Source organism: Wenzhouxiangella sp. XN201 (assembly GCF_011008905.1).
In the GTDB taxonomy this organism is placed as follows: Bacteria; Pseudomonadota; Gammaproteobacteria; order Xanthomonadales; family Wenzhouxiangellaceae; genus Wenzhouxiangella.
The window spans coordinates 1-114,373 of sequence record NZ_JAAIVI010000022.1; the positions used below are offsets into that span (position 1 = coordinate 1).

Genomic DNA, 114,373 nt, shown 5'->3' on the forward strand with positions numbered 1-114,373 from the left:
TGTCTATTGGTCGGAGGTTCGAATCGGAACTCCGGATACGAAAAAGCCCCGTCCGGGGACAGGGCCTCTTCTCTGTTTGGCGCGCCCGGAAGGATTCGAACCTCCGACCGCCTGGTTCGTAGCCAGGTACTCTATCCAGCTGAGCTACGGGCGCTTTGTGAAGCCGGGCATTATCGGGAACGGGCTTCGATGTGTCAAGTCTGGTTCGCGAGAATCGCTATTGTGGCAGTATGGTGATAGGGGGCTTGGGTTACCGATCAGCAGCAATGCGCAAGAAGCTGCGTTTTTGATCTGGCTCAATAGGTGTATTTTTGGCGCACCTAATATGCCGTCAGGCCAAGCGCCAATAAACCCAACTGGAGGGCAGACACCATGAAAAGACCGCTATACACCATTCACTGGCTCGGGGCGATAGGCCTGTCCCTGGCAGTGACCACGGCGTGCGGAGCCGATACCTCGCAATCATCGTCCGCGCAAAAGGACACCGAAGTGCATTCCGCCGAGGTTGCCAAGGCCGCAGCGGGCGACATGGAAGCCGGTGAAAAGGCCTACAAGACGCACTGCCAGGCCTGCCATCAGGCCGATGGCTCCGGTCTGCCGGGCGCCTTTCCGCCGCTGGCCGGCAACCCGAATCTCGAAGGCAATGCCGACATGGTCATCGAGAACGTACTTTCCGGGCGCTCGGGCAAGATCGATGTCGGCGGCGTGACCTACGACGGCGTGATGCCGCCGATGAGCTACCTCAGCGACCAGGATGTCGCCAATGTCGTCACCTTCGTGATGAACTCCTGGGGCAACGACGAGGCCACCATCAGCACCGATCAGGTCGCCGACAAGCGGGCCGAACTCGGACTGACCGACCGGGCCGAGGGCGAACGCCATCCCGGGGCTTCCGAAGGTGAAATGGCTTACCGCGGCGCACCCTCGCCCGTTGAGGGCGGCAAGCAGGTGGTCTCCCCCGGCGCGCCGAGCATGACCGAGGTCGAGTTCGAGCGCTCGCAACAGATCTACTTCGAACGCTGCGCCGGCTGTCACGGCGTACTCAGGAAGGGCGCGACCGGCAAGCCGCTGACCACCGACATCACCCAGGAAAAGGGCACCGATTACCTCAAGGCGCTGATCAACTTCGGCTCGCCGGCAGGCATGCCCAACTGGGGCACGTCGGGCGAGCTCACCGACGCGGAAATCGACATGCTGGCGCGCTTCCTGCAACACGATCCGCCGCAGCCGCCGGAATGGGGCATGCCGGAGATGATGGATTCCTGGACCGTCCACGTGGCGCCGGAAGACCGGCCGGAGTCACCCCAGCACGACTACGACGTCGACAATTTCTTCGCAGTGACCCTGCGAGATGCCGGGGAAGTGGCCATCATCGACGGTGACAGCAAGGAAGTGGTCAGCTACGTACCGACCGGCTACGCCGTGCACATCTCGCGCGCCTCGAGCTCGGGCCGCTACTTCGCCACCATTGGACGCGACGCCAAGGTTGACCTGATCGACCTCTACATGGATCCGCCGCAGGTGGTTGCCGAAATCAAGATCGGCATGGAAGCCCGCTCGGTCGAGAACTCCCGTTACAAGGGTTACGAAGACAAGATCGCCATCGCCGGGGCCTACTGGCCTCCGCACTACGTGCTGATGGATGGCCAGACGCTCGAGCCGAAGAAAATCGTGTCGACCCGCGGTATGACCGTCGATACGCAGGAATATCATCCGGAGCCGCGCGTGGCCGCCATCGTCGGTTCGCACCAGCACCCGGAGTTCATCGTCAACGTCAAGGAAACTGGCCAGATCCTGCTGGTCAACTACGAGAACATCGACAGCCTGCAGGTCACCACGATCGGTGCAGCACCCTTCCTGCACGATGGTGGCTGGGACGCCAGCGGACGCTACTTCCTGACCGCAGCCAACGAGTCCGACAAGATTGCAGTGGTCGACGCCAAGGATCGTGAACTGGAAGCCCTGGTCGATGTCGAGCGCATTCCGCATCCGGGCCGCGGCGCCAACTTCGTTCATCCCGAGTACGGACCGGTGTGGGTCACCAGTGCGCTGGGCAATGCCGACGTCACCCTGATCGGTACCGATCCGGACAATCACCCGGACCAGGCCTTCAAGGCCGTGCAAGTCCTCCAGGGCCAGGGCGGCGGATCGCTGTTCGTCAAGACGCACCCGGAATCGACCAACCTGTGGGTCGACACCCCGCTACACCCGGACGAGGAAAAAGCCCAGACCATCGCGGTGTTCGACATCAACGACCTGGATGCCGGCTATGAAGTCCTGCCGATCGCCGAATGGGCCGATCTCGGTCCCGGACCGAAGCGCGTCGTCCAGCCCGAGTACAACAAGGCCGGAGACGAAGTCTGGTTCTCGGTCTGGTCGGGGATGGAAGAGGAATCGGCCATCGTCATCGTCGACGACAAGACGCGTGAACTCAAGCACGTGATCAAGGGCGAGAAAATCATCACGCCCACCGGCAAGTTCAACAATTACAACACCCGCAACGAGATCTACTGATCGGGCGCGGAAGTTCAACTCTAAAGCTTAACAGCGCCCCGGAATTCCGGGGCGCTCTTCATTGAGCCCCCAATACATGTATAGAAACAGCCTGATTTGCCTCACCATGATGTTGTCTTCCACGCTCGGCGCCCAAGCTGTCGATGAGGGCGATGAGCAGGAAAGTGACCGCGAGATCGATCGCATCACGGTTGTCGCCCACCGCCAGCCCAGGCAGGTTTCCGAGGTGGCGGGTACCGTCACGGTCATCGACGAGGAACGCCTGGCTCGCGATATGGTGGTAGACGCCGCCGACCTGGTGCGCTACGAACCCGGAGTCGCAATCGACGGCGGCGGAACGCGGTTTGGCTTCAACGGCTTCCGCATTCGCGGCATCGGCGGCAACCGCGCCGCTGTCGTGATCGATAACGTGCCAGTGGCCGACCAGTTCAGCGTTGGCAGCTTTGCCGATACCGGGCGCGGGTTACTCGAACTGGGTCTGACCCAGCGCGTGGAAATCCTGCGCGGCCCGGCCTCGACGCTGTACGGCTCGAAAGCGCTGGGCGGCGTGGTCGCGATCTCGACCCTGGACGCCGACGACATTATCGACAGCGGTCGGCACGGCACACGTGTCGGCCTACGCGCCGCCACCGACAGCGACCGGGCGCGTCTGATGGCTGCCCGGGCATTCCGCAAGGGCGATTTCGATTTTCTGATTGCCGGCGCCGCGCAGCACGGCTCGGAAACCGAAGTGGCCGATCGTCCCGAAGCGACACCGCTGGACAGGCTCGAACGTGACCATCATGCAATCCTTCTCCGAAGCGGCCTGGAAACCGGGCTGGGACGGGTCCGGCTGACTCTCGATGGTATGCGGGAAACCCGGGACGCCGATATTCGCGCCATGATCGGCAGCGGCCGGCTCGCATTCACCGAGAAACTGCTCGGTAACGACCGCCGGCACCAGTGGCGAGTACTGCTCGATCAGGACCTGGCCGCGTTCGGTCCGGTCAGCCGCGGCCACTGGCGGCTGTGGCACCAGTTGACCGACGTGGTCCAGGAAACCGACGATCGGCGACCCAGTGCGCCCACGCCGGTCGAGGTTTTCCGGCGCTTCGAGTTCCAGCAGGAAACGACGGGACTGGGCACCGACCTGGAGTCCGGGTTCCGGGCGCTGGGTCTAGCGCACCGGCTGGGTTACGGCTTCGAATTCAGCCGTTCGGAAGTCCGGGAAAAGCGAGACGGATTGCAGACCAACCTCACCACCGGCGAAACCACCAAGACCATCATCGGCGAAACTCTGCCGCTGCGCGATTTCCCGAGCACTCGTGTGGACGAGCTCGGCATTTACCTGCACGACGAAATCCGGCTCTGGCCGGGCGGGCCCACGCTCAGCCCGGGCATTCGCTATGAATTCTATGACCTGTCGCTGCTCGACGATCCTCTGTTCGAAGCATCCTTCCCCGATGCGGACACGACTGAGCTGAGCAACAGCAGCTGGCTCCCCAAGCTGGGACTGGTCTGGCCGATGGGCGATTCGACGGAATTCTTCGCGCAATATGCGCGCGGCCTTCGGGCCCCGCCGTTCGGCGATGTCAATATCGGGCTGGAGTTGCCGCAGTTCCGGGTAAAGGCCATTGCCAATCCGGACCTCGAACCCGAGAAAGGTCGCACCGTGGAAGCTGGCCTGCGCTGGCGTGGTACGGCGTCCCGGGCCGAAGTCACGCTGTATCGCAATGACTACCGCAACTTCATCCAGACCCGTGCGCCGCTGGGCTTCGACCCGGCCAGCGGATTCCTCCTGTTCCAGTCGATCAATCGCGACCGTGTACGCATCGAGGGCGGCGAACTCAGGCTGCAGCAGCATTTAGGCGGCGGCTTCACGGCGGAACTGTCCGGCGAGTGGTCGCGCGGACAGGATCGCGACACCGGCCGCAACCTGCCCGGAATCTCGCCGCCGGCAGCGATCGGCGAGCTGTCCTGGCTGTCGGCTTCGGCCACGCTCGAGACGCGTCTGGTCGCAACCGCCGTACGAGGCCAGCGCGAGCTCCTAGACGAGCAAGACGAGGCGCTGTTTTCGGCACCCGGCTATCTCACCGTCGACTGGCTGACACGCTGGTTCCCGCGCCCCGACCTCGAAATCGGCCTGGGCCTTTTCAACCTGACCGACCGGCAATACTGGCGTAGCGGCAACGTCATCGGCCGCACCCCGGACGATCCGACCCTGCCGCTGCTGGCCGAACCGGGCCGCTGGGTGATGGCCAGCCTCACCTGGCATCATTAGTAACGCGGTAAGCTGATCGCACGACCTGCATTTCGAGGGCTCGACATGCCGCATCATCGACTGATTATTCTCGGGGCCGGCACCGCCGGCCTCAGCGCCTGGAAACAGGCCGGCGACTTCACCGACGAAATTGTCATGATCGACCCCGGTCCGCTGGGTACGACCTGTGCACGGGTCGGCTGTATGCCCTCCAAGGCCCTGCTGCAGATCGCCAAGGAAATACACCAGGCACGTCGGCTGCATGAGAATGGCTTGCTGACCGGACAAGCCGCTGAGGTTGACGGCGCGGCCGTGATGACGCGTGTGCGTGAACTGCGCGATCGTTTCACCGCCGGCCCGCTCAAGGCGGTCGACCGCATGGGCGAGCGCTATATCAATGGGCGGGCGCGTTTCACGGGGCCCGATTGCATCGAGGTCAATGGTGAAACCCACAGCGCTGACGGCATCGTCGCAGCCATCGGCACCAAGCCCCTGGTCCCCGGAAACTGGCCCGACCTGGGCGAGCAGCTGCTGACCAGCGATTCCATTTTCGAGATGGCCGATCTCCCCCGACGCGTCGGCGTGATCGGTGCCGGTGCGATCGGCTGCGAGCTCGGCCAGGCCCTGGCGATGCTCGGCTGCGAAGTCCACCTGTTCGGACGTGACCACCGCTTGGCCGGAACAGCCAGCGACGCCGTCAACGAGGTGATCGGGCAGGCCTTGTCCGATTCGCTGCATCTGCACCTGGGCGAGAACGCCGAACCGGTCAGGCTCGACGACGGCGTGGCCATACAGGTCGGCGATGAGCAAATCGAAGTGGATGCGGTCGTCGCCGCCATCGGCCGCCGACCGGTCATCGACGATCTCGGGCTCGAAGCACTGGGCGTGGCTCTCAACGAAAACGGCCTGCCCGAGATCGATCCGGTCAGCCTGCGGGCCGGCGATGCACCCGTCTGGTTCGCCGGCGATATCAACGGTATTCGTCCGCTCATGCACGAAGCCGCCGACGAAGGCCGACTGGCAGCCTGGCACGCCCTGCATCCCGATGCCGACTGTCTCGGCCGACGCACGCCAATGGCGATCGTCTTTACCGAACCGCAGGTTGCATGGGCCGGCCGGCGAAGCGGTGATCTGCCGGATGGGGCCATCACCGGGCAAAGCGATTTCTCGCGCCAGGGCCGGGCGATCATCAAGGGCTACCAACACGGCCTGATGCAGATCCATGCCGAGGAGAACGGTCAGCTAATCGGCGCCGAAATGGCCTGCGCCGGCGCCGAGCACCTGGCCCATGAACTGGCCTGGCTGATCCAGCAGGAGATGCACGTGATCGAGGCGCTGCAACTCCCCTTCTACCACCCGGTGCTGGAAGAGGGGCTGCGCACTGCCTTGCACGATATCCGGCGGCAGTTACCCGAGCGCGAGCGGCGACCGGACCTGCCCCTGTGTGACGACGCCCCGGCATCCCTTCCGGGCACCTGAGTCCCCCGCCGGCTGCAGCGTCGAAAACATGGAAATCTGATCGAAAATCGACCGGCAATTTGACCTCGCTCAAATAGCTGCCCATGGTGAAGCTTTAAGATGCACGCGAAATACATGTTAGGTATTTCAACTGTACAAATCAGCTCGCCAAAGGAGCAGCAAAATGATACGCAGCAAGTCTACAACAGTCGCCGCCATGGCCCTGGCACTCAGCTTCGGCGCCGGCTCAGTTTCCGCCAACGACCGCCTCGTCCACGACGGCGAATTCATGGTCGACGGCATGATCTTCGGCCTGCCCGAAGCCCGCGTCTACACCGAAGACTACAGCGGCCCGCCGGTGGTGGGCGACTACCTCACGGCCGTGCCCCACCTGGCCGAACTCGACTACGACGGCAATCGCACGCACGAAGTGCGCATGGACGTGATTTCCCAGCAGATCGAGATTGCACCGGGCAAGTTCTACAATGCCTGGACCTTCGGCGGCAGCGTGCCCGGCCCGACCCTGCATGTGCGCGAAGGCGACCGCGTGGTGTTCACCATGAAGAACCGCTCGGACGAACCGGTGGTGATCACCGAGCCGGTCGCAGGCGGCAGTCCCTTCTTCGGCCAGATCCGCGCCAACCCGATCCAGAACAACCAGCCGGCTGTCAGTGCGATGCCGCATTCGATGGATTTTCACAGCGGCACCGTGGCCGCCGACGACAAGTGGCGGACCATTCCCCCGGGCGTGACCATCGAGTTCGAATGGGTCGCCAACTACCCCGGCGTGTACATGTACCACTGCGGCACTCCCAGCGTGCTGATGCACACCGCCCAGGGCCAGTACGGCGCCGTCGTGGTCTCGCCCAAGAACGGTTTTCCCACCGATGACCAGGTCGACCGCGAGTATGTATTGGTGCAGTCGGAGTTCTACCTGACCGAGGACGAGTACAACGAAGGCTACCGCTACGACCACGAAGCGGCCATGGCCCGCAATCCCAGCCACGTGACCTTCAACGGGCACATCAACACCCTGCACGACCAGCCGCTGCGCGCCAACGCCGGTGAGCGGGTCCGCCTGTACGTGCTCAATGCCGGTCCCAGCGACACCTCCAGCTTCCACGTCATCGGCGCGATCTTCGACCGGGTCTGGTACGAAGGCAACGTCGAGAACGAATGGCGCGGCATGCAGACGGTTCTGCTCGGCGCCAGCAACGGTGCGGTAATGGACTTCATCGTGCCCGAGGAAGGCAGCTACAAGCTGGTCGACCACGAGTTCGCCGACGCCGAGCGCGGTGCCGCCGGCACGCTGATCGCCGGACCGCGCCAACAGTAGCCGCCATCCACTTTCCGGACCAGGGAGCCGCCGTCATGCGCACCATGCTGATTGTCCTGGCGTTGAGTCTGTCCATGACAGCCTTGGCCGAGGAAACCGACATCGTGTTCATCGACGGCGGCGACTGGGAGCTGCCGATCGTGCGCGAAGACACGGGCGGCCCAGGCAGGGTCGACGACTTCGCGCTCGATGCCCGCCAGGTGACCAACGCCGAGTTCCGCGAATTCGTCGCAGCCAATCCCGAATGGCGCCGCGACCGCGCCCCGGGCATCTTCCGCGACGACCGTTACCTGGCGCACTGGCCCGCAGCCGACGCCCTGGGCGAAGGCAATGCGGCCCCCGACCGGCCCGTGACACGGGTGTCCTGGTACGCCGCCCGCGCCTACTGCAGGGAACTGGGCGGTCGGCTTCCGACCATGACCCAGTGGGAGTACGCCGCCGAACGCCAACGCGAGGCGCTGGGTGTGACTCCGGATGACTACGCCCGCAAGCTGTTCAGCTGGTACGCCAATCCCGGCGCGGGCGCGCTCTCGCCGGTCGCCCGGGGCAAGGCGCCCGGACTGGGGATCCACGACCTGCACGGCCTGGTACTCGAGTGGGTGGAAGACTTCCAGCTGGTGCTCGGCCGCGGCGACGACATCGACCTGCTGACCGGCTCCTGCGGCGACACGGCCCGCTTTCTGCCGGAGTTCGACCAGGCCCATTACGCCACCTTCCTGCGCTTCCAGTCGCGCAGCAACTACCGGCCCGAAACCACGACCAGCACACTGGGCTTCCGGTGTGCATACGATCCCGGAGCAAGACCATGAATACGCAAATCGCCCTCTTCCTGGCTGCCACCCTGATGGCCACAGCGGCCACTGCCAAAGAACCGCAGGCCGGAGAGCACGAGGGCCACGACGCCCATGCCCATCACACGCCGATGCACGCTGAAGCGGTAACGCACGACCACTCCCTGTTCCATCTAGACGCCGAATGGCGCACCCAGCAGGGAGAGCCCTTCCGGCTCGAACAGCTGGCCGGCAGGCCGACGGTCATCACCATGATCTACGGCTCGTGCACCACCGCCTGCCCGGTGCTGGTCAACGACGCGCGACGCATCGATCGCGCCGCGCCAGTTTCAATTCAGGACGACCTGCAAGTGGTCATCGTCAGCTTCGATCCGGCCCGCGACACGCCCGAACGCATGGCCGACTATGCCGATTCCTACGAAGTCGATGCCGAACGCTGGCATTTCCTGCACGGGGATCCGGCCGACATCCGCACCCTGGCAGCCGTGCTGGGCGTGCGCTATCGCGACAACGGCGACGGCACGTTCGACCACAGCAATCTGATCAGCCTGCTCGACACCACTGGCCGGGTGGTACACCGCAGCGAGGGCCTGGCACGTCCGGTCGAGCCGGTCGTGGCTGCGCTCGAGCAGCTGCCTGAAAGCTAGGCAGCCTTCACCGCAGCCAGCAATCGCCCGGCACGCGCCTCGATTGCCTCGAAATCGCCCGCGGCCACGAGCTGCGGGTCGAACAGCGGGGCCACGAATCCGATTGCATGCGCCCCGGCCGCCAGCCAGTCGGTAGCGTTGCCTTCCGTTACCCCGTGCGTCGGCACGATATTAAGAAACGGCATTGGACCCAGGCAGGCCTTGACGAAATCCGGGCCGATTCCCGGCGCCGGGAACAGCTTCTGCAACGGCGCACCGGCGCGATGGGCACGCAGCATTTCAGTCGGCGTGTGCGTGCCGGGCATGGCCGCCACACCCAATCGATTGGCGGCATCGATTACCGCCTCGTCGGTAACCGGCGAGACCAGGAACTTCGCACCGGCCGCCACCGCTTGCTCGGCCTCGTCCGGTTCAAGCACCGTACCGGCACCGATTACCAGGTCGTCATGGCGCTTGCTGAAGTCGCGAATGATGTCGAACACATCGGGAATGGTCAGGGTGAACTCGCAGATTCGGAAACCGCCACGCACGGCCGCCTCCATGGCATGAACCGCGGCATCGGCGTCATGGGTGCGGAGGATGGCGGATGCCCGGGTGCGGCCGAGCAGTTGGACGAAGTCGGTGGGAGTCATAGTGAAACCACAGTGTTAAGTGTCAAGTGTGAAGTGTAAAGAAAATCGCAACTCTCCACTTCACACTTCACACTTCACACTCTTGAGCCCATCCGAAACGCGCTCGATCTGTTCTTCCGTCATTTCCGGGAAGATCGGCACAGAGAGGCAGCGTTCGGCAACGGCCTCGCTATTGCCCAGGTCACCGGCCTGGCGGCACTGCGCGAAGGCCGGCTGTCGATGCAAGGGGATCGGATAGTAGACGGCGCTGGCGATATCGTTTTCGCGCAGACTGGCTTGCAGGTGCTCACGCAAACCGTCAGGCACCAGCAGGGTGAACTGGTGGTAGACATGGCGACCGATGTGGTCTTCGTACGGCAATTCGAAGTCCGCAGTCTCAAGACAACGCCGATAGCCGGCCGCCACGCGCCTGCGCTCGCGATTGAAGTCGTCAATGTAGCCCAGCTTGACCCGCAGGATGGCCGCCTGCAGCTCATCGAGGCGGCTGTTGTAGCCGATCACTTCATGCTCGTAGCCGTCGACACGGCGGCCATGGTTGCGCAGCATGCGAATCTCTTCGGCCAGTGCATCGTCGCTGGTAGCGATCAGTCCGCCGTCACCGCAGCCGCCGAGGTTCTTGCTGGGGAAAAAGCTGAACGCGCCGGCCAGCCCGATCGACCCGGTCTGGCGGCCTTCGATCTCGGCGCCGAAGCTCTGTGCGCAGTCCTCGATCACCTTCAGGCCGTGACGGTCTGCGAGTGCCATCAGAGCAGTCATGTCGGCCGGCTGTCCGAACAGGTGGACCGGCAGAATGGCGCGAGTTCGTTCATTCACTGCTGCTTCGACCCGCTCGGGATCGATGTTGAAGCTGCGCGGATCGATATCGACGAACACCGGCTCGGCGCCGCAGTAGCGAATGGCCTCGGCCGTCGCGATGAACGTGAATGGCGTGGTGATGACCTCATCGCCGGGACCGATTCCGGCGGCCCGCAGGGCCAGGTGCAAGGCATCGGTACCGGAAGCACAGCCGATCGCGTGCGAAACACCGAGATACCCGGCCAGTTCGTTCTCGAGAGCCTGCACTTCGGGGCCCAGGATGTAGCGGGTGCCGGCCATGACGCCGGAGATGGCCGCATCCAATTCAGATTTCAGGTGCTCATACTGAACACCCAGGTCGACCATGGGGATCGGATTCATGCCGAGCGGGCATGCCCGGTCGAAGGGGCTGATTCGACCAGGGCGCTGATGCGCATGGCGGTTTCGAGTGCCAGCAGTCCGTCCTCGCCGGTAACCACCACCGGCGTGCCGTCGCGCAGGGCCGACAGGAAGGACTCGATCTCGCATTTGAGCGGATCGTTATTCTCGAAAGACGATTCCTCGCGCAGGATTTCCGGCACGCCGGGAAACATCTCCCGATCGCCGATGCGATGAATGGCCAGTCCGCAGTTCTGGAAATCGACCGAGATATAGGCCTCTGGCTGGAAGATACGCATGCGCCGCTCAGACTTCACGCTGACCCGGCTGGATGTGACATTGGCTACGCAGCCGTTTTCGAACTCAAGCCGCGCATTGACGATATCGATATCGTCGGAAAGTACCGGCGTACCGTTGGCCGCCAGCGAGCGCACCGGGCTCTTGACCATACCGAGAATCAGGTCGATGTCGTGAATCATCAAATCCAGCACCACGCTGACATCGGTGCCGCGCGGCTTGAAGGGGGCAACCCGATGCGATTCGATGAACAGGGGATTGAGTTCGAAACCGCCGAGATTGGCAAAAGCGGCGTTGAAACGCTCGAGATGACCGATCTGGAACACCACGCCGCGCTCACGCGCCAACCGGGTCAATGTCCGGGCTTCGTCGAGTGTGCTGGCAATGGGTTTTTCCAGCAGGACGTGGACGCCGGCATCGAGGAAATCGCGGGCGATGTCGAAGTGCCGCACGGTTGGCACGGCTATCGAGACGGCATCCACCTGGCCGATCACATCACGATAATCAGTAACGGCACGGCAGCCGCAGTCCTGGGCCGACTGGCGGGCAGCCTGCTCGTCGATGTCGACCACAGCCACCAGTTCGGCGCCGGGAAGTTCGGCATACTTGCGGGCGTGGAAACGGCCCAGATAGCCCACGCCGATCACGGCGCATTGAGTCAGTTGCATGGTGAACGGTCCGGCATGTAGTGCTCGAGGCCTGGTGGCCCGTCTCCCTTCGTTTCGGACCCGGCGATACCATCTGCGGGCATGGATCACGGCTGTAATGAGTGGCGGAGAGGGAGGGATTGCTGCGCCCGCTTCCGCGGGCTTGCCCTTCGGGCTGACGCTTCGCGTCAGCGAGCTCGCCTTCGGCTCGGTTCGATCCCTCTGATCGGGTTCGAATCCCGAAGCGCCAGTAGCTCCTCTTCACGCGCCACAACGCTGTACTCTCAAAATGGCGGAGAGGGAGGGATTCGAACCCTCGAACGGGGAGAACCCGTTACCGGTTTTCGAGACCGGCGCATTCAACCACTCTGCCACCTCTCCGTATTGTCAGGCCCGCGAAATCCGCGGTGCCATTTCGAAACTTGCAGCCCGGGGCGGTCCTGCGGACCGCGAGAGGGAGGGATTACTGCGCGACCTTCGGTCGCTTGCCCTCCGGGCTCGCCAGCCTATCGGCTGGCTCGTGAGCTCGCTGACGCTCGGTTCGAACCCTCGAACGGGGAGAACCCGTTACCGGTTTTCGAGACCGGCGCATTCAACCACTCTGCCACCTCTCCGTGGAGCGCGCATTATACAGAACGAGGCAGAATTTCGCAGGCAGCGCTTTCGGTAACCGCAGTGCGATTTGGCCTCACGCCATGGCGCAAAGGCGCCAAGAACGCAAAGGAACTGCAACTAATGCACCCACGCTTTCCTGGAGGCTCAACTTCGCCGTGCTCGGCACGACCCGGAACAATTCGATTTTCTTTCCTCTTGGCGATCTTCGCGCCTTAGCGCCTTGGCGTGAAACCCATCGGCAGCACGCTTTCTAAAGTCGCTCCCGCAGCCAGTCCGCCACCGAGTCCAGCGCCCCGGGCAGCGCCTTGGCATCGCTCCCCCCCGCCTGTGCAAAATCCGGCCGACCACCGCCCTTGCCGCCGACCTGGGTGGCCACATGGTTGACCAGCTCGCCGGCCTTGACCTTGCCCGTCAGGTCCTTGGTCACGCCAGCGACCAGGCGCACGCCGCCCCCGGCCGCCGTGCCGAGCACGATCACGCCCGAGCCGATCTTGTTCTTGAGCTGATCGACGGTGTCGCGCAGGCTGTTGGGGTCGATGCCGTCGAGCTGGGTGGCGATCAGCTTGACGCCACCGACCTCGACCGCCTGCGAGGCCAGGTCGGAGCCGGCCGCCGAGGCCAGTTTGCCCTTGAGCCGCTCAAGCTCCTTTTCGAGTTCGCGCGAGCGTCCCAGCAACTGCTCGATGCGCTCACCGAGCTGCTCCGGGCTGGCCTTGAGCCGGCCGGCCGCCTCGCGCACTTCGTGATCGAGCCTTTGCAGCCATTCGACCGCCACGCGCCCGGCCACCGCCTCGATCCGGCGCACACCCGCAGAAATCCCGGTCTCGGAGACAATCTTGAACAAGCCGATGTCGCCAACGCGGTCAACGTGCGTGCCGCCGCACAACTCCATCGAGAAATCGCCGAAGCGCATCACGCGCACCTCGTCGCCGTACTTCTCGTCGAAGAAGGCCAGCGCACCGGCTTCCAGCGCCTGGTCGAAGGACATCTCGCGCTCCTCGGCAGCAGCATTGGCCTGAATCTGATCATTGACCAGGCGCTCGATCCGCTGCAGTTCGTCCTCGGTGACGGGTGCATGATGTGAGAAGTCGAAGCGCAGGCGATCAGGCGCGACCAGCGAACCCTTCTGCTGGACGTGGTCACCCAGCACTTCGCGCAGCGCCGAATGCAGCAGATGCGTGGCCGAGTGATGGCGCACGATATCGGCGCGGCGCTTCGAGTCGATCCGTCCGGCCACCCGGTCGCCAAGCTTGAGTTCACCCGAGGCCAACTGGCCGACATGGCCGTGAAAAGCGCCGGCGAGCTTGCGCGTGTCCGTCACCTCGAATCGGCTGCCGTCGACTTCGAGCACACCGGTGTCGCCCACCTGACCACCGGACTCGGCGTAGAAAGGCGTCTGGTCAAGCACCAGCACTGCTTGCTGGCCGGCGCCGATCCGGTCGACGGGTTTTCCATCGACGAGGATGGATGCAACCTCAGCAGAATCAGTAGCATGGCGCTCATATCCGAGAAATTGCGTGACTGGCAGTTCCGAGATCAATTCGGCCGGAATGCCGTCCGCGGCGGCGAACTTGCCGGCCGCCCTCGCCCGCTCGCGCTGGGCATTCATGGCCTGCTCGAAACCGGCCTCGTCGACCGTCAGATCGCGCTCGCGCGCGATGTCGCGGGTCAGGTCGATCGGAAAGCCAAAGGTGTCGTAGAGCTTGAAGGCCACGTCGCCGGGAATCTCACGCCCGTCGAGCTCGGCGATCACGCCCTCGAGCAACTTCATGCCCTGGTCGAGGGTCTCGCCGAAGCGCCGCTCCTCGCGCTCGAGTACTTCGATGACGTGCGCCTGCATCTCGCGCAGTTCCGGGTAGGCGTCTCCCATGAGACCCGCCAGCGGCTCCACCATGCGGGCAAAGAACAAGTCCTTGCAGCCCAGCTTGTAGCCGTGGCGAATGGCGCGGCGGATGATGCGTCGAAGCACATAGCCGCGACCTTCGTTGGCCGGTAGTACACCGTCGACGATCAGAAAGGCGCAGGCGCGGATGTGATCGGCAATCACCTTGAGCGAAGCAGCCTCGCGGTCGTTTGTTCCGGTGAACTTCGCGGCCGCATCAATCAACACCTGGAACAGGTCGATCTCGTAATTGGAATGCACGCCCTGCAGAATCGCGGCCAGGCGTTCCAGGCCCATGCCGGTATCAACCGAAGGCGCCGGCAAAGGACTCATGCTGCCATCGGCAGCACGGTCGTACTGCATGAATACCAGGTTCCAGACCTCGATATAGCGGTCGCCATCTTCCTCCGGCGATCCGGGAGGTCCGCCGGGCACTTCCGGCCCGTGGTCGTAGAAAATCTCCGAACAGGGCCCGCAGGGGCCGGTGTCACCCATCGCCCAGAAGTTGTCGCTTTCATAGCGCTTGCCTGGCTTGTCACCGATACGCGAAAAGCGCTCCGGATCAACGCCGATTTCGTTGAGCCAGATGTCGGCGGCCTCCTGGTCGTCCTCATAGACGGTCACCCATAGTTTCTCGGCCGGCAGGCCGCAGGTTTCCGTCAGGAATTCCCAAGCGTATTCAATGGCTTCGCGCTTGAAGTACTCACCGAAGCTGAAGTTGCCGAGCATCTCGAAGAAGGTGTGATGCCGGGCGGTGTAGCCGACATTCTCCAGATCGTTGTGCTTGCCACCGGCGCGCACGCAGCGCTGCGAACTGGTCGCACGCGAATAGGAGCGCTTGTCCGAACCGAGAAAGACATCCTTGAACTGCACCATGCCGGCGTTGGTGAACAGCAGGGTCGGATCGCTGGCCGGCACCAGCGAGCTAGACGGCACGATGCGATGGTCGCGCTCGGCAAAGAAATCGAGAAAGGCCTGGCGAATGTCGGCGGTGGTTTTCATCAAGTCAGCTAATCCGGAAAGCGTAGGTGGCAAGTTCAGACATATAGTGTACTAATGAGGCCGCTAATCAGCAGACATTCAGCTTGTCTCTCAGCATCCGTGGCAAGGCGTCGGGGCGCCGGTGTAGCAAAGTCTACATCAAGCGCCGAGAACGCAGTCCACGGACGCTGAGAGACAAGCCCTGCGGGAGATTCGGAGACGGCCACCGGCTGCGTTCCGCTCGCTTGAAATAGTCTGGCTATGTCTGCACTCACGCGCCTTGCCGGAGGCCGTCTCCGAAACTCTGAATGTCTGCTGATTAGCGACCTCATTAGTAAGGCCTGCAGGGGCAAGGGGAAACGCGCCCGCGACCCAAGTCGACGATTCACTAAGCCGGCGGGGTGTGTTTCGTGCGCGATTTCGGGTAACCGTATGAGCGCATGAAACACACCCCGCCGGCGTCCCGCTACGAACGAATCTTTGTGCACGTTGATCGGCGAAGAAAGAGTGCTAGCGTCGACGGTGAGGCTCGCGGCGGGATCCAGTGCCGGGTTGGGGCCTTCAACTCGCGATTTCGAGGGATCGTATGAGCGAGTTGAAGGCCCCAACCCGGCACTGGATTGCATTGAGTGCGATTAATCGAGCAGCTCCCGAATATGCTCATGGGCGAAGCCGCGGCGGGCAAGGGCCTGCTGGCGGCGGGCCTTTTCCTTCAGGTCGGAAGGCGGCTCGCTGCCGTAGCGACGTTCGTACCAGCGCGCTGCCACGGCCTGCCAATCGGGCGCCTCGCTGGTCAGGGCGCGAGCAGCCAGACCCCGACCGATGCCGCGTTCGGCCAGCTCGGCCCGGATTCGCACCGGACCGTAGGCCTTGCCGACCCGCTGGCGCACGAAACTTTCGGCGAAGCGCTCGTCGGACTGCAGGTTTTCGGCCGCCAGTTCGTCAATCACGGCCTCGGCATCAGCCCTGGGCCAACCGCGCCCGGTGAGCTTGCGCAAGAGCTCCTTGCACGAGTGTTCGCGCCGCGCCAGCAGGCGCATGGCGGCCTCGCGAAGCTGCACACGCTCCGACGGCGAAGGCATCAACCCGCTTTCTGTTGAGCCGACTCCTGATCATCGCTGGTGGACTCGGCTTTTGCCGGCGCTTCGGCATCGGCTTTTCGCGGCATCAACTTTTCGCGCACCTGGCGCTCAATCTCGTTGGCGGTGTCCGGGTTGTCCTTGAGGAACTGCCGGACGTTGTCTTTGCCCTGGCCAATGCGGTCCTTGCCGTAGCTGTACCAGGCACCCGACTTCTTGATCTGGCCGTGTTCGACGCCCAGCTCGATTAGTTCGCCCTCGCGCGAAATACCCTCGCCGTAGAGAATTTCGAACTCGGCCTGGCGAAACGGCGGTGCCATCTTGTTCTTGACCACCTTGACGCGGGTCTGGTTGCCGATCGATTCGTCGCCGCGCTTGATCGCGCCGATGCGACGGATATCCAGCCGTACCGAGGAGTAAAACTTGAGCGCGTTGCCGCCGGTGGTGGTCTCGGGCGAGCCGAACATCACGCCGATCTTCATGCGGATCTGGTTGATGAAGATCACCATGCAATTGGTGCGCTTGATATTGGCGGTGAGCTTTCGCAGTGCCTGACTCATCAGGCGTGCCTGCAAGCCAACATGGGAATCGCCCATTTCACCCTCGATCTCGGCCTTGGGCGTGAGCGCCGCGACCGAGTCGACCACGACGATGTCGACCGCGCCGGAGCGCACCAGCATGTCGGTAATTTCCAGGGCCTGTTCGCCGGTATCCGGCTGGGAAACCAGCAGGTCGTCGACGTTTACACCCAGCGCCTCGGCGTAGCTCGGGTCGAGGGCATGCTCGGCGTCGACGAAGGCCGCCGTGCCGCCGGCTTTCTGCGCTTCGGCAATGACATGCAGGGTCAGTGTGGTCTTGCCGGAGGATTCCGGTCCGTAGATCTCGGTAACCCGGCCGCGTGGCAGGCCGCCAATCCCCAGCGCCAGGTCCAGCGCCAGCGATCCGGTCGAAACCACCGGCACATCCTTGCGCCCGGCGTCGTCGCCCATGCGCATGATCGCGCCCTTGCCGTACTGCTTTTCGATCTGGCCCAGTGCCGCGGCCAGTGCTCGTTTGCGATTGTCGTCCACGATAGATGTCCTCTCTTCTCGATTCGTTTCGGGGTGCCGCGATCGGTCCCGATTATCTCACAGCACCGTCGCGATCCAAGGCCGGCAGCCCGGATCACGGCCATTTCTTACACCGGAGTGCGACGCTGTCCTACATCACACGGGCCATGCTGCCTGAGTGCATTCTCAAAACCCGAGAAAGCCGGGCGGAAACCCGCTAGCATGGCGATTTCCAGACCCGTGGACCCTGCCGTGATCGCTCGCTGCCCTTCAATATCGACCCGACTACTTGTCACGCTCGCGGCCCTGCTCTTGATCGCCGGTTGCGGACCGCAACCTTACGATCCGGGCTTGCTTCGTTCGCCCGGGTTCGGCACCGCAGAGGGCGAGCGGCGTTCCTGGACCTTCAGCCATCATGCCAGCACGGATTCCTACGAGCTGACCATCGACCAGGGTGTGGCCGCCATCCGCCGGGTCGGTCCCGAACCCTGGGCCTTTCTCGCGCAGATGCTCCCCGAGGGCTCGATTGAGCAACTGGCCGGCCGCCGACTGGTCTTTGCCGTCGAACTGCGTGGACAACTCGACACCACCGAATGGGGAAAGCCTTTCGAGCCGACCGGGCTGTTGGCAAAAATGTGGCACCGGCCGGGTGACGGGGCACGCGGCGCCCATGCCCTGCTCGGGTCCGAGCGCGTTCACTCCGAGCGCTTACCCCTGCCCGGCGACGCCAGTTTGCCAGACTGGAAACGACACACGCTGGAATTCGACACGCCGGAAACCTTGTCGCGACTTCAGATCGCGATCGTCATGAGTACCGGCGGCACGCTGGAGATGCGCAATCCCTCGCTGCACATCGTCGAACCGGACTAAGCGAAACGCTTCAGTTCAGAGACCAGCTCTTCAGCACCCGGTAGGGCCGGCCGGGCACGGATTCGACCAACCCGAAGTGCTCGACCATCCAGGTCAACGGCTCTGGCCGGGGCAGTTCGGGGCGGCGAGCGACCTTGCGGAACAGGGTCACGTGCGGTCGCAAGGGCCGGCGATCCAATCGAATGCCGAGCCCGGTCACCGCCTCGAACAAGCCGGAATACAGGATCTGCATCGCAGCCGGCGCTTCACCGCCCAGCCACAGCACGCGGGCACCCGGGAACCAGCCGAAACGATCGAGCACACAGGCAAACGGCCTGCCCTCGACGGCCGTGACGGCCGTCTCGATTGCCGCCATCTGATCGGCCGGCTGATCGCCCAGGAACAGCAGTGTCAAATGAAGATTGTGATCGGGCACCCTGCGCGGACCATCCGTTGTGCCCAGTGCCTCGCGGCGCGCCACGATCTCGGCCCGAATGCGCTCGTCGGGCCAGAGCGCAAGGAACAAACGCCGGGTATCGGCCTCGGACATCGTGCACGTGCTCCTAGGTCAATCTCGACAGCAAGCCTTCCAGGGCGGTGGCCACACTCACCCGACGAACATCCTCGCGTTCGCCCCCGAGGTAATGAATCTCGGTTTCGACCCGGTCATCCGGTAGCGCCCAACCGAAACAGACGGTGCCGACCGGCTTGTCGGGCGTGCCACCGTCGGGACCGGCGATACCGGAAACCGAGACAGCCACGTCGGCCCGGCTGTTCTCGACCGCACCGCGCGCCATGGCGGCCGCCACTTCCTCGCTTACGGCGCCAAAGCGGTGCAGATCACCGGGCTTGACCCCCAGCAGATCGATCTTGGCTTCGTTGGAATAGGTCACCAGCCCGCGCTCAAACCATTCCGAGGAGCCCGGCAGATCGGTACAGACCTTGGCAATCCAGCCGCCGGTACAGGACTCGGCCGTGACCAGCCGGCGGCCCAGCATCTTCATCTCCGCTGCCAGGGCGGTGGCCAGCATCGCGAGCGCTTCGTCGTCGTGTCGGGTAGCCATCTATCAAATCGAAGTTCGGGAAACCGCAGATTGCGCAGATTAACGCAGATTGATCAAAACAGAATCGTCAGTTTGCACAACTGGTTCCAACCGCAGATCAGGCAGGATCAACGTGCGACAAGACTTGGCTTGCCAATACTCCTGCTGTGCTGTGCCCGTCTGTTTGTAGTCCTCAATATAGTCCAGAAGCTGTGCTCATCTGTGAAACCTGTGGACACAAACCTCATCTGCGTTAATCTGCGCAATCTGCGGTTTCAAGAACGTCCTGCAATCCGATGGCCGATACGAGCACCCAGCACACGCCCCTGATGCAGCAATACCTCCGGATCAAGGCCGACTATCCGGACATCCTGCTGTTTTTCCGCATGGGCGATTTCTACGAGCTGTTCTATGACGACGCGAGGCGTGCCGCCGGGTTACTCGATATCACGCTCACCCAGCGCGGCAAGTCGGCCGGCGAACCGATTCCGATGGCCGGGGTGCCCTACCACAGCGTCGACGGCTACCTGGCCCGGCTGCTCAAGAAGGGCGAATCGGTCGCAATCTGTGAGCAGATCGGCGACCCGGACACCGCCAAGGGGCCGGTCGAACGCAAGGTCGTTCGAATCGTCACCCCGGGTACGGTCACCGACGAATCGCTGCTGGAAGAGCGTGCCGAACGCCTGCTGGCGGCGATTTTGCCGGCCAGGGACGGCTTCGGCCTGGCCTGGCTGGACCTGGCCGGCGGGCGCCTGCGCTGCTGCGCGCTGGCTTCAGCGGCCGAGCTGACCGCCGAGCTAGAGCGTCTGCGGCCGGCCGAAATCCTGCTGCCGGAAGATACCGCCCTGCCGGTCAAGCGCGAAGGCGCGGCGGTGCGCGAGCACCCACCCTGGGCCTTCGACACCGAATCAGCCGAGCGCGAATTGTGCCGGCAGTTTCGCGTGCAGGATCTTTCGGGCTTCGGGATCGAGGGCCGTGGCCCGGAAGTCGGGGCCGCCGGTGCCCTGCTCGGCTATGCACGTGACATGCTCGCCGGCGAACTGCCGCATCTGGCCGGCATGCGCGCGGTGAGACCGGCCGAGCACCTGGTGCTGGACGCCGCCACCCGCCGGCACCTGGAAATCGACGTCCATCCCGACGGCCGCAGCGAACACACCCTGGTCGGCCTGATGGACACCGCGGCCACACCCATGGGCAGCCGCAAGCTCAAGCGCTGGCTCACCCACCCGCTGCGCGATCGCGCTGCGCTGGGAGCCCGTCACGAAGCCATCACGGGCCTGCTGGAAACCCACACCCATCCCGATCTCAACGAGCAGCTGTCCGGCCTGGGCGATATCGAGCGCGTACTCACCCGCATCGCACTCAAGTCTGCAAGACCGCGCGACCTGGCCACCCTGCGCGAAGGCCTCGATCGGCTGCCCGCGCTGGGCGAGGCCCTGGAGCGCATCTCGGTCCCGCTGCTCGACGAACTGCGCGATGACCTGGCCCCCTGCCCCGACCTCTTCGAGCTGCTGGAATCGGCCGTTGTCGAGCAACCGCCGATGGTCATTCGCGACGGCGGCGTGATCGCCGAAGGCTACGATGCCGAACTGGATGAATTGCGAAGCCTCAGCCGAAACGCCGGCGACTTCCTGGTCCGCTACGAGGAACAGGAACGCGAACGCACCGCCATCCAGACCCTCAAGGTCGGCTACAACCGCGTCCATGGCTACTACATCGAGATCGGCAAGACCCACGCCGACAAGGTGCCGACCGAGTACAGCCGCCGCCAGACGCTCAAAAACGCCGAGCGCTACATCACCGAGGAGCTGAAAGCCTTCGAGGACAAGGTGCTGTCGGCGCGCGAACGCGCCCTGGCCCGAGAAAAAGCGCTCTACGAAGAACTCATCGAACGCCTCAGCAAGGAACACGGCCGCCTGGCCATCATCGCTGCCGGCCTGGCCACGCTCGACGTACTGGCGACCTTCGCCGAGCGGTCCGAGACCCTGCGCTTCAGTACGCCCACACTCGACGACACGCCGGGCCTGGAAATTGTCGACGGCCGCCACCCGGTGGTCGAACGCGTCCAGGACGAAGCTTTCGTGCCCAACGACTGCCGGCTCGATCCCGAACGGCGCATGCTGGTGATCACCGGCCCCAACATGGGCGGAAAGTCCACCTACATGCGCCAGGCCGCACTGATCACGATCCTGGCTCACGCGGGAAGCTTTGTGCCGGCCAGTTCTGCCCGCATCGGCCCCATCGATCGCATCTTCTCGCGCATCGGCGCCGGCGACGATCTCACCCGGGGACGATCAACCTTCATGGTCGAGATGGTCGAGACGGCCAATATCCTGCACAACGCCACCGAGCACTCGCTGGTGCTGATGGACGAGATCGGCCGCGGCACTTCGACCTTCGACGGCCTGGCCCTGGCCTGGGCGGTGGCGACCGAGCTGGCGCTGAACCTGCGCGCACTCACCCTGTTCGCCACGCACTACTTCGAACTCACCCGCCTGGCCGAAGACCACGCCGGTATCGCCAACGTGCATCTCGACGCACGAGAACACGGCGACGAGATCGTGTTTCTTCATTCAGTACGTGAAGGACCGGCCAGCCAGAGCTACGGCATCCAGGTCGCCCGCCTGGCCGGCGTGCCCAAGCCGGTGATCGCCCAGGCCAGAAAGCATCTCGACCGTCTCGAGAACGAAGCCGCCGCGGCCAGTACGCCACAGTTGGGGCTGTTCAGCGCCCCGGCACGGGCCGAGGAATCGCCGGCCGACCCGCTATGGGAAATGCTCGATGACATCGACCCCGACGATCTGAGCCCGCGCGAAGCGCTGGACTGGCTCTACAGACTCAAACGCACTCAGAAATAGAACGCCAGCAGAAGCAGCCCGAGGACCAGCCGATAGACCACGAAAGGCTGCATGCCGATGCGGCGGATGAAGGCCAGGAACCAGTGAATGCAGGCGTAGGTGCTGAGCGCCGATACGGCAAAACCCAGCGCGAGCAGGTCCCAGGGCGTTGCCGACTCGGCCGCCGCCAGGTCGGACAGGCCCAGCACGGTGGCGCCGGCGATGACGGGCACCGACAGCAGAAAGGAAAAGCGCGCCGCCGCCTCGCGCGACAGGCCCAGGAACAGGGCCGCGGTCATGGTGATGCCCGAACGCGAAGTACCGGGCACCAGGGCCAGAACCTGGGCGAAACCGATGATCAGAATGTCGCGCAGCCCAAGCTCGTACTCATCGCGCTGCCCGCGAAAGCGCCAGTCGGCCCAGCCCAGGACCAGGCCGAAGACGATCAGCGAAGTGGCCATGATCCAGATGGCGCGAAACTCCTGCTCGGCGATGTCCTTGAGCAGCAGGCCCATGACCACCGCCGGCAACGTGCCGATCAACACCCACCAGGCCAGCCTGGAATCCCGGTCGGTACCGCGACCTGACAGCGAACCGATCCAGGATCGGCCCATGGCCATCAGCTCGCCCCGGAAATAGGCAACGACGGCGAGCAGCGAACCCGCATGCAGCACGATATCGAAGTCAAGACCCTGGTAGTCGCCGCCGCTGGCCCAGGCGTACAGCACCAGGTGTGCCTGGCTGGAGACCGGCAGGAACTCGGTCAGGCCCTGGATCAGGGCGATGATGACGGTATGCAGCCAGTCCATGCTTGCCGGGTAGCCCGTGGGATATGTCGTTTGCCGCCGCCCCGTTCTGGACGAAGCGCTTGGTATGATACAGGCCGTTGCCGACAAAGTCCGCCGTTGTGGACCGGAGATCGCCATGCAGTTCTTTCGTCTGTTTGTACTCGTCCTGGCCGTACTGGCCGCGCTCGCGCTGTTGGTCGCCGGACCCGGCACACGCCTCGAACTGTGGGATTTCCGCTTCGGTTTCACCCTGATGCGCTGGGCGCTCTACGGCGGGCTGGCGGCCGCCGGCCTGGCCGTGATCGTGCTGCTGATTCCGGGCGAACGCCGGGCCGGAGTGATGGGCCCGATTGCCGCGATCGTCATCGGTCTGGTCACCGCGGCCATCCCGTACCTGCAGGTCCAGAAAGCCCGCTCGGTGCCGCCCATCCACGACATCAGCACCGATACCGTCGATCCGCCCGAATTCGTGGCCATTGCGCCATTGCGCGCCGACGCGCCCAACCCACCCGAATACGCCGGGCAGGAAACGGCACAGCAGCAGCGCGAGGCCTACCCGGACATCCAGACACTGGAGGTCGACAGCTGGCCGACGCTGGTGTTCGAAGATGCCCTCGAAACCGCCCGCGCCCAGGGCTGGGAGATTGTCGAGGCGAGCGAAAGCGAAGGCCGGATCGAGGCGACGGCAACAACCCTCTGGTTCGGTTTCAAGGACGACGTCGTCATTCGTATCCGCGGCGACAACGACGGCAGTGTGATCGACGTGCGCTCCAAGTCGCGCGTAGGCCGCAGTGATGTCGGCGCCAACGCCGCGCGCATTCAAGCCTACCTGGACAAGCTGACCGAACGGCTGCAGTAGCTCAGGCCACGCCATGGCGGGCCAGCGCCCAGGCGACGTGTTCGCACACCAGTTCGGAAGAATGCCCGCGCCGCGATTCAAGAGCTGCTACCACGCGGCTTGAAGTGGGGGCATTGCCCAGCGCCACGGCGAGATTTCTAAGCCAGCACTCGTAACCGGTGCGCCGAATGGGATTGCCTTCGGTACGCTCCAAGAAGGTTTCTTCGTCCCAGCCGAACAGTTCGACCAGGTCGCCGGCGTCCAGGTCCTTGCGCGGTGCGAAGTCGGCCTCGCCGGTGTGCTGTGCATAGCGGTTCCAGGGGCAGACCATCTGGCAGTCGTCGCAGCCGAACACGCGGTTGCCCATCAACGGCCGCAGTTCCTCAGGAATCGAGCCCTTCAGTTCGATGGTCAGGTAGGAAATGCAGCGGCGCGCATCGAGCTTGAAAGGTGCGGTGATGGCCTGCGTCGGACAGACATCGATGCAGCGCCGGCAGCTGCCGCAGTGTTGCTTGATCGGCTCGTCGGGCGGCAGCTCCAGATCGGTGAAGATCTCGCCGAGAAAGAACCATGAGCCGGCCCGCCGATCGAGCAGGATGGTGTGTTTGCCGATCCAGCCGAGGCCGGCTTTTTCGGCCAGCGGCTTTTCCATCACCGGGGCCGAATCGGTGAAGACACGGTAGCCGAACGGACCGATCTCGGCTTCGATCCGCTCGGCCAGCTTCTTCAGCCGCTTGCGGATGAGCTTGTGATAGTCGCGGCCCAGGGCGTAGCGCGACACCACGGCCTTGTCGCCCTCGGCGAGCAACGCTTCAACCGGACGGGCCGATTCTGGCAGGTAGTCCATCCGCGTGACGATCACCGATCGGGTATCGGGGTGCAGCAGCGCCGGCCGCGTGCGCTTGCGCCCGTGCGCGGCCATCCAGTCCATCTCGCCGTGCAGACCTTCGTCCAGCCATTCATCCAGACGCGTTTCGTAGTCCGACAGGTCGGTATCGGCAAAACCCACGGCCGAAAAACCCAACTCCCGGCCCCAGCCCCGGATTCGCTCGGTCAACCCGGCAGGATCGGGTCGGCTGTGCCTATAATCGCGCCCATGACTCATGTCCGACATTATCCCACCGTGCCGCTGTATCGTGCCGAAGACGTGCGCGAACTCGATCGCCAGGCCATCGAGGTCCACGACATCGACGGCTACGACCTGATGCGCCGCGCCGGCCGCCGCGCCTTCGAAGTGCTTCGGGCACGCTGGCCGGAAGCGCGCGCGCTCACCCTGTGCTGCGGCGGCGGCAACAACGGCGGCGACGGCTACGTCATCGCGCGCCTGGCCCAGCAAGCCGGGCTGGCCGTTCAGCTGATCGCGATGAAGGCACCGGATGAATTGTCGGGCACAGCGGCGCAGGCCGCCGAGGACTGGCTGGCGGTCGGCGGCACGATCGAAGCCCCGGACGAACGCCTGCGCGGCGACGTCATCGTCGATGCCCTGCTCGGCACCGGCCTGGACCGCCCCGTGCGCGACGACTACGCGCGCCTGATCGGACACGTCAATGACGTTGGGCAGCCGGTTTTCGCCGTGGACGTACCGTCCGGCCTGAACGCCGACACCGGCATGCCCCTGGGCACCTGCGTCCGGGCCGACGCCACCATCACATTCATCGGTCGCAAGCGCGGCCTGTATACCGGCCAGGCCGGGCGCTGGTGCGGCGAACTGGTGTTTGACCCCCTGGATACTCCGGCAGCGATTCATGAAGCGGTCGAAGTCAGCGCCACCCTGCTCGATCGACGCCAGCTCCCCGCCTGGTTGCCGTCGCGTCCGGCCGATACTCACAAGGGCAATCTCGGTCACGTCCTGGTCGCCGGGGGCAATCACGGCATGGCCGGTGCGCCGATATTGGCAGCCCGGGCGGCGCTGCGCAGCGGTGCCGGCCTGGTGAGTCTGGCCACGCGCGCCGACCACGCCGGGCTCGCCGTCTCCATCCAGCCCGAGATCATGGCGCATGGCGTTGAAACCCTCGAAGAGTTCGAGCCACTGACAAGCCGCTGCAATGTCATTGCCCTCGGTCCGGGGCTGGGCCAGGACGACTGGTCGAAAGCCCTGTGGCGACGCGCCGTCGAACAGGACCGCTCGCTGGTGATCGATGCCGATGGGCTGAACCTGCTCGCGGCCGCGCCGACCCGCCGCGATCGCTGGGTGCTCACCCCGCACCCCGGTGAAGCCGCGCGACTGCTGGACTGCAGCATCGACGAAATCCAGGCCGACCGTTTTGCCGCAGCCGCTGCACTGGCCGATCACTTCGATGCCGTCGTCGTGCTCAAGGGTCACGGCAGCCTGGTCGCAGGCCCCGGCGGCACCATGGCGGTTTGTCCATTCGGCAACCCGGCCATGGCTTCGGCCGGCATGGGTGATGCCCTGACCGGGATCATTGCCGCGCTCCTGGGCCAGGGCCTGTCGGCCTTCGATGCCGCCTGCTGCGGCGTGCTCATGCACGCGCTGGCCGGCGATGTTGCTGCCCGCGACCGTCGCCAGATCCTGGCCGGCGACCTGATTGACCATCTCTACGCAGTGCTGCCGGCATGAGCGAGCCGGAGGCGTTCCACACCACAACCGAAGCAGAGACACTCGCCCTGGGCAAGAAGCTGGCGGCCCGGCTGTCCGACGGCGGCATCGTGTATTTGTCCGGGGACCTGGGCGTGGGCAAGACCACCCTGGTGCGCGGGCTGCTGCGCGCTCTCGGCTTCGCAGGGCGCGTCAAGAGCCCCAGCTACGGCCTGATCGAAAGCTACGAAGTCGACGGACTGGCCGTGCACCACCTGGATCTCTACCGACTCGGCCACGGCGAGGAGATTGCCTATCTCGGGCTCGAAGATCTCATCGATGAGGGGACCCTGTTGCTGATCGAATGGCCCGAGCGCGGCGAGGGCTGGCTGCCGACCGCCGACTGGCTGATCCACATCGACGACCACGCCGGCGAAGGCCAGCGCCGAATCCGTCTCGAAGCGAACGCCAGGTCCGACTGAGCCGGCGCGGAAGCTATTCGCTCTCGCGCTTGCTACAATAGCCGGTTTTCACGTGCATCGAGATTTTCCAAGGAGAACGCGTGTGAGCGTCATCAGCAAGCTGAACACCCTGCGCCAGCTCGGCGGCGAGTCCCTGACCACCGGCCTGACCGACGCGGTCATCGAGCGTTTTGCCGAGCGCGATCCCCGTCTCGGACAGGCCGTGGAAGACGCGCTGGGTGTACAGGAATGCTGGCGCGAGGCTTACCCCGAACTGATCGCCGCCGACGAAACCGAGCAGAAGAACGCGCTCCAGTCCGGCTACGTCAATTTCTATGCTGACGACTGCGTCAACCCTTACGTGGCGCTGGCCGCACGCGGTCCCTGGATCATCACCAGCAAGGGCGCGGTGCTGCACGATTCCGGCGGCTACGGCATGCTCGGCCTGGGCCATGGTCCCGAAGCCGTGCTGGCGGCCATGAACCAGCCGCACGTGATGGCCAACATCATGACGCCGAGCTTCTCGCATCAGCGCTTCTTCGACGTACTCACTGCCGAAATCGGCAATCGTCGCGAAGACGGCTGTCCCTTCCATCGCTTCCTGTGCATGAACTCCGGTTCCGAGGCGGTCACCGTTGCCGGCCGAATTTCCGATATCAACGCCAAGCAGATGACCGACCCGGGCGGTCCAAAGGCCGGCTACAAGCTCCATCGCCTGTCGCTGACCGGCAGTTTCCACGGCCGCACCGACCGGCCGGCACGTTTCTCCGATTCGACCCGCAAGACCTACACCCGGCACCTCGCGTCCTACCGCGACGAAGACACCCTGATCACGGTCGAGCCCAACAACATCGAGCAGCTGCAGCAGGTCTTCGACTGGGCCGACAAGAACAAGGTCTTTATCGAGGCGATGTTCATGGAGCCGGTGATGGGCGAAGGCAATCCCGGCATGGCCGTCACGCCCGAGTTCTACGCCGAGGCCCGGCGCCTGACGGCCGAGCACGGCACCCTGCTGCTAATGGATTCCATCCAGGCCGGCCTGCGGACCCAGGGCGTGCTGTCGGTGGTCGACTACCCCGGCTTCGCAGACCTGGAAGCGCCCGACCTCGAAACCTATTCCAAGGCGCTCAATGCCGGCCAGTATCCACTGTCGGTTCTGGCGATGAATGACAAGGCGGCCGGCCTCTACCGCAAAGGCGTCTACGGCAACACCATGACCGCCAACCCGCGCGCACTCGATGTGGGCACGGCGGTGCTGCGCGAGATCACACCCGAACTGCGCGAGAACATCGTCGAGCGCGGCCGGGAATTCCTCGAGAAGTTCGGCCAACTGGCGGAAGAACTGGGTGGCCGAATCACCCGGGTGCAGGGCACCGGCCTGCTCTTTTCCATCGAACTCGACAGCAAGTCCTTCAAGGCTTACGGCGAGGGATCGACCGAGGAGTATCTGCGCATGCGCGGCATCAACGTCATCCACGGCGGCGCCAACTCCCTGCGCTACACACCCAGTTTCGGCATCACCTCGGAAGAAGTCGACTTGATCGTCGAACTGACCCGCGACGCCCTGGTCAACGGACCGGTCAGGCAATCCGAGCAGGCCGCCTGAGCACGACCGGTCCGGGAGGTTCCTTAACGAACCAGGCTTTCCAGGATCAGCAGGCCCAGGCCCAGGGAGAGTGCCAGACTGGCGAGCGCCAGCACATCGGCCCCAAGCCGGGCCAGAAGTCGGGCCTGTTCCAGCAGCCGGCGGCGGCGATTGATCCGCGGCCGGGCCTGATTCCATCGCACTGCAATCTGCATGTCCACGCTCCTGTCCATTCTGATCGTGGCGTTATTGCAGCACCCAGCCTTCTCAAAACCTGAGAACGCGGAGATGAAATCAGCTTGTGGGAGCGACGGTCCGTCGCGGCAACAGCGCCGGGACCGTCAAAACACGGTCATTGCTCGCGACCTTCGCCGAGCTCACGCTCCATTTCCGCCAGCGAGGCGTGGCGCAGGTCCTTGCCCTCGACCAGGTAGACGATGTACTCGCCGATGTTCTTGGCGTGATCGCCGATACGTTCGATCGAACGCGCCACCCAGATGGCATCGATGATCCGTCGCGTATTGCGCGGCTCTTCGACCAGGTAAGTGTGGTACTGCCGCAGGATGGCTTCGTAGTCGGCATCGACCTTGTTGTCCTCGCGCACCAGCGCAACGGCGACATCCGGCGCCAGGCGAACGAAACCGTCGAGCGCGTCGTGCAGCATGCCGCGCACCGTCGTGCCCATGACCTCGAGTTCGCGGTAGTTGTTGCGCGGCCGGTCGGTCTCGGCCAGCCGGATGGCCATGCGGGCAATTTTCTCGGCTTCGTCACCGATACGCTCGAGATCATTGATGGTCTTGATGATGGCGACGACCAGGCGCAGATCACTGGCGGTGGGATGGCGCCTGGCCAGGATCATGATGCAGCGCTCGTCGATCACTTTCTCCATGTCATTGACCCGGTCATCGGTCTCGATCACCTGCCGGGCCAGTTCGCTGTCACCCTCGACCAGGGCGCGAACGGCGTCGCCGATCATTTCCTCGGCCAGGCCGCCCATGTTCATGACGTGCTGGCGCAGCGATTCCAGCTCCTCGTTGAACTGGCGGGAAATATGTTTATCGAGATGCAGCTTGTCCATGATTTGATTATCCGTAACGGCCGGTGATGTAGTCTTCCGTCGCCTTCCGGCGCGGGTTTGTGAACAGGCGCGCGGTGTCGTCGAACTCCACCATCTCGCCCATGTACATGTAGGCAGTGAAGTCGGACACGCGTGCGGCCTGCTGCATGTTATGGGTCACGATGACAATGGTATAGCGCTCCTTGAGCTCGATGATCAACTCCTCGACCTTGGCCGTCGAGATCGGATCGAGCGCCGAACAGGGTTCGTCGAGCAGGATGACCTCCGGCTCGATGGCAATGGCGCGTGCGATCACCAGGCGCTGCTGCTGGCCGCCCGACAGACCGAAGGCGTTATCTTCGAGTCGGTCCTTGACTTCGTCCCAGAGTGCGGCCGCGCGCAGCGCCCGTTCCACCACTTCGGCCAGTCTCCGACGGTCGTTGACACCCTGCAGGCGAAGACCGTAGGCGACGTTCTCGAAAATCGACTTCGGAAACGGATTGGGCTTCTGGAAGACCATGCCGACACGGCGGCGATGTTCGGCCACATCGACGTCGCGATCGTGGATGTTCTTGCCGTCGATCAGGATCTCGCCCTCGATTCGGCAGATGTCGATCAGGTCGTTCATGCGGTTGAAACAGCGCAGCAGCGTCGACTTGCCGCAGCCACTCGGTCCGATGAAGGCCGTGACGCGATTGCGCGGGATCCGCAGGCTGACATTCTTCAAGGCCTGATCGTCACCGTAGTACAGGTTGAGACCGCGTGTTTCAATGCAGATGTCCTCGCGCTCGATATTGAGCGTCCGGCGATCTGTATTGAGCGAAACACCGCTTGGAACCTGCGTCGGCTGTTGATTCTCTTCCATCATCGACTGCTCGACTCTCGTATGAACTGTAACCGGGAACCACGGAAATCACGTGTGTTCCGTACATTCCGTGGCTCCATAATCAATCACTCTCCGAGCGATATTTCTCGCGCAGGCGATTGCGGATGGCGATCGCCGTCAGGTTCAGAATCAGGATCAGCACCACCAGGGTCAAGGCCGTTGCATAGACCAGCGGTCGGGCCGCTTCCACGTTCGGGCTCTGGAAGCCGACATCATAGATGTGAAAGCCCAGGTGCATGATCTTGCGCTCGAGGTGAACATAGGGAAACTCCCCGTCGACCGGCAGGCTCGGCGCCAGTTTGACCACGCCGACCAGCATCAGCGGCGCCACTTCGCCGGCGGCGCGCGCCACCGCCAGGATCAGCCCGGTCATCATCGCCGGGGCCGACAGGGGCACGACTACTTTCCACAGGGTTTCCCACTTGGTCGCACCGAGCGCCAGGGAACCTTCCCGCACCGTGCGCGGAATGCGCGCCAGACCTTCCTCGGTCGACACAATCACCACCGGAAGGGTCAACAGGGCCAGGGTCAACGAGGCCCAGAACAATCCCGGCGTACCGAAAGTCGGCGCCGGCAATCGCTCCGGGAAGAACAAATCGTCGATGCTGCCGCCGACCAGGTAAACGAAGAAGCCCAGCCCGAAAACGCCGAACACGATCGACGGCACACCGGCCAGATTGTAGACCGACACCCGGATCATCTTCAGGATCGGTCCCTGGCGTGCATACTCGCGCAGGTAGATAGCGGCGAGCACGCCGAATGGCGTGACAAGCACGGACATGATCAGCACCATGGTCACGGTCCCGAAGATGGCCGGAAAGATACCGCCCTCGGTATTGGCCTCGCGCGGATAGCCGCTGATGAAGTCGGAGATGCGATGCCAGTAAAAGGCCAGTTTGCCGCCGAGGCCCAGCGCATTGTTGCGCGAGGCCATGACGATCTGCGACAGGTCGATGGCCACTTCCTGTCCCGAGGCCGTGCGCGCATGCAGCACGTCGCGGCGGGCCTGCTCCTGAAGCTCGTTACGCTGATTGCGAAGTGCCTCGTATTGTTCTTCCAGTTGTGCCCGCCGCGCGTTCAGGTCGGCCATGGCCGCCTCGCGCTCAGCCCCAGTCACGTTGCGGTGGTCGAGACTGCGCTCTTGCAGCCGGATGTCCTCGAGCTGTCCGTTGATGGCGCCGATATCGTATCGTTCGATACGCTTGATCTCGGCATGCAGTGCATTCGCGCGCGCGATTCGTGATTGCAGCTCGGGCCAGAGTTGCTCGCCCTCGGCCACCACCTCACCCGCTTCTTCAAGGCGAAGCGGGTAGCCGTAGAAATTGCCCCATTCACGCCGCTCGACCATCATGGCGCCTTCCGGGTAGCTTCGCTCGCCCAGGGCCGCATCCAGGTGCCAGACGAAATCGCGGCCGCCAAGGTCCCGGTTGCCGACCTTGAACAGATGGCGGGTGACGACCTGCGCGTTCTCGTCAATCAGCCCACCGGCCTCGCGCACACGGTCGGCCGGCAGCGTTTCGCTTTCCACGCGCTCGCCGAGAAGCACCGACTCGCTGCCGTCGGCTGCCGTCACCGTCGTTTCGACCAGCGATGCCGGCCAGAAATGGCCGAAGCCGCGCACCGCGATTAGCAGCAGCAGGCCGACGACCATGATCAGCGAGATGCTCAGCGCCCCGCCGATCATCCAGATCCACGGATCGCCCGACTTGAACCATGACTTCACTCGCATGACCGCGACCTCACAAATTACTGTATCGCGCGCGCAGTCGCTGGCGCACGATCTCGGCGATGGTATTGACGGTGAAGGTCATGGCGAACAAGACCAGGCCGGCCAGGAACAGGATGCGGAAGTGCGTGGAATTGACAGCCGTTTCGGGCAACTCCACCGCGATGTTGGCCGACAGGGTGCGCATGCCCTCGAAAATGTTGAAATTGACCACCGGGCTGTTGCCGGTCGCCATAAGAACGATCATCGTCTCGCCCACGGCCCGACCGAAACCGATCATCACGGCCGAGAAGATGCCCGGGCTGGCGGTCAGGAGAATGACACGCGTCACGGTCTGCCAGGGCGTCGCGCCGAGCGCCAGCGACCCCTGGGTGAGATGCTTCGGCACGGTAAACACTGCGTCTTCCGCAATCGAGAAGATGGTCGGGATAACGGCAAACCCCATGGCGATGCCCACGACCAGGGCGTTGCGCTGATCGTAGGTAATGCCCATGTCGGTAAACCACTGTCGCATCGACCCGTCGAAAAACCAGATCTCGATCAGCGGGGACAGCGCGACCATGCCCCAGACCAGCAGGCAGACCACCGGCATCAGGATGACCGCCTCCCAGCCGCCCGGCAGGCGGTTGCGCAACTCGCGCGGCAGCTGCGCCCAGGCCAGCGCCACCAGGATAAATGCCAGCGGCAGACCCACCAGTACCGTAAAGACCACCGGGATATGGTTTTCCAGGAAAGGTGCCAGCCACAGCCCCGCCAGGAAGCCGAGAATGACGGTCGGCAACGCCTCCATGACCTCGATGGTCGGCTTGACGTAACCGCGCAGCTTCGGCGACATGAAGTAGGCGGTGTAGATCGCTCCGGCGATCGCCAGCGGCATGGCGAACAGCATGGCGAAGAAGGCCGCCTTGAGCGTACCGACTGTCAGCGGCACCATCGAATACTTGGGCTCGAAACTGTCGCTGCCCGACGACGCCTGCCAGACGTATTCGGGATCGGAGCGGCCCTCGTACCAGACCTTGCTCCACAGCGCCCTGAAAGATGACTCGGGATGCTCATTCCACAGATCGAGTTCCTGAATACGGCCGGTACTGTCCTCGACCAGGATGCGCTCGTTGACCGGCGAGACGGCCACGCCCACCAGCGGCTCGTCGGAAACACGATCGAGATACAGCGTGCGTGCCGAAGTCCCGTAGTGAATGCCCAGGAAACCGGCGTCGTCGACCGCGACGAACCCCTTGCGCGAGTACTCCGGCTGGATGGCCGTGATCGCTCCCGGATGCTGTTCAAAATCGCGGGCCCGGGCGAGGTAAAAGATGTTGTCGCCGGCATCCTCGGTCTCGTCGCGCACCAGGAACCACTGCGACAGCTTGCCGCTCGATGTTCCGACCACGGCCGAAAAGGTGCCGTTGAGATACTGCAGGCTGGTGATCGATTCAGCCGGACCGTCGACCACCTGGCGCCGGTCACGCACCACCGCCTCGTCGGGACGGGCAATGTCCCAGTAGACCAGGTTGCCGGCGGCATCTGCAGCCAGCAGATTCCACAGGTTGGCACTGAGCTGCAAGTGGATCGCCGCACCCGGCGTTGCCGGCAGCGTGTGATCTTCCCGATTGATCTCGGTTTCGCCGGTCAGGAAGCCGGTGCGCACCCGGTAACGCACAAACAGCATGCGCCCGTCGGCAGTTTGCGCCGCCACGCCGGTATCGTCGCGGGACTTCTGCACGGCGATGGCGTTGAGCGCCTGACCCTGTTCATCGACCACAACCGGCTCGCGACCGACCGGGAACTCCGGATCGGGCACGACGTTGCGTACGCCGGCCTCGGGAAATTCGAGTTCGAATCCGTGCTCAAGGATGATCGCCGTGCCATCGCTGAGCCCGAAAGCCACGCGCTTGGCCCGCGGCTCGCCGTTGCCGACACTGGTCACGCTCACACCCTCGGGTATGGGCAGTTCGATACGGCGGATGACTTCCCCGTCGCCCAGCCGGAAATACACCAGCTCGCCGCTGCGGCTGTAGCGCATGCCGATTTCGCCGTAACGCTCGAGCGCCAGCCGGGCCGGGTCCGTGGCATCCGAATCGGCCGTCACGTAATGTCTGCCCGGATCGACCGTGGCACCGCGCAACAGCGGAAAGACTTCGCTAAAAAGGTAGACGAAAATCAGCGCCAGGGCCACGACCACCCCGCCGCCACCAGCCCGCACCATCCAGCGGGCGGCGCCATCGGCCAGATAGCGGCGGCGACGGCGCCGTGCCATCGCCTCGGGCGGCGGCAGAGACGACGATTGTGCCGGGTCGTGGTCTGGCAGCTGGCTCATCGGGACACTCTACAATACGCTGATTGAAATTCGCTGACTGGACGCGCCGGGCGCGTAAACAACCGGCCCCGCTTGCTTTCGGGGCCGACCTGTCCGTCTGCCGGGCATCGAGGTGACTACAGTCCCAGCTCGGCGCGAATGCGCTCGGCAGCGGAAGCCGGCAGCGGAATATAGCCGTCACGCACGACCACTTCCTGACCCTGTCGGGACAGCACCAGCCGGAAGAACTCGCGCTCGAGCGGCGACAGGTCACGGTTCGGGTTCTTGTTGACGTAGACCAGCAGCAAGCGCGCCAGCGGATACTCGCCGTTGGCACCGGTTTCGGCGTTCGGCGCAATGCAGCGATCACTGCCCACATCGGTCAACTCGATCGCCTTGACGCCCGACGTGTTGTAGCCGATGCCCGAATAGCCAATGCCGTTGAGCGACTCGGACACGCCCTGCACGACCGAGGCCGAACCCGGCTGCTCGTTGATCGACGACTTGTAATCGCCACCACACAGCGCGTTGTCCTTGAAGAACCCGTAAGTGCCGGATACGGCATTGCGGCTGTAGATGGTGAAATCCCGATTGCTCCAGTCGCCCTCCAGACCGAGCTGACCCCAGCGCGTGATGTCATCAGCCGCGCCGCAGCGACGGCCCTCGGAGAAGATCGCATCGACCTGCTCCATGGTCAGACACTCGACCGGGTTGTCCTTGTTGACATACACGGCCAACACGTCAATGGCCGTGCCCACGGCAGTCGGCGGATAGCCGTGTTTCTCCTCGAAACTCTGGATCTCGGACGAACGCATCGGCCGGCTCATCGGTCCGAAATTGGCAGTGCCCTCGGTCAGCGCCGGCGGTGCGGTCGAGGAACCGGCGCCCTGGATCTGAATGTTGACGTTGGGATAAATGCTCTGGAACTCTTCAGCCCACAGCGTCATCAGGTTGTTGAGAGTGTCCGAACCGATCGAGGACAGGTTGCCGGAGATTCCGGAAACCGGCTCGTATTCGGGCAGCCCGGGATCAACCTCGGTCTGGGCAAGCAGCGGCGTGACAGCCAGCAGGGCGGCACAGGCATTGAGTTTGAGTACTTGCTTGATCATCTTTGAGGAACTCCTTGGCGACTCGCTCGGCATTCTATGACTGGAACATGACAAATCGGTTACAGCCTGTCCTGCTCGCGGCCGCGGGTCGAACAGACACGTTCGGCCGGAAAGTGACAGCGAAACAGACTGCCCTCACCCGGCTCGGATTCAACGTCCAGCCTGGCGCCGTGGCGCTTGAGCACATGCTTGACGATGGCCAGGCCGAGCCCGGTGCCGCCGCTCGCCCGGCTGTGGGAGCTGTCCACACGGTAGAAGCGCTGGGTGATGAATGGCAGGTGCCGCCGATCGATGCCGACGCCCTGGTCGACCACGGTGAAGCAGGCGCCGCCGTCGGCTTCATCTCGCCAGGTCACGCGCACCGGACGGCCCTCCGGGCTGTAGCGGAAGGCATTGTTTACCAAGTTCGAAAGTGCGCTGTAGAGTTCGTTTTCCACGCCCAGCAAGCCGTGTTCGCTCTCGATCGCGATCTCGAGCGGGTGGGCATCGGCATCCGCCAGGACCGTGTCCCGGCCCAGGCGACGGATCAGGGCCGGCATGTCGACCGGATCGTCCATCGGGGCGTCCGTTTCCTCGGTTTCCAGGCGCGATAGCTCAAGCAGGTCGTTGACCAGATTATTCATGCGCTGGCACTGGGCCTGCATCTGACGTACCGGCCGGCGCCAGGCCGGATCGAGATCTCGGTCGTCGGCCATGGAATCGAGGTAGCCGCCGAGCACGGTCAGCGGTGAGCGCAACTCGTGCGAAGCATTGGCGACGAAATCACGCCGCATGGCCTGCAGGCGGTGCAGCCGGGTCACGTCACGAATCATCAGCAGGTATTGTTCGTTACCGTAAGGCACCAGCCGTAGCATCAGGCGACGGCTCTGATCGATCGGAGAGCGGATCTCCACGGCGGTGTCGTAGTCTCCAGACTCCAGATAGGCGACGAAACGTGGGCTGCGGACCAGGTTGCTGACCGGTTGTCCGAAGTCGCTGCGGTTGGTCAGGCGAATCAGTTCGACGGCCGCGTTATTGCACCAGAGGATACGGAATTCACGGTCGAGCACCAGCGTGCCATCGGGCATCGCCGCCGTGGCTTCGCGAAATTCACGAATCACGGCCGCCAGGCGCTTCTTGCTCTCGTTATGGCGGCGGCGCAAACGATAGTAATCGTCGAACAGATGGCCCCAGATGCCCCAGGACGCCGGTGGATCGCGCCGGCGCGATCGCAGCCAGCGATCCAGGCGCACGAGTTGAACCGACCAGCGCGCCAGGAACAAGACCAGCGCCAGAAGCAACATCCAGGCCAGGTGCCCGAACAACAGTGCCGCGAGAACCGCACCGAGAAGCAGCGCGGCCAGGGCGAGCAGTTCGCTGATCCAGGCGCGTGACATCAGTCCGGGTGAACCGCCGAAAAACGATAGCCGGCACCGCGAACGGTCTGGATGTAGCGGTCGAAACCCAGCGGCGCCAGGGCCTTTCGCAGGCGAAGCACATGCACGTCGACGGTCCGTTCCTCGATATAGACGCCGCCGCCCCAGACATAATCGAGCAGTTGCGTCCTGGAATAGACACGGTCGGGGTGGCTCATGAAGAAGCGCAGCATCCGGAACTCGGTTGGACCCAGCTCGATCGGCCGGCCCTTGCCGGTCACCCGATGGCTGGCGACATTGATCACCAGACCGTCGACCTCGATGGTGTCGTCGGCGCCACCCGGCGCGGAGCGCCTGAGCAACGCATTGATGCGGGCGATCAACTCGCGCGCGCCGAAGGGCTTGGTGACGTAGTCGTCAGCGCCACTGTCGAGGCCGCGCACCTTGTCGTCTTCCAGGGTGCGCGCGGTCAGCATGATGATCGGCAGTTCACTCGTCATCTCGTCGCGTCGCAGGCTACGTGCCAGCTCCACGCCCGAGCTATCGGGCAGCATCCAGTCGAGCAGAATCAGATCGGGGAGATCATCGGCGATGCGCACCCGGGCCGTCTGACAGTCTCCCGCCTCGACCACGCGGAATCCGGCTCGCTCCAGGTTGAAGACGATCATGTCGCGAATCGCCTCGTCATCCTCCACGACCAGGACGGTCTGGGTATTCATGCTAGTGCCTTGCTGTGGCCTTGCAATATTGCAACAGCGTCATGTGACATTTCCATGACGGCCCGATTACAGGCTATTGATATTTTGCCAGCGCGTCCTCGAGCTGGCTGGCGACGGCCTCACGCAAAAAAGGCGGCGAGATCACCTCCACATCCGGGCCATAGCGCAGGATTTCCATCACCAGCTCCCGGCTGCGTCCGAAGGGCACGGTCAATTCGAAGCGGCCGTCGTCAAGCCAGCTGTTCTTCTGCTCCGGGTGCCAGACCTCGTCGGCCGCCCAACGTGCCGACTCGGCCCCGAAACGCAATACGGCATCGTGCTCGACCGGGCCGGAAAAGATGCCGAAAGCCTGATCGAAATGGCGCGCCAGCTCCTCGTCGGGCAGATCGATGCTGGTCTCTTCGAGGCGTCGAATATTGCGGATGCGCTCGAGCGCGAAGCTGCGCAGACCTTCGGAGCGGTGGCACCAGGCATCGAGATACCAGCGGTCGCGGTAACTGGTCAGACGTTGCGCCGAAATCTCGCGCTCACTGACGTCGTCGCGGCGCCGGCCGTGGTAGGTGATGACCAGGCGCTCGCGCTTGAACAGAGCTTGCAGCACATCCTCGAACAACTCGGCCGGCACCGGTCGACCGGCATCGTGGCGGATGTTGATGCGGCCCGGCTGGGTGGAAAAGTCCAGACCCTGGGCATCCAGTAGCTGATTGATGCGCTGCTGCACGCCCTCGAGCTCATCCTCGAGCAGGCCGGGCTGGACGTTGCCGAGCACATGGCGGGCAGTCAGCAGAGCCTGCAGTTCGTCCGGGCTGATCCACAGGCCCGGCAACTCGAAGCTGCCGGCCAGGCTGCGGTCGTAATAGAAGCCCCGACCATCGGCATCCTGCTCCAGCGGAGCACCGAGATGATCGCGCAGTTCATTGATCAGGCGATACAGGGTCGCCTGGCTGCAGCCGAGCTCTTCCATCAGGTCCTGACGGGAAATCGGGGTGCGCCGCTGGCGCAGGATGTCGTGCAAGTGATAGAGACGTTCGCGGCGACTCACCCGTGCTCGGCCTCGTAGCAGTCGTCACACAGACCGTAGATTTCGAGCACCTGGCGACTGGGGTGAAAAGCCTTGTGCTCGGCCGCAGCATGCAGCTTGCTGGTCAGCGCCGGGTCGTGAATTTCGGTCACCGTCTGGCATTCATCGCAGATCAGGAACTGGCCCTGGTGGGACTCGGCCGGATGGAAGCAGCTGACGAAAGCGTTGAGTGACTCGAGACGGTGTATGAAGTGGTTATCGAGCAGGAATTCAAGCGCCCGGTAGACCGTTGGTGGGGCCGCGTTGGGCTGCTCGGCCTTGAGCTGATCGAGCAGATCGTAGGCCTTGACCGGCCCCTCGGCCGATAGCACCAGTTCCAGCACCCGCCGCCGCGTGGGCGTCAGTCGAAGCCCACGTTGCCGACAACGCTGCTCGACCTCACGAATGACCTGGCTGGAGTCCATGTCGTCATTCTATCAGGCAGGGTGGGCAAAAACCTTTGAAACGCAAAGACGCAAAGCAGCAAAGAACGCTAAGAAAGAAAAGCAATAAGGCAGGTAACCACGGAAGTTACTGAGAGGCTGGAGTTAACCCAGTTCACTCTTTAGTTGGCCTATTTTCCTTCAACTTTTTGATTTTCTTTGCGTCCTTTGCTGCTTTGCGTCTTTGCGTTTATAAGGTTTTCAAAGGGCTATAGCCCCCCAATCTCAGCTCTGGGCAGCAGCACGGTCGGCAATGTAGGCCAGGGCGCGGTCGATGCGCGCCAGGGTGCGCTCGCGTCCCATCAGCCACAGGGTCTTGTCGATCGACGGCGATTCGCCGTGACCCATCAGCGCGACCCTGAGCGGCATGCCGATCTTGCCGAAGCCGATCTCGAGCTCGTCAACGGTTGCCTGAACCGCACCCTGTAGATTCTCCGGGGCCCAGTCCTCCAGATCGGAAAGCCGGCCCCGCAACACCTCGAGGGGCTCGCCGGCCACCGGCCGAAGATGTTTCTTGGCTGCACCGGGCTCGTAGTCGGAGAAATCCTCGAAGAACGGCCGGCTGCGTTCGACCAGTTCAACCAGGGTCTCGACACGCTCGGCCTGGACCGGGATCAGGTCGGCCAGCGGCGGGCCGCTTTCGGCGTGCAGCCCGGCACGTTGAAGATGCCAGACCAGTTCGGCGTGCACCTGATCGCGGTCGCCTTCACGCATGTAGTGCTGATTGAGCCAGTTGAGCTTCATGGTGTCGAAACGCGAGGCTTTGTGGTTGACATCGGCGATGTCGAACAGCTCGATCAGTTCCGCCCGCGAAAACACTTCCTGATCGCCGTGCGACCAGCCCAGCCGGGCCAGGTAGTTGATCATGGCCTCGGGCAGGTAGCCCTGCTCACGCCAGGCCATGACACTGACCGCGCCGTGACGCTTGGAAAGCCGCGCGCCGTCATCACCGAGGATCATCGGCACGTGCGCAAACTCCGGGGCTTCCGCCTCGAGCGCACGGTAGATGTTGATCTGCCGCGGCGTGTTGTTGATGTGATCGTCGCCGCGAATGACCAGGTTGATGTTCATATCCAGGTCATCGATGACCACGGCGAAATTGTAGGTCGGTGAACCGTCGGTGCGCATGATGACCAGGTCATCGAGCTCGCCATTGGACACCTCGATGCGGCCACGTACCCGATCGTCGAAGGCCACCGTTCCATCGAGCGGATTGCGGAACCGAATCACGGGCTCGACCCCTTCCGGCGCTTCGGCCAGATCGCGGCAGTGGCCGTCGTACCGGGGCTTCTCGCCGGCATTCATGGCTTTTTCGCGCAGCGTCTCCAGCCGCTCCTTGGAGCAGTAGCAGCGATAGGCCTGACCGCTTTCGAGCAAGCGGTCGACCACCTCGCGGTAGCGGTCCATGCGTTCGCTCTGGAAGTAAGGCCCTTCATCGGCATCCAGTTCCAGCCAGGCCATGCCATCGAGAATCGCCTGTACCGACTCGGCGGTGGAGCGCTCACGATCAGTATCCTCGATGCGCAGCACGAACTGCCCGCCCGTGGCGCGCGCCGCCAGCCAGCAGAACAGGGCCGTGCGTGCACCGCCAATGTGCAGGAATCCGGTGGGAGACGGGGCAAATCGGGTGCGAATCGCTTGGGTGTCGCGGGCCATGGCCAGGTCGCTCGAGGGGGGAGAAAAGCCGGGTATTCTAGCAGACAAGGGCGGCTTAATCGCGGCGCCCAAATCCGCTATAAAGGGGCGGTATGCATTGCCTCGACCTCCGCAAGAAGACCCGCCCGAATTCCATCGCGGTTCGCTGTCGGCACCCTCAGTGACCGGCACCGAACCACAATCGGGGGGCTGGCGCGCGGGCCTGGCGCTCCGCCTTCGCGCCCTGCTGCGCTGGCTGGTTCTGGCGGCGGTGATCGCGATGATCGCGATTTCGGGGGATGACCGACTGACCCAGGTCGAGCGCATCGAGGCGCGCGGCAGCCTCGTCATGCTGACGGTCAACGGCGCGTCCACCTACTATCTGGGCCCGGAAGGCGAAACCGGCTACGAGTACAGGCTCGCGCAGCGCTTTGCCCGCTATCTTGGCGTTCCGCTACAGGTCGTGACCGTCGACAGCGTCGGCAACCTGATTCCCGAGCTGCTGGCCGGAAACGGCGATTTCGTAGCCGCCAACCTGACCCGAACACCGAACCGCCAGCGTGAATTGCGCTTCGGCCCGGCCTACGAGTTCGTTGTACCCACCGTGGTCTACCGCCGCGGCTCACCCCGCCCCCGCTCGATCGAGGACCTGGCAGACGGCAGGCTGGGCCTGATCGACGGTACGGTATACGAGTCCCTGCTCGCCGACAGTGAGGTCCGGATCGAGCCGGACATACGCCCGGAAGCCAGCATCGAGGACCTGTTCGAAGCGATCACCAACGAGGAAATCGACTACACCATCATCGATTCGAACATCCTGGAACTGAATCGGCGCTTCTTTCCCGCCATTCGACCGGCCTTCGAGCTGGGCGAACCCCAACCGCTGGCCTGGGCCACGCGCCGCTCCAACGATGACTCGCTAGTTCAGCTCATGCGCGAGTTCTTCCTGGTGGCCGGGGAACGAGAGGTGCTGGCCGAACTACGCCAGCAGTATTACGGCCACATCGACAATTACGAACCCGTCGGTACCTTCACGTTCATGCGCCAGATCCGCGAGCGCCTGCCCGCGCTGCGTGCCTATTTCGAGCAGGCCGCCGAACGCTACGATCTGGACTGGCGCCTGCTCGCCGCGGTCGGCTACCAGGAGTCGCACTGGAACCCGGCGGCGGTATCACACACCGGAGTTCGCGGCATCATGATGCTGACGCGCCGCACCGCCGGCCAGCTCGGGATCGAAAATCGCATCGACCCGCAGCAGAGCATCATGGGCGGTGCCCGTTACCTCAAGTCCATGATCGAGCGTATCCCCGAACGGATCGAAAACCCGGATCGTCTGTGGCTCGCCCTGGCGGCCTACAACATCGGTTACGGACACCTGGAGGATGCCCGCGTCATCACCCAGCGCCGCGGCGGCGACCCGGACCGCTGGGTGGACGTGCGCGAGAACCTGCCGCTGCTCACCCAGGAGCGTTGGTACAGCCAGACACGCTTCGGCTACGCCCGAGGTTACGAGCCGGTGCAGTACGTGGAGAATGTGCGTACCTTCTTCGAGATTCTGACCTGGCTCGAGGGCCGTGAGCACCCCGCACTGGTCTCGAGTGATTCGGATTCACCGGACAGTGAAGGCGAGGACACCGAGCCGGATAATTAAGGAGCCTTTGAACAACTCTGCACGGAGCGCGTTTTGACGGAGAAGCCGCAGATCGTGTGGTGCGGCGCGAGTGACAGTAGCCGTAGCTACGGCCGAGTGGCGCAACGCGCGAGATGCGGCTTCTCCGTCAAAACCCTTCGGGACGGGCCTTTGCGGGGTCTCCGATCCGTTTCGGCTCACTCATTTGGAATGACCAAACCACGCTCGCCGAAGCCGGAACGGAGCCTCCCGCAAAGACCCGTCGCGCCCGCGCAGAGTTGTTCAGAGGCTCCTTAAGCAACCGCCCTCAGCTACTGCTCCTCCAGATCCAGCCACAGGCACTTCCCCGAGCTCTCGCGAATGGCCGCCAGGCGCTGACGATGGGCATTCAGCTCCCCGGCATCCGGCTCACGAGCCACCAACTTGCCCAGATCGAGGTTACTGACCACCTCGCCGGCAGCTGAGTCGCGCTCCTCGCCACTCGACAGGTCCAGCGCCAGGTCGACCTGACCGCCGGTCATGGCCAGGTAGACCTCCGCCAGCAGCTCGGCATCGAGCAGGGCGCCGTGCAGGTCTCGACCGGAATTATCCACCTCGTAGCGTTTGCACAGCGCATCCAGGCTCACGCGCTGGCCCGGGTGAAGCTCGCGCGCCAGCATCAGGGTATCGAGAATGGTGGCGTGATCCTCGACGCAGGTCGACTGCTCGAGTCGCGCCAGTTCGGCATTCAGGAACCCGACGTCGAAGGGCGCGTTGTGAATGATCAGCTCGGCATCACGGATAAAGTCGAGGAAATCATCGGCCAGATCGGAAAAGCGCGGCTTGTCGGTCAGAAATTCATTGGTGATGCCGTGAACGGCCAGCGCGCCGTCTTCGACGTCACGCTCGGGATTGACGTAAACATGGAAGCTGCGCCCGGTCTGGCGTCGCTCGATCATCTCGAGACAGCCGATCTCGATGATGCGGTGCCCTTCCTCGGGTTCCAGGCCGGTGGTTTCCGTATCAAGAACAATCTGTCTCATGAAAAGACCTTTATATTTGTCCACAGATGAACACAGATATACACAGATAAAGAATCTAAAAACAGGTCATTACGATTCTTGATGGGCAAGTTTCGAAATCAAACCATCGGTCAACGAACACAGCGATGAATTGTCTTTCTGTTTCTTAAATCTGTGTTCATCTGTGTTCATCTGTGGACATAATGATTTTTTACTGTTGTCCCTTGGCCGCCAAACTTGCCAGTTCGTCGGCGCGTTCGTTTTCCGGGTGGCCGCTGTGGCCCTTGACCCAGTCCCACTGGACCTCGTGGCGTTCGCGTGCCTTGTCGAGGCGCTGCCACAGTTCGGCGTTCTTGACCGGCTTTTTCGACGCCGCTTTCCAGCCATTCCGCTTCCAGTTGACCATCCACTCGGTGATGCCCTTGCGCACATACTGTGAATCGGTGGTCAGGACCACGCGACAGGAGCGTCTGAGCGATTCCAGGGCCTGAATGGCGGCCATCAATTCCATGCGATTGTTGGTTGTTTCCGGTTCGCCGCCGGAGAGCTCGCGTTCGTGGCCATTCCAGCGCAACAGCGCGCCCCAGCCACCGGGGCCGGGGTTGCCCAGGCAAGCGCCATCAGTCCAGATATGCACGGGCTTGCTCATGCCGCGCGGCACTGGCTGGGTACGGCTGAGCCGGCGGCAACCTGCGGCTGACGAAATCGCACCGGTTCGATGCGGGCCGGCTCGGCCGGCTTGCGTGCCACGACCGCCAGCACCGGAAAGAGCCCCGGCACTAATCCGCGTAACTGGACATTGGCCGAGATCGACAATTGCAGGTTGCAGCGCGCGTGCATCAGCTGGAACTGCGGCCAGCTCGGCAAGCGCATGGCCGATCGCCCCAGTTCCTGCCAGGCCATACGATGCCAGGGGTTGGCCGACACCGAAACCAGCACACCCCCGGGCTTGAGCACGCGCGTCGCCTCGGCCAGCAGGTTGCCGCGGACGGCCGGTTGCCAGACGTGGCGCATCAGCACACCCGGCACGCTGTCATCGTCCAGCGGCCAGCATTCCAGTTCGGCCCGGAACGGCCAGCAGCAAGAATCGGCATCGACCAGCACCCGGCTCTTGTTCAGGTCGGTCTGCGGCGAGGCGCTGGCCGTGGGTGCGACCTCAAGAATCCAGCGCGGACGCGGATGGGCAAAGCCGGCTTCCACCAGCCGGGCTTCCAGAGTCTGCAAGCCGGAAAACCCGGCCGGCATGCGACGCGCGTTAGAATGCTTCTCGGACACGCGAAAAGCATACCAGACGGAGCCCCCGATGCCGCTGTCGATCGACGCCATCCCAACCCTCGAGACCAACTACGTCTGGGCCCTGCACGACGGTCGCCACGCCCTGTTGGTCGATCCCGGTGAAGCCGGGCCGCCGCTGGCCTGGCTGGCCGAAAACGAGCTGCAGCTTGCCGCGCTGCTGATCACGCATCACCACTGGGACCACACCGACGGCATCGACGACATCATCGCCCGGCACCCGGTGCCGGTCTACGGACCCGACGACCTGCGCATCCCGCAGGTCGACCACCCCTTGCGGGAAGGCGATCACGTTGAAATCGATTCTCCCCGTTCCCGCTTCGAAATCCTCAGCGTACCCGGCCACACCAGCATACACCTGGCCTACTTCGGCCATCGCCTGGTGCTGTGCGGCGACACCCTTTTCTCGGCCGGCTGCGGACGCCTGTTCGAGGGCACACCGGAACAGATGCTGGCCTCGCTCGACAAACTGGCCGACCTGCCGGGCGACACGCGGGTGTTCTGTGCCCACGAGTACACCGTGGCCAACTGCCGCTTCGCCCTGGCGGTCGAACCCGACAACCAGGATCTGAAAGAACGCTTGCACGAAGTCGAGACCCTGCGCGAGAACGGCAAAATCACCCTGCCTTCCAATATCGGTGCCGAACGCCGTTTCAATCCGTTCTTGCGCGCACGCGAACCGGGCGTGATCAAGGCCGTGCAAGAGCACGATCCGGGCTGCGGCACGGAACCGGTCGAGATCTTTGCCGCCCTGCGCCGCTGGAAAGATAATTTCTAGCCATGGTTGCCCTCTCCCCGGTTGAACAAGTCGATGAAGTCGATGCCACGACTTTCCAGGCCGAATACAAGCGGCCGGCCCGTCCGGTCATCATCAAACGCCTGACCGAGTCCTGGCCGGCGCGCCGGAAGTGGACGGTGGCACACCTGAAGGAACGCGCCGGCCACGTGGTCGTGCCGCTTTACGACAGCCAGCCCTCGCGTGATCACAAGCACCAGCACGCACCGGCCGCGCGCATGCCGCTGGGCGAGTACATGGATCGGCTGGAACAGGGCGAGAACGACCTGCGCTTGTTCTTCTTCAACTTCTTCAACACCATCCCGGACCTCACCCGGGATTTCGACTATCCGGACGTCGGACTGAAGTTTTTCAGAAAGCTTCCCGTGCTGTTCATGGGCGGCAAGGGCTCGCGCGTACAGCTCCACTTCGACATCGACCTGGCCGACATCATGCTCTGTCACTTCGGCGGCCCCAAACGGGTGTTGCTGTTCGCACCCGACCAGACGCCCTGGCTCTACCGCGTGCCGTTTTCCTTCAGCGCCCTGTTCGACGCCCGCGTCGATCAACCCGACTACGACAAGTATCCCGCGCTCAGAAAAGTCCATGGCCAGGTCGCCGAGCTGGAGCACGGCGACGTACTCTACATCCCGCCCGGTTACTGGCATTTCGTCAAGTACCACGACATCGGTTTTTCGATGTCGCTACGCGCCTTCCCGCGCACGCCGGGCAACATGGCACGCATGCTCTATAACCTGCTGATATTGCGCAGCATCGACGGGTTGATGCGCAAGACCATCGGCCAGCCCTGGAACGACCGCAACGAGCGCCGTGCCCGCAGCAAGACCCATAAACGCCTCCAGTCAGCGTCTGGACAGGCGGGTTAGAAGATCCGGTTTCCTGGCGTAAACCCGCGGTGTGACGGGCGAAAATCGGGATTGACGTACAATCGGGCCGGTAATCCGGGCCTTCAACACCGGGGATTTGGTGCCCCGATAGCTCGGAAACGGCGATTTTCGCTGACTCAGGAGCAAAACGCATGCCTGACCGAATCGTCCTCGTCTGTGCGGCCGCCCTGCTGATCGGTGCCTGTACGCAGCCGGAAGAGCCGATCCGGATCGGTGTGTTGCTGTGGCCGCCCTATGAACTCGCGCATCTGGCCGAAGCAGAAGGCTTGATGCCACCGGGGCGAATTCGCCTGATCGACTACCAGACCCCCGCCGAAGTCGTTCGCGCCTACCGAAACGGCCTGATCGACGGCCTGTTCCTGACGACGCAGTATGCCCTGAGTGACTATCCGGATCGCCCGGGGACCCGCATCATCTACGCCATCAACGAGTCCAAAGGCGGAGACAGCCTGCTGACACGGCCGGGCCTGGACTCGTTCGAGGACTTGAAAGGAAAGACGGTTGCCCTGGAGGCCGGCCCACTCGGTGCCTACATACTCCAGCGCGTACTGGATCTCAGCAAGCTCGAGCGCGGCGATCTCAAGCTTCGCTTCATTGACACCCCCGGACACGTCGACGCCTATACCAGCGGTGAGGTCGACGCCGTCATTACCTACGAGCCGTTTCGCTCGCATGTGCTGGAAGCTGGTGCAACCGAACTGTTCAGCAGCCGTGACATCCCCGGCGAGATCATCGATGTCCTTTATGTCTCCGGCCAGTTGCTCGAGAACCGCTCCGAAGACCTGGTGCAGTTTATTCGCGCTCTCGATGAAGCTCGCCGCCTGCTTGAAACTCGGCCCGAACAGGCGCTTCCCGTCATGGCCCAGAGGCACCAAATGGCACCGGAAGCCTTTGCGGGGGCATTGGCCGGTGCTTCCCTGTTCAACCTTGAAGAGAACATGAAGCTGTTGGGCGGAGAGCGGCCTGTGCTGGCCGAGAAGACACGCAGCCAGTTCGAAGTCTTCCGGCGTGCCGGCATGCAGCAGTCCGAAAGCATGGACTTCGCCGAGCCGGATGCACGCATCGTGCGCAAGGTGATGCCGTGATTCGACGACGACTTTCGCTGCGATACCTGATTCCGCTCTTTATCCTGGCGCTCGGATTGGTGGCACTGGGCACGACCTACGTGCTGAATATCCGACACGCGGTACAACAGCTTGAGCGCAATGCCGAAGACACCATGCGCACCCTGGCGACCGTCACGGCCGGCACACTCGAGGCCGCCTATCGCGGCGATGACACTGATCAGGCTCGTGCCGCCATCGAGCGCCTGGCCGGCCACCGAAGGATCCACCATGCGCTGATGGTCAATCCGGATGGCATGGTTGAACATGCCACCCGTGTGCGATGGCTGAACGCACCAGTCTCCGAGCTTGAACACGGTGTTCCGGCCACCCTGGTGGCCCACCTCACGACGTCCCGCTCGGCCCGGATCGAGTTCGGTCCGCAGCGCTCGGTCCTGCATGGCGCCTTTCCGATCAGGATTCGGGGAATGGCCGAAACCTTCGTGCCCGAAACCCGGGCCTGGCTGATGATGGCTTTCGACCTCACCGAAGCGAAAACCGCGTTGCGGCGGGATACGCTAGCCCGTCTTGCGATCTGGGCACTGCTGCTCCTGCTGGGTTGCGCCGTCCTTTATCTGTTCCTGCGCCGCACCGTCCTGACCCGAATCGTGAAACTGCGGGCCGCTACCCGCGCGGTAGCCACCGGCGATTTCAGCTCCCAACCGAGCATCCGGGGCACTGACGAAATTGCCGATCTGGCCGAGGATTTCCGGACCATGACGCGCAATCTGCGGAGCTACCAGGATCGCTTCCAGGCACTCAACTTCCGGGACGCCCAGACCGGGCTGTACAACCGCCACGGGCTTGAACGGCACCTGTCGCAGGCCCTGGCGGACGCGCATGATTCGAACCGACCCTGGTTACTCTGCAATTTCGACATCGAGGGCATCAAGGTCATCAATAGCACGCGCGGCCATGCTGCCGGCGACGCGCTGTTGGCACAGGTCGCCGAGCACCTGGAGAAAATGTCATTAGATAAAGGGATTCCGGCCCGCATCGTCGGCGACGAATTTGCCTTGTTAACTCCCGTGCAGGGACGTAAGACCGAGGAACTTGTGCACGACATTCACGCCTCCCTGGAGTCGTTGCGATTCCAGTGGGAGGAGTCCTCACAGCCAGTGCGCATCAATCTCGGCGCAGTGGTTATCGATCAATCCATCGACGAAGTCGAAACTGCAACCAGTCTTGCCAACGCGGCGCGCCTGGCGGCGAAGGATGCAAGCTACGAGCGGGTGCGCATCGGGCGCAAGGATGATCCGGACCTCGACCTCTCGACTGCGCCCATGCGCTGGGTCGGTTCAATTACTGCAGCGCTCGAATCCGATCGATTCGAATTGTTCGCACAGGAGATTCAGCCCAGCCGCCTGGGGTCCGAGCCGGGGCTCTTCTTCGAAGTGCTGGTGCGATTGCGTCAACCGGATGGTGAATTGATATCACCTGGCATGTTCCTCCCGGCCGCCGAAAAGTACCGACTGGCCGGTCGCATCGACCTTTGGGTCATCAAGCATTTGTTTGAGTTCTTCAATGCCGAGCCCGAACATCTCAAGAGGATATCTCTGTGTTCAATCAACCTGTCGGGGCTCAGCCTCGGCAGCGAACAGATCATCGACCTGGTCTCGGACGAGCTAAAAAGGGGCGCCCTGCGGGCCGACCAGCTCTGTTTCGAGATCACCGAAACCGCTGCCATCACCAACCTGTCCGCCGCTACCGCCTTCATTGCGAGGTTGCGCGGACTCGGATGCCGTTTTGCACTCGACGATTTCGGCAGCGGCGTGTCCTCCTTCGGCTACCTCAAGAGCCTGGAGGTCGACTTTCTCAAAATGGACGGCATGTTCGTCCGTGGCATCGGCGATGACCGCACGGACCGGGCGATCGTCAAGTCAATCAATGAAATCGGTCACCAGACAGGCAAGCAGACGATCGCCGAGTTCGTCGAAACCAGTGAAGTGGCCGACATCCTGCGCAAGATCGGCGTGGACTACCTGCAGGGCTACGGCATCGGGCGGCCCATGACGCTCGAGAAAATGCTCCGCCGTTCGACCCGGCGTGGGCGCAGCGCCCTCGGATGAGGACGACCCGACCGAAGATCCCTGCTCGCACATCCGACACCACCTGATTTTCGAATGCCACGGGCGCTTGAAAGCCCCTTGCGTTCAGGCTAGGCTATACTATATCTCTCAATCGCGATAAAAGGATATAGTTATCGACCTGGACCGTGTGGGCCGGCACTGCAGCCTGCTGGGAGATGCCACCCGGCTGAGGCTGCTGGCGCTGCTCGAAACCGAGGAGTTGACGGTGGCCGAACTGGCGCAGGTCACACGCCTGGCACAACCGCGCGTGTCCACGCATTTGGCACGACTGCGTGAAGCCGGGCTGGTGGTCGATCGACGCGACGGCGTATCCGTGTATTACCGTCTGGGCAACCCCGAGGAAAATCCCGAACTGCACCAACTCTGGGCCCTGTTCCGCGACGACCTCGACGATGCGATCGTCGCTGCCGATGCGGAGCGCCTGCCCGGAATCATGGCCCAGCGTGCCACCGGCCGCAACTGGCCGGACACGGTCGCCGGCGACATGGAGCGCCACTATTCACCGGGCCGGACCTGGGAAGCGACCGCGCGCGCCCTGGTGCAGCTGCTCTCGCTCGGGCGCGTACTCGACATCGCTTCGGGCGACGGCGTGATGGGTGAACTGCTGGCCCGGCAGGCCCGGTCGATCGATTGCATCGACGTATCCGAAAAAGTCGTCGCCGCCGGTCGCGAGCGCGTCAAGCCCTTCGACAATGTAGCGTTTCATCTCGGCGACATGCACGCCCTGCCCTTCGAAGACAATCGCTTCGACAGCGTGCTGATGATGCATGCGCTGACCTACAGCGAGCGGCCGCAACAGGCCCTGGCCGAAGCGGCGCGAACACTGAAGTCCGGCGGCCGCCTGGTGGGTGCGACACTCAGGAAGCACCGCCACAGCGCCCATGTGAAGAACTTCGGCCATGCCAACAACGGTTTCACCCCGAAACAATTGACTGCTCTGCTGGACAAGGCCGGGCTGCAGACCGAACTGTGCGACGTAACTTCGATCGAGCGCCGAACCCCGAATTTCGAAATCATCACTTTTCTCGCGGAGAAATCATGAACCGGTTGCCATGGCACGACCCAGCAAGCGTCGAACAACTATGCGGCGCACTCGAAGAGCGCATCCTGCTGCTCGACGGCGCCATGGGCACGATGATCCAGAATGAACAGCTCGACGAGGCCGCATTTCGCGGAGAACGTTTCACGGACCACAGCGATGACCTCAAGGGTAACAATGACCTGCTCACGCTGACCCGGCCGGAGTTGATCACACGCATCCACCGCGACTTCATCGAGGTGGGCTGCGACCTGATCGAGACCAACACCTTCAATGCCAACTGCATCAGCCAGGCCGATTACGCGCTGGAAGATCTGTCGGAGGAGATCAACCGCGAAGCCGCATTGCTGGCCCGACAGGCTTGTGACGAAGCCGTTGAACGAACCGGCCGGCCGCGCTGGGTGGTGGGCGTGATCGGGCCGACCAATCGCACGGCGTCGATTTCTCCAGACGTGGTCAGTCCCGGCTATCGCAATATCGATTTCGCCACCCTGGTGGAAGCCTACACGGAAGCCACACGCGGCCTGCTCGACGGCGGCAGCGACCTGATCCTGATCGAAACCATATTCGACACGCTAAACGCCAAGGCGGCCATCTATGCCGTTTACGAAGAGTTCGAGCGGCGCGGTGAACGTTGGCCACTGATGATTTCGGGCACCATCACCGACGCCTCGGGTCGCACTCTGTCGGGCCAGACCCCCGAAGCTTTCTGTTATTCCATCGAGCACGCCGAGCCCTTCTCGGTCGGCTTCAACTGTGCCCTGGGCGCCGACCAGCTCAAGCCGCACATCAAGGCACTGTCGCGCATTGCTGACTGCCTGGTCTCGGCCCACCCCAATGCCGGCCTGCCCAATGAGTTTGGCGAGTATGACCAGGGCCCCGATGAAATGGCGGAGATCATCGAAGGCTATGCCCGCGACGGCCTGGTCAATATCATCGGCGGCTGCTGCGGCACAACGCCCGAGCACCTGGCTGCGATCGCGCAGGTCATCGAAGGTCGAGCACCCCGCCCCGTTCAACGGCAGCAGGCGGCATGAGTGAGCCCCGCAGACGCTACACCCGGCTGAGCGGCCTCGAGCCGCTGGTGATCACGCCGGAACTGAACTTCGTCAATGTCGGCGAGCGCACCAACGTGACCGGTTCGGCGAAGTTCAAGCGCCTGATCGCCGAGGACAAGTACGAAGAAGCGGTAGAAGTCGCCCTGCAACAGGTCGAAAACGGTGCCCAGATCATCGACGTCAATATGGACGAAGGCCTGCTCGACTCCGAACAGGCGATGGTCGACTTTCTCAACCTGATCGCCGCCGAGCCCGATATCGCCCGGGTACCGGTGATGATCGACTCATCGAAGTGGAGCGTGATCGAGGCCGGCCTGCGCTGCCTGCAGGGCAAGGGCGTGGTCAACTCGATCAGCCTCAAGGAGGGTGAGGAAGCGTTCCTCCGGCAGGCGCGCAGGATCCGCCGCTACGGCGCCGCCGTAGTGGTCATGGCATTCGACGAAGAAGGCCAGGCGGACAACGCCGAACACATGGTCGAGTGCCTGTCGCGTGCCTACAAGCTGCTGACCGAGGAAGCCGGTTACCCGCCCGAGGACATCATCTTCGACCCCAATATCTTCCCGGTCGCCACCGGCATCGAGGAACACGACAATTACTCGGTCGAGTTCATCGAAGCCACGAAGGAACTGAAGAAGCGCTTTCCCGACTGCCACGTCTCCGGCGGCGTGTCGAACATGTCGTTTTCCTTCCGCGGCAACAATCCGGTACGCGAGGCCATGCACTCGGTTTTTCTCTACCACGCCACGCATGCGGGCATGGACATGGGCATCGTCAACGCAGGCCAGCTGGCCGTCTACGACGATATCGATCCGGAATTGCGCGAACTGGTCGAGGACGTCGTCCTCAATCGCCGATCCGACGCCACCGAACGCCTGCTGGATGCCGCCAGCAAGTTCAAGGGCGACGGAAAAAAGGAAGAAAAGGACGAAGCCTGGCGCGAAAAACCGGTCGCCGAACGCCTCAAGTACAGCCTGGTCAAGGGCATCGACAAGTACGTTGTCGAGGATACCGAGGAGGCCCGGCAGCAGTTCGACACCTCCCTGGAGGTCATCGAAGGCCCGCTGATGGACGGCATGAACTACGTCGGCGACCTGTTCGGCGATGGCAGGATGTTCCTGCCGCAGGTGGTCAAGTCCGCGCGCGTGATGAAGAAAGCTGTGGCGCACCTCGTGCCCTATCTTGAAGCCGAACAGACCACCAAGGAAAAGAAGGGCAAGGTGCTGCTGGCCACGGTCAAGGGCGACGTGCACGACATCGGCAAGAACATTGTCGGCGTGGTACTGGCCTGCAACGGCTTCGACGTTCATGACCTGGGCGTCATGGTGCCGGCCCAGAAGATTCTCGATGAGGCGAGGAAAGAGGAGGTCGACCTGATCGGCCTGTCGGGCCTGATCACCCCCTCCCTCGACGAGATGGTCAACGTCGCCGAAGCGATGAACGAAGCGAAGTTCGAGTTGCCGCTTCTGATCGGCGGTGCAACCACATCCCGTGCACATACGGCCCTGAAGATCGACCCGGCCTACAGCGGCCCGGTGTGCTGGGTCAAGGACGCCTCGAGATCGGTGGACGTGGTGCGCAAACTGGCCAGCAAACAGCACCGCGACGGTTATGCCGCCGGCATCCGGGATGACTACGAGGAATACCGCGAACGCAGCGCTCAGGGGCGCCGGCGCAAGCCGCTGATCACCATCGAGGCCGCGCGCGAGAATGCCTTTCGGCCGGATTGGAGCGAACACCGGCCCGAAGCGCCGAAACAACCCGGCCTGCACGTGTTCGAGGATTGGCCGCTGGAAGATATTGCGCGCTACATCGACTGGACGCCGTTCTTCCAGACCTGGGAACTGAAAGGACGCTACCCCGAAATCCTCGAAGATGAACAGGTCGGCGAGGCGGCGCGCAACCTGCTCAGTGATGGCAAGGACATGCTCGAGCGCATCATCGACAACAAGTGGCTGACCGCCCGGGCGATCTGCGCTCTATGGCCGGCTGCGCGAGAAGGCGACGATGTGCTGTTCTACACCGACGAGTCGCGTCAGGAAGTGATGGAACGCATGGTGATGCTACGCCAGCAGGCCGACAAGCCCGCGGCCAACCTGTGCCTGGCCGATTTCGTGGCCGAGGCCGGCAGCGGCATCGACGACTGGGCCGGCCTGTTTGCTGTAACCACCGGCATTGGCCTGGAACAGGCACTTGAACAGTTTCCCGAGACCGACGACTACAGCCGCATCCTGCTGCAGTCCATGGCCGACCGCCTTGCCGAGGCCCTGGCCGAAGCCTTGCATCAAAAGGTTCGACGCGAGTTATGGGGGTATGCCACCGATGAAGATCTCGACAGCACAGAGTTGATCCGCGAGAAATACCGTGGCATCCGCCCGGCGCCCGGCTACCCGGCCTGCCCCGACCATAGCGAAAAGGAGAAGCTGTTCCGCCTGATGGATGTCACCGACAAGATCGGCATGGAACTGACCGAGGGCTTCGCAATGAAACCCATGGCAGCCGTCAGCGGGTACTACTTCGGGCATCCCGACAGCAAGTACTTCGTCGTCGGCAAGATCGGCCGCGACCAGGTCGAGGACTATGCAAATCGCAAAGGCATCAGCGTCGAACAAGCCGAGAAATTCCTGCGACCCAACCTCGACGACTGAGGGACGGCTGCACCGGCCGGACACAGAGCCAGGCACTTCCAAAAGCGTGATGCAGTTCATATAATGCCTGATCGGGGCTTGCGATCAATTCTGGTCGGGCGCCCCGTTTACCGTGATCGCCTGTATGTCATCGGGCGAGCACAAGGAGCGGGCCATGTCGAATCGGCTGGCAAGACTGAATCGTGCGCTGCTGGAGCTGCGGCGCCGACACGTCTTTCGCATGGCCGGCGGATACATGGTTGTCGCCTGGGTCTTTCTGCAGGTCGCCGACATTCTGCTTCCGGCTTTCATGGCACCGGACTGGGTGATGTCGATCCTGGTCGTTCTGGCGGTCATGGGCATGCCCGTCGTTGTCGTCCTGACCTGGCTCTACGATCTCACACCCCAGGGGATTGAACGCACCCTGCCGGACCACACCGGCAGCGCCACGGCCTCCGGCCGGTCCTGGAACTGGCGCTGGATCGACTATCTCATCATCGCCGTACTGGCCACCATCCTGCTGGTGGTACTGGCGCGCGAAGATTCTTCCGGGCCGGCACAGGGAAGCGAGGCCCGAACCGGGTCGGTTGCCGTCCTGCCCTTCGCCGACCTGAGCCCGCAGGGCGACCAGCGCTACTTCAGCGACGGTCTGTCCGAGGCCCTGATGGACGGCCTGGCCAACATTCCCGGCCTTCAGGTAGCCGCGCGAACCTCGTCGTTCACCTTTCGGGAGACCAAACAGGATGCACCCTCGGTCGCACGCGCCCTGAACGTCGACGCCCTGCTCGAAGGCTCGGTCCGCAAATCCGGCGAGCAGTTGCGCATCAGCGTCCGACTGATCGACGGCAGCAGCGGGCGCCGCCTGTGGAACGAGACTTTCGCGGCCACCGCCGACGACATCTTCGTGCTACAGGATTCAATCGCGCGCGCCGTAGCCACATCGTTCGAAATACGACATCTGGGCGATCTCGAGAGTGTGCTTACTCCGACTCACAGCCAGGCCGCCTATGACCAGTACCTGCAGGGTCGCGGTCAGCTTCGCCAGGCCTCGACCGCGGAGGGCATCGACGGGGCGCTGGCCCATTTCAAACAGGCACTGGAGATCGATCCCGACTTCATGCTGGCCAGTGCCGGGCTCTGCCAGGCGCACTGGATGAAGTACACGGCCACCCTCGAGTCCGAACAGGCCCAGGCAGCGTTCAGCGCCTGCAACCGTGCCGAAAGCCAGAACCCCGACCACATCGAAACCCTGGTTGCCCTGGGCCAGTTATATCGCGGCACCGGCGAGATTGATCGCTCGTTCGAAAAGCTCCGGCAGGCGCTGGACATCGCCCCCAACGACGAACAAGTCCACGCCGCACTGGGTGAAACCCATCGAGTGGCCGGACAGATGGAGGAGGCCGAACAGAGCTTCCGGACCGCCATTCGCCTCGACCCGGCTTATTGGCGCAACTACTGGGCGCTCGGCCGCGTCCTGGCCGAGACAGGACGGCTCGAGGAAGCGGCCGACTTCGTGCGCCGCGCAATTGAACTGGAACCCGAAAACGCCGCGGCCTGGTCCACGCTCGGCGGCATCTACTTTTACCAGAGCGAGTTCATACAGGCGGCCGACGCCTTCCGGCAGTCAATCGGCAGCCACCCCACACCGCAGGCCTATGCCAATGCCGGTACGCAGTATTTCTACGGCGGCGATTTCACCCGGGCGCGCGCGATGTTCGAGCAGGCGGTGTCGCTCAGCCCGGCTGACTTCCGATACCACGGATTTCTCGCCGAATGCATCCTGCTCGAGGACGGTGGCGGGCTCGATGCCGCCCGCCCCCATTTCGAGCGAGCCGTGGAACTGGCCCGGGAAACGCTGGCCATCAACGCCGAGGACCCGCTCACGCGCGCTGCCCTGGCCGCCTATCTGGCCACCCTGGGCGAACTGGCCGATGCGCAGCAGCAACTGGAACGCCTGGAAGCCGATCCTTCTACCGACATGCGGGCACTGCACACCATGGGCATGGCGCGCCTGGTCATGGGACAAACCGACCGCGCGCTTGCGCACTTCCATGCCGCCATGGAGCTCGGCTATCCGCAACGCATGCTGCAAAGTGATCCCCGCACCCGCGCGCTTTTTGGGCAGCCGGCAGAAAATCCGGTCGCCGAATCCACGCAAACTCAGTGAGACCCCGAGGAGGGCTTGCCATGAAATCAATTGCCTTGACCATTGCCATTCCACTCGCCGCTCTTGCAGTCGCAACAGGCTGTCAGGACCGGGAAGCCGCCGATGTCTGCCGAGAGGACTGTCGCCTGACCGTCACCCTGCCCGACAACGTGGCAGAACCACCGGACGTATCCAGCGAGCACCTGCACCTGGCCGCGGACGGCCAGCTCGATGTCCTGCTCGAAGGCGGCAGTGCCGGAAATCAGGCCACCCAGCTACGATTCTTCCGCCCCGGCGAACATGAGGACTCGGGAACACCTTTCGTGAATCGAAACGGACAGCCCATGTACCGGGTCAATCTCAATGCCGGCGATAACAATGGCCTGCAGATCCGCCCCTGGGACGACGGGGTCTGTCATGCGCCAAAGGGCTGCAAATATGACGTCGTCAACAATGGCAACCCGGACCGGCCGACGCGCGATCCCTGGATCATTCTCTACCAGTAAGCCGGCAAAGCGGCCCGCGCAGGTCGGGGTGACATCCCCGACCGACGAGCCTCCCGAACCCGCGCGCTACCACACGAGGTCGTCGGGCACCGGGGGGTAATGGCTGCCGTCGTCCTCGGGTTCCTCGCGGCCTTCCAGGCCGGGGACCAGGTCGGGAGCCAGCTCGCGGTATTGCTCGAGGGTCTCTAGTGAGACGAGCAGGTAGGATCCGCGCAGGTTGACCACGCCGATCTCGCCGCGATTGAGTTGCTCGCGCTGCTCGGGGGTACACAGGACGCGGCGAATACGACCCATGTGCTCGAAGTAGCGCGGGATCTCGGCGTCCTTGCGATTGAGGGTGTTGCCCTTGATGATTTCATCGAGCTGGAGATTGCGCCTGCGGCGCTCTTCCTGTTCGGCCACGCGGCGCTGCTTTTCGGCCTCCTTCTCATTCGCTTCGGCCTTTCGGCGGGCTGCGTATGCACGCGCCAGATCCGAATCAGCACCCGTTTTCTTGCGCGCCGGGCGCTTTTTATGACCGGCCGCACCATTGGCGCGGGCCTTCTTCGAGCCGGAATCCCCGGCACCGGGCTTGCCCCGGCGCCGAGGCTTCTCAGCCTGCTTTTCGTCGGCCAGCCCTGCCTTGAGCAGGGCATCTTGCAGTGTCCCCATGGCTGTGATTGTCGTCGCTGACTATTCCTGGGACTCGCCGTCGCCCACTTCCAGCAGTTCGACTTCGAAGATCAGGGTCGAATTGGGACCGATGGGACCCGGACGGCCCTGCTCTCCGTAGGCCAGCTCGGAAGGAACGAAGAATTCATACTTGGCGCCTTCCTTCATCAGCTGCACACCTTCGGTCCAGCCGGGAATGACCTGGTTGAGGGCAAAGGTGGCCGGCTCGCCGCGATCGTAGGAACTGTCGAACACGGTACCGTCGATCAGGGTGCCCTTGTAATGAACGGTCACGCGATCCTCGGCGGTCGGGCTGGCGCCTTCGCCTTCTTCGATCACGCGGTACTGCAGACCGGATTCGGTCACGCTAATACCTTCGCGCTCGGCGTTCTCGGCCAGGAAGGCTTCGCCTTCTTCGAGATTGACGGAGGCTTCCTGCGCACGCTCGACCTCCATCTGCTGCTGGCGGCGCTGCATGAACGCGTCGCGCTCGGCCAGGGCCTCTTCTTCGGTCAGGCGGGTTTCTTCGCCGTTATAGCTTGCGCGCAAGGCTTCGACGAGCAGATCCATATCCAGGTCGATATCCTGCTCAGCCAGCGAGCCACCGATGTCCATGCCAATGGTGTAGCTCAGACGCTCTTCGGGCGTTTCGAGTTCTTCCTGGGCCAGGGCAACGGTCGAAACACTCGCAGCCAGCACGGAGCCGGCCAGAATTCGGACGATCTTCATTGGTGAAACTCCTTGGGAATGGGGTTTTCGAGTATCGCGTGAGACCACCGCGAGGGGTGTCAGTTCAATGCTCTGCAGTCTACCAGATTGCTGGCGGCGCCTGAACGCTCGCGCAGGTACGATGTATTGCCTGTGAAAAAAGGGCTTGACTCTGTAGTGGTGTTCTACTAGACTAATACACCAACACGACAGCCAACAGGAGCTGACCATGTTGCCGATCACACGACATCGAACACTCGCCATCCCGCATCGGCTGGCCCTGGTGGCTGCAGCCGTCTGCCTGGTGCTGGCCTTCACCGTCGATCAGTCGACGCTGGACGAGCAACTTCAGGCCCGCCAGGTCGATCGGGTACAGGACGAACCGAAAGAAGAAGCAACGCTGGAGGCGGTCACTCCGAAGGAGCAGGTCAGCGCAGGCAAGAGCGGCCGTTCCGGCCGGCTGGAGCTGTCGCCCTGGTTCTCGGGGCTGACCCACTGATCATGGAAGCACGCTGGGACGATAACCAGCCGATTTACTGGCAGTTGCGCGAAAAAACGATCGCCGCGATTCTCGACGGCACGTTGCGCGAAGGCCAGCCCCTGCCGTCGGTACGGCAAGTGGCGGTTGATTTCCAGATCAATCCGCTGACGGTTTCCAAGTCTTACCAGTCGCTGGTGGACGATGAACTGGTTGAAAAGCGCCGCGGGGTCGGTATGTTTGTCTGCGAAGGCGCTCGCGCCAGGCTGCTGGAGAGCGAACGCGAACGATTTCTCAACGAGGAATGGCCGCGTCTGGCGGAACGCATCGAACAACTCGGGCTGTCGCTTGAGAGCCTCATGGCGGCACGAAACAAAAAGGAGAAGAACTGATGAGCCTGACCATTCATGCCCGCAACCTGAAACGCTACTACGGTAGCAATCATGCGGTTGACGGCATCGACCTGGAGGTCCCCTCGGGCCGCATCGTCGGCCTGATTGGTCCCAATGGTGCCGGCAAGACTACGGCACTCAAGGCGATCCTGGGCCTGACCAGCTTCGACGGTGAACTCGAAGTGCTCGGCCGCAGGCCGGACAAGGACCGCGACGAACTGATGAAGGACGTCTGCTTCATTGCCGACGTAGCGGTACTGCCGCGCTGGGCCCGGGTCTGGCAAGTAATCGAACTGACCGAGCGCCTGCATCCGCGCTTTTCGCGGGAACGCTGCCTGCACTATCTGAAGAACACCAAGGTGCGGCAGAACGCCAAGGTCAAGTCGCTCTCCAAGGGCATGGTCGTCCAACTGCACCTGGCGCTGGTCATGGCCATCGACGCCAAGCTCCTGGTCCTCGACGAACCCACCCTTGGGCTCGATATCCTGTTTCGCAAGCGCTTCTATTCCAATCTCCTCAATGAGTATTTCGACGAGGAGCGCACCATCCTGATCACCACCCATCAGGTCGAGGAAGTCGAGCATATTCTCACCGACCTGATGTTCATCAAGGACGGCAAACTGGTACTCAACGCCACCATGGATGCAGTTCACGAGCGCTTTTGCGAGGTCATGGTCCAGGCTGACCGGGTCGAAGAAGCGCGTGCGATGAACCCCATCCACGAGCGCGTCCTGTTCGGCCGCCACATTTTCCTGTTCGACCGTGCCGACGCATCGCGACTGCGTGACATGGGTGAGTTGCACCGCCCCAGCGTGGCCGACCTGTTCGTGGCACTGATGGGCGACGAGTATGAAAATGATGAGCCCCGGGAGGAAGCGGCATGAATACCATTCATACCCTCTGGACTCTGATGCGCCGCGAGCTGTGGGAAAGCCCGGGTGCATTCAAGTGGACCCCTGTCGTACTGATCGGCCTGACCCTGTTCTTTACCGTATTCGGCCTCATTCTCGGCTCGCGCTTCGACAACGAAATGGCGTTCACTTTCGATGCCATCCGACAGTTCGCCGAGGCACCGGGCGATCAGCGCCGCATGTTCATGACCGGCGCCCTGTTTGCCTCGTCCACCCTGTTCTTCCAGATACTGATCCTGGTCGTCATCTTTTATCTGTCCAGCTGTCTGTACGACGAGCGCAAGGACCGGTCGATCCTGTTCTGGAAATCGCTACCCGTTTCCGATCGGACGACGGTGGCTTCGAAAGTGCTCACTGCCTGTCTGCTGGCACCCGCCATCTATCTGGTCGCGGTGATCATCACCCAGTTGGTCCTGCTTTCAATCGCATCGGTTTACGGCCTGATGGCCGGGGTCAATCCATTCACCACCTTCTGGCTGCCTGCCTCGCTGCCGAAACTGTGGTCGGTGATGTCCGTCGGCATCGTGATTCAGGCCCTGTGGCTTCTGCCGATCTACGCCTGGCTGGTGTTCTGCTCATCGTGGGCGCCGCGCGTCCCCATCCTGGTTGCCATCGCCATTCCCGCCGGTGCCGCGCTGTTGCAGCACACCTGGAGTCTGCTGACCAGTTTCACCATGCCGGACTTCAATATCGGCATGATCATTCTCATGCGCCTGGGCAGCGGGATCCTGCCGACCAACGTGAACTTCAACATCAACTCAAACGGCGGCACGACGGACTTTACCGACGTCCGATTCGGCGACGACCTGTTCATGAGCTTCGGGAACAGTTTCGAATACCTGACCCGTCCGGCCATGTGGATCGGCCTGGCCATCGCCTTCGTGCTGTTGGCCGCCGCGGTCTGGTTCCGCCGCCGGGCCACCGACAACTGATGCGACACCTTCCGGTCATCCTGCTGTTGACAGCCCTGGCTGCCGCTGCAGGCGTGGCCGGCTGGCAGTCGGCACCCTGGCTGTTCACAGCGGGATTGGCGCTGGCTGCAGGGGCGCCGCTGTTCTTCATCGCGCATCATGCCCTGGTCGGCGGATCACGACCCCTGCTCTACCACCCCCTGGGCATTTCCATTGCCGCCGGCCTGGGCTGCGTGATGACCCTGGCCGGGCAGTACCGGTTCGGGCGCTTCAACTGGGTGGTTGGCTGTGCCGTTCTGGCCCTGGTGGCCTGGATGCTGTGGCAACGTTACATGCGCTCGAGTCTGCCCGGCAAAGCGTCTAGAATCGACAGCCGTAGCCAACAAGATTCCTGAGCCATGATCAGACCAGCCCTCCTAGCTGTATTCGTGACGGTCCTGCTCGCCGGCTGCAGCTGGGTCGACCTCAAACCTGGTGCGGACCGGGTCAACCTGCGTAGTTCCTCCCAGGTCCACAGCTGCGAGCGGCTGGGCGCGACCACCACCTCGGTCCGCGACCGGGTCGGCTTCTATAACCGCAATTCCGACAAGGTTGGCGAAGAACTGGCCGACCTGGCGCGCAACAGCGCCCTGGAACTGGGTGGCGACACAATCGTGCCGGACGGCCCGATCGACGACGGCGAGCGCCGCTTCATCATCTATCGCTGCCTGCGCTAGAAGAACCCCAACAGTCCTGCCGGGCCGCACCAGTAGCCCCTGAACCCCGGCAATGCCCACGGGCAGCCTGCATGCCGCCCGTGAACTGTGATTCACCCTTTTTGTGAAATTGTGTTGCAGATGATAATGATTTGCGTTTAGAATTGCGCCGAATTATTCATCCACTCACGCAACACGCAGGACATTTCAACAATGAAACACGCATTGATCTTCGCCCTGTCGTTCACTCTGGCTACCGGCGCCGGCGCCCAGAACAGCGATGACGAGTCGAAGAATGACGAACGCGAACAAGCTGGGCGGGCGCTCGCACAGAACACCCTGAACGACTGGGGTCTGATTATCGACCGGATACGCATCGTCGGCAGCCGCGAGGACGCTCGCCGCCTTTCAGGCACCGGCGCCGTCATCGATTCCGAACAGATGCAAATCGAGGCCCGCACCGACATCAACCAGCTGCTCAAGACCGTTCCCGGTGTGTATATCCGAGAAGAGGACGGCGAAGGCCTGCGCCCCAACATCGGCATTCGCGCCGCCGCCGGCGGTCGTTCCAGCAAGGTCACTCTGCTCGAAGACGGCGTGCTGATTGCACCAGCGCCCTATTCCAACCCGGCCGCCTACTACTTTCCCGAAGCTTTCCAGATGCAGGCGGTGGAAGTCATCAAGGGTGCCCCGCTGCTGCGCTATGGCCCGCAGACCACCGGCGGCGTGATCAACCTGGTTACCACGCCGATTCCAGCCGAGAACAGCGGTCGGGTTCTCACCACCCTGGGCGAGAACAGCGAACACAATACGCACGCCTGGTACGGCGGAACCCAGGGCAACTTCGGCTTTCTGGTCGACGCCGTTTACCGCAACACCGACGGCTTCAAGGACATCGACCGCAGCAATCGCGATGCCGGCTTCGATATCCAGAGCTACCTGGTCAAGCTCGGCTGGAGCAGCGGCCGCCACAGCCTGCTGGCCAAGGCGAAGTATTCCGAGCAGACCTCGAACGAGACCTATGCCGGCCTGACCGACGCCGACTTCGCCCGCGATCCCAACCGTCGATATGGACTGTCCGAGATCGACCAGATGAACAACGACCACCAGGGCTTTTCCCTGAACTGGGCGCTCGACTTGACCGATCGGGTATCCCTGACCGCCCTGGCCTATTACAACGAGTTCGCCCGCGACTGGTTCAAGGGCAGCTTCGGGTCTCTCATCGACGCTGCCAATGCCGGTGACACCGACGCCCTGGCCGTGCTGCACGGCGAGCAGGATATCGAAGGGCTCGACTACAAGCACAACAACCGTGAGTACGAATCCTACGGCATCGAGTTCGGCGCCAATGCCGAAATCGGCAACCACCGCCTGCAGGTCGGTGCGCGTGACCACAGCGACCGCATGGACCGCTTTCAGCCGGTCGAAGTCTACGACCAGATCAACGGCAGCCTGGTCTTCCGGGACACCGTCGCGCCCACCGGCGGCAACAATCGCCTCGAGGGTGCCGACGCCCTCGCATTCTGGGCGGTCGACGAATGGCGAGTCACCCGGGACTTCAAGCTCGACCTGGCCCTGCGCTACGAGGATGCGGACACCTACCGCCGCCAGTTCAGCACGACCGACCGCTCCGATGAACCGTCGCGGCGCTCGAGCACGGCGAGCGAATGGCTGCCTGGCGCATCCTTTACCTGGGACATGAACGACCAGTTCCAGATGCTCGGCGGCGTGCATCGCGGCTTCGCGCCCCTCAGCGGCGGCGCCACCGAAAACGACGAGCCGGAGACCAGCGTCAACTACGAGTTCGGCTTCCGCTACCGCCAGGCCGACAGCTTTCTCGAACTGGTCGGCTTCCGCAGCGACTTTCAGAACCAGGCCGAAGTTTGCTCGGTTGCAACGCCGTGCAGCAACGGCGCGACCAGCGGCAACTTCGTCACCGGCGAGGCGATCGTTCAGGGCGTCGAATTCCAGTTCGCCCGCGAGTGGTACACCGACAGCCTGCACATTCCGCTGAGCTTCAACTACACCTGGACACAGGCCGAAATCAGCGAGAGCAACCCCGTCACCGGCGTATCCGACGGCGACGAACTGGCCGACATTCCGGACAACCTCTTCAGCCTGCGTCTGGGGCTCGAACACACCAGCGGCTGGGACAACCATTTCGTTGCCAAGTACATGGCCGAGACCTGCGTCCAGGTCGGCTGCAACCGCGCCGACGAGCCCTTTGACCGGACCGAGTCCCTGTTCGTCGTCGACTGGATCTCGCGCTATGCACTGACCGAGGCAATGACCGTCTTCGTCAAGGTCGACAACCTGTTCGACGAACAAGTGATTGTTTCCCGTCTTCCGGACGGCGCGCGCCCCAACAAGCCGCGCACCGGCTCTGTCGGGCTCGACTACCGCTTCTGATCCTGCCACACCCGCGGGCCGGCCACCGGCCGGCCCGCATCATCCGGCCAGGCGCAGAGCCCCCGGCAGGATATCTACTTCGACTTCGACTGCGTTTCGGGCGAGCAACTCGCCATCGGCGTGGATCATGCAACCGTCAGGGCACTGCAGTTGCATCGCCTGGCTTCGCTCCAGCTCGATATCATCGAAGGCCAGATGCCGCCCGCGCAGTGCGGCGGGCAACCGCCTGAGCAGGCGCGGAATCGAACGCGTGGTGGTAAAACAGATATCGAATAGCCCGTCGTCGATGGCGGCCTCCGGCGTCAGGTAGAAATGCCCGCCGGCGCAGCGGCCGTTGCCGACCGCCACCAGGAACAAGGGGCCTGCCACTTCCCGACCATCGAAACGAAGGACCGCGTCGGGCGCTCGATAGGTCAGCAGTCGACGAACCGCACTGACGATATAGCGTGCACTGCCACCCAGCCAACGAGCGCGCGAGGCCGCATCGGCCACCACCGCTTCGAAGCCGATGCCCACGCCGTTGATGAAATACCGCTGCGTACTGCGCCCGTCAGCATGACGGATGCGGATCTCGCCAGCATCGCAGCGGCGCACCTCTGCCGAGGCAAAGTATTCGGCTGCCGATTCCGGTGGCGGCGGCTCAGCCAGCATCTTGGCGAAATCATTGCCCGAACCGGCCGGCAATACCCCGAAGATAGCTTCCGCGCCGACCAGCGCCCCGCCAACCTCGTGAACCGTCCCGTCACCCCCGACCGCCACCACCACCCGGTCGGTATCGTCCCTGCGCGACCCGGCGAGTTCTCGCGCCTCGCCAGGTGCACGCGTGACCAGCACTTCGCAATCCGGACCTTGCGCTCGCTGCAGAACCTCGACCAGGCGCGCCGTGCGGCCGCGACCAGCGGTCGGATTGACGATCAGGGTGACCTTCCGCAAGGCGGAAGTTTTTCGATGGGCCACCCGGCCGGCCTCAGTCCAGCTTGCGCAGGATTTCGCGGCAGAACGCCGGCAGATCGTCGGGCACGCGACTGCTGATCAGGTTGCCGTCGACAACCACTTCTTCGTCGACCCAATCGGCACCGGCATTGACCATGTCGTCGCGAATGGACGCGAATGACGTCGCTCGCCGTCCGCGAACGATATCGGCCGAAACCGCCATCCAGCCGGCATGGCAGATCCAGGCCACGACCTTGCCCGCATCGTCCATGGCACGAACGAATTCGACCATCGCCCGATGCCGGCGCATCTTGTCCGGCGCCATGCCGCCCGGAATCACCACCGCATCGAAGTCTTCAGCTTTCGCGTCGGAGATATCCGCATCGGGCTTGACCGCGTAGCCCTTGCCGCTGTGATAGACGTCCTTGCCGGCACCAAGAACGGAAACGCGCGCACCGGCCTCGATCAGCCGGAGTCGCGGATAGTGCAGTTCCAGTTCCTGGTAGTCGTCTTCGGCGAGAATTGCGATGTGCTTGTCGCTGATGGCCATGCTTGCCTCCTGATGGGCGAAAGGATATACAACAGAACTGCATGCGTTTCAGAAAGGATTCAAGGCCAACAGTGGCCGGCCCCCTCGGTTTCGTATGGGCCTGTCGAGTCAGCCGGCCCCGACCAGACCGTGCCCGATCATGCCCATCAGGAAACCGGCGACAGCGCCCAGCGGCGGAGCCCAGTGCCGTTCCAGCCGGGCCTGGGGCGCAATGTCCTGGAATACCAGGTACAGGATGCCGCCGGAGGAAAAGAGCATGATGGCGCCGACCACGGCGCTTAGATCCGAAAGCAGGAAATAGCCCGCCAGCGCACAAGCCGGCCCTAACAGCGCAATCAGCCCGAACACAACGACAATCCGCACGGCAGTAGTTGAGGTCGTTTCGCGGATTTCGCGAAAGGCGTTGAACGATTCGGGCAGGTTCTGCAGGGCAATGAGGGCCGCCAGCAGCGGCGCGGAACCGGTACCCGCTGCGAACACCGCGCCGAGGGCAAGCGCCTCGGGAGCGAAATCGGCCAGCATGGCCACAAGCTGGCTGGCGGAAGACTTGCGCCGCGCCAGCAGACGATCGAGCAACATGAAGGCGATTCCGCCGAGGATGAAGCAGGCCGCGGCCGCGGCAAGCGGCAGTGACTCCATGCCGTCGGGCACGAGCACCAGGGCCACAGCAGCCAACAGGGCGCCACCACCGAAAGCGACGATCGAGTGACGGAACTCCTCTTCGAGCCAGTCAGGCCGAATGCGCTCCACTGCTGCCAGCGCCGCTCCGGTCGGCACACTCAGACTTGCAGCGGCGGCAATCGACAATACAAAAATCCATTCGGCCATTAGACTTCAACCTCCCGATATCGAACGGTGCCGCGGGTGTCCTTGTCTGTGTCGCCTTGGGATAAGCGCCTGCTCGCGATTAGCCCACCGTCAGATCGTGTCGAACGGTGAAGAACCGGAGTCCGGGATTCTAAAACTGTCCCCGCGAATGTGCGGGGACAGTTACCTCAATCAGCCGATGGGCACCAGATTCACTTCCGGCGGGAACCTCGTATCTGGCCGCGAATTTCGCCGCCAGGTGATAACACAGAGTGAACATTGACATATGCGGCGCCAGCCCGGATGGCGGCGATCACCGCGTCCAGGTCACCCGCCATGATCTGCTGGGTGGCCGACGAGCCGACGACCTCGCTGGCTGTGATGGTACCCGAAACCGTGCCCGACTCCGGACAGGTGGCCGTGCCGGCCGGACCGGGTATGGCAGCGGTGCCGCACAGCCAGGCCACCACGGAACCATTGACGTCGGCATTGGCGAAGTGAATGTGGGCCATCGTGACATCGCCCTGGAGGTCGAAGTAGCTCAGCTCGAAGTCGATGGAGCCGCCATCCGGGCTGATCATTGCCCGAAAATCGCCAATGGCGACGGTCGAGACCGAGGGAACTTCTTCATAGCCACTCAGACTGGCCTGAATACGCTCCGCACTGGCCAGGGTGGGAACAGCCAGAACTACGGCGACAAGTGGTGAAAGAACTGCGTGTTTCCGGTTGAAGCATCCCATTGGATCCTCCTCTTCGGCGTTGCACCGAAGTACTCATGGTTTCCCCTTGTGCGCCGACCAGATTACGCCGCGCCCCCAAAGCTGTCAATCAAGTTGCGCGGCCGACCAACCAGACAAGCATCAGTCGCCAGGCATCCCGAGCAGCATTGGCAATGCCGCAGGCCTGCGATCCGGCATTCCGTATCGATCAGGGCAGGGAGTCGACTTTCCGGTACCATGATTGCCATCAAACGCCAGGCAGGTATCGAGTCGGTGTATAAGTTGATCGCAATATGGATGGTACTGGCCTGCACTCTCGTCGATGCACAGGTATACCGGTGGGTGGATGAGGACGGCAATCTCCATTTCAGCGACCGCAAGCCGGTTGAGGAGAACTCCGAAGAGGTCGAGCTCAAGTCGATCAATAGCTACGAGGCGGTGGAGATCAAGTCGGCGCCACGGCTGGCTGCCGAAGGTAAACAGCCAAGGGTAGTCATGTATGCCACCGATTGGTGCCCTTACTGCGCCAAGGCCAGAGAGTACTTCGCCGACAACGGCATCCGCTACACCGAATATGATATCGACAATGATCCGGCAGCCCGACGCCGCTACGATGCCATGGATGCCACCGGCGTGCCGGTGATCCTGGTCGGCGATACGCGCATCAACGGCTTCAGCGTGGAAGGCTTCGAGCGCGTATATGAGTAAGTCCGATCGCGGTCTACAGTGTTGACTTAATACCCAGAAACGCCAACAGCATTAGCAGCATGCACCCCGCCATTCTGAGGGCCTTTACCCGGTACCGGTTGCCCTCTTCGGTAAATATATCCGGCATAAACAACCATATAGGAAACCAGATAATCCATCCCTTCCCTGGAATAACGTTGCAAATCGCCTGCAGAGAGAAAAAGAACCAAGCTACCGCACAAGAGAAGAACGCCAAGGCCAGCAGAGCCATCATGACATATACAGCAGATTCCAAAACCAACCCCCCAATAATTCTTATAGTCGACTACTGATGTCGACAAACGTCCTGCCCGAAGTTAAATAGAATGCCATTGCCTACTCCCACGGCTAAGCTGTACTACTGAAACTACTTCGCCAACGCACTATCCGGTAATTGGAAGCCCTTTTCACGGATACGCGAGATCTGATCGCGAATTTTCGCTGCCTTTTCGAATTCCAGATCTTCGGCCGCCTTGAACATTTCCTTTTCCAGGCGGGCGATCTCTCGGGCGGCCTGTTCGGGAGATACCGCTTCGGCCTTGTATTCGGCCGGCTCTTCGGCGGCCTTGCGGCCGGGGCGCTTGCCGGGGGTGTGCTGGGCATCGGACATGATGTCGGCGATGTTCTTGACGATGGTCTTCGGCGTGATGCCGTGTTCTTCGTTATGCGCGATCTGTTTGGCTCGGCGACGTTCGGTTTCTTCGATGGCGCGGGTCATGGAGTTGGTCATCTTGTCGGCATACAGGATGGCCTTGCCGCGCAGGTTGCGTGCCGCACGGCCGATGGTCTGGATCAGTGATCCTTCGGAACGCAGGAAGCCTTCCTTGTCGGCGTCGAGAATGGCCACCAGCGAGACTTCCGGCAGGTCGAGGCCCTCTCTGAGCAGATTGATACCGACCAGTACATCGAAGGCGCCCAGGCGCAGGTCGCGGATGATCTCGACTCGCTCCACCGTGTCAACGTCGGAATGCAGGTAGCGCACGCGCACGTCGTGCTCGGCCAGGTACTCGGTCAGGTTCTCGGCCATGCGCTTGGTCAGGGTGGTCACCAGGACGCGATCGCCCTGTCCGACCCGATCATGGATTTCGGAGAGCAGATCATCGACCTGACTCGCGACCGGGCGGACTTCGACTTCCGGGTCGATCAGGCCGGTCGGCCGCACGACCTGCTCGGCCACGGTCTGCGAATGATCGAACTCCCACTGTCGGGGCGTCGCCGAGACCAGGACCATCTGCGGTGCTCTCGCCTCGAATTCCTCGAACCTCAGCGGCCGGTTGTCCATCGCCGAGGGCAGGCGAAAACCGTATTCGACCAGGGTTTCCTTACGCGAGCGGTCGCCGCGGTACATGCCGCCGATCTGCGGAATGGTGACGTGCGATTCGTCGACGATCAGGATCGCGTCCTTGGGCAGGTAATCGAACAGGGTCGGCGGCGGATCGCCGGCCTGGCGCCCGGTGAGATGGCGCGAGTAGTTCTCGATGCCCTGACAGTAGCCGAGCTCGAGCATCATCTCGATATCGAACTGGGTGCGCTGGCTCAGCCGCTGGGCTTCGAGCAGCTTGCCGGCCTGCTCGAGCTGTTCGAGGCGCTCCTTCAGTTCGGCCTTGATCGCCTCGACCGCGTCGAGCACCACCTGTCGCGGCGTGACGTAGTGGGTCTTGGGAAAGATCGTCAGCTCGTCGGTCTTCTCGTGGAGCTCGCCGGTGAGCGGATCGAAATAGCTGATGCGCTCGATCTCGTCGTCGAACAGTTCGACCCGTACCGCCTCGATTTCCGAATCTCCGGGAAACAGGTCGATCACCTCGCCGCGCACGCGGTATGTGCCGCGCCTGAGCTCGAAATCATTGCGTGAATACTGCATCTCGGCCAGGCGCCTGAGGATCTCGCGCTGGTTCATGCGCTCGCCGACCTTCAGCGGCAAGGTCATCTTCAGGAAGGAGCTGGGATCACCCAGGCCGTAGATCGACGAAACGGTCGCCACGATCAGCGAATCGGGCCGTTCGAGCAATGCCTTGGTCGCCGACAGGCGCATCTGCTCGATGTGCTCGTTGATCGAGGCGTCCTTCTCGATGAAGGTGTCCGAGGACGGCACGTAGGCCTCGGGCTGGTAGTAGTCGTAGTAGCTGACGAAATACTCGACGGCGTTATCGGGGAAAAAGGCTTTGAACTCGCCGTAGAGCTGCGCGGCCAGGGTCTTGTTGGGCGCCATTACCAGCGCCGGGCGCTGCACCCGCTCGATCACGTTGGCCATGGTGAAGGTCTTGCCCGAGCCGGTCACGCCCAGCAGGGTCTGATGCGACTGCCCGGCCCCGAGCCCTTTAACCAGCGCATCGATGGCCGTCGGCTGGTCGCCGGCCGGCTCGTAGCTGGACGCCATGCGAAATCGCTTGCTCATTGGCCGGTTTCACTGATCAACATTGCAGCAGGGATTATAATCGGGGGCTCGTCAAGAACCGGGCCGATCCGGTTCCGATTCACAGCCAGTAGGGAGAACACCGTGACATTCCGATTTGCCCAGCGCGTCGCCCAGGTCAAACCGTCTGCCACCATTGCAATGGCGGCCAAGGCGGCCGAACTCAAGGCGGCCGGCAAGGACGTTATTTCGCTGAGCATGGGCGAACCCGATTTCGACACTCCGGCGCACATCCGCAAGGCCGCTACCCAGGCGATCGAGGCCGGCCAGACGCGCTACACCCCGGTCGACGGCACGCCGGAGCTCAAGCAGGCCGTGATCTCGAAGTTCCAGCGCGACAATGAACTGAGCTACGAGCCCAATCAGATTCTCGTCTCCACCGGTGCCAAGCAGAGTCTGTACAACCTGATGCAGGCGCTCATCGGCGAGGGCGACGAAGTTCTGATTCCCGCGCCCTACTGGGTGTCCTACCCCGACATGGCCCGGCTGGCCGGTGGCGCGCCGGTGATTCTCAACACCTCGGCCAGCAATAACTACCTGGTCACGCCCTCGCAGCTGGAAGCCTCGATCACCGATCACACGCGCCTGCTGATGCTCAACTCGCCCAGCAATCCCAGCGGCCGCGCCTACGCGCGCGAGCAGCTGGCGGCCATCGGCGAGGTGCTGATCGATCATCCCAAGATCATCGTCTGCACCGACGACATCTACGAACACATCTGGTGGGCCGACGAGCCCTTCTCGACCCTGGCGCAGGTTGTGCCCGGCCTGCAGGACCGCACACTGGTGGTAAACGGGGTTTCCAAGGCCTACGCCATGACCGGCTGGCGCATCGGCTATGCCGCCGGCCCGGCCGAAATCATCAAGGAAATGAAGAAGATCCAGGGCCAAAGCACCTCGAACCCGAGTTCGGTCAGCCAGGCCGCCGCCGTGGCCGCGCTCAACGGCGACCAGGATTGTGTGGGCCAGATGTGCAAGGCGTTCAAGGAACGCCACGACTGGCTAATCCCGGCGCTCAACGAGTTGCCGGGCGTGAGCTGCGAGCCTGGCGAGGGCGCCTTCTATGCCTTTGCCGACTTCAGCGAAGCGATCAAGAAGCTGGGCCTCAAGGACGATATCGAGCTGGCCGAGCATCTGCTCGAGAAAGCCCTGGTGGCCTCGGTGCCCGGCAGCGCCTTCGGCACGGCCGGCCACCTGCGCCTGAGCTTCGCCTGCGGTCTCGACACCCTCAAGACCGCCGTGGAACGAATCGGAGACGCGCTTTGAGCGACGAGATCGACAACGAAGACCGCGACGACGCGGAAACGGCCGGCGACGAGCCGCAAGGCATTCGCCTGAGTGCGGTCGAAGCGCGCGTGCTCGGCTGCCTGATCGAAAAGGAGTCGACGACGCCGGACGCCTACCCGCTGACGCTCAATGCCACCACCACGGCCTGCAACCAGAAGACCAGCCGCGAGCCGGTGATGAAGCTCGAGCCCGGCCGCGTCGGCCAGGCCCTGCGCGAGCTCGAACGCAAGAACCTCGTACGACATGATTTTTCATCACGCGCCGAACGCTACCGGCACACCGCCGAGAAGGGCCTGGAGCTGACCGAAGCCCAGCTGGCGCTGATCGCCCTGCTGATGCTGCGCGGCCCGCAGACCGTCAATGAACTGCTGACGCGCACCGAGCGCATTCATCGCTTCGAAGACGCCGACGACGTCGTCTATGCCCTCGACCGGCTCGCCCAGAAACAGCCGCCCATGGTAGTTCGCCTGCCGCGTCAATCAGGCCAGCGCGAGGACCGCTACATGCACCTGCTGTGCGGCCCGGTCGACTCCCATCAGCCAGCGCGGGCGGAATCAGCGCCGATTGAAAGCGCCCCGGCCCGTGATGTAATGCTCGAACGCATCGAAGCGCTTGAAGCGCGCGTGGCCGAACTCGAAAACCGCATTCAAGACTGAAGCGAATCCAGGCGGCGGCGCACCAGGCGCTGTTGCGGTTCCTGCTCGGTCAGCGCCAGTGCCCGCTGCCAGGCATCGCGGGCCGCCCGATTCTCGCCCAGACGGGCCAGCAATTCCGCCCGTGTGGCATGCGCCGGGAAGAAGTCCGTCAACTCGTCGCGCTCGAGAATCGCCTCCACCCGATCGAGTCCCGCCTGTGGGCCGTCGCGCATGGCGATGGCCGCGGCCAGGTTGAGTTCGACCACCGGCGAGGGCGCAATGCGCATCAGCACCCGGTAGAGTTCGACGATCTGCGGCCAGTCGGTCGCCTCCCAGGACGGCGACTCGGCGTGCAGCGCCGCAATCGCACCCTGCACCGAGTACGGTCCCCATTGCCTGGTCGCCAGCGCCTGCTCGACCAGGAGAACACCCTCGGCGATCTGTTCGCGGTCCCAGCGCGAGCGATCCTGGTGTTCGAGCAGCACGATATCGCCGGCCTCGTCGATGCGGGTTGCCCGGCGCGCGTCATGCAGCAGCATCAGCCCCAACAGGCCGCGGGTTTCAGCATCCGGGGCGAGCCGCACCAGCAAACGGCCCAGTCGCAGCGCCTCGCTGCACAGACGGGGACGGGTCAGTGTTTCACCGGCCGACGCGGCATAGCCTTCGTTGAACACCAGGTAGACGACGTGTAACACGGCCTCGAGCCGCTGCGGCAGATCGCGGGCCTCGGGCAATTCGAAGGGAATGCCGGCGTCGCGGATCTTGTGCTTGGCGCGCACGATGCGCTGGGCCATGGTCGGCACGGCGGTTAGAAAAGCGCGCGCCACCTCTTCGGTGGTCAGGCCGCAAACCTCGCGCAGGGTCAGGGCAACCTGGGCCTCGCGGGCCAGCGCGGGATGGCAGCAGGTAAAGATCAGGCGCAGAAGATCGTCCTCGACCACCGGATCGTCCTCCGGCCCCGGCCCGACGGCCTGCGAACCATCGGCAGCGAGTTCACGGGCAATCTCGGCCCAGCGCGAGTTGCGCCGCATGCGATCGATGCCCTTGTGGCGCGCGGTCGATACCAGCCAGGCACGCGGCTTGTCCGGCACACCCGCCTGCGGCCACTGCTCGGCCGCCAGCGCGAAGGCCTCCTGCATGGCTTCCTCGGCCTGCTCGAAATCACCCAGCAGGCGAATCAGGGTGGCGAATACGCGCCGGGACTCGGACCGGTAGATCGACTCGATCCGAGCCTCGACCGAGGCTGACCCGATCGGGTTCATGCAGCCACAATCAGGTAGGCGTTCAACGCCATGAGGCCGCTACTTGTCGACCAGCACGGAAAAACCACCCCAGGCCATGCGGCCACAGTCGAAGGGCATGTCTTTTGGCCCCATGGCCTGAATGCGAGGGTCTTCCATGACCTTGCGGTTGACCTCGTCGCGATGCTCGCGCGAGCGGTACACGATCCAGGCAAAGACCACCGTCTCGCCTTCGTGACAGCCGGCCATTTTCGGGAACGGCACCAATTCGTCACTTTCGAGATCATCGCCGACACACTCGATGTATTCGAGCGCGCCGTGCTCCTTCCAGATTTCGCCGGCTTGCGCGGCAATCTCGCGATAATCGTCGATGCGATCTTCAGCGATCGGTAGAACGAAACCGTCTACGTATTTCATGATTTTCTCTCCTCGAGATGTTGTTGTAGCTGGTCCAGTGTTCCGCCCCAACCCTGGCGGCAGTCGTCATGGCCATTGCCGAAACGCTCGATCTCGGCCAGCGTGGCATCGGCGGGAATCCATTCGATGCCCAGCCGGGAGCTTTCGCCGTGCGCCTGGAATCGGATGACGGTATAGACCAGCAGCGGCCAGTCCGGCTCCCAGGGATGCCGGGTCGGTCCGCCGCCGTTCTCATCGGAGAACAGCGCCAGGAAATCCAGCCGGCTTTGGGGCTCGATGCGCTCGATATCCCAGCGCCCCCACATCACGCCACCGTCGGGCAGGTCGAGGCCGTAGTGAAAGTGCCCACCAACTCGCAGATCGAGATCGGCATGACGGCACGGAAAACCCTTCGGCCCCCACCATTGCAGCAGCCGGTCGCGCTCGGTCCAGGCGCGCCAGACATCGGCAACCGGCGCGTCGAATTCACGCTCGAGGCGAAAAGTCACATGTTCGGCGAGGTTGCGTTGCCGGGCAGTACTCATGCGCCCCCCTGCTCGTCGAGTTGCAGCTCACGCACCGGCCGGACCTCGATCGAGCCGACCCGGGCCGGCGGAATGCCTTCGGCGATGCGGATCGCTTCGTTGAGATCGCGCGCTTCGACCATATAGAAGCCGGTCAACTGCTCGGTAGTTTCGGCAAACGGCCCGTCGGTCACCAGGGTCTTTCCCTCGCGAACCCGGACGGTGGTGGCGGTTGCGACCGGCTCAAGCGCCTGCCCGGCGATGAGTCGGCCATCATCGATCAGCGAGGTCGCGTAGGCATGGCACTCCGGATCGCGCGGGCTTTCGGGCAGGTCATGCAGGTGGTCTTCACGCGCATAGACCAGGCAGAGATATTTCACGATGCACTCCTTTTCGGCTGTACTTACTCCATGGTCGATTGGATCGGCCGGGATTCGACATGCTCGCGAACACGGCTTGCGCCGCCCCATCCAGCAACTTACATCCCGATTGGAAAAATTCCTACACCTGACAGCGTCGGTTGAGGCTAGAGGCCGGTCGGGCACCTGCGGGAACATGGCAGTCCAGGCACCACAGCAAGAGGAGCCCCGACCATGAGGACACAGACGGGATTGACCCTGATCGAACTGCTGATCGCAGTATCCCTGATGGCGGTCATCCTGACCACCGCCGTACCGGCCCTTGGGAATTTCCTTGAACAGCAGCGACTGACCGCCGCCGCCAATCAGCTCGTCGGTCACCTCAACTATGCCCGCTACGAGGCGGTCTTTCGAAACCAACCGGTGGCCGCCTGCCCAAGCTCGGACGGACTGAGCTGCAGCGGCGGCAATCGCTGGGACAACGGCTGGATCGTCTATCTCGATCCCGAGAGAAAGGGACAGCCGGACGGGCCCAAAGACATACTGCGTGTGGTCGAGCCGCAGACTTCCCTGCTGATGCACTCGGCAGGACGCCACCGCGTCCGTTTCCAGGGCCACGGCGGTGCCTACGGCACCAACCTGACCATCCGCGTATGCGCCCCCGACCAGCCGGACATGGCACGCGCCGTAATCGTATCCAACCCCGGCCGCGTCCGCGCAACGCGCGATGTTGATCCGGCTGAATGCTCTCCCTCCTGAATGGAGCAGCGTGCGGCTTGCCGGGAACCGCAGCCTCGGTTAAGGTTTTCGGCTGGCGAACCACAGTAGGAGGGCCTTATGGCCAGGGAATGGACTCGGACCCTGACGGGCATTTGCATGGCAGCGATCATCGGGCTGGTGACATCAGCGGCTTTGGCACTGGAAACGGACCCCGAAGGCTGGATCGCTTTTGACGGCAGCGAGGGCCAGATCGGGCTCGATGGCAGCGTCAACGGCGAACCGGTCCGGATCATCATCGACTCCACCGTCAACACCAGCGTGATTTCCACGGCGTTCGCGGAACGAGCCGGTATCCGGAAAGATCACAAGGTCGAGTTCGAGATGGGTGGAAGTCTCGCGAATAAACGGGTCTATGCATCGCGCCGATTCGAAGTCGAAATCGACGGGTCCTCGCTGAACTTCAGTGGTCTGCCCATCGTCCCCGGTGACGGCTTCGACATGATTCTCGGCCACCCGGTTTTCGAAGGCGCCGTGGTGCAGATCGACTACCCCAATCAGCGATTCCGCTTCCTGTCTCCGGAGGCGGTGAAGTTCGAAGGCAATACGGAAGTGCGCCGGGGTCCGCTGGGCGAACTGATGGTCGAGACCGCGATTGAAGGCAACCGTGCCTGGCTGACGCTGGATACCGGTCTTCCAGGCGCCACGCTATTGACCGAAGACTTCGTAATCAGCAACGGGCTGGAAGACAAGCGGATCGAGCCGGCGCAAGGAACGGACTCCGAACAAACGGAAGCAGACGCCCTTCAAATGCTGAAACTGGACAGGGTCGAACTCGGACCCTATCGCTTCGAGCAATTCCTTGCCCGTTACGGCGGTGACGAAAAGCGGACCATGGACGTCGGTCGCGGCGAGACCGGCAGCCGAATACGCAAGGATCGCTCGCATCACGACGGCCTGCTGGGCTACGAAGTCCTGAAAAACTTTCTGATCACAACCGACTTCAGCAACGGCAAGCTGCACCTGCACGTGCCCTGATCGCAGGGCAGCAACCTATTGGCCACGACCCGGCGACCTGGCCGGCACGCAGGCGCCTGGGCAGCGCCTAGTGCCACGCGTGGTGGTCGGTTTGGACCACCACGCAGCCAAGCGCCACACATCATTCCCGCTTGCAACGGATTGGTCCAGGGCGTAAGATTAAAACGGTTGTTTTAATCGGACGTTTCAATTGTCGGAATCCACTCGCGACCGCATTCTCGACGCCGCCGAGCGCCAGTTCGCCGAACAGGGATTTCACCTGACCACGCTGCGGCAGATTACCCAGGCGGCCGAGGCCAACCTGGCCGCGGTGAACTATTACTTCGGCTCCAAGCAGGAACTCATCCGGGCGATCTTCCGGCGCCGGCTCGATGCCTTGAACGCCGCCCGGCTGGAACGCCTCGAAACCGTACTCGCCGACAGCGACCCCCCCGATCTGGAAGCCGTTCTCGATGCCTTTGTCGAGCCGGCACTGGAATTCACCCGCGGCGGCGATGCCGAGGGCCAACGCTTCATGCAGCTTCTGCTGCGCGCCTTCGCCGATCGCGATACCGCGCTGCAAGAGGCCATGCGCCATGAATACGCGCACGTGATGCGCCGCTTCGCCGACGCCGTTGGCGACGCCCTGCCAGGCGCCGAACCGGCACGACTGCGCCAGCAACTCGACTTCATTGTCGGCGCCCTCACGCTGACCATGGCCGAATCAGCCCTGAAGGACACCCGCATCATTGCCGCCGAGCTGGTGCAATTCGCCGCCGCCGGCCTGCGCGGCAGTCTCGAATCCCGAATCCACGATGGTGCCCGACGCACCCTGGAGGCCACATCATGACCTGGTTGTTGATCCTCGCACTCCTCATCGGCCTGCTCGCCCTGGCCTGGTTTCGCACTCCGTCCTGGCTGGCCGCATTGCTGGCCATCGCCTCCCTGGCGGGCACCATCTGGTACGTGGCCGCCTGGCCGGTAATCACGCTCTACGCAATTGCTGCCGTCGCCCTGACGGTGGTCGCCATCCGCCCCTTGCGCCGGATGCTGGTCTCGGACCGCCTGTTCGGCTGGTTCAAATCGGTACTGCCGGCAATCTCGGATACCGAACGCGAAGCGCTCGACGCCGGCACGGTCTGGTGGGACGCCGAACTGTTTTCCGGCCGTCCACGCTGGAAGCGTCTGTTCGCTATCGACAAGCCGACACTGTCGGCCGAAGAACAAGCCTTTCTCGACGGCCCCGTGGAGGAGCTCTGCGGCATGCTGGACGAGTGGCAGATTACCCACGAGCTCAAGGATCTGCCGGAGGAGGCCTGGCAATTCATTCGCGACCAGCGCTTTTTGAGCATGATCATCCCGAAGGAATACGGTGGCCTGGGATTCTCGTCCCAGGGCAATGCCGCCGTGGTCACCAAGCTTGCCACTCGCAGCCTGTCAGCCGCCGTTTCCGTAATGGTGCCCAATTCGCTCGGCCCCGGCGAACTGCTGATGCATTTCGGCACCGACGGGCAGAAGAATCACTACCTGCCGCGCCTGGCGAAGGGCGAGGACATCCCCTGCTTTGCCCTCACCTCCCCGCTGGCCGGCTCGGATGCCGCCGCCATGCCCGACGAGGGCATCGTTTGCAGGGACACCTTCGAGGGCGAAGAAGTCCTCGGTCTGCGCGTCAGCTGGGACAAGCGCTACATCACCCTGGCACCGATCGCCACGGTGCTCGGGCTGGCCTTCAAGGCGAGGGATCCCGAAGGCCTGCTCGGCGGCCCGGAAAACCTGGGCATCACCTGCGCCCTCATCCCGACCGACACACCGGGCGTGGAGATCGGCGATCGCCATCTGCCTGGCGGCAGCATCTTCCTCAATGGTCCGACCCGCGGCAAGGACGTGTTCATTCCGATGGACTGGGTCATCGGCGGCCAGGAACGTGTCGGCCAGGGCTGGCGCATGCTGATGCATTGCCTGGCGGCCGGCCGCGCCATTTCCCTGCCGGCCCAGAGCGTGGCCAACGGCAAGCTCACCAGCATGACGACCGGTGCCTATGCCCGCGTGCGCTATCAGTTCAAGCAGCCGATCGGCCAGTTCGAGGGCATCGAGGAACCGCTGGCGCGCATCGGCGGCGAGACCTACCGCATGGAAGCCGCCCACAAGCTCACGCTCAGCGCGCTCGACCATGGCGAGAAACCGGTCGTTCTGTCGGCCATTCTCAAGGCCTACCTGACCGAGGCCAACCGGCGCGTGCTCAACGACGCCATGGACGTGCACGGCGGCAAGGCCGTGGTCGAAGGACCCAACAATTACTTGTCGATCCCGTGGCAGTCCATTCCCGTCGCGATCACGGTCGAGGGCGCCAATATCCTGACCCGCTCGATGATCGTCTTTGGCCAAGGTGCCATTCGCTGCCACCCCTACCTGCTTAAGGAAATGCAGGCGGCCCAGGATGACGATGCCAGGGCCTTCGACAAGGCGTTGTTCGGTCACATCGGCTTTCTGATCTCCAACCTGGTGCGGGCGCCGCTGCTGGCGCTGACCGGCGGGCGCCTGAGCCTGAGCCCGGTCTCTGGACCGACCGCGCGCGACTACCGCCGCATCAATCGCCTGAGTTCGGCCTTCACCCTGATCGCCGACCTGTGCCTGCTCATCCTGGGCGGCAAGTTCAAGTTCAAGGAAACGCTTTCCGGCCGCCTGGCCGACGCCCTGGCACATCTTTACATGGCGTCGGCCAGCCTGCGCCGCTTCGAAGACGACGGTCGGCCCGCGGAAGACCTGCCGCTGGTGCAGTGGGCCGTCAGCGACAGTCTCAATCAGGTAGAGAATGCACTGCTGGCCGTGCTGCGCAACTTCCCGCTGCCATTGATGGGAGGGATTTTGCGGCTCAAGCTCTTCCCCTGGGGCCGCCGCCATCATCCGGTCGACGACCGGACCGGCCAGCGAATCGCCCAGTTGATGCAGGAAGACAGCCCCGGCCGCGAGCGCCTGATCAATGGCGCCTACCAGTCGAAGGCTGATGATGGCCTGGGACTGCTGCTGCAGGCCTTCGATGCCGTTCTCAAGGCCGCACCGGCCGAGATGGCGGTGCGCAACGCGCTCAAGGTCGTGCCGAGCCCGATCAACGTCGACGAAGTCGTCGGCAAGGCCGTAGCCACCGGCGTGATCACCGAGGAACAAGGCACCGACCTGAAGCGGGCACAGGAGCTGACGGCGAAAGTCATTGCCGTTGACGAGTTCACGCCGGAGGAGATCGGCGGCCGACAGGCAATGCAACCACCTGTCGCCAAGGCCAGTTGAGCAACTTCAAAAAGACCTTTTAAACGCAAAGACGCGAAGCAGCGAAGAACGCAAAGAAATCATTCAATTAATAACTTCGCGATCTTTGCTGCTTCGCTGCTTTGCGTTTCAAAGATTTTCAAACAGGACCTGATAGAAGGGACATGAAATGAACGACCACAAGCTCAAGGTAAGACGTGCTGCGGTGCTGGGTGCCGGGGTAATGGGTGCGCAGATTGCCGCGCATCTGACCGCCGCCGGTATTCCGGTCGATCTCTACGACCTGCCCTCCGACGAGGGTGACCGCAACCAGCTGGCCGAGAAGGGGCGGCAGGGCCTGCTCAAGCTCAAGCCTGCGCCGCTGGCGAGCAAGGACCTGGTTGATTTCATCCGGCCGCTGAACTTCGCCGATGACCTGGAAAAACTGGCCGATTGCGATTTCATCATCGAGGCCGTGGCCGAGCGCATGGACATCAAGCGCGACCTCTACGGCAAGCTCGCCCCGCACATCCATGATGGTGCGATCTTCGCCTCCAACACCTCGGGACTTTCGATCACCGAGCTGTCGAAGGAACTACCCGAAAACCTGCGTGGCCGCTTCTGCGGCGTGCACTTCTTCAACCCGCCGCGCTACATGCACCTGGTGGAACTGATTCCACACGCCGGCACCGACGACAAGGTCATGGACCTGCTGGAGGACTTCCTCACGCGCAACCTCGGCAAGGGCGTGGTGCGCGCCCGCGACACGGCAAATTTCATCGGCAACCGAGTCGGCATGTTCACCATGCTGTCGGTGATGCATCATGCCGATCGCCTGAGCCTGGGCTTCGATACGATCGACGCCCTGACCGGCCCGGCCATCGGCCGGCCCAAGAGCGCCACCTTCCGCCTGGCCGACGTGGTCGGGCTGGACACCATGGGCAATGTCATCAATACCATGAAGTCGCAGCTGGAAGAGGACCCCTGGCACGCCTGGTTCCGGCAGCCGGAATGGCTGCAGAAGCTGATCGAGGGCGGCGCGCTGGGCCAGAAGGCCGGCGCGGGCGTGTTTCGCAAGGAAGGCAAAGCCATCCGGGTATTCGATCCCGCAACCGGCGACTACCGAGACAGCGACTACAGCCTGCCGGACGAAGTGCAAAAGGTACTGGCCATCAAGGACCCGGGCGAGAAACTTGCGGAAATGGCGAAGTGCGCGAATGTCCACACCGAATTCCTGTGGTCGATCCACCGCGACCTGTTCCACTACTGCGCGTATCACCTGGCCGAGATCGCCGACAGCGCGCGCGAAGTCGACCTGGCCATTCGCTGGGGCTACGGCTGGAAGGTGGGCCCGTTCGAGATCTGGCAGTCGGCCGGTTGGAAGGAGATGGCCGACCTGGTCGAGAAGGACATCGCCGGCGGCAAGACCGGCGTCGATGCCGGCCTGCCGGAGTGGGTCAATCAAATCGAGGCTGCACACACCGTGGAAGGTTCCTGGGCGGCCGACCAGGCTCGGTATCTGCCGCGTCCGGACCTGCCCGTCTTCCAGCGACAGTACCAGCCGGTGCGCCTGCTGGGCGAGAAAACCGAATCGGGTACCACGGTGCACGAGAGCGACTCGATCCGGCTCTGGACCCTGCACGACGACGTACTGATCGCCAGCCTGAAAAGCAAGATGGCGGTGATCGACAACGGCGTCGTCGACGGGCTGAATGAAGCCATTGACCGCGCCGAATCGGGCTTCGAAGGCCTGGTGATCTGGCAGCCCAAGGGGCCCTTCTCGGCTGGCGCCAACCTCAAGGCCGCCGCCGAAGCGATTCAGAAGGGTGACTACGACAGCGTGCGCGAACTGGTCGCCGGCTTCCAGTCCGCAAACCTGCGCCTGCGGTATTCGTCCGTGCCGACAGTCGCCGCGGTGCGCGGCCTGGCCCTGGGCGGCGGTCTGGAGCTGGCCATGCACGCGGCGACCCGCGTGGCGCACCTGGAAAGCTACATGGGCCTGGTCGAGGCCGGTGTCGGCCTGCTGCCGGCCGGCGGCGGACTCGGCACATTGGCGATGCAAATTATCGACGACACGAAAGCCGGCGATACCTATCCCTTGCTGGAGAAGCGCTACAAGCAGGTCGCCATGGGCCAGGTCGCGGGATCGGCCATGGAGGCGAAGGAAATGGGTTACCTGCGCGAGCACGACCGCATCGTGCTGCACGAACACGAACTGCTGCATGCCGCACACCACGAGGTTCGCGCCATGGCCGCCGCTGGCTATCGGCCGCCGCTGGCCGGACGCAAGTTCCCGGCTGCCGGCGACGTCGGTATCGCCACGCTCAAGATGCTGCTGGTCAATATGCTCGAAGGACGTTTCATCTCCGAGCACGACTTCGAGATCGGCAGCCGCATTGCGACCGTCCTGTGCGGTGGCGAAATCGACCGCGGCTCAAACGTCGACGAGGCCTGGATCCACCGCCTCGAGCGCAAGCACTTCCTGGAACTGGCCGCGATGGACAAGACCCAGGAACGCGTGGCCCATATGCTCAAGACCGGCAAGCCGCTGCGCAATTGATACAGACAAACAAACAAGAGGAACCACGGAAAGCACTGAATACACGGAAACATCCATTAAAAATTTCCGTGACTTCCGTGTCTTCCGTGGTTCCAGTTAAGTGAATGAGGCAAAGGAATTTCAATCATGAGTGACGCATACGTAGTAGCCGCCGTTCGAACGCCCGTCGCAAGGGCGTTCAAGGGTGCATTCAGGAATTACCGCCCGGACGACATGCTGGCCCACGTGATCCGCGAATCGCTGGCCGAAGTCCCCGAGCTCGATCCCGCCCGCGTCGAGGACGTGATCGTGGGCTGCGCCATGCCCGAGGCCGAACAGGGCATGAATGTCGCCCGCATCGGTGCCCTGCTCGCCGGCTTGCCCGACAGCGTGCCCGGCGTAACCGTCAATCGCTTCTGCTCATCGGGCCTGCAGACCGTGGCCATGGCCGCCGATCGCATCCGCCTGGGCGAGGCCGACGTGATGATCGCCGGCGGCACCGAGACCATGACCATGGTGCCGATGATGGGCCACAAGGTCGCGATGAACCCCAAGGTGTTCGAAGACGACAATGTCGCGATTGCCTATGGCATGGGCATTACCGCCGAGAAGGTGGCGAAGAAGTGGAACGTCTCGCGCGAAGACCAGGACGAGTTCGGCTACCAGTCACACCAGAAGGCGATCGCCGCAATCGACGGCGGCGAGTTCACCGAAATCCGTCCGGTCACGGTCACCAACCGCGTGCCCGGTGCGGATGGCAGCGTGCGCGAGATCGAGACGGTCGTCGATACCGATGAAGGTCCGCGCCGCGACACCACGCCCGAGGCGTTAGGTAAACTCAGGACTGTCTTTGACGCAAAAGGCACGGTCACCGCCGGCACCAGCTCGCAGATGTCCGACGGTGCCGGGGCGCTGATCCTGGTTTCGGAGCGAGTCGTCAAGGAACTCAAGCTCAAACCACTGGCCGTCTTCCGAGGCTTTTCGGTTGCCGGCGTCCCGCCGGAAGTGATGGGTATCGGCCCGATCGAGGCCATTCCGAAGGTGCTCAAGCAGACCGGCATCGGCAAGGACGAGCTGGACTGGATCGAACTCAACGAAGCTTTCGCCGCCCAGGCCCTGGCGGTGATCCGCAATACCGAACTCGATATCGAGAAGGTCAACCCGCTCGGTGGCGCCATCGCCCTGGGTCATCCGCTGGGGGCAACCGGCGCCATACTTGCCGCCAAGGCGATCCACGGCCTGCAGCGCCGCCAGCAGCGCTACGCCATGGTCACCATGTGCATCGGCACCGGCATGGGTGCGGCCGGAATTTTCGAACGCGCCTGACCGGCAACAGCATGAAAAAGGGCGCGACGCCGATGACCCGCGTCGCGCCCTCTTCGGTTTCCATCTGCAGACCGATCAGTCGTCTGCTGGTTTCAGTTGATGGTGCAGGTAGGCGTAGATCAGCCCCGACAGGAAGGCCTGCTGCTTCAGGTTGGCCGCGCCACCGTGGCCGCCCTCGATGTTTTCGTAATACAGCACGTCATGACCCTGGTCGAGCATCCGCGCCACCATCTTGCGGGCATGGGCGGGGTGCACGCGATCGTCGCGCGTCGAAGTCGTGAAAAAGGCCCTGGGATACTCGGCCTCGGCCGAGACGTTCTGATACGGCGAATACCTGCCGATGTATTCCCACTGCTCGGGTTCATCCGGGTTGCCGTACTCGCCCATCCAGCTGGCGCCGGCCAATAGCTTGTGGTAACGCTTCATGTCGAGTAACGGCACCTGGCAAACGACAGCGTTGTAAAGTTCCGGACGCTGCACCATCACCGCACCGACCAGCAGGCCACCGTTCGAGCCGCCCTGAATACCCAGATGCTCGGGTGAGGTGATCTTGCGCTCGATCAGATCCTCGGAGACGGCGATCAGGTCGTCGAAAGCGCGCTGGCGGTTCTCCTTCAGTGCGGCCTGGTGCCACCTGGGTCCGAACTCGCCACCGCCGCGAATATTGGCGAGCACGTACACACCGCCGCGCTCGAGCCAGGCCGAGCCGGTGACGCCCGAATAGTTCGGCGTGCGCGAAACTTCGAATCCGCCGTAAGCCGACAACAGGGTCGGATTGCTGCCGTCGGCCTCGAAGCCACGCGGCTCGACGACGAAGTACGGAATCATCGTGCCGTCGGCCGATTCGGCCTCGTACTGCGCCACGTTCATGCCTTCGGCATCGAACCAGGCGGGTTCGGCCCGGACCTCACGGCGCGAATCAGACACGGCATCAGCCTCGAACAGGGTCGAGGGCGTGAGGAAACCGGTGTAGTCATAGAAGAAACGATCGGAATCATCATCGGCGGTCACCACCGTGATTGTTCCCATGGGCGGCACATCGAGCTCCTGCTGCTGCCAGCTCCCTTCCTCCCGGACAAAGCTCACGAGCTTGCCGTTGACCTTGTCGAGCAGGTTGATCAGCACGGCATTCTCGGTGGTGGTCACGCCATTGATCGACTGGTGCTCGTCGGGCTGGATCAGCACTTCCAGGCTGGGCGAATCGCCGACAAAACTTTCGACCGGGCCCGCCACCAGGGCGCCCTGCCCGAAGCTCGTCTCGCCCACGGTCCACTCGGACTTGAGGTCAACCAGCAGCTGGCCGTCAATGACTCCGGTCAGCTCGGCATCGGCGGGAAGGTTTAGCCGCTTCGTTTCACCGCCTTCGAACAGGTGGTACTCGCGCGTGAAGATACCCGGCGCCCGGATGATCAGGTCGTAGTAATCGTCGCCGTCATGCATGCGCATGGCAAACACACCGACATCGCCGCGCTCGCCCTCGAACACCGTTTCGGCCTCGGACAAATCGCTGCCACGATGCCAGATACGCACGCTGCGCGGATAGCCGGAATCGGTGACCTGCTCGTCAGTGAAAGCCGGGCCGACGAAGACGCTGTCGCGGTCGCGCCAGGTGATCGAACTCTTCGATTCCTCGAGCCGGAAGCCGTCTTCGACAAACTCGCCGGTCTCGAGATCGAATTCGCGCCGAACGGCGGCATCGGCCCCGCCGACCGACAGTCCGATAAAACAGCGATCATAGTCCGGGTAGCGGCAGTCCGAACCCGCCCAGACCCAGTTTTTGTCCTCGCGTTCAGCCAACTCGTCAACGTCGAGAATCACGTGCCAGTCGGGTGAATCGCCACGATAACTGTCGAGCGAGGTCCTGCGCCAGATGCCGCGCACGTGATCCTCGTCGCGCCAGAAGTTGTAGATCTCGCCGCCCCTGAGCGCGGGATAGGCGATGCGATCGTCCGAGGTCAGGATTTCAAGCGCACGCTCGTGAACCGGCTCGAACAGCGGATGCGACTTCAGGTGTTCGAGGGAACGTTCATTCTGCCCGCGCGCCCAGGCCAGGGCGTTCTCGCCCTCGACATCCTCCAGCCACAGCCAGGGGTCATTCCCGGCCATGGTCACTGTCGGAGCGAGCAGCCCCGCCGTCAGCAGTGCAGTCCACAATATCCTCATCAATCATATCCAAAGTTGGTTCGGAATCGCGCATCATGCCAGTAAGTCTGACAGACCGCCTGTGCCGAAAGTGACAGCACGATAGCAAGATCAGTCAAAACGAAGATGCTTGACCGAGCGTCCCTCGTCGCGAATTTCCTTGAGTGCATCGATGCCGATGGCAATCTGCGCATCGACGTAGTGCTGCGTGACAACGCGGTCGGAGGCATCAGTCTTGACGCCATCGGGGACCATTGGCTGATCAGAGACCAGCAGCAGCGCGCCAGTCGGAATCGAGTTGGCGAAGCCGGTGACGAAGATGGTGGCCGTTTCCATGTCGATGGCCATGCAGCGCGTCCGGCGCAGGTACTTCTTGAAGGCCCGGTCATGTTCCCAGACCCGCCTGTTGGTGGTGTAGACGGTGCCGGTCCAGTAGTCCAGGCCGTGGTCCCGGATGGTCGAGGAAACGGCTCGTTGCAGGGTAAAAGCTGGCAGCGACGGCACCTCCGGCGGGAAGTAGTCAGTCGATGTGCCCTCGCCGCGAATGGCGGCAATCGGCAGGATCAGGTCGCCGAGCTGATTCTTTTTCTTCAGCCCCCCGCACTTGCCCAGAAACAGGCAGGCCCGGGGATCGATGGCGCCGAGCAGATCCATGACGGTGGCGGCATTGGCGCTACCCATGCCGAAATTGATGATTGTGATGTTGTCGGCCGTGGCATTTCGCATCGGCCGGTCCTTGCCCCGAATCTCGGCGCCCATGGCCGCTGCGAACTTGTCGACGTAGTTGTCGAAATTGGTCAGCAGGATGTACTGGCCGAAATCGGCCAGCTCGGTCCCCGTGTACCGGGGCAGCCAATTTTCGACGATATTCCGCTTGGTATCCATTCAATAGGCCTCAGCCGCCCGGAAACCCGCCACCGGGCAGTCCACCGCCGGGCAATCGTTTCATCATCTTGGCCATGGCGCCCTTGCTGCCGACCTTCTTCATCATTTTCTGCATTTGCTTGTGCTGCTTGAGCAAGCGGTTGACGTCCTGGATCTGCAGCCCGGAACCGGCCGCGATGCGGCGCTTGCGCGATCCCTTGATGATGTCCGGGTAGCGTCGTTCCTTCGGCGTCATCGAATTGATGATGGCGACCAGGCGCCTGGTCTGGCGATCATCGACCTGTGACTTGACGGCCTCGGGGAGATTGCCCATGCCAGGCAGCTTGTCCATCAGCGCGCCCATGCCGCCAAGCTTGTCCATCTGCAGCAGCTGGTCGCGAAAATCGTCCAGACCGAAGCGTTTGCTGGCCTTGCCGACCTTGCCAGCCAGTTTCCGGGCCTGCTTCTGATCGACCTTGCGCTCGACCTCCTCGACCAGGCTGAGCACGTCGCCCATCCCCAGGATGCGCGAGGCCAGGCGGTCGGGATGGAAGGGCTCGAGACCATCGATCTTCTCGCCCGTACCCAGGAACTTGATCGGCGCACCGGTGATATGACGCACCGACAAGGCCGCGCCGCCGCGGGCGTCGCCGTCGGCCTTGGTCAAAACGACGCCGCTCAGCGGCAGCGCCTCGTGGAAGGCCTTTGCCGTGTTGGCCGCGTCCTGGCCGGTCATGGCATCGACCACGAACAGCACCTCGGCGGGATCGACCGCGGCGTGCACGCGGCGAATCTCGTCCATCATGGCCTCGTCAACTGCCAGGCGGCCGGCGGTGTCGAGGATCAGCACGTCGGCGAACTGCCTGCGCGCCTGGCCGACGGCGTCTTCCGCGATGCGCACCGGATCGGCCGCCTCGTCGGATCGGAAGAAGCCGGCCTCGACCTGCCCGGCCAGGGTCTCGAGCTGATCGATAGCGGCCGGGCGGTAGACATCACAGCTGGCCAGCATGACTTTTTTCTTGTGACGCTCCTGGATCAGCTTCGCCAGCTTGCCGGCAGTCGTGGTCTTGCCGGCACCCTGCAGGCCGGCCAGCAGGATCACGACCGGGGCCTGGCGATCCAGGGCCAGCGGCGCCTGCTCGTCGCCGAGGACGTGTTTGAGTTCCTCGTGGACGATCTTGATCAGGGCCTGGCCAGGCTTGAGCGCCTTGCTGACTTCCTGTCCGACGGCGCGCTCGTTGACCCGGGCGATGAAATCCTTGACCACCGGCAGCGCAACATCGGCCTCGAGCAGCGCGACGCGGACTTCGCGCAGGGACTCGCGGATATTGTCCTCGGTCAGGCGGCCGCGGCTGCGCAGCCGTTCCAACGATCCGGACAGTCGATTGCTAAGCTGGTCGAACATGTGATGACTTCACGATTTGGTGGCTGGAATCATTATACTGGGCCCGAGTCCCATCCAGTCAGTGATCCTTGGATATACAGATTCTGATTTACCTTTTGCCGATCGTCATTTACCTGGGCGCCACGGGCCTCCTGGTGTTGGGGGAAGTTCGCGACCGGCAGGCTTTCCGGACTTTCGGACTGATCCTGATTGGCCTGGGCGTCGTATTGCACGCCTTCGCGGTCGTACACGGCATCGACCTGCCTGCGGGATGGGACGCCAATTTCATTAACCTGTTGTCGCTAACCTCCCTGCTGATCATAGGCACGCTGCTGGTCACGGCGGTGGCGACCGGCACGGTCGAGGCCTGCCTCATCGCCGCCCCTGGGGCCGCGCTGTGCCTGCTGCTGCAGTGGCTGGTGCCGGCCGAACCGCTGATTCTCGGCAGCCTGTCGACCACGACCCGCCTGCACATCGTCAGTTCCCTGCTCGCCTACAGCCTGCTGAGTATCGCGGCGATCAATGCCCTGATGCTGGCCGCCCAGGACTATGCCCTGCGACACCCCCTCGCCTATCGCCGGCTTGAATTCCTGCCGCCACTGGTGGTGATCGAATCCATCATGTTCCGGCTGATTGCCGCCGGCTGGCTGCTCCTGACCCTGGGCCTGATCAGCGGACTGGTGTTCGTGGACAACCTGTTCGCCCAACACCTGGTGCACAAGTCCGCCTTGTCGATACTGTCGTGGATGCTGTTTGGACTGCTGCTGTTTGGCCGCATCCGCCTGGGCTGGCGCGGCCGTAAAGCCGTACGCTGGACCCTGATCGCGATGAGCCTGCTCCTGCTGGCCTACTTCGGCAGCAAACTCGTGCTGGAAGTGTTCCTGGATCGCAGCTGGCAGGCTCCAGCCAGCGGGTGATGCCATGACCGACGCCCCCCTGCCCGTACTGTTCTCCCTGCTGGGCGTGCTGATCGTGCTCTCGGCCTTCTTTTCCGGATCCGAAACCGGCCTGGTGGCGCTCAACCGCTATCGCCTGCGCCACCACGCCAAGAACGGCCTGCACGGGGCCAGGCTGGCGCAGCGCCTGCTGGCCAAGCCCGACCGCATGTTCGGCATCATTCTGCTGGGTAACAACCTGGTCAACATCATGGCCGCCTCGGTGGCCACGGTCATCGCCATTCAGGCGCTGGGCGAATCAGGCATCTGGGTATCGACCCTGGCAATGACCGTCGTCATTCTCATATTTGCCGAGGTGGCCCCGAAGACGCTGGCTGCACTCAACCCCGAGCGGGTCGCCTATCCGGCCAGCTACGTCCTCACGCCGCTGCTGAAAGTGCTCTATCCGGTGGTATGGCTGATCAACCTGGCTGCCGCGGCACTGCTGCGACCCTTCGGCGTACACAAGCTCACCAACGCCCAGGACTCGATCAGCCGCGAGGAACTCCGAACCCTGGTCAAGGAAGGCGGGCGCCACATCTCACTCGATCATCGCCAGATGCTGATCAACATTCTCGACCTGGAACACGGCACCGTCGACGATGTGATGGTTCCACGCCAGGACATCGTGGGCATCGATCTGGAAGTCGAATGGGACGAGATTCTGCAGAGCCTGGAAACCAGCATCTATACTCGAATGCCGGTGTGGCGCGGCGATCTCGACGAGATGATCGGCCTGTTGCATATCCGCTCGGTTCTGCCCGGCCTGACCCAGGGGCGACTGGATCGCACAACGCTGGAGCGTGCCATACGCTCACCCTATTTCGTGCCCGAAGGGACGCCGCTGACCCAGCAACTACTGGAATTTCAGACCCGCGAGCGACGGCTGGGCCTGGTCGTCGACGAGTACGGCGACATCCAGGGTCTGATTACCCTGGACGACATCCTCGAGGAAATCGTGGGTGAATTCACCACCGAAGGCAGTACCCGGCAGCGCCTGGTCAGAAAGCTCGACAACGGCGACTGGATCGTTGACGGCGCTGCCTCCTTGCGCATGCTCAATCGGCGCTATGACTGGCAACTGCCCACCAGTGGCGCCAAGACCCTCAATGGACTGGTGCTCGAGCATCTTGAATCCCTCCCCGACGGCCGTACCTGCCTGAGAATCGGCAAGCACATCCTCACCATCGTCGATATGGTCGACAAGCGGATCCGGAAAGTACAAGTTCGGCAAGTAAGTTAGTCGCGGGTGGCCGCCACCAACTGCGCGACCACCAGCGGCCAGTCGACCAGGCGGCGGTGGCCGATGATATCCAGACGCGGCAGGAGGCGTCCCTCGAGGATGTAATAGCCGCCGTTTGCATGCGCTGCCACGCCGTCCATGTGGCAGATGTTGCGATCGAGGCGGCAGGCAAGACCGGCACGGCGATAGGGAAACTCGTCGAATATGCTCAACAGACTGGTACCCAGGGCTGCCGCGCTGCCGCCCAGGCGCGACAAATTTTCGACTGCTCTCTGACTGATCCGCCGACTCGGCGCGTCCTCGTGGGTAAACAGGCGGGCATCCATGGCCGCTGGTTGCCAATCGAGCAGTCGAAGATCGCGCATCCAGCCCGATAGCTGTCCTTCCATATGACCGAAATTGAATGCGCCGGTCAGCTGAGCAAGATCAAGCCGTTCGAATTCGACCTGGGCGGCCAGTGCCGGCAAACTTCCGAAGGGGCGTTCGATGACCAGGTCGCGCAGCCGGATGCCACCGGAGAACGCCTGCACGTCGATACCACCGGTAAAGGCAATGCGCTCGGCATCGAACTCGATCCCCGGGAACCGTCCGGACAGGCTGCCGCCGAACTCCGGCAGGCCGAGCATTCGGGTCAGTTCGGTCAGCTCCAGCGGATCGATTCGGGCATCGAGCATGATCGCCGGCCGCGGTGACTCACCGGTCCGGAGCGCCATGGACTCGATGACCACCCCGCCGTCGAGCAAGGGCAGCACCAGCGGCTCACTCAACTGCCAGTCGCCGGCCTGCGCTGCGGCCTGCAGCGTCGACGGCCCGAACGCCAGCCGGAACAATTCCAGGCCCTGCCATTCGATCTCCGCTTGCTGGCGGTCGGGCCGGGACTCGACCCGGCCATTTACGCCGTTGATGGCAAACCGCCCTCGGTCGTCCTCGAGCTCGAGCGATTCGAAGTCCAGCGCGTATAGGGGCGGCTGACCGCGCTGCCAGTCCAGTGATGCAGCAACTCGACCCTGCGTCTCCAGGCCGGCGACTCCATAGAGCCCGGCCAGTCCCTCGCCCCAGCGCACGAAGGCGGCCGGAAAGTTCAGGTTCACCGAATCGATGACCAGGCGCTCCAGCCGCCGGTCCTGCGCTGCCGGCGCCAGTTCGAAACCGCCTTCGGCAGTCAATGCCCCGCTGTCGTCGAGCTTGAACCGTGTGACGACCAGTGCGCCATCCGCCTGCAATCGGCCGGACATGTAGACATTCACGGCCTGATCCGGCTCGGGGACATACAGGGCTCCGGCCAGCAATTCGCCCGCCTGCTGCGCCAGCTCGAAGGAAAACGAGGCCGGGCTGTCAGAACCCGGTGGCATGTATTCGCCACCAAGCGTCAGCGCCAGTCCGGCGCCGGCAAAACGGCCGTCCGGACTGTCAAATCCGCCTCCGGTCAAGGTCAGCGCCAGTTCGAGTGCGCGGCCGTTCCACTCGATCGTGCCGTCGACCTGGCCCTCGATCGCGCCACTCCAGAACGCCTCGACCAGCGCTTCGGGCAGCGTGGCCAGATCGAGTCCATCGAGTTCGACCCGGGCGGTCGCGGCCTGCCCCGCATCCGCCCAGGGGACCACCAGGCGCGCCTGACCGTCGAACAGATCAATGCCGATACCCTGCCGCCCGGACGGTGCAAACAGACGGCCCGCCAGCGCCGTTTCCTGTCCCTCTGGGCGCCATTCGAACCGGCCCTGTCCGCACCAGGGTCGAGCCTGCCGCAAACCGCCCTGCTCACAGGTCACCATCAAGCTGCCCTGAAGGCCCGGCAGATCCATGCCCTGCAATTCGAGCTGCCAGCTCCCGTCGCCGTTCGATTGCGGCTCGAAGACCAGGCGGACGACATCCCAGGCCAGCGGACCCGACTGCCCCGGGCCACTCTCGAGCACAAGCCGTTCCTCGGCCGCGGTGTTCAGGCAGAGCAGCGCCAACAGCCCGATCAGGGCGGTTTTTCCCGCCGGATGGCTCGGGTATGATGACTGCCATGCCGTCTCAGTCATCGCGTTATTCGCTCGATTCCCTGCGGGTTCTGGTGGTCGACGACCACCGCATCAACCGGGAATTTCTCAGTACCGGCCTGGGCCGTATCGTCGCCCAGGTCACCCTGGCCGAGGACGGCCACCAGGCAATCGAACGCTGCCGCAACGAGGACTTCGATGTCATTCTCATGGACCTGCACATGCCGCGATTGGACGGACTGGCCACCGCCAACAGGATACGCGAACTCGACAATCATTCTGCCCACGCTCAGATGGTGGCCCTGACCGCCGACGCCCGGCCGGAAGAAAGGCTGCGTCTGCTCGATGCCGGCTTCGACGATTATCTCAACAAGCCGATCACCATTCCCGACCTGGTCGAAGCCATCGAGGACCTGTTCAACCCGCACGGCAGGAAGGATCCGAGAGAACGACAGCCGGCAGCGCCGACGCAACTCTTCGACCGCGCACGGGCCATGGCGGCCGCCAACGACGATGCCGACCTCGCCGCCCGTCTGCAGGACATGCTCTCGCGCGAGCTCGATGAAAAACTGCCGTTGCTCGATCGGCTGATCGGCAACGGCGAGTATGAACAGGCAGCCGAACTGCTGCATCAGTGGGCCGGTGCCGGCGGATACGCGGGTGCCATGCGCATGACCCAGGCCTGCCAGATGCTGCGTCAGCGCCTGCTTTCAGAACTGGACAGCTCGCCGGGCACGACTTACCTCAACTTCCTGCGCATCGCACACGCCACGCGCCAGACCCTGCGCCACCTTTAAGGAGCCCTTAGGGGCGCCTAATCCACGGCCATCAGGCGCTGGCAATCAAACGCCGCATTTCGGCGACGGCCGGACCCAGACCGCTGAACACGGCCCGCGACACGATGGCGTGACCGATATTGAACTCAGCAATACCCTCGATCGCCGCCACAGCCCGGATATTGTGGTAATTCAGCCCATGACCGGCGTTGACGACGAGGCCCAGCTTGCGCCCGAGGGCCACCGCCTGGCGCAACCTGGACAGTTCCTCGGCGGCCCGGCCTCCGCGCGCTTCGGCATAGGCGCCGGTATGCAATTCGATCACCGGCGCTCCGACTTCCACGGCCCGTTCGATCTGTGCCGGGTCCGGGTCGATGAACAAGCTGGCGCGGATGCCGGCCTCCGCCAGCGCGCGGCAGGCATCACTGATGCGCTCACCCCCGGCGACGACATCCAGGCCGCCTTCGGTGGTCAGCTCTTCACGCCGCTCGGGAACCAGACAGACGTCCGCGGGCCCGACATCGATCGCAATTGCAAGCATCTCGTCGGTTACGGCCGACTCGAGATTCATGCGGGTGCCGATGGTTTCGGACAGCAGGCGCACATCGGCATCCTGGATATGACGTCGGTCCTCACGCAGGTGGATGGTTATGGAATCGGCGCCAGCCTGCTCGGCCAACAGGGCTGCGTGAACCACCGAGGGTTCGTGCCCCCGGCGCGCCTGGCGCAATGTGGCGACATGATCGATATTGACGCCCAGCAAGGCTGCACTCATGAATTGCTTCCTGCTTTGATGTGCGCTCGGGTACCGGCCAGCAAGCGCCGCGATGCCAGCTCGCGACCACCAAGCTGCTGATCGATCAGCGTACGCATGATCTCGCGCATTTCACGCGCTTCATCGCGGTTCTCCGTAAAGCCGCACGCCAGGGCGCGGATTGACGCACCGTGCCAGCCGCCCGAACCGGGCGGATCCGCGGCCACGAAACCGACTTCCGACTCGAGATGATACCTGCCGCCGGAATCGATGGGTTCACCACTGAGCGCATCGGCGTCCAGATCGGGCGCCACGCCCATGCCGGTCAGCAGGGCCAGTTCAAAGCGGCGCAGGAGCATGGACTGCGCCATTAACTGCTCGTTCAGACCCGCCAGAAGCACGCTGTAGGCGTCGAACACTTCCGGATGGGGGTCGTCCCGGCCCAGCAGACGTAGCAGAAGTTCATTGGCATACAGACCGCAATACAGCGCCCGTCCGCTCAGCGCATGGCGTGCACCGGCCGGCTCCAGCGCGGTCAGGGTACCCATCTCGCCGCGCCGCGACCAGCCGGCCTGCAGGGGAATGAAGGGCTCGGCCAGGCCGCGCCAGCCCGAACGGGCCGATCGCGCGGCACGCGCCACCAGCCCCACACGCCCGTACTCGCGGGCGAAAAACTCGATCAGGAGGCTGGACTCGCGCCAGGGACGACGATGCACGATCCAGCCCGCTTGCGGCTCGATTCGCGACACCGGGGTCAAAGATCCCGGCTGTAGCCAAGCTCGTCGAGAGCGCCCTCGTCATCCATCCAGTCCGCGCGGGTCGTGACATGCAGTTCGAGATGCACACGCTCGCCGAACAGTTCAGCCATCTGGTGCCGGGCACGGCTGCCCACACGCTTGAGCACCTGTCCCTGGCGGCCGATGACCATGCCCTTGTGGCGATCACTGGCAACCAGGATCAGGGCGTCGATCTCCAGTCGCCTGGCGGTTCGCTCGAAGCGCTCGATGACGACCGTCACACCGTATGGAATTTCCTGGTGGAGTTGCAGCATGAGCTGTTCGCGAACCAGTTCGGCAGCGAGAAAGCGCTCGGAACGATCGGTGAACAGCTCGGCCTCGAATAGCGGTTCACGTTCGGGCAGATGCCGGAAGACTTCCTCGAGCAGGTCGTCGAGCCCGTCCCCCTTGGTCGCTGACAGGTAAACCGTCGCGTCGAAATCGACCTCGGCCGTCAGTTCGGCGGTTCGCGCCAGCAGTTCGGCCCGATCCGATAACAGATCGATCTTGTTGAAAGCAAGGATTCGCGGCACGTCGAGCTGCCCCATCAGGTCGAGCACCAGGCGATCCTCGTCGGTGATGCGGCGGGCGTCAATCAACATCACCGCCACATCCACGCCGTGGCGGGTGTCGGCGGCAATCCGGTTGAGCCGGCGATTGAGTGCATGGTTACGGCGACGATGGATACCCGGCGTATCGACGAACACCGCTTGGCCTTCCGGGCGGGTGACGATACCGGTAATGCGGTGGCGGGTGGTCTGGGGTTTGTGGGTCACGATTGCCAGGTGTTCGCCGACCAGGGCATTGAGCAGAGTCGACTTGCCGGCGTTGGGCCGCCCCAGCAGCGCCACGTATCCGCTGTGATGTGCCGTCATGATTTCGCGCCTCAGTCCTGCTGTCCGGATGCGGCCGAAACGGTCCGCGTAGCGAATACCTGCTGCAGTTGCTCGTGCATCAGGCGCGCGGCGGCCTGCTCGGCCTTGCGCCGGCTGGCCGCCTCGGCCCGGACCGGTTCGACCAGGTCTCCTGCCCGGCACTCGACCTCGAATTGCTTGGCATGGTCGGCACCGGACTCGGCAATCACCTCGTACTCAGGCAGTTCGTGGCCGCGCCCCTGCAGTAACTCCTGCAGGCGCGTCTTGGGATCCTTGAGGCTGTCGGCATCCGGCAGCTCGCGCAAGCGCTTGTCGAATAGCTGGTGTATAACCCGCCGGGTCGCTTCCAGGCCTCCGTCAAGATAAATCGCACCAATCAAGGCTTCGACCGCGTCAGCCAGAATGGACCCGCGCAGAAAACCGCCGCTCTTGAGTTCGCCGGCACCGAGGCGCAGGTGACTGCCGAGATCGAGTTCGCGCGCGATCTGGGCGAGCGTCACGTCCCGCACCAGGCGCGAGCGGAGCCGGCTGAGATCGCCTTCGGGAGCATGCGGCCACTCGTGAAACAGTCGTTCGGAAATCACCATGCTGAGCAGGCTGTCGCCGAGAAATTCGAGTCGCTCGTAGTGCCCGGGGCCATGGCTGCGATGCGTCAGCGCGCGCTCGAGCAGCCCGACATCACTGAACCGGTAATCGATACCGGGAAGCTGTCCGCCTTCAGTTCCGGAGCTGCTCGACACGATTGAACCGGACGATCACGTCGATGTTGGCCATCAGATGCCGTTCGACCTGGTACTCGACCACCAGGCTGACGCCGTCGCCCTGGACCACACGGACGTGCTCCGGCTGAACGTGATCGACGTAGGACACATCCAGTCGCCGTAGCAGGTCGCGGCGGATGGTATTGGGCGGCTTTTCGGCTGCGCCGGGCTCGGACGCAATGGCCTTGACCTCGCTGACTACCGACATGTGATTGAGGTAGATCGGCACCAGCTTGATACCGATGAACGTAAAGAACAGAACGAGAATGAGAATGAAGATGAAGCCAAGCAGGCTTAATCCGCGCTGGTGAGTCATCGATGTCATCGTTGCAGGTCCCTCTGGTTTCACCTTCCCCCTGTCATTGGATTTTATCACCGATTCTGGAGAAATCGACACAGCCGCGGGAACAATCCCAGTGCATCCAGATGCGCACCGCCTTGCCGACCAGGTTTTCTTCCGGCACAAAGCCCCAGGCGCGACTATCGAGCGACTGATCGCGGTTGTCACCCATGACGAAATACTGGCCTTCGGGCACGGTCACCGATTCCACGCGTCCATTCGGTCGCTCGGGATAGACGACAATGCGGTGCGACTCATCGTCAAAGTATTCCAGCAGCTCAACCGGATTGCGGCCGGGTACGTTGCGGTTCAGTCCCTTGCCGACCCACGAACCGACCACTTCCTGTTCGACTTTCTCGCCGTTGACGAAAAGCTGCTTGTCGCGGTAGCTGATCGTGTCGCCGGGCAGACCGACAACGCGCTTGATGTAATTGACCCGTTCGTCCTCCGGAAAGCGGAACACGATGATATCGCCACGTTCCGGATCGTCGATCGGGATCACCTTCGAATTGAGGACCGGAAGGCGCAGTCCGTAGGCGTACTTGTTGACGACGATGAAATCCCCGATCCACAGCGTCGGAATCATCGAGCCCGAAGGAATCTTGAAGGGCTCGAACAGGAAGGATCGGAAGACCAGCACCAGCAACAGGACCGGAAACAGCGATCCAAGCGTCTCCGTGGTCTTGCGAACGCCGCCTCCCTGCTCCGGACCGCGCTTGCGAAAAACCAGTCGCTCGATCAGCCAGAACACGAAAGTGACTAGCGTCAGTAAGGTCAGGATCAGGGCAAAATCCATATGCATGCTGCTATTTCTCCTGGTCGTTGCGCAGAACGGCCAGAAAGGCTTCCTGCGGAATCTCGATCTTACCGACCTGCTTCATGCGCCGCTTGCCGGCCTTCTGCTTTTCCAGCAGCTTGCGCTTGCGGCTCACGTCGCCACCGTAGCACTTGGCCGTTACATTCTTGCGATAAGCCTTGACGGTTGACCGGGCAATGATATGCGAACCAATGGCGGCCTGAATGGCAACGTCGAACATCTGGCGCGGAATCAGCTCGCGCATGCGTTCGGCCAGTTCGCGACCGCGCCGTTCGGAATAGTCGCGATGCACGATCGTCGACAGGGCATCGACACGCTCGCCGTTGATCAATAGATCAAGGCGCACGAAAGGACCCGCCTCGAACTTGAGGAAATCATACTCGAACGAGGCATAGCCGCGGCTGACCGATTTGAGCCGGTCGAAAAAATCCATCACCACTTCGGACATCGGAAGGGCGTAGGTCAGCCGGACCTGCCCGCCGATAAAGCGCATGTCCCGCTGGACCCCACGCTTCTCCTCGCACAGGCCGATCACGCCGCCAACATAATCCTGCGGCACGAGAATGTTGGCCAGAATGACCGGCTCGCGCACCTCGGCAATCTTGTTGGCCGGCGGCAGGCCGGACGGGTTGTCGAGCGAGATGATCTCGCCGTCGGTCATGGCCAGCTCGTAGATGACCGTGGGTGCAGTGGTGATCAGGTCGAGATCGTATTCGCGCTCGAGCCGTTCCTGCACGATCTCCATGTGCAGCATGCCCAGGAAACCGCAGCGGAAGCCGAAACCCAGGGCCATCGAGGTCTCGGGTTCGAACTGCAGCGCCGAGTCATTGAGCTGCAGCTTGTCGAGAGCCTCGCGCAGGTCGGTGTAGTCGCTGGCATCGATCGGGAAGATGCCGGCGAACACGCGCGGCTTGAGCGGCTTGAAGCCCGGAAGCGGTTTGTCGGCCGGCGTCTTCGCACTGGTAATGGTGTCGCCCACCGGCGCGCCGTGAACTTCCTTGATGCCCGCCGAGACAAAACCGACCTGGCCGCAGCCGAGGGTATCGCGCGGCGTGCGCTTGGGCGCGAAAAACCCGATCTGGTCGGCCTGGTGTTCCTCGCCCAGGGACATCACGCGGATCTTCTCGCCCTTCTTCAGCCGGCCTTCCTTGATTCGGACCAGGGAATTGACGCCCAGGTAGTTATCGAACCAGGAGTCGATGATCAATGCCTTCAGAGGCGCATCCGAATGATCTTCCGGAGGCGGGATGCGGGCAATCAGGGCTTCGAGCACCTCGTGCACGCCTTCACCCGACTTGGCACTGACCAGCAGGGCATCACTGGCGTCGATTCCGATGATGTCCTCGATCTGATGCCTGACTCGCTCCGGGTCGGCCGCCGGCAGGTCGATCTTGTTGATCACCGGGATGACCTCGAGGCCCTGCTCTACGGCGGTGTAGCAGTTGGCCACACTCTGCGCTTCCACGCCCTGGGCGGCATCGACAACCAGTAGTGCGCCCTCGCAGGCAGCCAGCGAGCGTGACACCTCGTAGGAGAAATCGACATGGCCGGGCGTGTCAATGAAATTGAGCTGGTAGGTCTGGCCGTCGTCGGCACGGTAATCAAGCGTCACACTCTGGGCCTTGATGGTGATACCGCGCTCGCGCTCGAGGTCCATGGAATCGAGCACCTGTTCGGCCATCTCGCGCTCGGTCAGGCCCTCACAGGCCTGGATAAAGCGATCGGCCAGGGTCGACTTGCCGTGGTCCACGTGGGCGATGATCGAGAAATTGCGGATGCGGCGGGTATCGGTCATGGACAACTGGCTGTGAGTGAATCAGATCGCCCCCGCTTGAACGGGGGCGATTTCGGGAAAGACCTAGTGTACCCCGTCACTCGTCCTCGCCCGACTCGGGCCGATACGCCAGGAAGGCCGAGGCACCGTTGGCCTGCTGCACCAGCAGCGCCACGGTCTGCCCGGGCTCGATGGCAGAGACGATCTGCTCGAAGTCATCCATGTCGCCAACCGGCTGATTGTTGATCATCAGGATCAGTTGCCCCTGTCGAATGCCGGCCCGGTAGGCGTTGTCGCTTTCTACCTCGCTGATGAGCACCCCGCCGTCCGGGTCGCCGTAGCGCCGACGCAATTCGGAATTGAGCGGTTCGACCACCAGCCCGAGCGCATTCGACGGCTCGGCGGCGGAGTCACCGTCCCTGCCCCGTTCAATCGCCGAGGCGTCCTGCTCCCCCAGCGTGACTTCGAGGGTACGCCGCTCACCCCAGCGCCAGACAGTCAGTTCGACTTCAGTGCCGGGTCGCTCCATGCCGACCAGCGGCGGCAGCTCGGAATGACGATCGATGGGCATGCCTTCGAATTCGAGGATGACATCGCCGACCTCGATGCCGGCCTCGTCGGCCGGCGAGCCCGGCTCGACCTGATTGATCAGGGCGCCGGCCGGACGTTCGAGTTCCAGCGCGTCGGCCTGCTCACGGCTGACCGCCTGAAGGGTCACGCCCAGAAAGCCACGCGAGACCCGGCCGTGCTCGAGCAGCTGCTCGACCGAGTTGCGTGCGACTTCGCTGGGAATCGAGAACGACAGGCCGATATTGCCGCCATGCGAACTGAGAATCCAAGAATTGATACCAACGACCTTGCCGTCGGTATTGATCAGCGGTCCACCCGAATTGCCGCGGTTGATGGCCACATCGGTCTGAATGAAGGGCACATATTGCTGCTGACTGCCCTGGCTGCGGCCCTTGGCGCTGACGATGCCGGCCGTGACCGACTGCTCGAACTGGAACGGCGAACCGATTGCAATGACCCATTCGCCCGGCTTCAGCGATTCAGTGCCGCCGAACTCCAGGGTCGGCAGGTCATCGGCCGGAATGCGCAGCACGGCGATGTCGGTTTCAGCGTCCGAACCGACCAGTTCGGCCTCGAACTCGCGCCGATCCGCCAGGCGCACGATGATCTCGTCGGCGCCGTCAATGACATGATGGTTGGTGATCACCAGACCCTCGGCGTCGATAATGAAGCCCGATCCACCGCCCTGACGATCAGGCCGCCCGCGAGGGCCGCCGCCGAACGGCTCTTCAAAAAAACGACGGAAGAACTCCGGCATATCTTCGGGCATTTCCTGCCGGCGCGAGTCCGAGGTCTCGTCCGGGCGTGTCCCGAATCGCGTGGTTTCGATGTTGACCACGGCTGGCACCGATGCCTCGACCAGGTCAGTGAAATCCGGCGCTGCCACCACAGGCGTGACCGCCAGGAGCATGATCGCAATCGCTGAAACTTTGAGTGTCTTGAACATGAATCGCAATCCTTTGCTTGATCAACTGTTGCTAGAAGTGGTGTCGTCAGTGGTGCATGACAAGCGTTCAATTCTGGGGTTCACGGAAATCGGCACGAATCGATGGATCAGCGGCACACTGAGGGCAAAGGCCGCCAGCCCGCCGGCCAACGCGGCCAGATCCTGGCCCGCGAAACCGGCGCTCAATCCGTGCGCCAGTGAAGCACCCGACAGGAAAGCCAGCAGCGGAATCCCGTAGTGGACAGCCGCTGCTGCGGCCAGCCTGGACGCCATCACGCCGACTCGAACTCTCTCTCCCACGCGCGCATCCGCATTGGAGGGAAGGTCAATGCGGGTGAAACTGCGCATGACAAGCGCGCTGAGCAATCCGGCCCCACAGCCTTGACCGCGGGCGCAGCGACTGCAGGTCGACGGCATCGAAAATCCGAGCGTCAGTCGATCAGCGCCGGTATCGATCACGCGCGCGACCTGCCAGATCATCACCGTGATCGATCGGTCACTGGCGCGTGCGCTGGCGCCCGGAGCGGCGCAGTTGCCGTCCCACGAACTCGACCGTTGCCGAAGGAACTTCACCGACAACGGTGAATAGCCGTCCGCCGGTGCGTACCGTGTAGACGTGGACCGGACCCATGCTATCGACCCGACCTGCCATCGCGCCGGACTCGGCCGATTCGACGTAGATCGAGAAACTCGACAAACCATCGCTGTAGAGCAGGTGCTCGAATTCGGCACCAGCCTCGCCCTGACCCCTGCCCGTGTTGATCAGGCGATAGCCGCGCGGCACCCTCGGTGCAGACGAGACATTTCGGGCAGCCGCGCTAAACGAGCGCAACGCCTCGCTGGCCACAGGTGCCTCCATCTGCTCACCGCTCAGCTCCGGTTCAAGTTCCGAGTCGGAAATTGAGGCGCCCAGATCCAGGGAGGTAAAGGAGACCTGCTGAAGCTGGCGGCCATCGTGATCGATCAGCGCATAGCGAAGCAGCATGCCGGTCTTCTCTTCCAGCCAAAGGCGCGCACCGTAGCGATAGGCATCACGTGGCTGAATATGAATGATCTGCGCCGACATGTCGGCCACGCGTTCCTGGCCACCCAGCGACATCAGGTAGGTGGAGTCCGGCCCCAAGAGGCGATTGACCGGCAGCGCCGGCAGCAGCCGACCGCTGAGCTGGCTTTCGAGCATCAGGGGTTCGCCGCCCGGAAAGATGCAGCGGACATTGTCGCCCCGGCGCAGAATCTCGCGCGGCGCACCATCGATCGAGATGATGCGCTCGCGCACCCCTTCCTCGTCGGAGCGATGAATGATCTTGAGGGTATCGACTTCACCTTCGCGCACGTGAACCAGGGTGCCGCGGTAGTCGAGCGTTTCAACGGCCCTCGACATGCGGTCGAGCCAGTGGTGAACGCTTTCTTCAGCCAGCACCGGTAGTCCGGCAGCCAGCAGGGCCATCCCCAGGGTGACCTCGACCAGCCGGCGTGGAGTCAGGCCCCGCATGCAATCAGCGGTCCGAGGATTGGAGAGTTTCGTTCTCGACTTCATCCGGCCGCTCATCCATGTGGGTGACGATCGGCACGTAGGAAATAAAGCCTGAATTGCCGACCGCCTGGTGATGGCGCAGCACGTAGCTTCCGATTCGCTGCCGCTGGGCGCGTCGGTCCTCGTCGTAGCTGACCGGAACGGCCGATCGCGTGAAGGGTTCATCGAGCGCCGTGGACTGGCTGACGAATCCGGGTTGTTCCGCGTCGGTGGTGCCGCCGGGGCCGCGTTCCATCATGCTGGAATTGATGCCGACAATGGCCATCACGGCCACGCTGGCGGCAATTGCGCCGCCGGCCAGCGGTCGAATCCAACGCGTCAGCAGTGGCGCCTGCGGAGATGGATCCCCGTCCAGTGCCGCAGCGACCCGGGAGACCAGGTCGGATGTTGCGAGTTCTTCCTGATGCAGGCAGGCACGCACCATGTGCATCCGGTTCCAGGCCGCCTTCATGTCCGTGTCTTCGGCCAGGCGCCGGAGCATGAACTTGCGGCCCTTGCGGTCAAGTTCGTCGTCGATCAGACACGACAGGTTTTCCCGGCTCGATTCATTCATTTGAGTCACTTTCCTATGTATTGTCCAGCAGCGGCCGTAGCCGTGCATCGATGGCCTCGCGGGCCCTGAAGATTCGGGACCGGACTGTACCGATCGGACAGTCCATGGTCTTGGCGATATCTTCGTAGCTCATGCCGTCAAGCTCTCTGAGCGTGATCGCCACCCGCAGGTCGTCGGGCAGATCGGCGATGGCCTGATTGATGGTCTGCTCGATTTCGGCACGCAGCGCATTGTGTTCCGGCGAATCCTGTTCCTTCAGACGCGTGTCGACCTGAAATTGTTCCGCATCCTGCGCATCAACGTCGGACTGTGGCGGTCGTCGACTCTGTGCGACCAGGTGGTTCTTGGCCGTATTGATCGCGATCCGGTAGAGCCAGGTGTAAAAGGCACTGTCACCGCGAAAGCGCCCGATCGCCCGATAGGCCTTGATGAAGGCTTCCTGGGCGACGTCCAGCGCTTCGGCGTGATCGGAGACATAGCGCGAAATCAGGCTGACGATCTTGTGCTGATACTTGCCGACCAGCAGGTCGAAGGCCCGTTTGTCGCCACTCTGTACACGCTCCACCAGTTCTTGATCGACTTCCCGCTCGCCCATCGGGGCAATTCCTGTCCTTGCAAAGGCGACCGGGCACACATGGAGACTAGACCGTGGCCCGGTCGGATAGTTTCATCGAAACGAATGCGAATCTCCCGTGACGGGGAGAATATCACGCCGCCGCTCTGACCTGCCCGGCGCGGAATGCCATAATACCCGGTTTGGCAAACTCGAAACTCCAGGAGAACGCGGTCATGAGCGAACACAAGCAACTTCTCGAACGACTGGGACTGAAGGACATCAATCCCGGCGCCTGCTTCGGACCCGGCCGGTGGAGCGAAGTTCGCGAGGATAGTCTGGTCGAGTCCATCAATCCGACCGATGGCTCGGTCATCGCGCGCGTCAGCGGCGCCAGCGAGGCCGATTACGAGAAGGTGATCGAGACCGCCCGCGAAGCCGCCGACGCCTGGCGCATGGTGCCGGCACCCGAGCGCGGCAATGCCGTGCGCCTGGTCAACGATGCCCTGCGCGATTACAAGGACGCGCTCGGCTCGCTGGTGTCGCTGGAAATGGGCAAGATCAAGCCCGAAGGCGACGGCGAAGTCCAGGAAATGATCGATATCGGCGACTTCGCACTCGGCCAGTCGCGCATGCTCTACGGCAAGACCACCCACTCCGAGCGTCCGGGCCACCGACTGTACGAACAGTGGCATCCGCTGGGCGTGGTCGGCGTGGTCACGGCGTTCAATTTTCCCGTCGCGGTGTATGCCTGGAACGCCTTCATTTCGGCGATCTGCGGCAATGCCACCGTCTGGAAGCCGTCACCCAAGGGCGTGCTGTGCTGCGCCGCGGTACAGAACATCATCAACGAAGCCCTCGCGGACACCGATTATCCGCCGGTGTTCACCTCCTTCATGGAACCGGGCAACGAACTGGCCGGCCGTTTCATCGACGACAAGCGCGTCAACCTGCTGTCCTTCACGGGCTCGAGCCAGGTCGGCCGCATGGTCGGTGAGCGCGTGGCCGCGCGTATGGGCAAGAGCCTGCTGGAGCTGGGCGGTAACAACGCCATCATCCTCGACGAGACCGCCGATCTCGACCTGGCCGTGCCGGCGATCGTGTTCGGCGCGGTCGGCACAGCCGGCCAGCGCTGCACCACCACGCGCCGGCTGATCGTGCACGAATCGATCGAGGAGAAGGTTACCGAGGCGCTGGTCAGGGCCTACAAGCAGGTCCGCATCGGCGACCCGCTCGACAGCAAAACCCTGATGGGCCCGCTGACCGACGAAAACGCCGTCAAGCGTTTCGAGGATGCAGTGGAGCGGGCGAAAAATGCCGGCGGCGAAATTCTCGCCGGTGGCAACCGCATCGAGCGCGAAGGATTCTTCGTCGAGCCGACCCTGATCAAGGCCGAGAACGAGTGGGACATCGTGCAAGAGGAAACCTTTGCACCGATCCTCTACGTCATTTCCTACAAGACCCTCGAAGAAGCGATGGAGAAGCACAATAACGTGCGCCAGGGCCTGTCTTCGTCGATCTTTACCACCGACATTCGCAATGCCGAGTTCTTCCTCTCGCACAAGGGTTCGGATACCGGTATTGCCAACGTCAACGTGGGCACTTCCGGCGCGGAAATCGGCGGTGCCTTCGGCGGCGAGAAGGAAACCGGCGGCGGTCGCGAATCCGGCTCGGATGCCTGGAAGGCCTACATGCGTCGCCAGACCAATACCATCAACTGGTCGCGTGAGATGCCGCTGGCCCAGGGCATTAAGTTCGAACTGTAGTGTACCCATGGCTCCGCCAGGGCCTGTTCCTCCTCCCGCCGGAGACGGCACACGAGGTGGCCCTCAACACGCTCTCGGCCGGACGGTTCATCGGGCTGCCGCGGCTGCTGGGCGGCTGCGGCGAATCGAAGCCGGTTGAACTGATGGGCCTCACGTTCCCCAACCCGGTCGGCCTGGCCGCCGGGCTGGACAAGAACGGCGATCATATCGATGCCCTCGGCCAGCTCGGCTTCGGCTTCATCGAGGTCGGCACGGTCACGCCGAAACCACAGCCGGGCAACCCCAAGCCGCGCATGTTCCGGCTGCCGGAGCACGAAGCCCTGATCAACCGGCTCGGCTTCAACAACAAGGGCGTCGATCACCTGGTCGAGCGGCTGAAACACGCCCGCTATGACGGCATCATCGGCGCCAATATCGGCAAGCAGAAAGACACCCCGGTCGACCAGGCCGCCGGCGACTACCTGACTTGCCTGGACAAGGTCTACCCGTACTGCGACTACGTCACCGTCAACATCTCTTCGCCCAACACCGCTAACCTTCGCGAACTGCAGGACACCGGCCACCTGCGCGAACTGCTGGCCGAACTCACCGCCCGGCGCGATCGCCTGGCGACCGAGCATGATGGTCACCGCCCGGTCCTGATCAAGATCGCGCCGGACTGGGAAGACCCCGCGCTGAACGCCTCGCTCGAGGTCATCGGCGAATCCGGGATCGACGGCGTGATTGCAACCAACACCACCCTGGCGCGCACCGGCGTCAACGGCCATCGCCATGCCAATGAGGTCGGCGGGCTCAGCGGCGCGCCGCTCAGATCCCTGGCCGACGAGGTTCTCAAGCGCGCACGCCGTGTCCTCGGCAGCGACTTTCCGATCATCGGACTGGGCGGGATCACACGCGGCGAGGACGCCGCCGCCAAGCAGCGTGCCGGGGCCGACCTGGTGCAGCTCTACACAGGCTTCATTTACCGTGGCCCGGCACTGATCGCCGAATGCATCCGGGCCTGGCACCTCGATGCCCCACAGCAGCGCGCCTGAGATCCGGTCGAATGTCGACCTCAGCGGCCTGAGCAGCTTCAGGCTGCCGGCCCGCGCCGCCGAGCTGGTCGTGCTCGACACCCCCGAGCAACTCGAGGCCCTGCCCGCTTCCGACGCGCCCGAACTGGTACTCGGCGGCGGCACCAACACCCTTTTCATCGGCGATTTTCCCGGCCGCATCATCCTCAATCGCATGCGCGGCCTGCGTTTTCGCCGCGACGGCGACTCGGTGCTGGTCACCGCCGCGGCCGGCGAGAACTGGCATGCACTGGTCCGTCGCTGCCTCGATCGGGGCCTGTACGGCATCGAGAACCTGGTCATGATCCCCGGCTCGGTCGGCGCGGCACCCATGCAAAACATCGGCGCCTACGGCGTCGAATTGTCCGACCTGTTCGAACGGTTGACCGCCCGCGATCGCCTGCATGATCGCTGGGTCACGCTGGAGCGCGATGCATGTCATTTCGGCTATCGCGACAGCCGCTTCAAGTCCTTCGACCGTGATCGCTTCCTGATTACCGAAGTGACGCTCAGGCTGTCGCAAACGTTCCGGCCGAATACCGGCTACGCCAGCCTGGCCGGAGAGTTGGAGCGCCTCAAGATCAAGCAGCCCTCAGTGCGCCAGCTGGCCGCCGCCGTGATGCGGCTCAGGCGCCATCGCTTGCCCGACCCGGCCCGGCTGCCCAACGCCGGCAGCTTCTTCAAGAACCCGGTTGTCGCCCGAACGCAGGCCGACGAACTGCTGGCCGAGCACCCCGAACTACCGCACTGGCCGATGCCCGAAGGCCGCGTCAAGCTGGCCGCCGGCTGGCTGATCGAAACGCTGGGCTGGCGGGGACAATCCGTTGGCGATATCGGCGTCTACCGCAATCACGCTCTGGTACTGGTCAACCACGGCCGGGGCAGCGGCGACGAGTTGCTCGCACTGATCGATGCCGTGCGCCGATCCGTACACGAGCATTTCGGTATTTCGCTCGAAGCCGAACCCCAGTTGGTCGGAATACCCACCTCATCCGACTTGAATACCGGCCCGGCGTCCATCCCTGACCCACTCGAACAGCGGGAGTGACCGTCATGCACTGCATCCGCCCTCATGAAGCCCTCACCCTTCTTGGTCTGATGCTCTTCGCCACCTTTATTCAGGCCGGAACGGTCGCCTCCGGATGTGATGAGCTTGACGCCTTTCCAGCCAGTCCGGCGATCGACTTTGCCACACAGATTCAGCCCATTCTTGACGGCTGTACCGGCTGTCACGGCGCGTCCGGACCCGCCGGCCTCGACCTGCGCGAGGGCGAGGCCTGGAGCAATCTCGTGGGCGTACCCGCGACGACCAATCCGGAGCGCCTGCGTGTGGCGCCCTTCGACCCGCAAGACAGCGTGCTGTTCAACGCCGTCAATTGCGACAACCCCGGCGGCCCCTCGTTTCGGATGCCGGGCACCACGGCCGAGCAACGCGCCCTGATCCGCGACTGGATCGCCCAGGGCGCGCTGGAGGAACCACCAGCGCCGGAGGCTCAAGCGGTGCCGTTTATGCCTGCACCGATAGCGATACTGCTGGCCTTGCTGCTCGCGCTGATGGCTGCTCGCCGGTTCAATCGTCCGCCAGGGGCGTGATGTCCGTAATCCAGGGTTCGAACCGGCGCCCCCAGTGCAGTTCGACCCGGTAACTCGGCGGTTCACCGAAGCGGCGACGTTCCGATGCGGTGGCCGCCTCCAAGACCGCGTGAAAGCGGCGCGGAACATACACCCGGTGCGGTAGCAGCCGGCCGATCCGACTGTTGATTTTCGGCTCGTCTTTACCCGTCCTGAAAATCGTTCGGAGACTCAGCTGGGCTTCGACAACAGCGTATCGGTTGCGGTCGGGATAACGATTGCGCAAGGATTCGGGATCGAGACCGGCGTCGATCACGACCAGGCGGGACCCGCTTTTCTCCATTTCCGCCACCGACTGCCTCAGTCGATCACGATGTGCCTCGTTGCCCTCTCCTGCCCGAATTTTCGACTCGACTTCCTCGCGCCGGGCTTCCAGCAGGCGCTGGAAGGCTGGCCCATCGAATTCCAGTACGGCATGAACCCTGCGCTGTGCCTGTCGCCAGCGGTCGTGACGGTCCCGACCAAAGTCATCGGGATCAACACCCAGGGTCCGAAGCTTGTCTTCGTCGAGCCAATCGAAATCCTGGTGCGGCAACTGGATGCTCAGGGCGATACCGCTGTTCTCCTGACGGAAACCACGGACATAGGGCAGCGCCAGTTCCCGCTCGGTCAGCTCGAGCACGGCCTCGGGTTCACCGGTGCGATTCCAGGCGGCGCCGGCCAGCACGAAGGCATTGACCACCACGACCAGGGCAATCGCGAAAATGGGCAGGCGAAACTTCATGTCGATGCTTCCCTGCGCGAGTGCCGCAATCGACCCAGGCCGAACAGCACCCCGATCGCGATCAGCCCGACCACCAGGAAGAACAACCACTTGGGCAGCCAGTCCCACCACCAGTCGAACACCTTGGTGTAGAGAAACAGCACGAAGAAGGTCGCACCCAGATGAAACAGCTTGCCGTCGGCGCGCCGGATACCGAGCCAGATGACGCCGGCGCTGCCGACGAAACCCAGCACCTGGTAGCTGCCCTCGACGATCGCCGGAGCGAGAGGCAGATAGCTGCCCTCGCCCCAGAAAGACATGATCAGCACACTGATGAACGCCATCAGCAGTCCGAATACGCGATAGACCGGAGCGAATTCAGATCGCGGCAGGCGCTGCAGCCAGCCCGGTACGGTGATCAGCAGGCCGGCAATCAGGAAATCCTCCGGCCGTTGGCCGAACGACAGCCAGTACATGCCGCCCCAGGCCCCCAGGGTGGCGGAAACATAGCCGGCCAGGCAGGCCAGCGCAGCGACCAGCACCAGCTTCAGCCCCCAGGCATAGGCCAGGAGCAATGCGAACAGGCTCCACACCAGGAAGGCCGTGCGGTCGGGAGCGATATTGAATATCTGGCCGAGCATGCTCAGATTGAGCACGAAACAGGCGAGCGCGACCAGCGCCAGCAGGGAGGTCAGGTAGTGGGTGCGCTCGCGCCGGGCCATCCAGTCGGCTGACAGGATTGCCAGGATCGGGGCGGTGATCAGCAGGCCAACCTGGAGTGGTGTGATCAAAAAGCCCCAGATCTGGTAGAAGAAAAAGAACACCGCCGCGGACAGCGCCAGCGCACCGATCAGCGAAGCAATCCGCATGCCCAGGGAGAGCTGCCGACCGGATCCGTCGGTATCGATGTCGAAGCGCTCGGCCATCTCCGCCAGCAGCCGATCGTGGTGTAGGTCGATGGATTGACGAATCTCGGTGTCCAGCGCGACCGCGCCTTCGGCCTCGAGCTGGCACAGTTCGTCGCGAAAGGCCTGGATGCGATCGGCGCGCGACTGGGCTTCCTGCCGATGGGCAGCAGCCTGATCCTGCGGTGGTCCGTTGCCTTGGCTCAAGCGCGAATCCCTGGGTACCTCAGATCAATTATGCACGCAGCGCAATCACTTCTGAACATCGCCTCAGTCGAGCTCGACGACCACCGCCCCACCGGAAGCCCAGCGCGGATCGTGAGCCGCTTCCAGTTCGCCGCTGTCGTGATGCCACATGACACCGTGCATATTGCCCCAGGTGCGGTCGCGCACCGTCACCTCGTGCCCCTTCTCCTCGAGCGCGGCAATCGTCGCATCGTCGAGCGCGCCGCGCTCGATCGAGATTTCGTCGGGCAGGTACTGGTGGTGGAAACGCGGCAGGGAGACCCAGCTTTCCGGCCCGTTGCCGTCGATGAAATCGAGGATACCCAGAAGTACCATCGTGATGATGCGCGATCCACCCGGCGTCCCGATCACGGCCGTGCGATTCTCGCCGCGGACGATGGTCGGACTCATCGACGAAAGCATGCGCTTGCCCGGCTCGATGGCGTTGGCGGAAAAGCCGATCAGGCCGTAGGCGTTGGGTTCGCCCGGCTTGGCCGAGAAATCGTCCATCTCGTTGTTGACCAGCACGCCGGTGCCCGGCGGCGCGAAAGCGGCCCCGAACGGAAGGTTGACCGTCAGCGTTGCCGAGACGATATTGCCCTGGTCATCCATCAAGGAGAAATGCGTGGTGTCCGTGCTCTCTGTGCCAAGCCGGCTCGGGTCGGCGGCCAGCATGGACGACGGCGTGGCGCGGTCGAGCCGCAGCGTCGTTCGAAGTCCGGCGGCGTAGTCCTCGCTGAGCAGCATCCTGGTCGGAATATCGACAAAATCCGGGTCGCCGAGATAGAGCGCGCGATCGCGATAGGCCCGGCGCATGGCCTCTGCCAGCAGGTGTACCCGATCGGCGGACGACATGCCGGCCAGGTCGAAGGGCTCGACGATCTCGAGCATCTGGGCGATGGCGATGCCACCCGACGAGGGTGGAGACGCGGTGATCAGCTCGTAGCCGCGATAATCGGTGCGGATCGGTTCGCGTTCGGCCACTTCATAACCGGCGAAATCGGCCAGCGTCCAGATCCCCCCAGCCGCCTGCACACCCTCGACCAGTTTCCTCGCCACTTCCCCGCTGTAAAATCCGTCACGCCCCTGCTCGGCAAGCGCGCGCAAGGTTACGGCCAGATCCGGATTGCGAATGGTTGCGCCGATCTCTGGCACCTCGCCACCGGGCAGGAAGATGGCAGCCGTCTCCGGCCAGCGCATCATCACGTGGGCGCGATAGTTGATCAGGGCCTGGTACTTGGCGTCGACCGGAAAACCGTTTTCGGCCAGGCGAATGGCCGGCGCCAGCAGCTCGGACAGCGGCAGCGTGCCGTATTTCTCGGCGATATGCACCCAGGCGGCGGGCGCTCCGGGAATACCACCGGCAAGGGCACCGTTTACCGCGCGGTCGCGGTCCACTTCGCCCGCCTCGTCCAGGTACATGTCCTCCGTGGCGGCTGCCGGTGCGGTCTCGCGACCGTCGACCATGACGGAGACATCTTCCGAAGCCCGATGCAGCAACCAGAAACCGCCGCCACCCGCGCCCGAAGACTCCGGTTCGACTACGGCCAGCGCAGCCGAGACCGCCACTGCCGCATCGAAGGCATTGCCGCCCTTATCCAGAATCTCGGCACCAGCCTCGGTGGCCAGTTCATGCGAACTGGAAATCGCGGCCCTCTCGGGCCCCTGCTCGGCGATTGCGGCGACGGCTAGCGTTGCCAGCAGGCCAATCAGGATGGCATTAACTGTTCTAATCATGGGCTCCTTCTCGATTGCTTGAAGCGGACCACTGTTGTGCATTCTTCGAATGCTCTTCTTCCGTGTATTCAGTGATTTCCGTGGTTGACGGTTCTTTGACCAGCGCCGATCAAGCGTAGCGCTCGCGCAGGGCTTCAGACACCCGCGGGTGGACAAAACGGCTGACATCGCCATGCAGACGGGCGATCTCCTTGACCAGCGAAGAAGAAATGAAGCTGTACTGTTCGGCCGGCGTCAGAAAGACGGTCTCGACATCCTCGATCAAATGCCGGTTCATCGACGCGAGCTGGAATTCGTACTCGAAATCCGACACCGCACGAAGGCCGCGGAGAATCACCCCGATGTTGTGCTCCACGACGAAATGCGCCAGCAGGTTGTTGAAACCGACCACCTCGACATTGTCCAGGCCTTCTTCCTCGATGACCTGTCGGGCCAGACCGATGCGGTCGCCCAGTCCGAAGGACGGCCGCTTGTGCGGGCTCTCGGCGATGGCGACTATAATTTGGCGATAAAGGCGCGCTGCCCGCGCAATCAGGTCGGTATGACCGTTGGTCATGGGGTCGAAAGTGCCAGGATAGACGGCGAGACCGTAGTCGGGCTGAGGCATCGATGGCTTCTCGAACGGGATGAGGTCGCATTATAACGGAGGTCCGGCCGGGGCCCTCAACGACTGGCAAGAAGCGTCAAGCGAACCTCTCCCAGGGTCTTGCTGCGTAACAACTCGAAACGCGTACCGGGCTCGATCTCCGGATCACGGGCGCCCTGCTCGACGTAGACGCGGGCATTCGCCGCCAGGTGATCGCCCTGCGCCAGCGATTCGAGCGCCTTTTCCTGCAGGCCCTCGGCAAAGGGGGGATCGATAAACACCAAGTCGAACTGCCGCCGGTCATCGGCCAGCCAACGCATGGCGTCCCCCTGTACAACTTCCATTCGATCTCCGCCCGGCCAGCCCGCGGCAATTTCGCGCAAGGTCTCGGCCAGGTGCCGATCACGTTCGACGAATACCGCCAGGGCAGCCCCCCGAGAGAGGGCCTCCAGGCCGAGCGCGCCAGTGCCGGCAAACAGGTCCAGGCAGCGCGCGCCTGCCAGGTCGAACTGCAGCCAGTTGAACAGCGTCTCGCGCACGCGGTCGCCCGTCGGGCGCAAGCCGGAACGGTCCGGCACGACAAGCTTCCGTCCACGCCATTGACCGCCAATGATCCTGATCTTGCCTGTCATGGGGGTGATAGCATACTCGGTCGTCGAACGGGCCTGCAGACATTGGGCCCCTGAACCCTGAACCCTGAACCCTGAACCCTGATTCCCGATGTTCTCCATCTTCAAACGCAAGAAATCCGGCCAGGGGGTCGAGAGCACCCAGGTCCGGCCAGTCGAAAAAGCCGGCGTCGATCCACTGGAACAGCGGCTGCAGCGCACGCGTTCGAACCTGTCGGGACTGTTCGGCCTGATCGGTTCGGCCGATCGGGTCGACGAAGCCCTGATCGAGGAGATCGAAACCACCCTGCTGACGGCTGACCTGGGCGTGGCGGCCACCTCGCGCATCATCGATCGCCTGCGCGATGGCCTGCGCGATGGCGTCATTGACCATCCCTCGCAGGTGCTGCCGGCCGTGCAGGCTGAACTGTACGACCTGATCGAGCCGTGTGAGGGTTTCCTGTCCATCGATCCGGACAAGAAACCCTTCGTGATCCTGATGGTCGGCGTCAACGGTGTCGGCAAGACCACCACCATCGGCAAGCTGGCCCGTCGCTATCTCGACGAGGGCAAGCGCGTGATGCTGGCCGCCGGCGACACCTTCCGCGCGGCCGCCGTCGAACAGCTGCAGGCCTGGGGCGAGCGCAACGATGTGCCGGTGGTCGCCCAGGCTTCCGGCGCCGACACCGCTGCCGTCATCTACGACGCCTTGCATTCGGCCAAATCGCGGGGCGTCGACATCCTGATCGCTGATACGGCCGGACGCCTGCACACCCAGGCCAACCTGATGGCCGAGTTGTCGAAGATCATCCGAGTGATGAAAAAGATCGACCCCGAGGCTCCGCACGAGACCATGCTGGTGGTCGATGCCGGCACCGGCCAGAACGCACTGACCCAGGCACGCCAGTTCAACGAAGCGGCAAAGCTGACCGGCATTACCGTGACCAAGCTCGATGGGACCGCCCGCGGCGGCGTGCTGTTCGCCATTGCCGAGGAAATGCAGATCCCGATCCGATTCATCGGCGTGGGCGAGACTGCTGCCGACCTGCGCCCCTTCGATGCCGGCACGTTCGTGCACGCGATCTTGCCGGTCCAGGAAGTGTGAAGTGTTAAGTGTGAAGCTTGAAGGGGCACATAGGTTCGTGCTTCACACTTCACACTGAACACTTCACACTGGACACGATGCCTTCTTCATCGACCAAGACCAGCTTTTCGGGTCGCCTGCTGTCATGGTGGTCCACCCACGGCCGCCATGATCTTCCGTGGCAGGCCGACCGCACGCCCTACCGCGTGTGGATCGCCGAGATCATGCTGCAGCAGACGCAAGTGGCCACGGTCATCCCCTACTTCAAGCGTTTCATGGCTGCGTTTCCGAGCCTGGAGACACTAGCCGATGCCGACATCGACGAGGTTCTGGCGCACTGGTCGGGGCTGGGCTACTACGCCCGCGCCCGCAATCTCCACGCGGCAGCGCGACACTGCATGAGCGAACACGGTGGCCAGGTGCCGCAGGATCCCTCGGCCCTTGAGGCACTGCCCGGTATCGGCCAATCCACCGCCAACGCCATTGTCGCCCAGGCCTTCGATCACCGCGCGGCGATTCTCGACGGCAATGCCAAGCGCGTTCTGGCACGCCATGCCGGCATCGAAGGCTGGCCGGGCCGCAGCAAGGTGCTGCGACAACTCTGGGCCGAGGCCGAGGCCCGCACACCCTCCGACCGTGCCGCCGACTACACCCAGGCCATCATGGATCTTGGCGCAACGGTGTGCACGCCGCGAGCGCCCGACTGCCGACATTGCCCGGTTGCGAAGGATTGCGTCGCCCGACTTGCCGACACAGCCGGGAGCCTGCCAACGCCCGCTCCGAGGAAGCGTCGTCCGATTCGCGCCGCGACGATGTTCATCATCGAAAACAAGCACGGACAGATCCTGCTGCAGAGGAGACCGCCGACCGGCATCTGGGGCGGTCTGTGGTCACTGCCCGATTCGACGGAACTGGCCGAACGTCCCGCCGGCAAGGCCGTTGAAGCACCGGCACCGATACGCCATCAGTTCACGCACTTCACCCTCGATATTCAATTCGACCGGATTCGTGTCGCAGACGCCAGCACAGTGGCCGATCAGGAAAACCTGCAGTGGGTCGAACCGGTCAAAGCCCTGCAACTCGGCCTTCCAAATCCAATTCGAAAGGCCCTCGAACAACTTCAATTGACAAGGAACATCTGATGAGCGAGCGAACGGTGCACTGCCAGTACCTTGA

The 114,373-nt window shown here is 63.3% G+C and carries 103 protein-coding genes, 3 tRNA genes and 1 pseudogene (1 of these 107 cut by a window edge); 47 read left to right on the forward strand and 60 right to left on the reverse strand.

Annotation, left to right across the window (positions count from 1 at the left end):
- Positions 1-77: 77 nt before the first annotated feature.
- A tRNA-Arg gene (locus tag G4Y73_RS12830) sits at positions 78-154 on the reverse strand.
- 218 nt (positions 155-372) lie between these two features.
- Between G4Y73_RS12830 and G4Y73_RS12835 the strand changes: the two genes are divergently transcribed.
- From G4Y73_RS12835 to G4Y73_RS12860, 6 genes are all read left to right on the forward strand, one after another.
- Complete coding sequence (locus G4Y73_RS12835) at positions 373-2,514, forward strand: cytochrome D1 domain-containing protein (RefSeq protein WP_164232197.1); 2,142 nt, start codon at positions 373-375, stop codon at positions 2,512-2,514.
- 106 nt (positions 2,515-2,620) lie between these two features.
- Positions 2,621-4,774, forward strand: a complete 2,154-nt coding sequence (locus G4Y73_RS12840; RefSeq protein ID WP_164232198.1) for a TonB-dependent receptor — start codon at positions 2,621-2,623, stop codon at positions 4,772-4,774.
- 45 nt (positions 4,775-4,819) lie between these two features.
- A complete protein-coding gene (locus G4Y73_RS12845) occupies positions 4,820-6,232 on the forward strand; it encodes a dihydrolipoyl dehydrogenase (protein ID WP_164232200.1) in 1,413 nt (470 codons plus the stop codon).
- A 163-nt stretch (positions 6,233-6,395) separates the two neighbouring features.
- Positions 6,396-7,547, forward strand: coding sequence for a multicopper oxidase domain-containing protein (locus G4Y73_RS12850; RefSeq protein ID WP_205596647.1), 1,152 nt, complete (start codon positions 6,396-6,398; stop codon positions 7,545-7,547).
- A gap of 35 nt (positions 7,548-7,582) precedes the next feature.
- Positions 7,583-8,356, forward strand: coding sequence for a formylglycine-generating enzyme family protein (locus tag G4Y73_RS12855; protein ID WP_164232201.1), 774 nt, complete (start codon positions 7,583-7,585; stop codon positions 8,354-8,356).
- Complete coding sequence (locus G4Y73_RS12860; RefSeq protein WP_164232203.1) at positions 8,353-8,985, forward strand: SCO family protein; 633 nt, start codon at positions 8,353-8,355, stop codon at positions 8,983-8,985. The genes G4Y73_RS12855 and G4Y73_RS12860 overlap by 4 nt, the downstream gene beginning before the upstream one ends.
- Here the strand turns inward: G4Y73_RS12860 and G4Y73_RS12865 are convergent.
- The 8 genes from G4Y73_RS12865 to recA form a co-directional block, all read right to left on the reverse strand.
- Complete coding sequence (locus G4Y73_RS12865) at positions 8,982-9,617, reverse strand: bifunctional 4-hydroxy-2-oxoglutarate aldolase/2-dehydro-3-deoxy-phosphogluconate aldolase (RefSeq protein ID WP_164232204.1); 636 nt, start codon at positions 9,615-9,617, stop codon at positions 8,982-8,984. The two genes, G4Y73_RS12860 and G4Y73_RS12865, sit on opposite strands and share 4 nt — an antisense overlap.
- 60 nt (positions 9,618-9,677) lie before the next feature.
- Positions 9,678-10,793: a DegT/DnrJ/EryC1/StrS family aminotransferase gene (locus tag G4Y73_RS12870; protein ID WP_164232206.1), complete on the reverse strand. Its 1,116-nt coding sequence runs from the start codon at positions 10,791-10,793 to the stop codon at positions 9,678-9,680.
- Positions 10,790-11,755, reverse strand: coding sequence for a Gfo/Idh/MocA family oxidoreductase (locus G4Y73_RS12875; RefSeq protein ID WP_164232208.1), 966 nt, complete (start codon positions 11,753-11,755; stop codon positions 10,790-10,792). Before G4Y73_RS12875 ends, G4Y73_RS12870 begins: the two co-directional genes overlap by 4 nt.
- A 269-nt stretch (positions 11,756-12,024) precedes the next feature.
- Positions 12,025-12,115 (reverse strand) — tRNA-Ser (locus G4Y73_RS12880).
- Between the two features lie 145 nt (positions 12,116-12,260).
- Positions 12,261-12,340: transfer RNA gene (locus tag G4Y73_RS12885), tRNA-Ser, on the reverse strand.
- A 259-nt stretch (positions 12,341-12,599) separates the two neighbouring features.
- Entirely contained in the window at positions 12,600-15,233 is a 2,634-nt protein-coding gene (gene alaS / locus G4Y73_RS12890; RefSeq protein ID WP_164232210.1) for an alanine--tRNA ligase, read from the reverse strand.
- Positions 15,234-15,847: 614 nt separating this feature from the next.
- A complete protein-coding gene (locus tag G4Y73_RS12895; protein ID WP_164232212.1) occupies positions 15,848-16,294 on the reverse strand; it encodes a regulatory protein RecX in 447 nt (148 codons plus the stop codon).
- The gene (recA, locus tag G4Y73_RS12900; protein WP_164232214.1) at positions 16,294-17,361 is read right to left on the reverse strand and encodes a recombinase RecA; all 1,068 of its coding nucleotides are present in this window, start codon (positions 17,359-17,361) and stop codon (positions 16,294-16,296) included. Before recA ends, G4Y73_RS12895 begins: the two co-directional genes overlap by 1 nt.
- Before the next feature lie 201 nt (positions 17,362-17,562).
- On the opposite strand from recA, the gene G4Y73_RS12905 reads away from it, so the two are divergent.
- Positions 17,563-18,210 carry a hypothetical protein gene (locus tag G4Y73_RS12905; RefSeq protein ID WP_164232216.1) on the forward strand — a complete coding sequence of 216 codons (648 nt, stop codon included), beginning with the start codon at positions 17,563-17,565 and terminating at the stop codon, positions 18,208-18,210.
- A 10-nt stretch (positions 18,211-18,220) separates the two neighbouring features.
- Here G4Y73_RS12905 and thpR read toward each other — a convergent pair whose 3' ends face one another.
- Together thpR and G4Y73_RS12915 are read right to left on the reverse strand one after the other, a co-directional pair.
- A complete protein-coding gene (gene thpR, locus G4Y73_RS12910; RefSeq protein ID WP_164232218.1) occupies positions 18,221-18,739 on the reverse strand; it encodes an RNA 2',3'-cyclic phosphodiesterase in 519 nt (172 codons plus the stop codon).
- Positions 18,740-18,752: 13 nt separating this feature from the next.
- The gene (locus G4Y73_RS12915; RefSeq protein WP_164232220.1) at positions 18,753-19,253 is read right to left on the reverse strand and encodes a CinA family protein; all 501 of its coding nucleotides are present in this window, start codon (positions 19,251-19,253) and stop codon (positions 18,753-18,755) included.
- 275 nt (positions 19,254-19,528) lie between these two features.
- On the opposite strand from G4Y73_RS12915, the gene mutS reads away from it, so the two are divergent.
- Positions 19,529-22,090 carry a DNA mismatch repair protein MutS gene (gene mutS, locus G4Y73_RS12920; protein ID WP_164232222.1) on the forward strand — a complete coding sequence of 854 codons (2,562 nt, stop codon included), beginning with the start codon at positions 19,529-19,531 and terminating at the stop codon, positions 22,088-22,090.
- On the opposite strand, the gene G4Y73_RS12925 is transcribed toward mutS, so the two are convergent.
- Entirely contained in the window at positions 22,081-22,878 is a 798-nt protein-coding gene (locus G4Y73_RS12925) for an undecaprenyl-diphosphate phosphatase (RefSeq protein WP_164232224.1), read from the reverse strand. The genes mutS and G4Y73_RS12925 overlap by 10 nt on opposite strands.
- 115 nt (positions 22,879-22,993) lie before the next feature.
- Here G4Y73_RS12925 and G4Y73_RS12930 point away from each other — a divergent pair, with 115 nt between their 5' ends.
- Entirely contained in the window at positions 22,994-23,716 is a 723-nt protein-coding gene (locus G4Y73_RS12930; protein WP_164232226.1) for a DUF1499 domain-containing protein, read from the forward strand.
- Position 23,717: 1 nt separating this feature from the next.
- Here the strand turns inward: G4Y73_RS12930 and queG are convergent, their stop codons facing one another.
- On the reverse strand, positions 23,718-24,800 hold the full coding sequence (queG, locus tag G4Y73_RS12935; RefSeq protein ID WP_164232227.1) for a tRNA epoxyqueuosine(34) reductase QueG: 1,083 nt from the start codon (positions 24,798-24,800) through the stop codon (positions 23,718-23,720).
- On the opposite strand from queG, the gene G4Y73_RS12940 reads away from it, so the two are divergent.
- The 3 genes from G4Y73_RS12940 to G4Y73_RS12950 all read left to right on the forward strand — a co-directional run bounded on the left by G4Y73_RS12940 (position 24,792) and on the right by G4Y73_RS12950 (position 28,298).
- Positions 24,792-26,273, forward strand: a complete 1,482-nt coding sequence (locus G4Y73_RS12940; protein ID WP_164232229.1) for an NAD(P)H-hydrate dehydratase — start codon at positions 24,792-24,794, stop codon at positions 26,271-26,273. The genes queG and G4Y73_RS12940 overlap by 9 nt on opposite strands.
- Positions 26,270-26,713 (forward strand): tRNA (adenosine(37)-N6)-threonylcarbamoyltransferase complex ATPase subunit type 1 TsaE, encoded by a 444-nt coding sequence (gene tsaE, locus G4Y73_RS12945; RefSeq protein WP_164232230.1) that lies wholly within the window; start codon positions 26,270-26,272, stop codon positions 26,711-26,713. Before G4Y73_RS12940 ends, tsaE begins: the two co-directional genes overlap by 4 nt.
- Before the next feature lie 82 nt (positions 26,714-26,795).
- The gene (locus tag G4Y73_RS12950; protein ID WP_164232232.1) at positions 26,796-28,298 is read left to right on the forward strand and encodes an aminotransferase class III-fold pyridoxal phosphate-dependent enzyme; all 1,503 of its coding nucleotides are present in this window, start codon (positions 26,796-26,798) and stop codon (positions 28,296-28,298) included.
- Positions 28,299-28,321: 23 nt separating this feature from the next.
- On the opposite strand, the gene G4Y73_RS12955 is transcribed toward G4Y73_RS12950, so the two are convergent.
- The 11 genes from G4Y73_RS12955 to gltX all read right to left on the reverse strand — a co-directional run bounded on the left by G4Y73_RS12955 (position 28,322) and on the right by gltX (position 40,584).
- Positions 28,322-28,492 carry a hypothetical protein gene (locus G4Y73_RS12955; RefSeq protein ID WP_164232233.1) on the reverse strand — a complete coding sequence of 57 codons (171 nt, stop codon included), beginning with the start codon at positions 28,490-28,492 and terminating at the stop codon, positions 28,322-28,324.
- Between the two features lie 137 nt (positions 28,493-28,629).
- On the reverse strand, positions 28,630-29,355 hold the full coding sequence (gene phoU, locus G4Y73_RS12960; RefSeq protein ID WP_164232236.1) for a phosphate signaling complex protein PhoU: 726 nt from the start codon (positions 29,353-29,355) through the stop codon (positions 28,630-28,632).
- A gap of 7 nt (positions 29,356-29,362) precedes the next feature.
- The gene (gene pstB, locus G4Y73_RS12965; RefSeq protein ID WP_164232421.1) at positions 29,363-30,199 is read right to left on the reverse strand and encodes a phosphate ABC transporter ATP-binding protein PstB; all 837 of its coding nucleotides are present in this window, start codon (positions 30,197-30,199) and stop codon (positions 29,363-29,365) included.
- Between the two features lie 82 nt (positions 30,200-30,281).
- Positions 30,282-31,943, reverse strand: coding sequence for a phosphate ABC transporter permease PstA (pstA, locus tag G4Y73_RS12970; RefSeq protein WP_164232422.1), 1,662 nt, complete (start codon positions 31,941-31,943; stop codon positions 30,282-30,284).
- Between the two features lie 16 nt (positions 31,944-31,959).
- Positions 31,960-34,203, reverse strand: a complete 2,244-nt coding sequence (locus G4Y73_RS12975; RefSeq protein WP_164232423.1) for an ABC transporter permease subunit — start codon at positions 34,201-34,203, stop codon at positions 31,960-31,962.
- Between the two features lie 176 nt (positions 34,204-34,379).
- Complete coding sequence (locus G4Y73_RS12980; protein ID WP_164232238.1) at positions 34,380-35,351, reverse strand: phosphate ABC transporter substrate-binding protein PstS family protein; 972 nt, start codon at positions 35,349-35,351, stop codon at positions 34,380-34,382.
- Between the two features lie 59 nt (positions 35,352-35,410).
- Positions 35,411-36,727: a phosphate regulon sensor histidine kinase PhoR gene (phoR, locus tag G4Y73_RS12985; protein ID WP_164232240.1), complete on the reverse strand. Its 1,317-nt coding sequence runs from the start codon at positions 36,725-36,727 to the stop codon at positions 35,411-35,413.
- On the reverse strand, positions 36,727-37,425 hold the full coding sequence (phoB, locus tag G4Y73_RS12990; RefSeq protein ID WP_164232242.1) for a phosphate regulon transcriptional regulator PhoB: 699 nt from the start codon (positions 37,423-37,425) through the stop codon (positions 36,727-36,729). Before phoB ends, phoR begins: the two co-directional genes overlap by 1 nt.
- A gap of 73 nt (positions 37,426-37,498) precedes the next feature.
- Positions 37,499-38,467: a transcriptional regulator gene (locus G4Y73_RS12995; protein ID WP_164232245.1), complete on the reverse strand. Its 969-nt coding sequence runs from the start codon at positions 38,465-38,467 to the stop codon at positions 37,499-37,501.
- Positions 38,464-38,910 (reverse strand): Fur family transcriptional regulator, encoded by a 447-nt coding sequence (locus G4Y73_RS13000; RefSeq protein ID WP_164232246.1) that lies wholly within the window; start codon positions 38,908-38,910, stop codon positions 38,464-38,466. The genes G4Y73_RS12995 and G4Y73_RS13000 overlap by 4 nt, the downstream gene beginning before the upstream one ends.
- Before the next feature lie 243 nt (positions 38,911-39,153).
- Complete coding sequence (gltX, locus tag G4Y73_RS13005; protein WP_164232248.1) at positions 39,154-40,584, reverse strand: glutamate--tRNA ligase; 1,431 nt, start codon at positions 40,582-40,584, stop codon at positions 39,154-39,156.
- 160 nt (positions 40,585-40,744) lie between these two features.
- Between gltX and mltF the strand changes: the two genes are divergently transcribed.
- On the forward strand, positions 40,745-42,214 hold the full coding sequence (gene mltF / locus G4Y73_RS13010) for a membrane-bound lytic murein transglycosylase MltF (RefSeq protein ID WP_164232251.1): 1,470 nt from the start codon (positions 40,745-40,747) through the stop codon (positions 42,212-42,214).
- A gap of 290 nt (positions 42,215-42,504) precedes the next feature.
- Here mltF and dnaQ read toward each other — a convergent pair whose 3' ends face one another.
- The 3 genes from dnaQ to G4Y73_RS13025 form a co-directional block, all read right to left on the reverse strand.
- Entirely contained in the window at positions 42,505-43,215 is a 711-nt protein-coding gene (gene dnaQ / locus G4Y73_RS13015) for a DNA polymerase III subunit epsilon (protein ID WP_164232253.1), read from the reverse strand.
- Positions 43,216-43,405: 190 nt separating this feature from the next.
- On the reverse strand, positions 43,406-43,843 hold the full coding sequence (gene rnhA, locus G4Y73_RS13020; protein ID WP_164232255.1) for a ribonuclease HI: 438 nt from the start codon (positions 43,841-43,843) through the stop codon (positions 43,406-43,408).
- Complete coding sequence (locus G4Y73_RS13025) at positions 43,840-44,469, reverse strand: class I SAM-dependent methyltransferase (protein WP_164232257.1); 630 nt, start codon at positions 44,467-44,469, stop codon at positions 43,840-43,842. Before G4Y73_RS13025 ends, rnhA begins: the two co-directional genes overlap by 4 nt.
- Before the next feature lie 28 nt (positions 44,470-44,497).
- On the opposite strand from G4Y73_RS13025, the gene gloB reads away from it, so the two are divergent.
- The 8 genes and pseudogenes from gloB to G4Y73_RS13070 all read left to right on the forward strand — a co-directional run bounded on the left by gloB (position 44,498) and on the right by G4Y73_RS13070 (position 56,736).
- A complete protein-coding gene (gene gloB, locus G4Y73_RS13030; protein ID WP_164232258.1) occupies positions 44,498-45,265 on the forward strand; it encodes a hydroxyacylglutathione hydrolase in 768 nt (255 codons plus the stop codon).
- 2 nt (positions 45,266-45,267) lie between these two features.
- Positions 45,268-46,149 carry a cupin-like domain-containing protein gene (locus G4Y73_RS13035; protein ID WP_164232259.1) on the forward strand — a complete coding sequence of 294 codons (882 nt, stop codon included), beginning with the start codon at positions 45,268-45,270 and terminating at the stop codon, positions 46,147-46,149.
- Positions 46,150-46,301: 152 nt separating this feature from the next.
- Positions 46,302-47,255, forward strand: a complete 954-nt coding sequence (locus G4Y73_RS13040) for an ABC transporter substrate-binding protein (RefSeq protein ID WP_164232260.1) — start codon at positions 46,302-46,304, stop codon at positions 47,253-47,255.
- The gene (locus G4Y73_RS13045; protein ID WP_164232261.1) at positions 47,252-49,342 is read left to right on the forward strand and encodes an EAL domain-containing protein; all 2,091 of its coding nucleotides are present in this window, start codon (positions 47,252-47,254) and stop codon (positions 49,340-49,342) included. The genes G4Y73_RS13040 and G4Y73_RS13045 overlap by 4 nt, the downstream gene beginning before the upstream one ends.
- A 148-nt stretch (positions 49,343-49,490) precedes the next feature.
- Complete coding sequence (locus G4Y73_RS14130; RefSeq protein WP_346426858.1) at positions 49,491-50,405, forward strand: metalloregulator ArsR/SmtB family transcription factor; 915 nt, start codon at positions 49,491-49,493, stop codon at positions 50,403-50,405.
- A pseudogene (gene metH / locus G4Y73_RS13060) lies at positions 50,402-54,105 on the forward strand (methionine synthase). The gene G4Y73_RS14130 and the pseudogene metH overlap by 4 nt, the downstream one beginning before the upstream one ends.
- A gap of 154 nt (positions 54,106-54,259) precedes the next feature.
- On the forward strand, positions 54,260-56,251 hold the full coding sequence (locus tag G4Y73_RS13065; protein WP_164232264.1) for a tetratricopeptide repeat protein: 1,992 nt from the start codon (positions 54,260-54,262) through the stop codon (positions 56,249-56,251).
- 20 nt (positions 56,252-56,271) lie between these two features.
- Complete coding sequence (locus G4Y73_RS13070) at positions 56,272-56,736, forward strand: hypothetical protein (RefSeq protein WP_164232265.1); 465 nt, start codon at positions 56,272-56,274, stop codon at positions 56,734-56,736.
- Positions 56,737-56,802: 66 nt separating this feature from the next.
- On the opposite strand, the gene G4Y73_RS13075 is transcribed toward G4Y73_RS13070, so the two are convergent.
- Complete coding sequence (locus G4Y73_RS13075; RefSeq protein WP_164232266.1) at positions 56,803-57,387, reverse strand: DUF2058 family protein; 585 nt, start codon at positions 57,385-57,387, stop codon at positions 56,803-56,805.
- Positions 57,388-57,408: 21 nt separating this feature from the next.
- Positions 57,409-58,116 carry an FKBP-type peptidyl-prolyl cis-trans isomerase gene (locus G4Y73_RS13080; protein WP_164232267.1) on the reverse strand — a complete coding sequence of 236 codons (708 nt, stop codon included), beginning with the start codon at positions 58,114-58,116 and terminating at the stop codon, positions 57,409-57,411.
- 208 nt (positions 58,117-58,324) lie between these two features.
- On the opposite strand from G4Y73_RS13080, the gene G4Y73_RS13085 reads away from it, so the two are divergent.
- The 7 genes from G4Y73_RS13085 (at position 58,325) to G4Y73_RS13115 (ending at position 63,891) form a co-directional block, all read left to right on the forward strand.
- A complete protein-coding gene (locus G4Y73_RS13085; protein ID WP_164232268.1) occupies positions 58,325-58,594 on the forward strand; it encodes a hypothetical protein in 270 nt (89 codons plus the stop codon).
- Between the two features lie 2 nt (positions 58,595-58,596).
- Positions 58,597-58,965 (forward strand): GntR family transcriptional regulator, encoded by a 369-nt coding sequence (locus tag G4Y73_RS13090; protein ID WP_164232269.1) that lies wholly within the window; start codon positions 58,597-58,599, stop codon positions 58,963-58,965.
- On the forward strand, positions 58,965-59,849 hold the full coding sequence (locus G4Y73_RS13095; protein WP_164232270.1) for an ABC transporter ATP-binding protein: 885 nt from the start codon (positions 58,965-58,967) through the stop codon (positions 59,847-59,849). The genes G4Y73_RS13090 and G4Y73_RS13095 overlap by 1 nt, the downstream gene beginning before the upstream one ends.
- Positions 59,846-60,808: a hypothetical protein gene (locus G4Y73_RS13100; RefSeq protein WP_164232271.1), complete on the forward strand. Its 963-nt coding sequence runs from the start codon at positions 59,846-59,848 to the stop codon at positions 60,806-60,808. The genes G4Y73_RS13095 and G4Y73_RS13100 overlap by 4 nt, the downstream gene beginning before the upstream one ends.
- Positions 60,808-61,182, forward strand: coding sequence for a hypothetical protein (locus G4Y73_RS13105; protein WP_164232272.1), 375 nt, complete (start codon positions 60,808-60,810; stop codon positions 61,180-61,182). The genes G4Y73_RS13100 and G4Y73_RS13105 overlap by 1 nt, the downstream gene beginning before the upstream one ends.
- 3 nt (positions 61,183-61,185) lie before the next feature.
- Positions 61,186-61,503 (forward strand): DUF4156 domain-containing protein, encoded by a 318-nt coding sequence (locus tag G4Y73_RS13110; protein WP_164232273.1) that lies wholly within the window; start codon positions 61,186-61,188, stop codon positions 61,501-61,503.
- 192 nt (positions 61,504-61,695) lie between these two features.
- Positions 61,696-63,891 carry a TonB-dependent receptor gene (locus G4Y73_RS13115; protein ID WP_164232274.1) on the forward strand — a complete coding sequence of 732 codons (2,196 nt, stop codon included), beginning with the start codon at positions 61,696-61,698 and terminating at the stop codon, positions 63,889-63,891.
- Between the two features lie 39 nt (positions 63,892-63,930).
- Here G4Y73_RS13115 and G4Y73_RS13120 read toward each other — a convergent pair whose 3' ends face one another.
- From G4Y73_RS13120 to G4Y73_RS13135, 4 genes are all read right to left on the reverse strand, one after another.
- Positions 63,931-64,824 carry a diacylglycerol kinase family protein gene (locus G4Y73_RS13120; RefSeq protein WP_164232275.1) on the reverse strand — a complete coding sequence of 298 codons (894 nt, stop codon included), beginning with the start codon at positions 64,822-64,824 and terminating at the stop codon, positions 63,931-63,933.
- Between the two features lie 34 nt (positions 64,825-64,858).
- Positions 64,859-65,374, reverse strand: a complete 516-nt coding sequence (locus G4Y73_RS13125; RefSeq protein WP_164232276.1) for a type 1 glutamine amidotransferase domain-containing protein — start codon at positions 65,372-65,374, stop codon at positions 64,859-64,861.
- A gap of 108 nt (positions 65,375-65,482) precedes the next feature.
- Positions 65,483-66,202, reverse strand: coding sequence for a divalent cation transporter (locus G4Y73_RS13130; RefSeq protein ID WP_164232277.1), 720 nt, complete (start codon positions 66,200-66,202; stop codon positions 65,483-65,485).
- 191 nt (positions 66,203-66,393) lie between these two features.
- The gene (locus tag G4Y73_RS13135; protein ID WP_164232278.1) at positions 66,394-66,921 is read right to left on the reverse strand and encodes a CHRD domain-containing protein; all 528 of its coding nucleotides are present in this window, start codon (positions 66,919-66,921) and stop codon (positions 66,394-66,396) included.
- Between the two features lie 216 nt (positions 66,922-67,137).
- On the opposite strand from G4Y73_RS13135, the gene G4Y73_RS13140 reads away from it, so the two are divergent.
- Positions 67,138-67,608, forward strand: a complete 471-nt coding sequence (locus tag G4Y73_RS13140; RefSeq protein ID WP_205596651.1) for a glutaredoxin family protein — start codon at positions 67,138-67,140, stop codon at positions 67,606-67,608.
- Positions 67,609-67,621: 13 nt separating this feature from the next.
- Here G4Y73_RS13140 and G4Y73_RS13145 read toward each other — a convergent pair whose 3' ends face one another.
- Positions 67,622-67,861 (reverse strand): hypothetical protein, encoded by a 240-nt coding sequence (locus G4Y73_RS13145; protein WP_164232279.1) that lies wholly within the window; start codon positions 67,859-67,861, stop codon positions 67,622-67,624.
- A 132-nt stretch (positions 67,862-67,993) separates the two neighbouring features.
- Positions 67,994-70,021 (reverse strand): excinuclease ABC subunit UvrB, encoded by a 2,028-nt coding sequence (gene uvrB, locus G4Y73_RS13150; RefSeq protein WP_164232280.1) that lies wholly within the window; start codon positions 70,019-70,021, stop codon positions 67,994-67,996.
- A gap of 102 nt (positions 70,022-70,123) precedes the next feature.
- Here uvrB and G4Y73_RS13155 point away from each other — a divergent pair, with 102 nt between their 5' ends.
- On the forward strand, positions 70,124-71,302 hold the full coding sequence (locus G4Y73_RS13155) for a pyridoxal phosphate-dependent aminotransferase (protein ID WP_164232281.1): 1,179 nt from the start codon (positions 70,124-70,126) through the stop codon (positions 71,300-71,302).
- Entirely contained in the window at positions 71,299-71,979 is a 681-nt protein-coding gene (locus G4Y73_RS13160; protein WP_240451361.1) for a YceH family protein, read from the forward strand. Before G4Y73_RS13155 ends, G4Y73_RS13160 begins: the two co-directional genes overlap by 4 nt.
- Here the strand turns inward: G4Y73_RS13160 and G4Y73_RS13165 are convergent.
- Genes G4Y73_RS13165 through G4Y73_RS13180 form a run of 4 tightly spaced genes read right to left on the reverse strand, consistent with a single transcriptional unit; the run spans position 71,970 to position 74,499 of the window.
- Positions 71,970-73,220 carry an RNA polymerase sigma factor gene (locus tag G4Y73_RS13165; protein WP_164232282.1) on the reverse strand — a complete coding sequence of 417 codons (1,251 nt, stop codon included), beginning with the start codon at positions 73,218-73,220 and terminating at the stop codon, positions 71,970-71,972. The two genes, G4Y73_RS13160 and G4Y73_RS13165, sit on opposite strands and share 10 nt — an antisense overlap.
- 39 nt (positions 73,221-73,259) lie before the next feature.
- Complete coding sequence (locus G4Y73_RS13170) at positions 73,260-73,616, reverse strand: DUF1428 domain-containing protein (protein ID WP_164232283.1); 357 nt, start codon at positions 73,614-73,616, stop codon at positions 73,260-73,262.
- Positions 73,613-74,140, reverse strand: coding sequence for an SRPBCC domain-containing protein (locus G4Y73_RS13175; RefSeq protein ID WP_164232284.1), 528 nt, complete (start codon positions 74,138-74,140; stop codon positions 73,613-73,615). The genes G4Y73_RS13170 and G4Y73_RS13175 overlap by 4 nt, the downstream gene beginning before the upstream one ends.
- Complete coding sequence (locus G4Y73_RS13180) at positions 74,137-74,499, reverse strand: YciI family protein (protein ID WP_164232285.1); 363 nt, start codon at positions 74,497-74,499, stop codon at positions 74,137-74,139. The genes G4Y73_RS13175 and G4Y73_RS13180 overlap by 4 nt, the downstream gene beginning before the upstream one ends.
- 213 nt (positions 74,500-74,712) lie before the next feature.
- Here G4Y73_RS13180 and G4Y73_RS13185 point away from each other — a divergent pair, with 213 nt between their 5' ends.
- The 6 genes from G4Y73_RS13185 to G4Y73_RS13210 all read left to right on the forward strand — a co-directional run bounded on the left by G4Y73_RS13185 (position 74,713) and on the right by G4Y73_RS13210 (position 83,320).
- On the forward strand, positions 74,713-75,237 hold the full coding sequence (locus G4Y73_RS13185; protein ID WP_164232427.1) for a GspH/FimT family pseudopilin: 525 nt from the start codon (positions 74,713-74,715) through the stop codon (positions 75,235-75,237).
- A 117-nt stretch (positions 75,238-75,354) separates the two neighbouring features.
- Positions 75,355-76,233 carry a retropepsin-like aspartic protease gene (locus G4Y73_RS13190; protein WP_164232286.1) on the forward strand — a complete coding sequence of 293 codons (879 nt, stop codon included), beginning with the start codon at positions 75,355-75,357 and terminating at the stop codon, positions 76,231-76,233.
- A gap of 190 nt (positions 76,234-76,423) precedes the next feature.
- Positions 76,424-77,062 carry a TetR/AcrR family transcriptional regulator gene (locus G4Y73_RS13195; protein WP_164232287.1) on the forward strand — a complete coding sequence of 213 codons (639 nt, stop codon included), beginning with the start codon at positions 76,424-76,426 and terminating at the stop codon, positions 77,060-77,062.
- Positions 77,059-79,497, forward strand: a complete 2,439-nt coding sequence (locus G4Y73_RS13200; RefSeq protein ID WP_164232288.1) for an acyl-CoA dehydrogenase — start codon at positions 77,059-77,061, stop codon at positions 79,495-79,497. Before G4Y73_RS13195 ends, G4Y73_RS13200 begins: the two co-directional genes overlap by 4 nt.
- A gap of 148 nt (positions 79,498-79,645) precedes the next feature.
- Positions 79,646-82,015: a 3-hydroxyacyl-CoA dehydrogenase NAD-binding domain-containing protein gene (locus tag G4Y73_RS13205; protein ID WP_164232289.1), complete on the forward strand. Its 2,370-nt coding sequence runs from the start codon at positions 79,646-79,648 to the stop codon at positions 82,013-82,015.
- Positions 82,016-82,141: 126 nt separating this feature from the next.
- On the forward strand, positions 82,142-83,320 hold the full coding sequence (locus G4Y73_RS13210; RefSeq protein WP_164232290.1) for an acetyl-CoA C-acyltransferase: 1,179 nt from the start codon (positions 82,142-82,144) through the stop codon (positions 83,318-83,320).
- A 75-nt stretch (positions 83,321-83,395) separates the two neighbouring features.
- On the opposite strand, the gene G4Y73_RS13215 is transcribed toward G4Y73_RS13210, so the two are convergent.
- The 3 genes from G4Y73_RS13215 to ffh all read right to left on the reverse strand — a co-directional run bounded on the left by G4Y73_RS13215 (position 83,396) and on the right by ffh (position 87,731).
- A complete protein-coding gene (locus tag G4Y73_RS13215) occupies positions 83,396-85,483 on the reverse strand; it encodes a prolyl oligopeptidase family serine peptidase (protein ID WP_164232291.1) in 2,088 nt (695 codons plus the stop codon).
- A gap of 90 nt (positions 85,484-85,573) precedes the next feature.
- Positions 85,574-86,347, reverse strand: a complete 774-nt coding sequence (locus G4Y73_RS13220) for an AMP nucleosidase (protein WP_164232292.1) — start codon at positions 86,345-86,347, stop codon at positions 85,574-85,576.
- Between the two features lie 10 nt (positions 86,348-86,357).
- The gene (gene ffh / locus G4Y73_RS13225; RefSeq protein ID WP_164232293.1) at positions 86,358-87,731 is read right to left on the reverse strand and encodes a signal recognition particle protein; all 1,374 of its coding nucleotides are present in this window, start codon (positions 87,729-87,731) and stop codon (positions 86,358-86,360) included.
- A 68-nt stretch (positions 87,732-87,799) separates the two neighbouring features.
- Between ffh and ccsA the strand changes: the two genes are divergently transcribed.
- Positions 87,800-88,627 (forward strand): cytochrome c biogenesis protein CcsA, encoded by an 828-nt coding sequence (ccsA, locus tag G4Y73_RS13230; protein ID WP_164232294.1) that lies wholly within the window; start codon positions 87,800-87,802, stop codon positions 88,625-88,627.
- Positions 88,628-88,631: 4 nt separating this feature from the next.
- The gene (locus G4Y73_RS13235; protein WP_164232295.1) at positions 88,632-89,888 is read left to right on the forward strand and encodes an HlyC/CorC family transporter; all 1,257 of its coding nucleotides are present in this window, start codon (positions 88,632-88,634) and stop codon (positions 89,886-89,888) included.
- Here G4Y73_RS13235 and G4Y73_RS13240 read toward each other — a convergent pair.
- Entirely contained in the window at positions 89,885-91,912 is a 2,028-nt protein-coding gene (locus tag G4Y73_RS13240; RefSeq protein ID WP_164232296.1) for a hypothetical protein, read from the reverse strand. The genes G4Y73_RS13235 and G4Y73_RS13240 overlap by 4 nt on opposite strands.
- Here G4Y73_RS13240 and G4Y73_RS13245 point away from each other — a divergent pair.
- The gene (locus G4Y73_RS13245; protein WP_164232297.1) at positions 91,897-92,667 is read left to right on the forward strand and encodes a response regulator; all 771 of its coding nucleotides are present in this window, start codon (positions 91,897-91,899) and stop codon (positions 92,665-92,667) included. The two genes, G4Y73_RS13240 and G4Y73_RS13245, sit on opposite strands and share 16 nt — an antisense overlap.
- A 31-nt stretch (positions 92,668-92,698) precedes the next feature.
- Here G4Y73_RS13245 and pdxJ read toward each other — a convergent pair whose 3' ends face one another.
- From pdxJ to rpoE, 12 genes are all read right to left on the reverse strand, one after another.
- The gene (gene pdxJ / locus G4Y73_RS13250; RefSeq protein ID WP_164232298.1) at positions 92,699-93,421 is read right to left on the reverse strand and encodes a pyridoxine 5'-phosphate synthase; all 723 of its coding nucleotides are present in this window, start codon (positions 93,419-93,421) and stop codon (positions 92,699-92,701) included.
- Positions 93,418-94,149, reverse strand: coding sequence for a DNA repair protein RecO (gene recO, locus G4Y73_RS13255; RefSeq protein ID WP_164232299.1), 732 nt, complete (start codon positions 94,147-94,149; stop codon positions 93,418-93,420). The genes pdxJ and recO overlap by 4 nt, the downstream gene beginning before the upstream one ends.
- 5 nt (positions 94,150-94,154) lie before the next feature.
- Positions 94,155-95,051, reverse strand: coding sequence for a GTPase Era (gene era, locus G4Y73_RS13260; RefSeq protein WP_164232300.1), 897 nt, complete (start codon positions 95,049-95,051; stop codon positions 94,155-94,157).
- 11 nt (positions 95,052-95,062) lie between these two features.
- On the reverse strand, positions 95,063-95,791 hold the full coding sequence (gene rnc / locus G4Y73_RS13265; RefSeq protein WP_346426859.1) for a ribonuclease III: 729 nt from the start codon (positions 95,789-95,791) through the stop codon (positions 95,063-95,065).
- Positions 95,769-96,128: a DUF4845 domain-containing protein gene (locus G4Y73_RS13270; protein WP_164232301.1), complete on the reverse strand. Its 360-nt coding sequence runs from the start codon at positions 96,126-96,128 to the stop codon at positions 95,769-95,771. Before G4Y73_RS13270 ends, rnc begins: the two co-directional genes overlap by 23 nt.
- Positions 96,129-96,171: 43 nt before the next feature.
- Complete coding sequence (gene lepB, locus G4Y73_RS13275; RefSeq protein WP_164232302.1) at positions 96,172-96,954, reverse strand: signal peptidase I; 783 nt, start codon at positions 96,952-96,954, stop codon at positions 96,172-96,174.
- Between the two features lie 4 nt (positions 96,955-96,958).
- Positions 96,959-98,764 (reverse strand): translation elongation factor 4, encoded by a 1,806-nt coding sequence (gene lepA / locus G4Y73_RS13280; RefSeq protein WP_164232303.1) that lies wholly within the window; start codon positions 98,762-98,764, stop codon positions 96,959-96,961.
- A 76-nt stretch (positions 98,765-98,840) separates the two neighbouring features.
- Positions 98,841-100,259, reverse strand: a complete 1,419-nt coding sequence (locus G4Y73_RS13285) for a Do family serine endopeptidase (RefSeq protein WP_164232304.1) — start codon at positions 100,257-100,259, stop codon at positions 98,841-98,843.
- A 21-nt stretch (positions 100,260-100,280) separates the two neighbouring features.
- A complete protein-coding gene (locus tag G4Y73_RS13290; RefSeq protein ID WP_240451376.1) occupies positions 100,281-100,739 on the reverse strand; it encodes a SoxR reducing system RseC family protein in 459 nt (152 codons plus the stop codon).
- 16 nt (positions 100,740-100,755) lie between these two features.
- Positions 100,756-101,751 (reverse strand): MucB/RseB C-terminal domain-containing protein, encoded by a 996-nt coding sequence (locus G4Y73_RS13295; RefSeq protein ID WP_164232306.1) that lies wholly within the window; start codon positions 101,749-101,751, stop codon positions 100,756-100,758.
- 4 nt (positions 101,752-101,755) lie between these two features.
- A complete protein-coding gene (locus G4Y73_RS13300; protein ID WP_164232307.1) occupies positions 101,756-102,346 on the reverse strand; it encodes a sigma-E factor negative regulatory protein in 591 nt (196 codons plus the stop codon).
- A 13-nt stretch (positions 102,347-102,359) separates the two neighbouring features.
- Positions 102,360-102,941 (reverse strand): RNA polymerase sigma factor RpoE, encoded by a 582-nt coding sequence (rpoE, locus tag G4Y73_RS13305; RefSeq protein WP_164232308.1) that lies wholly within the window; start codon positions 102,939-102,941, stop codon positions 102,360-102,362.
- 194 nt (positions 102,942-103,135) lie between these two features.
- On the opposite strand from rpoE, the gene G4Y73_RS13310 reads away from it, so the two are divergent.
- The 4 genes from G4Y73_RS13310 to G4Y73_RS13325 are packed head-to-tail and all read left to right on the forward strand — an operon-like array spanning position 103,136 to position 107,310.
- Complete coding sequence (locus tag G4Y73_RS13310) at positions 103,136-104,665, forward strand: aldehyde dehydrogenase family protein (RefSeq protein ID WP_164232309.1); 1,530 nt, start codon at positions 103,136-103,138, stop codon at positions 104,663-104,665.
- Positions 104,665-105,699, forward strand: a complete 1,035-nt coding sequence (locus G4Y73_RS13315) for a quinone-dependent dihydroorotate dehydrogenase (RefSeq protein ID WP_164232310.1) — start codon at positions 104,665-104,667, stop codon at positions 105,697-105,699. The genes G4Y73_RS13310 and G4Y73_RS13315 overlap by 1 nt, the downstream gene beginning before the upstream one ends.
- Entirely contained in the window at positions 105,677-106,765 is a 1,089-nt protein-coding gene (gene murB / locus G4Y73_RS13320) for a UDP-N-acetylmuramate dehydrogenase (RefSeq protein WP_164232311.1), read from the forward strand. The genes G4Y73_RS13315 and murB overlap by 23 nt, the downstream gene beginning before the upstream one ends.
- 5 nt (positions 106,766-106,770) lie before the next feature.
- Positions 106,771-107,310: a hypothetical protein gene (locus G4Y73_RS13325; RefSeq protein ID WP_164232312.1), complete on the forward strand. Its 540-nt coding sequence runs from the start codon at positions 106,771-106,773 to the stop codon at positions 107,308-107,310.
- Here the strand turns inward: G4Y73_RS13325 and G4Y73_RS13330 are convergent.
- The 5 genes from G4Y73_RS13330 to rsmD form a co-directional block, all read right to left on the reverse strand.
- The gene (locus G4Y73_RS13330; protein WP_164232313.1) at positions 107,288-108,073 is read right to left on the reverse strand and encodes a DUF4824 family protein; all 786 of its coding nucleotides are present in this window, start codon (positions 108,071-108,073) and stop codon (positions 107,288-107,290) included. The two genes, G4Y73_RS13325 and G4Y73_RS13330, sit on opposite strands and share 23 nt — an antisense overlap.
- Positions 108,070-109,164, reverse strand: a complete 1,095-nt coding sequence (locus G4Y73_RS13335) for a DUF2157 domain-containing protein (RefSeq protein WP_164232314.1) — start codon at positions 109,162-109,164, stop codon at positions 108,070-108,072. The genes G4Y73_RS13330 and G4Y73_RS13335 overlap by 4 nt, the downstream gene beginning before the upstream one ends.
- A 63-nt stretch (positions 109,165-109,227) precedes the next feature.
- Complete coding sequence (ggt, locus tag G4Y73_RS13340; protein ID WP_164232315.1) at positions 109,228-110,919, reverse strand: gamma-glutamyltransferase; 1,692 nt, start codon at positions 110,917-110,919, stop codon at positions 109,228-109,230.
- Between the two features lie 109 nt (positions 110,920-111,028).
- A complete protein-coding gene (gene coaD / locus G4Y73_RS13345; protein ID WP_164232316.1) occupies positions 111,029-111,526 on the reverse strand; it encodes a pantetheine-phosphate adenylyltransferase in 498 nt (165 codons plus the stop codon).
- Positions 111,527-111,582: 56 nt separating this feature from the next.
- A complete protein-coding gene (gene rsmD / locus G4Y73_RS13350; protein WP_164232317.1) occupies positions 111,583-112,137 on the reverse strand; it encodes a 16S rRNA (guanine(966)-N(2))-methyltransferase RsmD in 555 nt (184 codons plus the stop codon).
- Between the two features lie 88 nt (positions 112,138-112,225).
- Here rsmD and ftsY point away from each other — a divergent pair, with 88 nt between their 5' ends.
- The 3 genes from ftsY to G4Y73_RS13365 all read left to right on the forward strand — a co-directional run.
- Entirely contained in the window at positions 112,226-113,218 is a 993-nt protein-coding gene (ftsY, locus tag G4Y73_RS13355) for a signal recognition particle-docking protein FtsY (protein WP_164232318.1), read from the forward strand.
- Between the two features lie 77 nt (positions 113,219-113,295).
- Positions 113,296-114,339 carry an A/G-specific adenine glycosylase gene (gene mutY / locus G4Y73_RS13360; protein WP_164232319.1) on the forward strand — a complete coding sequence of 348 codons (1,044 nt, stop codon included), beginning with the start codon at positions 113,296-113,298 and terminating at the stop codon, positions 114,337-114,339.
- On the forward strand, positions 114,339-114,373 hold the beginning of the coding sequence (locus G4Y73_RS13365) for an oxidative damage protection protein (protein ID WP_164232320.1). Its footprint extends 241 nt past the window's final position; only the first 35 of its 276 coding nucleotides appear in the window; its start codon is at positions 114,339-114,341; the stop codon falls past the right edge of the window. The genes mutY and G4Y73_RS13365 overlap by 1 nt, the downstream gene beginning before the upstream one ends.

What these genes read in the sequence shown, in the direction of transcription:
- G4Y73_RS13040 (WP_164232260.1), top strand. Translation starts at nt 46,302, where the DNA reads ATGCCTGACCGAATCGTCCTCGTCTGTGCGGCCGCCCTGCTGATCGGT.
- rpoE (WP_164232308.1), bottom strand. Translation starts at nt 102,941, where the DNA reads ATGGGCGAGCGGGAAGTCGATCAAGAACTGGTGGAGCGTGTACAGAGT.
- G4Y73_RS12845 (WP_164232200.1), top strand. Translation starts at nt 4,820, where the DNA reads ATGCCGCATCATCGACTGATTATTCTCGGGGCCGGCACCGCCGGCCTC.
- G4Y73_RS13170 (WP_164232283.1), bottom strand. Translation starts at nt 73,616, where the DNA reads ATGAAATACGTAGACGGTTTCGTTCTACCGATCGCTGAAGATCGCATC.
- dnaQ (WP_164232253.1), bottom strand. Translation starts at nt 43,215, where the DNA reads ATGAGACAGATTGTTCTTGATACGGAAACCACCGGCCTGGAACCCGAG.
- lepA (WP_164232303.1), bottom strand. Translation starts at nt 98,764, where the DNA reads ATGACCGATACCCGCCGCATCCGCAATTTCTCGATCATCGCCCACGTG.
- G4Y73_RS12850 (WP_205596647.1), top strand. Translation starts at nt 6,396, where the DNA reads ATGATACGCAGCAAGTCTACAACAGTCGCCGCCATGGCCCTGGCACTC.
- G4Y73_RS13205 (WP_164232289.1), top strand. Translation starts at nt 79,646, where the DNA reads ATGAACGACCACAAGCTCAAGGTAAGACGTGCTGCGGTGCTGGGTGCC.
- G4Y73_RS12855 (WP_164232201.1), top strand. Translation starts at nt 7,583, where the DNA reads ATGCGCACCATGCTGATTGTCCTGGCGTTGAGTCTGTCCATGACAGCC.
- phoB (WP_164232242.1), bottom strand. Translation starts at nt 37,425, where the DNA reads ATGAATACCCAGACCGTCCTGGTCGTGGAGGATGACGAGGCGATTCGC.
- G4Y73_RS13295 (WP_164232306.1), bottom strand. Translation starts at nt 101,751, where the DNA reads ATGCGGGGCCTGACTCCACGCCGGCTGGTCGAGGTCACCCTGGGGATG.
- tsaE (WP_164232230.1), top strand. Translation starts at nt 26,270, where the DNA reads ATGAGCGAGCCGGAGGCGTTCCACACCACAACCGAAGCAGAGACACTC.
- G4Y73_RS13080 (WP_164232267.1), bottom strand. Translation starts at nt 58,116, where the DNA reads ATGAAGATCGTCCGAATTCTGGCCGGCTCCGTGCTGGCTGCGAGTGTT.
- gloB (WP_164232258.1), top strand. Translation starts at nt 44,498, where the DNA reads ATGCCGCTGTCGATCGACGCCATCCCAACCCTCGAGACCAACTACGTC.
- thpR (WP_164232218.1), bottom strand. Translation starts at nt 18,739, where the DNA reads ATGTCCGAGGCCGATACCCGGCGTTTGTTCCTTGCGCTCTGGCCCGAC.
- uvrB (WP_164232280.1), bottom strand. Translation starts at nt 70,021, where the DNA reads ATGAGCAAGCGATTTCGCATGGCGTCCAGCTACGAGCCGGCCGGCGAC.
- G4Y73_RS12860 (WP_164232203.1), top strand. Translation starts at nt 8,353, where the DNA reads ATGAATACGCAAATCGCCCTCTTCCTGGCTGCCACCCTGATGGCCACA.
- G4Y73_RS13075 (WP_164232266.1), bottom strand. Translation starts at nt 57,387, where the DNA reads ATGGGGACACTGCAAGATGCCCTGCTCAAGGCAGGGCTGGCCGACGAA.
- phoU (WP_164232236.1), bottom strand. Translation starts at nt 29,355, where the DNA reads ATGGACAAGCTGCATCTCGATAAACATATTTCCCGCCAGTTCAACGAG.
- G4Y73_RS13070 (WP_164232265.1), top strand. Translation starts at nt 56,272, where the DNA reads ATGAAATCAATTGCCTTGACCATTGCCATTCCACTCGCCGCTCTTGCA.
- G4Y73_RS13210 (WP_164232290.1), top strand. Translation starts at nt 82,142, where the DNA reads ATGAGTGACGCATACGTAGTAGCCGCCGTTCGAACGCCCGTCGCAAGG.
- G4Y73_RS13200 (WP_164232288.1), top strand. Translation starts at nt 77,059, where the DNA reads ATGACCTGGTTGTTGATCCTCGCACTCCTCATCGGCCTGCTCGCCCTG.
- gltX (WP_164232248.1), bottom strand. Translation starts at nt 40,584, where the DNA reads ATGGCCCGCGACACCCAAGCGATTCGCACCCGATTTGCCCCGTCTCCC.
- G4Y73_RS13090 (WP_164232269.1), top strand. Translation starts at nt 58,597, where the DNA reads ATGGAAGCACGCTGGGACGATAACCAGCCGATTTACTGGCAGTTGCGC.
- G4Y73_RS12940 (WP_164232229.1), top strand. Translation starts at nt 24,792, where the DNA reads ATGACTCATGTCCGACATTATCCCACCGTGCCGCTGTATCGTGCCGAA.
- G4Y73_RS13240 (WP_164232296.1), bottom strand. Translation starts at nt 91,912, where the DNA reads ATGACTGAGACGGCATGGCAGTCATCATACCCGAGCCATCCGGCGGGA.
- queG (WP_164232227.1), bottom strand. Translation starts at nt 24,800, where the DNA reads ATGAGTCATGGGCGCGATTATAGGCACAGCCGACCCGATCCTGCCGGG.
- G4Y73_RS12980 (WP_164232238.1), bottom strand. Translation starts at nt 35,351, where the DNA reads ATGATCAAGCAAGTACTCAAACTCAATGCCTGTGCCGCCCTGCTGGCT.
- murB (WP_164232311.1), top strand. Translation starts at nt 105,677, where the DNA reads ATGCCCCACAGCAGCGCGCCTGAGATCCGGTCGAATGTCGACCTCAGC.
- G4Y73_RS13000 (WP_164232246.1), bottom strand. Translation starts at nt 38,910, where the DNA reads ATGGACTCCAGCCAGGTCATTCGTGAGGTCGAGCAGCGTTGTCGGCAA.
- G4Y73_RS13330 (WP_164232313.1), bottom strand. Translation starts at nt 108,073, where the DNA reads ATGAAGTTTCGCCTGCCCATTTTCGCGATTGCCCTGGTCGTGGTGGTC.
- phoR (WP_164232240.1), bottom strand. Translation starts at nt 36,727, where the DNA reads ATGTCACGCGCCTGGATCAGCGAACTGCTCGCCCTGGCCGCGCTGCTT.
- G4Y73_RS13065 (WP_164232264.1), top strand. Translation starts at nt 54,260, where the DNA reads ATGTCGAATCGGCTGGCAAGACTGAATCGTGCGCTGCTGGAGCTGCGG.
- G4Y73_RS13235 (WP_164232295.1), top strand. Translation starts at nt 88,632, where the DNA reads ATGACCGACGCCCCCCTGCCCGTACTGTTCTCCCTGCTGGGCGTGCTG.
- pdxJ (WP_164232298.1), bottom strand. Translation starts at nt 93,421, where the DNA reads ATGAGTGCAGCCTTGCTGGGCGTCAATATCGATCATGTCGCCACATTG.
- ggt (WP_164232315.1), bottom strand. Translation starts at nt 110,919, where the DNA reads ATGATTAGAACAGTTAATGCCATCCTGATTGGCCTGCTGGCAACGCTA.
- lepB (WP_164232302.1), bottom strand. Translation starts at nt 96,954, where the DNA reads ATGCATATGGATTTTGCCCTGATCCTGACCTTACTGACGCTAGTCACT.
- G4Y73_RS12915 (WP_164232220.1), bottom strand. Translation starts at nt 19,253, where the DNA reads ATGGCTACCCGACACGACGACGAAGCGCTCGCGATGCTGGCCACCGCC.
- G4Y73_RS13115 (WP_164232274.1), top strand. Translation starts at nt 61,696, where the DNA reads ATGAAACACGCATTGATCTTCGCCCTGTCGTTCACTCTGGCTACCGGC.
- era (WP_164232300.1), bottom strand. Translation starts at nt 95,051, where the DNA reads ATGACGGCACATCACAGCGGATACGTGGCGCTGCTGGGGCGGCCCAAC.
- ffh (WP_164232293.1), bottom strand. Translation starts at nt 87,731, where the DNA reads ATGTTCGACCAGCTTAGCAATCGACTGTCCGGATCGTTGGAACGGCTG.
- G4Y73_RS12925 (WP_164232224.1), bottom strand. Translation starts at nt 22,878, where the DNA reads ATGGACTGGCTGCATACCGTCATCATCGCCCTGATCCAGGGCCTGACC.
- alaS (WP_164232210.1), bottom strand. Translation starts at nt 15,233, where the DNA reads ATGAAAACCACCGCCGACATTCGCCAGGCCTTTCTCGATTTCTTTGCC.
- G4Y73_RS13135 (WP_164232278.1), bottom strand. Translation starts at nt 66,921, where the DNA reads ATGGGATGCTTCAACCGGAAACACGCAGTTCTTTCACCACTTGTCGCC.
- mutS (WP_164232222.1), top strand. Translation starts at nt 19,529, where the DNA reads ATGGCCGATACGAGCACCCAGCACACGCCCCTGATGCAGCAATACCTC.
- G4Y73_RS13215 (WP_164232291.1), bottom strand. Translation starts at nt 85,483, where the DNA reads ATGAGGATATTGTGGACTGCACTGCTGACGGCGGGGCTGCTCGCTCCG.
- rsmD (WP_164232317.1), bottom strand. Translation starts at nt 112,137, where the DNA reads ATGACAGGCAAGATCAGGATCATTGGCGGTCAATGGCGTGGACGGAAG.
- G4Y73_RS13105 (WP_164232272.1), top strand. Translation starts at nt 60,808, where the DNA reads ATGCGACACCTTCCGGTCATCCTGCTGTTGACAGCCCTGGCTGCCGCT.
- G4Y73_RS12865 (WP_164232204.1), bottom strand. Translation starts at nt 9,617, where the DNA reads ATGACTCCCACCGACTTCGTCCAACTGCTCGGCCGCACCCGGGCATCC.
- G4Y73_RS13110 (WP_164232273.1), top strand. Translation starts at nt 61,186, where the DNA reads ATGATCAGACCAGCCCTCCTAGCTGTATTCGTGACGGTCCTGCTCGCC.
- pstB (WP_164232421.1), bottom strand. Translation starts at nt 30,199, where the DNA reads ATGGAAGAGAATCAACAGCCGACGCAGGTTCCAAGCGGTGTTTCGCTC.
- mutY (WP_164232319.1), top strand. Translation starts at nt 113,296, where the DNA reads ATGCCTTCTTCATCGACCAAGACCAGCTTTTCGGGTCGCCTGCTGTCA.
- G4Y73_RS13185 (WP_164232427.1), top strand. Translation starts at nt 74,713, where the DNA reads ATGAGGACACAGACGGGATTGACCCTGATCGAACTGCTGATCGCAGTA.
- G4Y73_RS13130 (WP_164232277.1), bottom strand. Translation starts at nt 66,202, where the DNA reads ATGGCCGAATGGATTTTTGTATTGTCGATTGCCGCCGCTGCAAGTCTG.
- ftsY (WP_164232318.1), top strand. Translation starts at nt 112,226, where the DNA reads ATGTTCTCCATCTTCAAACGCAAGAAATCCGGCCAGGGGGTCGAGAGC.
- G4Y73_RS13140 (WP_205596651.1), top strand. Translation starts at nt 67,138, where the DNA reads ATGATTGCCATCAAACGCCAGGCAGGTATCGAGTCGGTGTATAAGTTG.
- G4Y73_RS13125 (WP_164232276.1), bottom strand. Translation starts at nt 65,374, where the DNA reads ATGGCCATCAGCGACAAGCACATCGCAATTCTCGCCGAAGACGACTAC.
- G4Y73_RS13175 (WP_164232284.1), bottom strand. Translation starts at nt 74,140, where the DNA reads ATGAGTACTGCCCGGCAACGCAACCTCGCCGAACATGTGACTTTTCGC.
- G4Y73_RS12895 (WP_164232212.1), bottom strand. Translation starts at nt 16,294, where the DNA reads ATGCCTTCGCCGTCGGAGCGTGTGCAGCTTCGCGAGGCCGCCATGCGC.
- G4Y73_RS13325 (WP_164232312.1), top strand. Translation starts at nt 106,771, where the DNA reads ATGCACTGCATCCGCCCTCATGAAGCCCTCACCCTTCTTGGTCTGATG.
- G4Y73_RS12875 (WP_164232208.1), bottom strand. Translation starts at nt 11,755, where the DNA reads ATGCAACTGACTCAATGCGCCGTGATCGGCGTGGGCTATCTGGGCCGT.
- G4Y73_RS12835 (WP_164232197.1), top strand. Translation starts at nt 373, where the DNA reads ATGAAAAGACCGCTATACACCATTCACTGGCTCGGGGCGATAGGCCTG.
- G4Y73_RS13245 (WP_164232297.1), top strand. Translation starts at nt 91,897, where the DNA reads ATGCCGTCTCAGTCATCGCGTTATTCGCTCGATTCCCTGCGGGTTCTG.
- G4Y73_RS13165 (WP_164232282.1), bottom strand. Translation starts at nt 73,220, where the DNA reads ATGAACCCGATCGGGTCAGCCTCGGTCGAGGCTCGGATCGAGTCGATC.
- G4Y73_RS12930 (WP_164232226.1), top strand. Translation starts at nt 22,994, where the DNA reads ATGCAGTTCTTTCGTCTGTTTGTACTCGTCCTGGCCGTACTGGCCGCG.
- G4Y73_RS13310 (WP_164232309.1), top strand. Translation starts at nt 103,136, where the DNA reads ATGAGCGAACACAAGCAACTTCTCGAACGACTGGGACTGAAGGACATC.
- G4Y73_RS13285 (WP_164232304.1), bottom strand. Translation starts at nt 100,259, where the DNA reads ATGTTCAAGACACTCAAAGTTTCAGCGATTGCGATCATGCTCCTGGCG.
- G4Y73_RS13035 (WP_164232259.1), top strand. Translation starts at nt 45,268, where the DNA reads ATGGTTGCCCTCTCCCCGGTTGAACAAGTCGATGAAGTCGATGCCACG.
- G4Y73_RS12870 (WP_164232206.1), bottom strand. Translation starts at nt 10,793, where the DNA reads ATGAATCCGATCCCCATGGTCGACCTGGGTGTTCAGTATGAGCACCTG.
- rnhA (WP_164232255.1), bottom strand. Translation starts at nt 43,843, where the DNA reads ATGAGCAAGCCCGTGCATATCTGGACTGATGGCGCTTGCCTGGGCAAC.
- G4Y73_RS13290 (WP_240451376.1), bottom strand. Translation starts at nt 100,739, where the DNA reads ATGATCTGGCAGGTCGCGCGCGTGATCGATACCGGCGCTGATCGACTG.
- G4Y73_RS13100 (WP_164232271.1), top strand. Translation starts at nt 59,846, where the DNA reads ATGAATACCATTCATACCCTCTGGACTCTGATGCGCCGCGAGCTGTGG.
- G4Y73_RS12975 (WP_164232423.1), bottom strand. Translation starts at nt 34,203, where the DNA reads ATGGCACGGCGCCGTCGCCGCCGCTATCTGGCCGATGGCGCCGCCCGC.
- G4Y73_RS13220 (WP_164232292.1), bottom strand. Translation starts at nt 86,347, where the DNA reads ATGGATACCAAGCGGAATATCGTCGAAAATTGGCTGCCCCGGTACACG.
- coaD (WP_164232316.1), bottom strand. Translation starts at nt 111,526, where the DNA reads ATGCCTCAGCCCGACTACGGTCTCGCCGTCTATCCTGGCACTTTCGAC.
- G4Y73_RS13145 (WP_164232279.1), bottom strand. Translation starts at nt 67,861, where the DNA reads ATGATGGCTCTGCTGGCCTTGGCGTTCTTCTCTTGTGCGGTAGCTTGG.
- G4Y73_RS12955 (WP_164232233.1), bottom strand. Translation starts at nt 28,492, where the DNA reads ATGCAGATTGCAGTGCGATGGAATCAGGCCCGGCCGCGGATCAATCGC.
- G4Y73_RS13300 (WP_164232307.1), bottom strand. Translation starts at nt 102,346, where the DNA reads ATGAATGAATCGAGCCGGGAAAACCTGTCGTGTCTGATCGACGACGAA.
- G4Y73_RS13085 (WP_164232268.1), top strand. Translation starts at nt 58,325, where the DNA reads ATGTTGCCGATCACACGACATCGAACACTCGCCATCCCGCATCGGCTG.
- G4Y73_RS13270 (WP_164232301.1), bottom strand. Translation starts at nt 96,128, where the DNA reads ATGACTCACCAGCGCGGATTAAGCCTGCTTGGCTTCATCTTCATTCTC.
- G4Y73_RS13190 (WP_164232286.1), top strand. Translation starts at nt 75,355, where the DNA reads ATGGCAGCGATCATCGGGCTGGTGACATCAGCGGCTTTGGCACTGGAA.
- G4Y73_RS12905 (WP_164232216.1), top strand. Translation starts at nt 17,563, where the DNA reads ATGGCGATTTCCAGACCCGTGGACCCTGCCGTGATCGCTCGCTGCCCT.
- G4Y73_RS13095 (WP_164232270.1), top strand. Translation starts at nt 58,965, where the DNA reads ATGAGCCTGACCATTCATGCCCGCAACCTGAAACGCTACTACGGTAGC.
- G4Y73_RS12840 (WP_164232198.1), top strand. Translation starts at nt 2,621, where the DNA reads ATGATGTTGTCTTCCACGCTCGGCGCCCAAGCTGTCGATGAGGGCGAT.